Genomic DNA, 115,343 nt, shown 5'->3' on the forward strand with positions numbered 1-115,343 from the left:
CGCCCCGCGGAAAGCGAACACCTAGAACGGAAAGGAACAGGAAGTTTCAGAACGAACCTACCTACTATTAAAGTAGTAAATAAAAACCATGGTGTACGCGAAAACCCTTCGCGTACACCAAACTCTTCCAATCAAAATGAGCGAGCGTTCAGTCGAATAAAATGTAAGCGTTTACCACCATTAAAGGAGGAACCAACAATGGGAAAAACAGTAATCGTAAGCGGAGTGCGTACACCAATCGGTAAATTTGCAGGAGGCCTAAGCTCCCTAACTGCAGTAGACCTAGGCGCAGTGGCAATAAAAGAAGCCTTAACGAGAGCAAAAGTGGAAGCAGGTTCAGTAGGAGAGGTAATCTTTGGAACAGTACTACAAGGCGGACAGGGTCAAATACCATCTCGCCAAGCTGCACACAAAGCAGGACTTCCCTGGAACGTGAAAACCGAAACAATCAATAAAGTTTGTGCTTCAGGAATGAGAAGTGTGACATTAGCAGATATCTTGATCCGTGCTGGCGAAGAGGAAGTCATCGTTGCAGGGGGAATGGAAAGTATGAGCAATGCTCCGTATATCCTTCCTAAAGCAAGATGGGGACTTCGTATGGGAGATAGCAGTGTTAAGGATCTGATGGTGCATGATGGCTTGACATGCACGTTTACCGGCGTTCATATGGGTACATATGGAAACAGCGTCGCAAAAGAGATGGAGATCTCAAGGGAAGACCAGGATGCATGGGCGTTCAGAAGTCATCAACGAGCAGTGGAAGCGATGGAAAAAGGAATTTTCGCCGAAGAGATCGTCCCAGTAGAGGTACCTCAGCGAAAAGGGGAGCCGGTTATTGTAAGCAAGGATGAATCGCCGCGTAAAGATACTTCAATTGAAAAGCTGTCTTCCTTAAGACCGGCATTTGACCATGACGGAACCATCACTGCCGGAAATGCACCTGGAGTCAATGATGGAGCGAGCGCACTCGTCCTTATGAGCGAAGAACGTGCGGCAAAAGAAGGAAAGCAGCCGATCGCAACGATTTTGGGGCAAGCCTCGATAGCAGTGGAAGCAAAGGATTTTCCTAAAACACCAGGAATGGTGATTAACGAGCTTTTATCCAAAACAGGAACGAAACTTGAAGAGATTGACCTTTTTGAAATTAATGAAGCTTTTGCGGCAGTGGCTTTGGCATCAGCAAACCTTGCAGGGCTAGATCTAGAAAAAGTAAATGTAAACGGCGGGTCAGTCGCACTTGGTCATCCAATCGGAGCAAGTGGGGCGCGCATTATTGTTTCCCTTATTCATGAACTTAAGCGACGTGGCGGTGGACTTGGAATCGCGTCCATCTGCAGTGGCGGCGGCCAAGGCGATGCTATTCTGATTAAAGTGTAAATCAATTTAGGAGGGACATATAAGATGACGATTAAAAATGTAATGGTAATTGGGGCAGGACAAATGGGTTCTGGAATTGCACAGGTTTGTGCGATGGCAGGCTTTCATGTATACATGAACGATTTGAAGCAGGAATTCCTTGATCGCGGGCTAGCGAGCATCACAAAAAATATCACAAGAGCAGTCGACAAAGGAAGAATGACCGAAGAGGAAAAAGAAAAAGTACTAGGCAACCTGACGACAACTACGACGTTAGAAGATGCCAAACATGTAGATATTGTCATTGAAGCGGCAGTTGAAAACATGGATATTAAGAAAAAGATTTTTGGAGAATTGGATAAAATTGCTCCAGAGCATACGATTTTGGCGAGCAATACCTCCTCCTTGCCGATCACAGAAATTGCAGCAGCAACAAGCAGACCGGAAAAAGTAATTGGGATGCACTTTATGAATCCAGTGCCTGTTATGAAGCTGGTGGAAATCATCCGTGGCCTTCAAACAGCAGACGAGGTATACCAAACGATTGAGGACATGACAAAAGAATTGCAAAAAGTGCCAGTAGAAGTAAATGACTTTCCTGGTTTTGTATCCAATCGCGTACTGATGCCTATGATTAACGAAGCGATCTTTACCGTCTATGAGGGAGTAGCAACACCAGAAGCGATTGATGAAGTGATGAAGCTTGGGATGAACCACCCAATGGGGCCGCTTACGCTCGCTGACTTTATCGGGTTGGACACATGCCTTTATATTATGGAAACCTTGCATGAAGGCTTTGGCGACGACAAATACCGTCCATGCCCACTGCTTCGAAAATATGTAAAAGCAGGCTGGCTCGGCCGCAAAACAGGACGCGGATTTTACACATACGAAACATAAAGAGACGAAAACTCCATAATAAATCAGGCAGCAAGAAAGGGGTCGGAAAGTATGAACTTACGCTTCACCGAAGAACAAGAAATGGTGCGGAAAATGGTACGTGATTTTGCCGAAACGGAAATCGCGCCATTTGTGGAAAAAATGGAAGAGGGCGAGTTTCCTCGTGAAATTTTAAAGAAAATGGCAGACCTTGGGTTAATGGGGATGACCATTCCTGAAGAGTACGGCGGAGCAGGGATGGACTTTCCATCTTATATTATTGCAATCAATGAGCTGTCCCGTGTTAGTGCGACAATCGGTGTGATTCTCTCGGTTCATACATCTGTTGGGACAAATCCGATTCTTTATTTCGGAACAGAAGAGCAAAAGCAAAAATACGTGACAAAGCTTGCAAGTGGGGAGTACTTAGGAGCCTTTTGTTTAACAGAGCCTAGTGCCGGTTCTGATGCAGGCAGCCTGAAAACTCGGGCGGTCAAACATGAGGACCATTATGTGTTGAATGGTTCGAAAGTCTTCATCACAAACGGAGGAGAAGCGGATACCTACATCGTGTTTGCTTCCACTGATCCAAGCCTTGGGGCAAAAGGTGTTTCTGCCTTTATTGTGGAAAAGGACACTCCAGGATTTATCATCGGAAAAGACGAGCAAAAAATGGGATTACACGGTTCAAGAACGGTGCAGCTAACATTTGAGGATGCGAGAGTGCCGGCAGAAAATCTGCTTGGAAAAGAGGGCGAAGGATTTAAAATTGCCTTGGCGAACCTCGATGTCGGACGTATTGGGATAGCGGCTCAATCTCTTGGAATTGCAGAAGCAGCCTTGGAGCATGCAACATCGTACGCTAAGGAACGAGTACAGTTTGGAAAGCCGATCGCTCTCCAGCAGGGAGTAGGCTTTAAGCTTGCAGATATGGCAACGGCGGTAGAAGGTGCAAAGCTATTAACCTATCGTGCAGCAAACCTGCGTGCACAAGGAAAACCTTGTGGCAAAGAAGCGTCCATGGCGAAGCTTTTTGCCTCCCAAACCGCAATGAATGTTGCAACAGAAGCGATTCAAGTATACGGAGGCTACGGCTATACAAAGGACTACCCTGTCGAACGCTTCTTCCGAGATGCGAAAGTATGTGAAATCTACGAAGGAACAAGTGAAATACAACGCGTAGTAATAGCAAAACATCTATTAAACTAAGAACCTTTTCATAAAACTCCTTCCATAAAGTTTGTCGCTTTAAGCACGAAAAAAATCGAAAATTGGATATACCCATACAAAATTAGAGTCTGTTGAAGATACCGGTTGATAATAGTACTTCACCAGCCTTTTGCGGAAATCAAAAGCGGCGTATAACCTAGCCTAAAATTAAATAAGTAAAGAGCACGGCAGCAAGGACTAAACTTACTAACCAGGGGGAAAAACAAATGAATTTTTTACTAAGTGAAGAACATGAAATGATTCGTAAAATGGTGCGCGATTTTGCCAAAAATGAAGTAGAACCAACCGCAGCAGAGCGTGACGAAGAAGAACGTTTTGACATGGATATTTTCCGCAAAATGGCGGATCTAGGCTTAACGGGAATTCCTTTTCCGGAAGAGTATGGCGGAATCGGCAGTGACTATCTGGCGTATTGCATAGCGGTAGAGGAACTTTCCCGTGTATGTGCATCCACAGGGGTAACTTTATCGGCGCACACGTCTCTTGCAAGCTGGCCGATCTATAAATACGGGACAGAAGAGCAAAAGCAAAAGTATCTTGTGCCGTTAGCGCAAGGAACAAGCATCGGAGGCTATGGTTTAACAGAACCAGGGTCAGGGTCGGATGCAGGCGGAATGCGGACAACGGCGAAGCTTGATGGCGACCATTATGTGCTAAATGGCTCGAAAATCTTCATTACAAACGGCGGAATTGCAGACATCTATGTGGTATTTGCCGTTACTGATCAGGACCTTAAGAATAAAGGAACAAGTGCTTTTATTATTGATAGCAGTTTCCCAGGCTTTAGTGTCGGGAAAAAAGAGAAAAAGCTAGGTATTCGTTCTTCACCAACAACGGAAATAATTTTTGAAGACTGCCGTGTGCCGGTGGAAAACCTGTTAGGTCAAGAAGGAGAAGGATTTAAGATAGCAATGACAACACTTGATGGCGGACGAAACGGAATCGCGGCCCAAGCGGTTGGAATTGCACAAGGAGCTTTGGATGCATCAGTAGCGTATGCGAAGGAACGTGTTCAATTCGGGAAGCCAATTGCAGCACAGCAGGGTGTAAGCTTTAAATTAGCCGACATGGCAACTTCAATCGAAGCTTCAAGACTTTTAACCTATCAAGCGGCATGGCGCGAGTCAGAGGGCTTAAGCTATGGTAAGGAATCGGCGATGTCGAAGCTTATTGCAGGTGACACAGCCATGAAGGTGACAACCGAGGCGGTTCAAGTATTCGGCGGGTACGGCTATACGAAGGACTATCCGGTGGAGCGTTATATGAGAGATGCTAAAATCACACAAATTTACGAAGGAACACAGGAAATTCAACGTCTCGTCATCTCCAGAATGCTCACGAAGTAAGTGGATGGATAAGGGGATGAAGAAACGGGAAGTCCATGCATCCGTCAAAGATGAGCGATTGATTGAGAAACGGCGGGACCAAATGATTAAAGGGGCAGTCAGTCTTTTTAAGGAAAAAGGCTTTCACCGCACAACCACCCGTGAAATAGCGAAAGAAGCGGGCTTTAGTATTGGAACCTTGTATGAATACATCCGCACAAAAGAAGATGTTCTTTATTTAGTATGTGACCGCATTTACGACCAGGTGGGAGAGAGGCTGCAGCAGGAATTAGACATGAAGCGCGGCAATCTCGAAAGCTTAAAATCTGCTATTTCCTATTACTTCCGAGTGATGGATGAAATGCAGGATGAAGTGCTTGTGATGTACCAGGAGGCAAAATCGCTTTCCAAAGATGCTTTGCCATATGTGTTAAATAAAGAGCTTGAAATGGTTGCGATGTTTGAACAGGTGATCAGAAATTGTATGGCAGCAGAGGGAATGAAATTAAAAGAGCAGGAAATTCAATTGATGGCGCACAATATTTTCGTTCAGGGGCAGATGTGGGGCTTTCGCCGCTGGGTGCTTCATAAGCATTTCTGTCTCGAGGATTATATTGCAGGCCAAATTGAACTGTTAATTAACGGTCTAACAAAGGGGGAGCACGTGAATGGAAATCTATCGTCCAACTAACCATATCCGATTTGTGACAGCATCCAGTCTTTTTGATGGTCATGATGCATCAATCAATATTATGCGACGAATCTTGCAAGCGAGTGGGGCAGAGGTGATTCACCTTGGTCATAATCGATCAGTGGAGGAAATTGTCAACGCAGCAATCCAAGAGGATGTCCAAGGCATTGCGATATCCTCTTACCAAGGCGGACATGTAGAATATTTCAAGTACATGTTTGATCTTTTAAAAGAAAAAAATGCTAGCCACATTAAAATATATGGAGGCGGTGGGGGAGTTATCATCCCAAGTGAGATCAAGGAGCTTCATGCGTACGGAATTTCCCGCATTTTCTCACCAGAGGACGGCCGGGAGCATGGCTTGCAGGGCATGATTAATTCGATGCTAGAGGATTGTGATTTTGTTACAGCCAAATCACTGGATGAGGAAATCGACGAGTTAACGGCTGACGACCACCAAGCGATTGCAAAGTTAATTACACTTGCTGAACTGCAGGTAACAACCAATGAAGAAGTAGCCGCAACAGCGCAGGCAGCTTTGACGAAGGTAAAAGAAAAGCAAAAAACCGTACCGGTTCTTGGAATTACAGGGACAGGTGGAGCGGGGAAAAGCTCCCTTACTGATGAGCTGATCAGACGCTTCATTAATGAAGTACCTGATAACAAAGTCGCAATTCTTTCTATCGATCCTACTAAACAGAAAACAGGTGGCGCACTATTAGGAGACCGCATCCGGATGAATGCGATTTTCAATCCAAGGGTGTATATGCGCTCCCTTGCAACCCGTGGTTCTCGTTCCGAGCTGTCGCTTGCGATTCAGGATGCAATTAGTGTCGTTAAAGCAGCTGGCTTTGACCTGATTATCGTGGAAACGAGCGGGATTGGCCAAGGAAATGCCGGCATCACGGAGATTTGTGATATTTCCATGTATGTGATGACAAGTGAATTTGGTGCTCCATCACAGCTAGAGAAAATCGATATGATCGACTATGCAGACCTTATTGTCATCAATAAATATGAACGCAAAGGTTCAGAGGATGCTAAGCGCCAGGTGCAAAAGCAATATCAGCGCAGCCGTCTTTTATGGGATAAAGAACTGGATGAGATGCCGGTTTACGGAACGATTGCCAGTCAGTTTAATGATCTTGGAACGAACACCTTGTTTCAAGCACTATTAGGGCTGATTAATGAGAAAACTGGAAAAAATCACACCTCTAGCTTGCCAACCTCGAAAGAAGTGGAAAAGCAGAATGTGATCATCCCGAATGATCGTCGCTATTATTTGCGGGAGATCAGCGACACGGTTCGCAACTACCATAAAGAGGCAGGAGAACAAGTGGAGCTGGCGCGCAAGCTTTTCCAATTGGATGGAGCAATGGAAGCTGCTTCTGATAAGGAAGATTTGGTAGAGGCGCTTCGTATTATTCGCAGGGAGTATGAGGAGAAGCTTACGACAGAATCTCGTAAAATTTTGGCAGGCTGGGAAGAGAAGAAGGAAAAGTATTCTGGTGATCAGTTTGTGACGAAGATCCGCGACAAGGAGATTATTACCAAATTGACGACGAAAAGTTTGTCAGGGTTGGCGATTCCAAAAGTGGTGCTGCCGAAATATGTGGATTACGGAGAGATTTTGAAATGGGTGTATCGTGAGAATGTACCAGGGGAGTTCCCTTATACAGCAGGTGTCTTTCCGTTTAAACGTGAAGGCGAGGATCCTAAGCGTCAATTCGCTGGAGAAGGAACTCCGGAGAGAACAAATCGCCGCTTCCATTATTTAAGTAAGGATGATGATGCGAAACGTTTGAGTACGGCGTTCGATTCGGTAACGCTTTATGGGGAAGATCCGGCACCACGTCCTGATATTTATGGAAAAGTTGGAAATAGCGGGGTAAGCATTTGTACGCTTGATGATATGAAAAAGCTGTATGCGGGCTTTGACCTTTGTGCTCCAAGTACATCGGTTTCCATGACCATTAACGGACCGGCTCCTGTTATTTTGGCGATGTTTATGAATACAGCGATTGATCAGCAGGTGCAGGCACGAGAAGAAGAGCTTGGCCGCATGTTAACTTTGGAAGAGTATACGGAAGTTCGTGCGAAAACCTTGCAAACGGTTCGTGGTACGGTGCAAGCGGATATTTTAAAAGAAGACCAGGGGCAAAATACTTGTATCTTCTCCACAGAATTTGCATTAAGGGTAATGGGAGATATTCAGCAATATTTTATTGATAAAAAGGTGCGGAACTATTATTCTGTCTCTATTTCCGGCTACCATATCGCAGAAGCGGGGGCAAACCCGATTACCCAGTTGGCTTTTACCCTGTCCAATGGCTTTACGTATGTAGAATACTATTTAAGCCGCGGTATGAACATTGATGACTTTGCGCCAAACTTGAGCTTTTTCTTCAGCAATGGCCTTGATGCAGAGTATACGGTGATTGGCCGTGTGGCACGCCGCATTTGGGCAACCGTGATGAAAAATAAATACAAGGCAAATGAACGAAGCCAGAAACTGAAATACCATGTGCAAACTTCTGGACGTTCCTTGCATGCGCAGGAGATTGACTTTAATGATATTCGTACCACCTTGCAAGCGTTAATGGCGTTGCAGGATAACTGTAACTCCCTTCATACCAATGCGTATGATGAGGCGATTACGACACCAACGGAGGAATCGGTGCGACGTGCGATGGCGATTCAGATGATTATTACGAAAGAGCATGGCTTGGCGAAAAATGAAAATCCGCTGCAGGGCTCCTTTGTAGTGGAAGAGCTGACAGACCTTGTAGAAGAAATGGTCCTACAGGAGTTTGAACGCCTTAATGATCGCGGCGGTGTGCTTGGAGCGATGGAAACCCAGTACCAGCGTGGGAAAATTCAGGACGAATCGATGTACTATGAAATGAAAAAGCACACAGGGGAGCTTCCGATTATCGGTGTGAACACCTATCAAAACCCAACGCCACCTTCTGAGGACGATTTGAACGATATCGAGCTAGCTCGTTCCACTGAAGAGGAAAAGGAAACTCAGATTCGCAATTTAACCTCCTTCCAAGAGCGTAACAGTGACAAGGTGGAAGAAGCGTTAACAAGGCTAAAGCAAGTGGCCATTAATGGCGAGAATATTTTTGAAGAGCTGATGGATACAGTAAAAGTGGCGAGCCTCGGGCAGATCACAACGGCATTGTATGAAGTTGGCGGACAGTTTAGACGGAATATGTAACAGGGCTTTTAGCCTGCTAGCGGGTGCATGCCCTCCACTGCTTATTGCTTTGGTGGGGCATGCGCCCTTTACCATCCTGAAAAAAATTTCCGCAAAGATTTATTTTATGCTGGATTAAACATTGTGTATTTGTTTATAATGAATGGTATGGATTTTTCTAGAAATCTTTAATATTATCGACTTTTACAATTTACATATACAGAAAGGATGTGCAGACATTGGCATTAGACCATTTAACGGCAGAAGAAGTGAAGGAAATGTCTCTAATCGAGATCACTTATGCACTATTCAACGAGCAAAAGCAATCTTTAACATTTGGTGAACTTATCAAGAAGCTTAAAAAGCTGACAGGATTCAAGGATGCAGATCTTCGCGACAAGCTGTCACAATTTTATACGGACCTGAATATTGACGGCCGTTTTATTTGTATCGGGGAAAACCAATGGGGATTACGTGCATGGTATCCTTATGATCAAATAGAAGAGGAAACGACTCCTCAGGTTAAAACAAAAACCAAGAAGAAAAAGAAAAAATCTGATGACGATGATGATCTTGACGCAGACGAGTTCGATGAACTTGACGAAGAAGAATTGGAGTTTGACGACCTTGACGATTACGAAGAAGTTGAGGAAGACGACTTTGATGACGATGACGATGATGATGATGATGACGATGATGATGTCGTAGAAGATATCGTAGAAGATGAAGACTATGACCTCGAAGACGATGAAGAGGACGAAGATGAGGAAGACGAAGACGAAGAAATAAAATAAGCATCTTTCCCAATCTAGACAAGCACGGTAGGCAAACACGATGAAAATCGATGTTTGTCTACTGTTTTTTGTTATAGGTTAGAGAGGAGACTCGATTTAGCAAGTTCCCTCTCTTATACTAGATAAATCTGCCCTTGACTTTTTATCCCCAACTAGGTAGAATCTTTTTTGGGCTCCTTTTAAAAGGACAAGAAAGTTTCGATAGATCATCACACGCTCCCTTGCTAGAAAACTAGTAAGAGGAGCGTTTTTTTATTGGTAAAACACAAAAAGGTTACGGACCGATTTTGAAAAATGAGACGCTGTACCTAAGCCAAATTTAGGAACAGCTTCATTTTTTACGAAGGCACTTTCGCAAAAGTTATTGCTGGAAGCTCGCTCGTAAATAATTGGCAATCTGGCTTATGAATTTAGTGTTTTTGACTAATGATAAAAATATTAGGCTCTTTTCGTAAAGCTCTTTTCTAAAAGATTGTTGCTGGCCAACAATCAATGCGAAGATAGCTAAATATTAAATGCCTCTCAAGAAAGAATCAAGATAGTTATTAAATAGTATTTTATACATTAATCGAGGGGGAGACATACAGAATGACAAAGTATATTTTCGTAACAGGTGGCGTGGTTTCATCTCTAGGTAAAGGAATCACAGCAGCATCACTAGGAAGACTATTGAAAAACCGGGGATTAAGTGTAACTATTCAAAAATTTGATCCTTACATCAACGTGGACCCAGGTACAATGAGTCCTTACCAGCATGGGGAAGTATACGTTACAGGCGACGGAGCGGAAACAGACCTGGACTTAGGTCACTATGAGCGTTTTATTGATATTAACTTAAACAAATACAGCAATGTGACAACAGGGAAAATCTACTCTACCGTGTTGAAAAAAGAGCGTCGTGGAGACTATCTTGGTGGAACGGTGCAGGTTATTCCACACATCACAAACGAAATTAAAGAGCGGGTTTTCCGTTCAGGGCGTGAAACAAATGCGGATGTGGTCATTACAGAAATCGGGGGAACAGTAGGAGACATCGAATCCTTGCCATTCCTAGAAGCAATTCGTCAAATCAAGAGTGATATCGGCCGTGACAATGTGATGTATGTTCATTGTACGCTTGTTCCTCACATCAAGGTTGCCGGCGAGTTGAAAACAAAACCGACCCAACATAGTGTAAAAGAGCTTCGCGGCTTAGGTATCCAGCCAAACATTATCGTGCTTCGTTCGGAAATGCCGATTTCCCAAGACATGAAGGACAAGATCGCGCTATTTTGTGATATTGACGAGAGAGCGGTCATCGAATCCATTGATGCAGAAACGCTTTACGAGATTCCACTTGCCTATCAAGCTCAAAACATGGACCAAATCGTCTGTGATCATTTAAAGCTTGATACAAAAGAAGCGGACATGACAGATTGGACTAAGCTTGTAGATAAAGTGAAAAATCTCTCCAACAAAACAACAATTGCCTTGGTTGGTAAATACGTAGAGCTTCAGGATGCTTATCTTTCTGTTGCAGAAGCACTTCGTCATGCAGGATTCGAGTACGATGCAGACGTGAAAATCAACTGGATCAACTCAGAAGAAGTAACAGCCGAAAATGTGGATGAGCTTTTACAAGGCGCAGACGGTATCCTTGTTCCTGGCGGATTCGGCGATCGTGGAGTAGAAGGCAAAATTGAAGCAATTCGCTTTGCCCGTGTAAACAAAGTTCCTTTCTTCGGAATTTGCCTCGGAATGCAATTGGCATCCGTTGAATTTGCACGCAATGTTCTTGGATTAGAAGATGCACACTCATCTGAACTAAATCCAGAAACACCATACCCTGTCATTGATCTGCTTCCAGAGCAAAAAGACATTGAAGACTTAGGTGGTACCCTTCGTCTTGGTCTCTACCCTTGTAAACTGATCGACGGTTCACTGGCACAAGCGGCTTACAATGATGCCGTGGTTTACGAGCGTCACCGTCACCGTTATGAATTTAACAATCAATACCGTCAGCAAATGGAAGAGCATGGCTTCATCTTCTCAGGCACAAGCCCCGACGGCCGCCTAATAGAAGTAATCGAGATCAAAGACCATCCATGGTTCCTTGCCTCTCAATTTCACCCGGAATTCACGTCACGACCTAACCGTCCGCAGCCACTATTCCGTGACTTCGTCCAAGCATCCATTAAAAATGCCGGCGTTTTAGCTTAATTTACACATAGCACGTGGGGAGTTGGTCCGTTTTTGGACTGGCTCTCTTTTTTTGTTGTGCAGAGGACTGAAGGGAGGCGGAAGGGCAGCGCGGCTAGTTGTTTTAGAGGGGTGATTGGTGGCGGTGCTTCGCCGAAATTGTTTGTGAGTGCATTTTTATATAAAAATAGGGAAATTGGTGATCTTTCAGGAGAATTCCAGCGAGGTTTTAATTAAAATCAGGTAATTAGAGCTTTTATGGTGCGGGAGGGTGATTTTTTGAGGTTTTATAAGGGGTTTGGAGTTGTATTCTACCTTTTTCCCGGGGCTATCTAACAACTTTTGTGGGTTCATCTTACAAATTACAGGAAACATCTAACCAAAAACCGGATTCATCTAACAGGAATAGAGACATCTAACACATTTGGGGAAACATCTAACACATTCAGAAAACTATCTAACAAATGGCTGGATCTATCTAATAGAAAAGCAAATGCATCTAACAAAAAACCTCCCAACACCAATCTACTACTAAGAGGAATCCTAACAAGGGAGAGTTCCCCCCCCTCCCATGCTAGTCCTCAAGCTCTTCCATCATCTCTTTTATAGTAAAAGCAAGTCCATAATACACATACAAAGCCGTCATGCTGCTTGGGAAACCAAAGCGCTCGCCATCCTCACCAGGGATCAGCGGCTTTTTCAACTTCATATCAATATGAACATCCGCGATTTCCTCAAGAGACGCAGCTCCAGAAGTTTCAGCAGCAACGATGGTGGAAACAGCCACTATTTCCATACCGTGTTCCTTCAAAGCCTTAGCCGTATGCACGGCCTCTTCATCTGTCGAAAATCGGGATACAAGCAACACGCGGTCTGTCTCCGTCAATTCTTGATAGCTAGTAAGGGAAGAAAGGGGGGCGGCTTTCTGCAACGGCTCGGCACCATCCACTGCTTCCGCCTCAATTGCCTTCATCTCCCGCACGCCATGTATGTAAATCCGTCCATCACCAACCAAAGCCTGAGCTAATAAACGAGCACCATCCTCCAACAAAAAATCCTCATTCCCAGCGATTCGACTAAACACACCCTGAAGCTGAGTCGTAAAAATCTTCAACATAAACCAACACCTCCAAAAACTATACTACCACTACCATCCCCCCCAGCCAAAGCACACGTTCGACATAAATTGAAAATCTCCTGCCGGGGTCTGGCCCCAAAAAGAAAAAAACTCAAAAAATATTTCCCGATGTGCCACATTAGAAGTATATTATTATCTGTACTATGGTCTATTATTTAGAGGTGGGTTAAATTATTTATTGGAGAAAGAAGGAAATTAGACTGGTATCGTAGAAGTAGTTGGAAGGGTGGAAATAATGTTCTTATTTACAAGAAAGAGGTGGAATGATGGGTCAAAAGTTGCTAATTGTGGATGACCAGTATGGAATACGGATCTTATTGAATGAGGTGTTCCAAAAAGAAGGATATCAGACATTTCAAGCTGCAAATGGTTACCAAGCATTAGATATTGTAGAAAAGCATTCGCCTGACTTAGTGTTGTTAGACATGAAAATACCCGGGATGGATGGAATTGAAATTTTAAAAAGATTGAAGGCGATCGACTCTAGTATTCAAGTCATTATTATGACTGCATATGGAGAGCTGGATATGATTCAGGAATCAAAAGATTTAGGTGCCATTACGCACTTTGCAAAACCTTTTGATATTGATGAAATAAGAGATGCAGTTCGCCAAAACATGCCTCAATCTACTGAAAATTAATAAAAGTAGAGACAGAAAATTTAAAAATTAAAAGTGTTACCGCTTACAGTTGTAAAGCGGACTACTCCGTAGTTGTAGTTTTCTTTTTTAGTTGGTATGCTAGGTAATGGATAATATCTACCGACAAGTTTTGCACGTATGTTTCACTCTCATACATAACTAGTTTTTCAATTGGTGAAGCTAGGATTGATAGTAGTGAAGCTGTTTTTTGCAAAGAAAAAGGGATTCATGCGATGGATAAGTAGCGAACAATGATTGATGATTGTTGCCTGTCTAAGCAGGGTATACCATTTTTGTAAGAACGGGGAAAACTTTTCGGAGTGAGTATAATATGAAGGAGGATTTTACCATGCCTTTAGTTTCCATGACAGAAATGCTAAAAAAAGCAAATGCAGAAGGCTATGCAGTAGGTCAGTTTAACTTAAACAACCTTGAATTTACACAAGCAATTCTACAAGCTGCACAAGAAGAAAGTTCACCAGTAATTCTTGGTGTATCTGAAGGGGCAGCCCGTTACATGGGTGGCTTCAAAACAATCGTTGCGCTTGTAAAAGCACTTATGGAAGAGTACAAAGTTACTGTTCCTGTTGCAATTCACTTGGATCACGGCTCAAGCTATGAGTCTTGTGCAAAAGCGATCCACGCTGGATTTACTTCCGTTATGATCGATGCTTCTCATCACCCGTTTGAAGAGAACATCGAAACAACGACGAAAGTAGTAGAATTAGCACACTTCCACGGAGTTTCTGTTGAGGCAGAGCTTGGTGTAGTAGGTGGACAAGAAGATGACGTTATCGCTGAGGGCGTTATCTATGCTGATCCAAAAGAATGTGAAGAGCTTGTAAAGCGTACTGGCATTGATTGCCTTGCACCTGCATTAGGATCCGTTCACGGACCTTACAAAGGCGAGCCAAACCTTGGCTTCAAAGAGATGGAAGAAATCAATACGCTTGCTGGTGTTCCTCTTGTATTACATGGTGGTACTGGAATTCCGACACATGATATCCAAAAGGCAATTTCTTTTGGAACAGCCAAAATCAATGTGAACACGGAAAACCAAATCACTTCTGCAAGAACAGTTCGCGAAGTATTAGCGGCTAAACCTGAGGAGTACGATCCACGTAAATACTTAGGACCAGCACGTGACGCGATCAAAGAAACGGTTCAAGGCAAAATGCGTGAATTCGGTTCATCCAACAAGGCTTAATTCAAAATAACCATTTAATAACAACATCATTTCAACCAACAACAAGGCAACAATAGCAAAACCGCCCATACCAAGGCGGTTTTGTTTATTTCCTATTTGAAAGCGCAACCAACCATTTTCCAAGGGAGAGATAAACATGAAATTTTTCATCGATACAGCAAATTTAGAGGAAATTAAAGAGGTACACGAACTAGGGATTCTTGCTGGTGTGACAACAAATCCGAGTCTAGTTGCAAAAGAAAACATCACATTCGAAGACCGCCTACGTGAAATCACATCTTTTGTATCAGGCTCAGTAAGTGCAGAGGTTATCGCACTTGATGCAGAAGGAATGATTGAAGAAGGAAAAACACTTGCAGCTATCGCACCAAACATTACGGTGAAGGTTCCAATGACCCCAGATGGACTAAAAGCAGTAAAAGTATTTTCCGAACTTAATATAAAAACGAATGTTACCCTGATTTTTAATGCAAATCAGGCACTCCTCGCTGCAAGAGCAGGGGCAACCTACGTATCCCCGTTCCTCGGCAGATTAGATGACATTGGCCAAAACGGATTAGATCTAGTAGAGACAATCGCAGATATTTTCGCCGTACATGATATACCAACTGAAATTATCGCCGCATCCATCCGCCATCCACTTCACATCACAGAGGCGGCATTAAAAGGGGCACACATCGCAACAGTTCCATATAAAGTGCTGATGCAACTTTTCGGACACCCTTTAACAGACCAGGGAATTGAAAAGTTCTTGGAGGATTGGAACAACCGAAAGCAATAATTATCTTAGCTAAAAACAATCAATTACCTTAGGAATAAAGTATGAAATATTACGATTCGATAAAGTTTTACACTTTTCCATATATAGATCCAACAAATTCGTGTAAACTATGAGGTAACAGAAATTTTAAGATTGGTAATAATTGTGTATAATAAAAATAACACTCTTGGAAACCAACCTCGCCTTGAAGGGAGACCTATATGGAAAAGTTAAAAATTATTGGTGGCAACAAGTTAAATGGCACAGTACGGGTCAGTGGAGCGAAAAATAGTGCGGTCGCACTTATACCAGCAACCATTCTAGCAGACTCACCTGTAACAATTGAGGGTTTACCCAAAATATCGGATGTAGAGATCTTAAGCAGCTTACTAGAGGAAATCGGTGGAACCACATCGATGGAAGGGGAAGACCTAACGGTTGATCCTTCCAAAATGATTGCGATGCCTTTACCTAGTGGAAAAGTGAAAATGCTTCGTGCTTCCTATTATCTGATGGGAGCAATGCTTGGCAGATTCAAAAAAGCAGTGGTAGGTTTACCGGGTGGTTGTCATCTAGGCCCAAGACCGATTGATCAGCATATCAAAGGTTTTGAAGCCCTGGGTGCAAAAGTTACAAACGAGCAAGGAGCAATTTACCTTCGTGCGGACGAGCTGAGAGGCGCGCGTATCTATTTAGATGTCGTGAGTGTCGGCGCAACAATTAATATCATGCTTGCTGCAGTAAAAGCAAAAGGCAGAACCATTATTGAAAATGCCGCAAAAGAACCAGAAATCATTGACGTAGCAACTTTATTAAGCAGTATGGGCGCTCGAATCAAAGGGGCAGGGACCGATGTGATCCGAATCGATGGAGTGGATGAACTTCATGGATGCAAGCACACAATTATTCCCGACCGTATTGAAGCAGGGACCTATATGATTATGGCTGCTGCGAGTGGCGGAGAAATCATTATCGACAACGTGATACCACTTCATTTGGAGCCGCTGATTGCCAAGCTTCGCGAAATGGGTGTACGAATCGATATTAATGATAATCAGGACCAATTGCTAATAGTACCGGGAGAAAAATTAAAAGGCATCGATGTGAAAACACTCGTGCATCCTGGGTTCCCGACAGATCTTCAACAGCCGATGACAACTTTGCTTACGAAGTCTGAAGGAACAAGCATTGTAACAGATACCATCTATTCCGCGCGATTCAAGCATGTAGATGAGCTTCGTCGCATGAATGCGCAAATAAAAGTGGAAGGTCGTTCAGCAATCATTAACGGTCCTACACAGCTTCAAGGAGCAAAAGTGAAGGCAAGCGACTTGCGGGCAGGTGCATCCTTGGTGATCGCTGGTCTGTTAGCAGAAGGCATTACAGAAATAACTGGACTTGAACATATAGATAGAGGCTATAGTCATTTAGAAGAGAAACTAAAAGGCTTAGGTGCAACGATTTGGCGCGAAGATATGTCCGAAGAAGAAATCGAGGAGATGCAGAACTCTTAACAGAGTTCTGCATTTTTTTATTGTTAATCATGTCAATCACTCCTTAATGTGATATACTATTAATCAAAAGTATGACATAATGCTAGAGTTTGCATTAGTTTTAAGATCTTAGTAAAGATTTTATTCGGAAAGTTTGCGGCTGGAATTTCTATGCGAAAACAGCCACGTAAAAAAAGGAAGATACATAGAAAAGATAAACAAAGGGAGTGGGAGAAATGGAAAGAAGTTTATCCATGGAATTAATTCGAGTAACAGAAGCGGCGGCTCTATCCTCTGCACGTTGGATGGGAAGAGGCGACAAAGTGAATGCTGACGATGCAGCAACCTCAGCGATGCGCGATGTATTTGATACCATTCCGATGAAGGGTACCGTCGTAATCGGAGAAGGCGAAATGGATGAAGCTCCTATGCTCTATATTGGAGAAAAGCTCGGAACAGGTTATGGACCACGAGTGGATGTAGCGGTCGATCCTTTGGAAGGGACAAGCATCGTGGCATCAGGCGGCTGGAATGCACTCGCTGTTTTAGCTGTTGCCGATCATGGTAACCTCTTACATGCCCCAGATATGTACATGGATAAAATAGCAGTAGGACCGGAAGCTGTTGGGAAAATCGATATTAATGCATCGGTACTTGATAACCTGAAAGCAGTTGCTAAAGCAAAAAACAAAGACATTGAAGACCTGGTGGCAGTTATCTTAAACAGGCCACGACATGAAAAAATCATAGCAGAATTAAGAGAAGCAGGAGCACGAATCAAGCTGATTGATGATGGAGATGTAGCGGCTGCCATTAATACCGCTTTCGATCATACAGGTGTTGATATCCTATTCGGTTCAGGGGGCGCGCCTGAAGGGGTTATCGCAGCTGTAGCGCTTAAATGCTTAGGCGGAGAAATCCAAGGAAAGCTATTGCCACAAAACGAAGAAGAAATGATCCGTTGCCGCAAAATGGGCATTGAAAACATAGATGCTGTTCTTAGAATGGAAGACTTGGTCCGTGGAGATGACGCAATCTTCGCTGCCACAGGAGTGACGGATGGAGAGCTACTCCGAGGTGTTCAGTTTAAGGGAACAAACGCTACAACTCATTCTGTTGTCATGCGTGCTAAATCCGGAACCGTCCGATTTGTAGATGGTCAGCATAATATTAAGAAAAAACCTAACCTCGTATTCAAACCGTAAGCGGAAAAGCCGCTTGCGGTTTTTCTCCTGTATTTGCCCAAATAGGTCAAAAAAGTGGAATGACTATCGAATTATTTAGGGAAAGGCTCTGTTAAAGTTGTGTGTTGATAATAAGGCTATTCCAGCGATGATTGGAGCAAAAGGCGGAGACTCCAACGGGAGATAGCGGAATACTTGCGACCCCGCAGGCGCAGCCGAGGAGGCTCCAGCACCGCCCCGTGGAACGCGTAGTCTTTTGCGGAAATCAACAGCGGCGTTTAACATAGCCTAGGGGAAAGATGATTATTTCGACACAATATGAGACGTTTCCCGACTATTCCCCAGAAAATATTAGTAGGTTACAAAGCTTGTCTATAGAAAATAGTTGCTTAAAAGTATCAAATGTGGGTAAAATATTAAATGCTACGCATATTATGTGTAATTTATCCTTTTCTTCCTAGTGATTCTTCTCCATATCTTCATAAGGAGAGTTTTCCCACATTTATAGGGGAGTAAGTCCTCGGATACAGGTCAGCAGAATATCCGGATATCTGATATCCCATCCTTCGAATTTAATTTCAGCTCGAATCAGTTTTGGAAGACAAACAATTTAATTTTTTTCCTATCCTCACTAAATAATAGAATAGAGTGGTGTTTTCTTTTTATGGATTTAACAATTTCTCTTTTAGAAAATTTAAAACTGAAAGAACTGTATGAGTATGCACGTCAACATAAAGTATCGTACTACAGTAAACTTACGAAAAAAGAACTTATTTTTGCGATATTAAAAGCGCAAGCAGAAAAGGACGGCCTCCTGTTTATGGAAGGTGTATTGGAAGTGATTCAATCGGAAGGGTTCGGCTTCCTACGCCCAATCAACTACTCCCCAAGCTCCGAAGATATCTACATCTCCGCCTCCCAGATTCGTCGTTTTGATTTAAGAAACGGAGACAAAGTTTCAGGAAAGGTCCGTCCTCCTAAAGAAAACGAGCGTTATTACGGGCTGCTACATGTGGAAGCGGTAAACGGTGACGATCCGGAATCTGCAAAGGACCGTGTCCATTTTCCAGCACTGACTCCTTTATATCCAGATCGTAAAATATCGTTGGAGACTACCCAAAAGAGTCTTTCCACCCGTATCATGGATCTGATCGCACCTGTTGGGTTTGGCCAGCGTGGATTAGTGGTAGCACCACCTAAAGCAGGTAAAACGATGCTGATTAAAGAGATTGCCAACAGCATCACAACGAACCATCCGGAAGCGGAATTGATTGTCTTACTAATAGACGAGCGTCCGGAGGAAGTAACAGACATTGAACGTTCGGTGGCAGGAGACGTAGTAAGCTCCACATTCGATGAAGTTCCAGAGAACCACATCAAGGTGGCCGAGCTTGTTTTAGAGCGTGCCCTGCGTCTTGTGGAGCATAAACGGGACGTAATCATCCTAATGGATAGCATTACCCGTTTAGCGCGTGCCTACAACCTTGTAATCCCGCCAAGCGGACGTACGTTATCCGGGGGGATTGATCCGGCTGCATTCCATCGTCCGAAGCGATTCTTTGGAGCAGCACGTAATATTGAAGAAGGCGGAAGCTTAACGATTCTTGCCACAGCACTTGTGGAAACAGGCTCCCGTATGGATGATGTTATCTATGAAGAATTTAAAGGAACAGGTAACATGGAATTACACTTGGACCGCAACCTTGCAGAACGTCGTATCTTCCCAGCGATCGATATTCGTCGCTCTGGTACACGTAAAGAAGAACTGCTTGTACCAAAAGAACACCTTGATAAGCTATGGGCAATCCGTAAAACAATGTCAGATACACCTGATTTTGCTGAAAAGCTGCTTAGAAGGCTGCGTCAGACAAAATCGAATCAGGAATTCTTTGATATTTTAGAAGAAGATCAAAAGGCAGGGACTGCAAAGCGATAGGAGGTTCAAGGTGAGAGAGCGATATTTTCGGTCGTTTCTTACCTGAATATACCTAGTGGAAATATTTGTCCACTTCCTTATTGCAAATATCTCTTAAAGTAATCTTGCAAAACCTAAAATTCCTTGATATAATTTCATCAGTGTGTTTTTAAGATAAATGATGTCGAATTTTGATTTGGTATCATTTTAATGATAACTCTGTTTCGAAAGACTCAGGGCGAAAAGGAGATGACAATAATGAAAGCTGGAATTCATCCGGATTATCGTAAAGTTGTATTTTTGGATACAAACACAAGTTTCAAATTCATCACTGGTTCTACGATGAAATCAAACGAAACAATCGAATGGGAAGACGGTACTACTTACCCTCTAATCAAAGTCGAGATCTCTTCTGATTCTCACCCATTCTACACTGGACGTCAGAAGCATGCTGCTGCTGATGGACGTGTTGAGCGTTTCAACAAAAAATACGGCCTTAAGTCTTAAGTTTCGTAATAAAGTGAAACAGGCAGGTTATCCTATATCTTGCCTGTTTTTTTACTTTACATATAGAAGTGCTTATGTTTCCTTTTGGAGACTGAGCACTTTTTATACGCAAAAAAACCCTAAAAAACGCTATAAAATAGAAGGGAGAGGCTGTGCATGTACGTAATGAAGCATACAGGTTGGGTAGAAGTGATTTGTGGCAGTATGTTTTCTGGAAAATCAGAAGAACTGATACGCCGCATGCGACGCTCCCAATTTGCCAAACAAACCATCCAGGTTTTTAAACCAGCAATAGACAACCGTTACGCAGATGAAGCTGTTGTTTCACATAATGGTACATCCATCATTGCTATGCCAGTTCCCACTTCCCTTGCTATCCTTGATCAAGTGGAAGAACAAACAGATGTGGTCGGCATCGATGAAGTTCAGTTCTTTGATGAGGACATTATAAAAGTGATTCAAGAGTTGGCAGACAGAGGCTACTGTGTCATTGCAGCCGGTCTTGACCAGGATTTCCGTGGAGAGCCATTCGGGAAAATTCCGGAGTTGTTGGCCATCGCTGAGTCTGTAACAAAACTACAAGCTGTATGTGCTGTCTGCGGGTCTCCTGCTAGCCGCACACAACGTTTAATTAACGGCAACCCAGCTTGTTACGATGATCCCATTATTTTAGTCGGCGCTTCGGAATCATACGAACCTCGTTGTCGTCATCATCATGAAGTCCCTCTAAATGTTTCCGTGCTTCAAGAAGTAAAAAAGTAACATTTTTTCCTAATATATTACCAAAGTTTTTTGTGAAGAGAGGATACGCTAATAGCAGGAGGTGTTTGCATGAAACGTGCAATCCTGTTAATGGTAGTATGCTCTTTTTTTATTAGTGCCTGTGGGGTGGTAGGGGACGAGCATCATACGCTACAAAAACAAGACATAGATGGAACAAGGCTAATTGGAACAACCGGTGAGGATGGATTTTACCGACGTAATTTAGATTCGGAAGACTACAACACCAATCAAAACCCTAATTTCCTCGATCTATCGGAAACCCGCCCTACCTACGGAGATGACCAGGATAAGTTAAGGGAAGTCATTAGTATGAACAGCAATCTTGACCCTGGAGGCGTGTACATCACAGGCGACACAGCCCGCGTTACTGCCTATGCGGATGGCTCGATGTCCAAAAAGGAAAAAGATAAAATCAAGCGCCACCTACAACGTAAATTTGTTGATGTTATGCCACGTTACTATGTGCACCTGACGATTAAGGAAAGATAGTGCGAACAAGCATGGGGTAGCCGCGCTTAAATTAATTTAGACAGTGAAAAACCCCAGAAACGGTTCTGGGGTTTTGAATCTTTATTATTACCAAGTTTTAATATAGTGTATGGATTATCATTTTTTAAAAGATAACCCTTCTTCTTCTAATAAAATTCTCATGGTAGGTAAGGAAGCTGGTCCAATACCATGAAATTTTAAAATTTCTTTTTCAGTGAACATTGATAGTTCTGGCAAAGTTTCAATACCTTCGTGAATTAACGCATTTCTTGCTGGGGAACTGAGTTTCGAAAGGAAGCCGCTTTTAGGTTTATTCTCCTTATCACAGGTAGGGCAACTTGTACATTCACTACTTTTATAATATTTATGTCCCTTTTCGCAAACCCTCAGACTTTTTTCAATTAGCAAAATAACCCCTCCAAACAATTTCTAAAAACAATTTTAACATATCTACATTCTGTGATACTTCCCGATAAGCGCCATATAAGGAGTAACTTCTTATATTCTTTAACGTTCCATAGTAAATGCTTCACTATAGATCATACGCAGCTTCGATGAGTTATCGTCCCACTTAATTGGTTTACCATTGACGATTTGTGCTAATACATCCAGACATCTATGCCATCCTGCTGCGGTTTGAACTGCCCATGAATTATCGTTAAAAGTATGGGTAAAGATCATTCGACAACCTTCATCTTCTTGCACCAATGAAATGTTTATCAGATCATCAACTTCACGGAAACCAAATAAATACGGTGCATCTAACTGTGTAATAGTACCACTATAAGTCGTTCCTTCACCATCATCGAAGGCAATCTGGCCGCCCATTCTGAGATCCATCTCCCCTGTTGCGAAAGGGTACCACTGAGAGAAGAAACTTGGATTCGTAATGGCAAGGAAAACCTCTTCAGAATCTTGAGAAAAAAATCGTTCAAATCTTAAAGCAAAACGACTGTCTGACTTTTGTAGGGTACCATATCCATTCTCCATTTGAAATCTCCTTTCTTTCTACAGTTTTTTATTTTATGGTAACATGTATGGTATCTAAATGAATTTAATATTCTCAGCAAAGGTGGCATCCATACATATGAAAACACTAGTCTGTTTTGGTGACAGTCTGACTGCAGGACATGAAGGGAAGGAAAGACCTCGCCTTTCTGAAAAGCTTACGCATCAACTTTCGGCCTACAAAGTTATAAATGCAGGTGTGGCAGGTAATACCACAAAGGACGCACTCAACAGGATTGACAAGGATGTATTGAACTTTACTCCAGATCTTGTAACCGTGCTCTTTGGGTCAAATGATGCCGCAGCAAATAAAAAAGTTGGCATTAAAACCTATAAGGAAAACTTGTTGAAAATGACCAACCTCATAGGACCGGATCGGACGATACTTATCACGCCGCCACCAGTGGATGAAACGCTGCAACCCAACAGAACAAATAGCGAATTGGCTAAATACGCAGATGCGGTAAAACAGGTAGCAGAAGAAACAGGCAGCCATTTTATTGAATTTTTCACAGAAGTCCATTCGATACCAGATTATGAAAAGCTATTAGTTGGAATATTAAATGACGGATTGCACTTTGGTGAAGCGGGCTATGATCTTTTGTCAGAGCTGATTACAAAGAAAATAAGTGAGATAAGTTCCTGAGGGGAAAACCTGATACTAGGAGCAACGGGCAACAAATATTTATTTCTACTCTCAATTCCCCATACTACCCAGCCGTGAACGTCCTTTTTCCAGTGATTTGATTTTGACGCGGCACCTAACCTATACTATAATTAGAATGTTATACGCAAGGAACAAAATACTAGTTGCAGATGATAGTCTGCACACATTACATAGAGGTGAATGCACGTGTTTGATCGTTTGCAGTCTGTAGAGGCACGTTACGATAAATTAACGGAGCTATTAAGTGACCCCGCGGTTATCAATGATACGAAGAAACTTCGAGAGTATTCGAAGGAACAATCTGATATGCAGCAGACGGTAGAAGTGTACCGTGAATATAAGGATGTAAAAGAGCAATTGGACGATGCGAAAGCAATGTTAGAGGATAAAATGGATGCAGATATGCGTGAAATGGTAAAAGAGGAGATTTCTGAACTCGAATCGCAGCAGGAAAAGTTGGCGGAGCGTTTGCATATCCTTCTTTTACCGAAAGATCCGAATGATGACAAAAACGTTATTATGGAGATTCGTGGTGCAGCTGGAGGAGATGAGGCGGCATTATTTGCCGGCGATCTGTATCGTATGTACAGCCGTTTTGCGGAAGCGCATGGCTGGAAAACGGAAGTAATGGATGCGGCGTCAACTGGTGTGGGTGGTTATAAGGAAATTATCTTTATGATTACAGGTAAAGGTGCTTATTCCCAACTGAAGTTTGAAAATGGGGCACATCGTGTACAACGTGTACCTGAAACTGAGTCTGGTGGACGTATTCATACTTCCACTGCGACGGTTGCGGTTTTACCGGAAGCAGAAGAGGTTGAAATTGAGATTCATGAAAAGGATATTCGGACAGATACGTTCGCATCAAGTGGACCTGGAGGACAATCCGTTAACACGACAATGTCTGCCGTTCGTCTGACGCATATTCCAACAAACACCGTAGTTTCCTGTCAGGATGAAAAATCACAAATTAAAAACAAAGAAAAAGCGATGAAGGTTCTTCGTGCAAGAGTGTATGATAAATTTCAACGTGAAATACAAGCTGAATATGATGCAAACCGGAAGCAGGCCGTTGGTACTGGGGACCGCTCCGAACGTATTAGAACTTATAATTTCCCGCAAAACCGTGTGACAGATCACCGTATTGGATTAACGATCCAGAAGCTTGACCAGATTTTACAAGGAAAGCTGCAAGAAATCGTCGATACGTTGATTATGGAAGACCAAGCCCTAAGAATGGATCAGATGGAGAAATGATGAAGGCAATGAAAGTGTTTGAAGCCCTAAACTGGGCTTCTTATTTTTTAAAAAAGAATCAGCGTGACGAAAATGCGGGAGAATTATTGTTACGTCATCATATGAAATTAGAACGTGCCCAGCTGTTGGGCAGAATGCAGGAAGTGGTACCTTCGGGAATTCAAAGTTCGTTTGTGTTCAATGTGCACAAGCATGCAGCGGGAATTCCGGTTCAATATTTAATGGGCAAAGAAGAGTTCTACGGGCGCAACTTTTTTGTAAGTGAAGAGGTACTCATACCAAGACCTGAAACAGAAGAGCTTGTTGTAGGGGTGTTAGAGAGAGTGAAAAGACACTTTGGCGATACAACGGAAAAGTTAAGTCTAGTGGATGTGGGGACAGGGAGTGGTGCTATTGCCATAACCTTGGCGCTTGAAAATGAGAGGCTAGCAGTAAATGCAACCGATATTGCAGGAGAATCCTTAGAAGTGGCGATGGACAATGCCAAAGAACTAGAGGCGGATGTAGAGTTCCTAGAGGGAGACCTGCTGCTGCCTTTTATCGAGCAAGGGATAAAAGTGGACATAGTGGTATCTAATCCTCCTTACATTACCGAAAAAGACTACGAAGGCCTGTCAACGGTTGTAAAGGATTTCGAACCATATCGTGCACTGGTCAGTGGTACTTCAGGCTTGGAATTTTATGAGCGCTTTATGGACGAGCTGCCAAAAGTATTGAACGAACGTGGACTGATTGCATTTGAAGTTGGAATGGGACAGGGCGAAGCGGTAAAGAACTTATTATTAAAGACATTTCCACATGCGAATGCAGAGGTTGTCCTTGATATAAATGGAAAAGATCGCATGGTATTTGCGGAAATAGGTTAATAAGTTTTAAGCGTGTAAAAGAATCAAAAAAAGGTGTATGGAAGACAGTGGTTGTTTCGATTAGTTAGAGGGAAAAATCAGGAGCGCACCTTGCAAGTGAAGGTTTGACAAGGTGGGGAAAGTTTCCTAGCAAGGCTAGTTATATGATTGCTCCTTCATTTTTAGGTGGTCTGGCTAATGTCAGGCCACTATTTGTTTTTTCTGCGACATAAAGGATAATTGCTTGCAGAATTTCTTCCTTCTGTTCGGCTTTCGCAACCTCCAAGAGTTGTGAGAGGGTCGAGTCATACGAGACATTGCGGTGATAATGATGGTAAAAGGCTTTGCCCTTCAGCCATTTGCCACCAACCTGTATCTCAAAACCAATAGGAATGCTAATATGATTAAATATACTCTCCATCTCTCCAATGCGGAAAGCTTCAATATGGCAAGTGAACGATCTCATAATCTAACCTTCTTTCTTACTAAGTTTCCTTCTCGATGCATCATACTTTTCTTGCCGTGCCATGTCAACAACTGCGCTAATTACAAGCGCACTACCCTAACCAATACCCCCTAACGACCAAACTGAAACTAGCAAACTACCAAAAATTCTGCCACACCCTCCATGCTGCCATCCTCCCCCCAGCTGTCTCGCTTCGCTTCGACAGCTGGGGGGGAAATCCTGCTGGGGTCTGGCCCCATATTTTTCGACAAACTTATCTTTTTTCATTTTCTTTTATTTTACTAGTTTAGGATTTTTGTTTTTTGCCTAGACTGGTTGCTAGAGGGGAGAGTGTTGGAAGATGATACAATTAAAAAAGAATGTTATAAGCTTATATATAGTATTACTGTTTGTGGGTGCGTACGTCACGGTGGTAGGGGAGCAGGTAACGGCAGGGGCGGAAGTGAAGAATGGCGCAATGGTGATACCAGATGAGGCGATCAGGCTTCGTATTCTAGCAAACAGTGACAGCCAAGCGGATCAGGAGTTAAAAAGAAAGATTCGGGACAGAGTGAACGAAGAGATCACTGTATGGGTGGAGGGCCTTACCTCCATGGAAAATGCTCGCGAGGTTATCAAAGGAAATATCGAACAAATTGAGATGATTGTGGAAGAAGTGATGGTCGAGGAAAATCAGATACAACAGTATAATGTAGACTTCAGTAGAGTGGATTTTCCAACAAAAATGTATGGCAAATTCATCTACCCTGCAGGAGATTATGAAGCCATTCTTATCACACTTGGAAAAGGTACAGGCGCGAACTGGTGGTGCGTACTATTTCCGCCACTATGCTTCTTAGACTTCTCAAACGGCGAAGCAACAGCAACACCATTTGAAGAAACTCCATCCGAAACGGTATCAGCGAAAGCAGATGCGAGCAACACAACGGCTCAGGCTCAAGACTTTGTCGTGGATGAAGAGCCCGAAGAAGTGGAGGTGAAATTCTTCTTGGTGGAATTTCTATCATCTCTATGGGAAAAAATCACGGCGTAACGTTCTACTTTTTCCACCACCTTAATAGAGTAGTAGTAGAAAAAATACTAGAAGAGGTGGAGAAAAATGAAAAAATTACGTTCCGCTACAAAAGAAGACCATTGGGCCATGCAAGTCTTTTTAAGACAAGCAAACATCAGTACAATGGGGTTAGAAGACAAAATAGAGAATTTTATCATTTTAGAAGAAGAGGAACAAGGAATTTGTGGGACAATTGGGATCGAGAAAATCGAGCGCGATGGACTCTTACGCTCCCTCGTCATTGGACCTTCTGTTAACCAAATGCATCTACTGCAAATGTTTGAGCACACACAACAGCATGCCCGCAGAAAAGAACTAGACAGACTATACCTTGTAACAAACAAACAGGACTACATACAATTTTTTGAACTCCTTGGCTTTCATCCACAAGAAGTCCACAATGTCCCAACAGAAATAACAGAATCCGAGCATTTAAAAGAAACCATGGAACAACATACCTGCACCTTTATGATGTGCAAACTATAAAAAGCAGGTAAATTTCTAAAAAATAGTGGATATTCACAAACTTATCCACAGAACAGACGTGCCTTATCCACAGAATGTGGATAAGGCTTGTATAATTTGGACAAGTTCTTTATACTTTTGAAAGTAAAACCTTCTATATTCACATGTTAATAGATACTTAAATGAGGCTGATAAAATGAAAACAAAAAAATGGATTGTGGATAACAGTGATTCTTTAAAAACTAGTTATCCACAACTACTGGAAGCGGCAGCGCTTCTCAAACAAGATGAGGTAGTTGCCTTTCCAACTGAAACGGTCTATGGATTAGGTGCCAATGCCCTGTCAGACCAAGCGGTATTAAGGATCTTTGAAGCAAAGGGACGTCCAAGCGACAACCCGTTAATCGTACATATTACAAAAAAAGAACAACTCACAGGACTTGTGGATAACGTGTCAGCATCTGCCGAACAGCTCATGGAAGCTTTTTGGCCTGGACCGCTTACACTTGTGTTAAAAAGCAAAGAGGGAGTGTCCTCCTATGTAACAGCAGGGCTCGATACACTTGCGATCCGAATGCCCGACCATCCTGTGGCACTTGCACTAATGGAGGTAGCCGGACTTCCGCTAGCAGCTCCGAGTGCCAACCTCTCCGGAAAGCCAAGTCCAACGACTGCAGCACATGTTGCAGAAGATCTGGATGGGAAAATTGCCGGCATCGTGGATGGTGGTCCGACAGGCGTTGGCTTGGAATCGACCGTTGTGGATTGTACCACCGAAATTCCAATAATTTTACGACCTGGTGGAGTAACAAAAGAAGAGCTTGAGAAAGTTGTCGGCAGAGTTGAGATGGACCCGGCATTAAAGTCCCAGGACCATGCACCAAAATCTCCCGGCATGAAATATACCCATTACGCACCGATTGCTCCCGTATTTTTAATAAATGGGGATGAGGATTTTTTCAAAAACATCATCCTCACCGCCCAAAAGGAAGGAAAAAAAGTTGGGGTCCTCGTCACTGAAGAAAAGAAGGCCCTATTAAAAGGTGCAGGCGATGTGGTGGTCACTTGTGGTTCTATTAACAATTTATCCACAGTTGCCGCCCAACTTTATGATGCCTTAAGAGCCTTTAATAATAAAAAGGTGGACGTGATTTATAGTGAAATCTTTCCCTATGAAGGCGTAGGCGCAGCAATAATGAACCGCTTAGAAAAAGCAGCAGGCAATAAAATACTCACTCCATGAAGCAAGGGCTCCGAGCATTCGGTGCCTTTTTCTTATTCTCTTTCAAGTAAAAGGACAACCTTTTCCTTCTAATCCAAACTTCCCCTGCATATCTTGAAGTAGACAAGTCCGGGAAGGGGAAATGTGAAGGATGACAGGAATGGTTGGAGAGTTAGCGACGCTTGTAATAATGGCAGTTGCATTAGGAATGGATGCTTTTTCAGTAGGACTTGGCATGGGGATGATCAAACTAAGATTGCGTCAAATCTTTTACATAGGAGTTATTATTGGAATTTTTCACGTGTTTATGCCCCTCGGCGGGATGCTCATTGGTAGATTGCTATCCGACCAGTTTGGCGGTATTGCCACACTTATCGGTGGCCTGCTACTTATTATGTTAGGTGTTCAGATGATGCTATCCTCTTTCAAAAAAGAAGAAGGGCCCCTTATTACTCCTGTCGGGGCAGGACTAATTCTATTTGCGCTAAGTGTGAGCTTGGACAGCTTCTCGGTCGGACTCAGCCTTGGGATATACGGGGCGAGAACGCTTTTAACAATTCTTGTTTTCGGAGCGGTCAGCATGCTGCTCACCTGGCTAGGATTGTTCTTTGGGAGAAAGCTACAAGGCTGGCTCGGATCGTATAGTGAAGCGCTTGGCGGCAGTATTTTGTTAGGGTTTGGGTTAAAACTTCTGTTTTTCGCCTAGTTTTTTTATGAAGAATTTTAATGCCGATATCAAAAATAACAATAAAAACAACTGTCAATGTGAAATAGCTTTTGCCTAAAATCTTAGATGGGTACTTTCTACTAGAAGGAATAATGAGCATCCATGTAGAAAATAATACTAACTAAGTCTAATAGGTAGGTGCATAGATGGTCCAGAACTGGAAGGAAAGTTACCATAAACGAGTGAAACCGATTCTTTTTATTCAAATGGTTGGAAGTGTACTTATCTTTATCATACTCGCTAACAATTTTTTTAATGAATTCAGCATGGTGCAGTTTAAGCTGCTTTTTTGGCTGCTTGCTGTTGTTAGTTTTTCTCTGGCGCTGGAGGATATGCTGTCTAAAAAGCAGCGGTCTGTTTATATGCTGAAATTCTCGACGACTGTTATTTATTTGATTTTCCCGATATTTTTGCTACATTAGAGGACCTTTTAGAGGTCTTTTTGTTTTTGCTTGGGGTTTTTTAGGCTTAATAGTAAGGAGGCTATCCTGAAATTAGGAAGGGTAACGTTTTAACTCCCTGTTCCTTTACGTTTCAGGTGCTCGCTTTCCGCGGGGCATGTGGGTGACTCCTCGGCTAAGCCTAGACCAAAGATAAGAACACTTTTGTATTTAGGGTTCAGCTATTAACCGCTGTTAATTTCCACGCCAGGCTTCGCGTCCGCGGGGCGCTTGGGAAGCCTCCTCGGCTATGCCTGCGGGGTCTTCCCTAAGCACTATCTCCCGCTGGAGTCTCCGCCTTTCGTTCCAATCAACAGCTAGGCGCACCAAAAGCAAATGTTACTCTTTTAAGATAATTTCAGTACCCTCGCTGGCCTGGGGGTCTTCCGTCCATCGCTACCGCCCGTGGGAGTCACTTTAATCTTCTGGGTGGAGTACTTTGTATAGGAGGACCGTCTATATTTAGTTTATGGTGAGAAGTCTCCATGATGGGTGAAGGGCTACAAATTAAATCACTTTATAGCTTAGGTATTATTATAAATCTAAATGGCATGATCCTTCTCTTCTGGGATTCTGTTACAGAAGGGGGTAAATCTATAACGTCCCTAGCTGTTGATTGGAGCGCCAGTCGTAGACTCCTGCGGGAGGAGCGGAGTCAGGGAGACCCCGCAGGCGCTAGCCGAGGAGGCTTCCGACCCGCCCGCGGAAAGCGAAGACTGGCGCGGAAATCAATAGCGGTGTATGGACCACCTTAAATATTGCTTCCTTTATTGCGAATCCAACCCATTAAAGTTTATTTCAAATTGTCCCCTACTAGAATTAAAGATTACAGGAAATTTGTCGAAATAACAGGAGAAGACCTTTTTTCTTCTCTAGCCTTTTGACTATAATACGGATAAAGGAGGAGTCAGGATGAATATTTTATTTGTGTGCACCGGAAATACTTGCCGCAGTCCGATGGCAGAAGCAATTTTAGCAAGCAAGAAAATAGAAGGTGTTAAAGTTAGGTCTGCAGGTGTGTTTGCGATGCAGGGAAGCGCGGCATCTTATCAGGCGCAGGAAGTGTTAAAAGAAAACGGAATCACCAATCAGCACACATCCTCTCCTGTGACAGAAGAGCTAATCGAGTGGGCGAGTTTAATTTTAACCATGACATCAAAGCACAAAGTCTTGTTGGAGGACCGCTTTCCAAAGGCTCATGGAAAAACCTATAGCTTAAAAGAATATGCCGGGGAGTATGGAGAGGTATCTGATCCTTTTGGTGGAAGCATACATACGTACAAAAGCACATGGGACGAACTACAGGCTTTGATGGAAAAAGTAATAATGAAACTAAAATAAATTAAAGAGAAGCAAGACCATTTAGGGGGAAGTAACATGGAGGAAAGAAGAAAGTATAAGTTTGGGCTGCGATATAAGCTAGTGTTATTCGCAACTGTTTTAGCTGCAATCACCTATACAGTAAGTGGACTTTTCATTTATGTGGTAGCAGATTATGTGGAAGATTTCATAAGTCCCGGTGTATTTACGACGCTGACGCTTATTTTAGGAGTAGCATGGTCAGGGATTTTGGCCTATTTTGCAGCTAGGGTCATTACCAAGCCATTGCAGCAGCTAGAAGAAGTAGCGCAAAGAGTAGCAAATGGCGACCTGTCAGAGGATGTTCCTGTATCAGATTCTCGCGATGAAATCAGTGCAGTTGGAGACGCGTTTAACCTGATGCTTCATAACTTAAGAGGCATGGTGAAATCGATCGACAACCATTTTCAACAAACAAATAGTAAAGTGGAGGAAATCTCCGACGTATCGATGAGTGCTTCCGAGCAAGCGGAAAACATTTCTTTAACAATCGAAGAAATAGCCAAAGGGGCAGAAAGCTCGGCATCCTCCATTCAGGATACAGCGGAATCTGTTGAAGAAGTAATCAAAATTGCAGATGAAGTTCATGAAAAAGCAACAACTTCCCAGACTCTTTCCGAAGCAATGGTAAAAGATCTAGAAGAAAGCAAAGAAGTGATTCATTCCTTGGTATCGGGCATTCAACACCTTGCAGGGGAAAATGCTACAAGTTTAAAAACAGTAGAACGTCTAGAAAAGAATGCAAAAGAAGTAGAAAATATTATTTCCCTTGTTGGTGATATTGCCGGGCAAACCAACTTACTTGCGCTTAATGCTTCTATTGAAGCGGCACGTGCAGGCGAGCATGGTCGTGGATTTGCAGTGGTTGCCGAAGAGGTTCGTTCCCTAGCAGACGAAAGTGCTAAAGCAGTTAAAGGCATTTCTGAGCTTATAAAAAATATCCAAGAAGAAGTGAAGAATGTTGTTACACAGATCACGAGCCAAGTGAAAGCGGCAAACGTTGAAGCGGAAAAAGGAACAGCAACCAATTCAGTGATCGCAGAAATGACGAACTCCGTTTTAGAAGTGGCAGATAGCGTCAAACAAATCGCAACACTGGTCGATAAGCAAATGGATAGCATCCAAGTGACAGCAAGACAGTCACAGGAAGTAGCAGCCATCGCAGAAGAAACTTCAGCTGGCGCACAAGAAGTGACAGCGACAACTCAAGAGCAAGCAAACATGATTGCCAACATCGAAAAAATTTCCCAGGAACTTGCAGGTCAAGCAAGCGAACTGAAGCGGACGATTTCAAAGTTTAAAATTTAAAAAAGCATGCGAAAAGCTCGAGCGACTGTTCGGGCTTTTTTTCATTTTTTTAAGGAATAATTTATTAATCTAACAACCTTTTCCAAAGAAGCTAATCAGCCTAAACGGAACATTGGATTTTTTTTAGGTCCAAGGGTAAGATGTAGGTATAAACTTATTCCAGCTGAGGGGATGAAAAACATGAAAGTAGCAATTGCTTCAGATCATGGTGGCATTAATATTCGAGAAGAAATAAAAGGCCTTTTGAAAGAATTAAATATAGAGTTTGAAGACTTTGGTTGCGAGTGCGAGACATCGGTGGATTACCCCGACTACGCATTGCCAGTGGCAGAAAAAGTAGCCAATGGAGAGTTTGACCGAGGAATCCTGATTTGCGGCACAGGAATTGGAATGTCAATCGCGGCAAACAAAGTTAAAGGCATCCGCTGTGCACTTGTTCATGATCTGTTCAGTGCAAAAGCAACACGCGAACATAATGATAGCAATATTTTAGCAATGGGAGAGCGCGTCATCGGCCCTGGTCTTGCGCTTGAAATTGCAAAGGTCTGGCTTACAACCGACTACGAAGGTGGACGTCACGCCAATAGAGTACAAAAGATTCATGCAATCGAAAAATAAATGGTAAGTAGCAGCATAATGCCCATGGGTGTCAGCAAGTTATAGGGCATCTGTGGGTTGTTTTAATATTTATAGAGCAAGCAGTTACGTAATTCGCCAAAGCGAAAGGAGAGGGAATTTTATGCCTGAAAAGTGGAAAGAGCAATTAACTCAAGTATTAAAAGACCTCCAAGAGCATGCATCTCTGCAAAAAGGACAGCTACTAGTAATAGGCTGTTCGACAAGTGAAGTTATCGGCGAAAAGATCGGTACAGCGGGTACGGAAGATGTGGCGGAAACAATCTTTGCGACCCTATCAGACTTTCAAAAGCAGACAGGCGTGGAGCTTGCGTTTCAATGCTGTGAACATATCAACCGCTCGCTTGTGGTCGAAAGAGAAACTGCGACAAAACGCGGATTAGATGAAGTCACCGTCATTCCGGTACGACACGCAGGTGGTGCGATGGCATCTTATGCCTATCTACAGATGAAAGATGCTGTCATGGTTGAGCACATCAAGGCTGACGCTGGTATCGACATTGGTGACACATTAATAGGCATGCACATTAAACACGTTGCCGTTCCGGTAAGAAGCAAAGTTAAATCCATCGGCCAAGCCCACGTCACCATGGCCAGAACACGGCCAAAACTTGTTGGTGGGGCAAGGGCTGTCTACGAGATCGTTTTGGATGTAGCATCGGAGAAATAGTGCGAGGTTAAAGGTTGGATGGCCACTAACAAATATAGTTGCGCTTAAATACACTAGTATATAAAGGGTTTGGCTATAGACCGCTGTTTCTCTTCACGAAAGGCTTCGCGTCCGCGGGGTGCTTGTGAAGCCTCCTCGGCTAGCGCCTGTGGGGTCTTCCCTAAGCACTACCTCTTAGCAAGGAGTCTCCGCCTTTCGTTCCGATCCACAGCTGGGATTGATAGAATCAAATGTTGCTTATTTGGAACAGAATTTCATAGGTAAAATATGGTGAAACCTTTCTATTCAAGGGATTTACATAGGAAGACACCACACAAAAAAGTAGAGAAGGTCCTCACATATAAAGTGCTCCCACCTGTGTATTGGAGTGGCAGGTGATCGACTCTCGCACCGCCCCGCGGAAAGCGATCAACTGAAACGGAAAGGAACAGGGAGTTAAACCACTCCCCAACATATTCTCATAAACCCCGCATGTATTAGTCATCATCCAAAAACTAAATGAAAATCCCTAAATAACGAAAGCTTCCAAACGTAAGCGCTACCAATCTTCCTTTTCTGTTTCTATTCTCCCTCCCTCATGATAAAATAATAAAAGTGAAAGTCCTAAAACCGAATAACTAACAACAAAAACAAAATCCAATGCATCGTTTATATCTAAAGGGGGATTCCGAAAGTGAAATTAGCACAACAAGATCAACAAGTGTTTCAATCAATTCAAGATGAATTAAGCAGACAACGTACGAAAATTGAGCTGATTGCTTCTGAGAACTTTGTAAGTGAAGCCGTTATGGAAGCACAGGGTTCTGTGTTAACAAACAAGTACGCAGAAGGATATCCAGGACGCCGCTATTATGGTGGATGTGAACACGTAGACGTAGCAGAGAATATTGCCCGTGATCGTGCCAAGGAAATTTTCGGAGCCGAGCATGTTAATGTTCAGCCCCACTCAGGTGCTCAAGCGAATATGGCGGTTTATTTTACCATTCTAGAACAAGGCGACACCGTTCTTGGGATGAACCTGTCACATGGTGGTCACCTAACGCACGGCAGCCCAGTTAACTTTAGTGGAATACAATATAATTTTGTGGAGTATGGAGTGGACAAGGACTCTCATACGATTAACTATGAAGATGTGGCAGAAAAAGCAAGGCAGCATAAACCGAAACTGATCGTAGCAGGAGCGAGTGCATATCCTCGAGCGATTGATTTTGCAAAATTCCGTGAGATCGCCGATGAGGTAGGTGCTTACCTAATGGTCGATATGGCGCATATCGCAGGACTAGTTGCAGCAGGTTTACATCAAAACCCGGTACCTTACGCAGATTTTGTTACAACAACCACGCACAAAACTCTTCGTGGACCACGTGGTGGAATGATTTTGTGCAAAGAAGAATGGGCGAAGAAAATTGATAAGTCAATCTTCCCTGGTATTCAAGGTGGACCATTAATGCATGTAATCGCGGCAAAAGCGGTGGCATTTGGAGAAGCGCTTCAACCAGAGTTCAAAGACTATGCGCAAAAAATTATCGACAATGCCAAGCGCCTAGCAGAAGCATTGAAAAAAGAAGGACTAACCCTTGTTTCTGATGGAACAGACAACCATTTACTTTTAGTTGATGTGCGTTCTTTATCTATTACAGGTAAAATCGCGGAGAAAGTATTGGATGAAGTAGGAATCACCGTCAACAAAAACACGATTCCATTTGATCCAGAAAGTCCATTCGTGACAAGTGGTGTACGTATTGGAACAGCTGCTGTAACAAGCCGCGGCTTTGGTTTAGAGGATATGGACGAAATTGCATCGCTAATTGGCTTTATTTTAAAAAATCATGAAGACGAGTCTAAGCTTGAAGAAGCGAAAGCGCGCGTTGAAGCAATTTCAGGTAAATTTGAATTATATCCGTCTCTTGGATAATGAATAGTGTAGAGGTCTGAAGTTAGACCTCTATTTTTTTGTGCAATAAGACGATAATGGACTTGAATCACTTTCGCTTTTTCTGTAGAATCAATGGAAGTGTGATTAGAAAGCTAGGCCGAAGAAACAATGGTCGGCTCACAGAGAACATTATAATGAGGAATACAAAGGAGAGATTTCGAATGGCAAAAGTGTACGTATTTGATCATCCATTAATTCAACACAAACTTACATACATCCGAGATAAGAGAACTGGTACGAAAGAATTTCGTGAGCTTGTCGATGAGGTAGCAAGTTTAATGGCATTCGAGATTACTCGTGATCTTCCACTTCAGGAAGTGGATGTGGAAACTCCGGTTTCTGTAGCAAAATCAAACGTATTATCTGGTAAAAAACTTGGAATCATCCCAATTCTTCGTGCAGGACTAGGCATGGTAGAAGGAATGCTGAAATTGATCCCAGCTGCAAAAGTGGGTCATATCGGATTATACCGCGATCCTGAAACATTGCAGCCTGTCGAATATTACGTAAAATTACCTTCTGATGTGGAAGAAAGAGACTTCATCGTAGTTGACCCAATGCTTGCAACTGGTGGATCTGCTGTAGAAGCGATCAATTCCCTGAAAAAGCGCGGCGCAACAAGCATTAAATTTATGTGCCTGATTGCCTCTCCTGAAGGCGTGGAAGTGGTAAAAGAAGCACACCCAGACGTAGATATCTTTATTGCAGCATTAGATGAAAAGCTAAACGAAAAAGGCTACATCGTCCCAGGTCTAGGCGACGCCGGCGACCGTTTATACGGAACAAAATAAATTGGTGAGTGCTCTCTTTTTAAAAGGGGGCACTTTTTTTATTTTGAGCAAAATTTTTGTGCAAAATAAGTACATGAAAGGCAAGGGAGAGAGCGAATGATGTATGTAAAATGTCAAAGTAAGTACATGAAAAGCGCAGGAGAGTCCGGATGATGTATGTAAAAGAGCAAAGTAAGTACATGAAAAGCAAGAGAGAGGTCGGATGATGTATGTAAAAAGGCAAAGTAAGTACATGAAAAGCGCGGGAGAGTCCGAATGATGTATGTAAAAGAGCAAAGTAAGTACATGAAAAGCAAGAGAGAGGTCGGATGATGTATGTAAAAAGGCAAAGTAAGTACATGAAAAGCGCGGGAGAGTCCGAATGATGTATGTAAAAGAGCAAAGTAAGTACATGAAAAGCAAGAGAGAGGTCGGATGATGTATGTAAAAAGGCAAAGTAAGTACATGAAAAGCGCGGGAGAGTCCGAATGATGTATGTAAAAGAGCAAAGTAAGTACATGAAAAGCAAGAGAGAGGTCGGATGATGTATGTAAAAAGGCAAAGTAAGTACATGAAAAGCGCGGGAGAGTCCGAATGATGTATGTAAAAGAGCAAAGTAAGTACATGAAAAGCAAGAGAGAGGTCGGATGATGTATGTAAAAAGGCAAAGTAAGTACATGAAAAGCGCGGGAGAGTCCGAATGATGTATGTAAAAGAGCAAAGTAAGTACATGAAAAGCAAGAGAGAGGTCGGATGATGTATGTAAAAAGGCAAAGTAAGTACATGAAAAGCGCGGGAGAGTCCGAATGATGTATGTAAAAGAGCAAAGTAAGTACATGAAAAGCAAGAGAGAGGTCGGATGATGTATGTAAAAAGGCAAAGTAAGTACATGAAAAGGAAGGGAGAGAGCGGATGATGTATATAAAAGCGCAAAGTAAGTACATGAAAAGCAAGAGAGGGGCAGGATGAGGTATGTAAAAGCGCAAAGTAAGTACATGAAAAGCATGAGAGGGGCAGGATGATGTATGTAAAAGCGCAAAGTAAGCACATGAAAAGCAAGAGTGATGCCGGATGATGTATATAAAAGAGCAAAGTAAGTACATGAAAAGCAAGAGTGATGCCGGATGATGTATATAAAAGAGCAAAGTAAGTACATGAAAAGCAAGAGTGATGCCGGATGATGTATATAAAAGAGCAAAGTAAGTACATGAAAAGCAAGAGAGGGGCAGGATGATGTATGTAAAAGCGCAAAGTAAGCACATGAAAAGCAAGAGTGATGCCGGATGATGTATGTAAAAGCGCAAAGTAAGTACATGAAAAGCAAGGGAGGGGCAGGATGATGTATGTAAAAGCGCAAAGAAAGCACATGAAAAGCAAGAGTGATGCCGGATGATGTATATAAAAGAGCAAAGTAAGTACATGAAAAGCAAGAGTGATGCCGGATGATGTATATAAAAGAGCAAAGTAAGTACATGAAAAGCAAGAGTGATGCCGGATGATGTATGTAAAAGCGCAAAGTAAGTACATGAAAAGCAAGAGTGATGCCGAATGATGTATATAAAAGAGCAAAGTAAGTACATGAAAAGCAAGAGTGATGCCGGATGATGAATGTAAAAGCGCAAAGTAAGTACATGAAAAGCAAGAGAGAGTCCGGATGATGTATATAAAAGCGCAAAGTAAGAACATGAAAAGCAAGAGTGATGCCGTATGATGTATATAAAAGAGCAAAGTAAGTACATGAAAAGCAAGAGTGATGCCGAATGATGTATGTAAAAGCGCAAAGTAAGTACATGAAAAGCAAGAGAGAGTCCGGATGATGTATGTAAAACAGCAAAGTAAGTACATCAAAATCAAAAAAGAAGTAGAATGATGTACCGAAGTATGAACACGCCCTCCAATAACCAGTTAAAACCCCAAAAACTCCCACTATTAAGTCGTTCTAGGATTAACAAGACCTCAGTGCCAATTCCCTTCCACTTCCTCACATAAAATGCATATTTCCACTACCTTTGCAAATCCTACAAAGTAGAGGTGAGGCGACGTGTTTAGTAGGAAACTTATTTTGTGTATAGTCTTCATTTTTTCTGCCATGGCAGGGAATATCCATGCAACTGCACAGACTATTTCGATGTCGATGGAATCTGATACTAAGTATCCCGAGAGACCGCCGCTTCCGGTGTCAAATCCAGAGGAGCAGACGGTTCAAACGGTGATTTTGATCGTGGAGGATGAAGCACAAGAAGCAATCCGAAGTAAAATTCAAAGCAAGTATCCAACTTTATTAATTAAACGAACCTATACGGCAGTATTTCATGGATTTGCCATCCATGGTCCGATAAAGGATATAGAAAAGCTGCAAAAAGAAGACGGTATCAAAGAAATTTCCCCTGTAACGAACTACACGCCACATATTGACGAGAGTGTTCCGTTTATCGGTGGGGAGCGGATTCGGGGTTATTACGATAAAGAGGGCAACCGCCTGACAGGTAATGGAGTGAAGGTCGGGATCATCGACACTGGCATCGACTATACCCATCCAGACTTGAGGAATAATTATGGTGGTGGCTATGATTTTGTTGATGAAGATGATGATCCAATGGAAACGCAAAAGTCTCAAGGGCAACCAACGCTCCATGGTACACATGTAGCTGGTATTATTGCAGCAAATGGAAAATTTAAAGGAGTGGCACCAGAAGCTGAAATCATCATGTATCGGGTACTTGGCCCAGGTGGCAACGGTACAAGTGAGCATGTTATCGCGGCAATTGAAAAAGCGATACATGACAAAGTGGATGTTCTTAACCTTTCGCTCGGAAACACGATTAATGGACCGGATTGGCCAACAAGCTTGGCGCTCGACAAAGCAGTGGAGCATGGGGTAATTGCGGTAACCTCAAGCGGTAACTCGGGACCTAATCTTTGGACGGTTGGCTCACCAGGTACATCGGCTGAGGCGATTTCGGTAGGTGCCTCCACTCCGCCACTTAATATCCCGCATCTTTCTTCTGTTTTTTCCAGAAAAGAAATAGAGATGCTGCCACTACAAGGAGCATCGCGCTGGGAATTGTCAAAAAGACCGATGGAAATGGTGTATTTGGGCTTAGGGGAAAAAGAGGATTGGGAAAAAGACGTGAAAGGAAAGATTGTGCTTCTCGAACGAGGGAAAATCCCTTTTTCCGAAAAAGCGCTTCATGCAAAAGAGAAGGAAGCAGCTGCGGTTGTTATTTTTAACAATTTAGATGGCACGTTTACAGGCTCCTTGGAGGCGGAAATGGATCTCCCGGTCGTTTCTATCTCACGAGAAGACGGGTTATTTTTAAAAAAGAAGCTGGAGCGGAAATTTTCTCTCGTGCGTACCACCTACAAATGGCATAAAGATGACATCGCAAGCTTTAGTTCGCGGGGCCCTGTTACCCATAACTGGGAAATAAAACCGGATGTGGTTGCACCAGGTGTTGCCATAGATAGTACGATACCGAACGGCGGCTACCTTGCCCTTCAAGGCACAAGCATGGCAGCGCCGCATGTGGCAGGAGCAAGTGCACTGCTAAAGCAGGCTCACCCTAACTGGAAGCCACATCAAATTAAAGCAGCACTAATGAACACAACAAAACCACTGAGATTAGAAGATGGCACAGAGTATTCCGTTTTAGAGCAGGGAACAGGCAGAATCCAGTTGGAGGCAGCAATCAGAACGAACAGTCTCATCTACCCAGGAACCTTGAATTTTGGCATGCTGGAAAAGAAGGATGTACGCACGGAAAAGAAAATCGAAATTCAAGTGGAGAATATATCCGATCATGCGGTGAACTATACCTTTGAGATGCCAAAAGATCAATCAGGAATTCAATGGAAGCTGCCACTTTCCTTCACCCTCGAGCCGCATGAAAAAAAGAAAACCTTCATCACACTTGACATTACACCTAACCTGCAAAAATCGGGCATGCATGAGGGCAGTGTCTTAGTCAAAGCAGATAACCAAGAAATCCGTCTGCCGTTCCTCTATATAATAGAAGAACCTGACTATCCGAGAATCATGGGCTTTCAATTTGGATTTGGCGACAAGGAAGGGGAATACCAGTATGAAGTCTACTTGCCAGAAGGAGCAGAAGAGCTAGGGATTGCATTATATGAAGCCGATACTCTGCATTTTATAGAATATTTGGATTGGGAAAGAGATCTCCCGCGAGGATTATTCAAGAAGAGGCTATCAGAGGATAAAATTACGGCAAAAGGGCTTGTAAAAGCGGTTGTATTTGCGAAGAAGAAGGACAAAGAAGACTCGGTGGAAGCGGACCTCTATTTTGAGTAATTAGAAGAGCAAGATAAGTCACACAATGTTCACAAACTGCAATATATCAACGGTGGATATCTATGATAAAATAATGTTATACAACAGCCTAATGAGGAAAAAGTTCATCATTTGGCTGTTTTTTTCTGAGAAATTATCTTTAATATGCAGAAACAAGCCATGGCGCATATGGGGTAATTCGTAAAGAGAAAACTTTGTCGTTTTTTATTGGGAACTCATTGACATTGATAAAGTGCTATTGTATGCTTACAAAGGGTATAAAATGATAAGGTTTTCATAAGCTATTCTAATGCCATTTTATACATATTTATCACCGTTTTTAAAAGCAAGACCTCAGCAGTTAACCGCATGAAAAATGAGGTGTTTACCATCGAAGATAAACGCCGCCCATTCCAAGCAATGGCATTAATGTCCACGATTCTTTCCTACCTAGTTGGTCCAACCTTAGTCGGATTATTTGCAGGAAGATGGCTGGATGGAAAATTTGGTGCTGAACCATTGTTTCTTATCTTAGGACTTCTATTAGGACTAGCAACCGGAGTATACGGAGTATTATACGCAGTCCGCCAATTCTTCTCAGGAGAGTCATAATATGCCTGAATCAAAAGAAATATTCATAAGGCACGTCAAGTACTTCTTATTTCTTAGCGCCTTATCAGTTTTAGGGTGGGGATTAACTCCATACCCGGAATGGTTCCTTGGTTATCTTATAGGAATTATCATCAGCTTTTACAATCACTGGCTTTTATATCGAAAAGTCGGAAAGTTTACCGAAGCAGTCGCCACTGGTGGGCGGGCATATTCGCTAGGTACATTATCAAGAATGGCTGCAGCAATACTTGGTGTAGTCGTGGCTGTAAGATTTCCAGAACACGTTAATCTGTACAGCGTCATCGTGGGGATTATGACATCCTATATTGTCATTATCATAGATTCATTTGTAATACTCTTTACAAGCAGTGGGGAAGAGAGGTGAGTACTGTTGGATCACAAAGCTCCTATATGGACAATTGAAGTATTAGGTGGGAGTTTAAGCTTCAATCTATCTAACATTTTAATGACAATTATTACTGCCATTATTGTGTTCCTGATCGCGGTTTTAGCAACAAAAACACTTGCAATGAAGCCTACCGGCGCGCAAAACTTTATGGAATGGCTGGTTGATTTCGCAAGAGGAATTATTAGCAGTACAATGGATTTAAGAACAGGCGGAAGATTTCTTGCATTAGCATTAACTCTTTTAATGTATGTGTTTGTTGCAAACATGCTAGGGTTACCTTTCGCAATTGTAACAGCCGAACATTATTTATGGTGGAAGTCACCTACAGCAGACCCTGTAATTACGTTAAGCTTAGCCGTTATGGTTGTTGCCTTAACACATTACTACGGGATTCAGTTAAAAGGCTTCAAGGAATACGGAAAAGATTTCTTCAAACCAATGAAGTTTTTATTTCCACTAAAGATTATAGAAGAATTCGCTAACACTTTAACGCTTGGTCTTCGTTTATATGGAAACATATTTGCGGGTGAGATTCTTTTGGGCTTACTTGCTGGACTAGCTGTGAATGGTTATCAAATGGGCTTCTTCTCCGGTATCGTTGGCACATTAGTAGCCATAATACCGATGTTAATATGGCAAGCATTTAGTTTGTTTATCGGAACGATTCAAGCGTTCATTTTTACCATGTTAACAATGGTCTATATGGCACACAAAGTGAGTCATGACCATTAATTTATAAATTTTAACAAACAAACAATTTTTTTAATCATAAGGAGGAAATTATCAATGGGTGCATTAGCAGCAGCAATCGCAATTGGTTTAGCAGCATTAGGAGCAGGTTTTGGTAACGGTATGATCGTAAGTAAAACAGTAGAAGGTATCGCTCGTCAGCCTGAACTTAAATCAGCACTACAAACAACAATGTTCATCGGGGTAGCACTAGTTGAGGCGATTCCTATCATCGCAGTAGTAGTAGCGTTCATGGTAATGGGAGCTTAATCTATTAGTTATTCAAAAAATGGCGAAGTCCGTCTCACATGAGAACCTTCGCCTTTCCTTTATGAAAAGTATTATTAATAGGTACAAAAAACATTAAATATCCGTTAATAAATTTGATAAATTATTAGAAAATACCTAGCCTAATGAGGTCCGGATTATCCCCGAGGCATCATCGAGCTAGCGCTTTTCTTATGTATTCCTTGAAGGGAGTGAAAGCATTGTATAGCTTAGATCACTTAGTTCTTGGTGCGGGACTCCTTACTTTAGGAGACGCAATATTCCAAGTTATTACATTTTTAATCCTACTAATTTTACTTCGAAAATTTGCTTGGGATAAGCTATTAGGAATGATGAAGCAACGTGAAGATCATATTGCTGGCGAAATCCAATCAGCTGAACGAAGTAATGAAGAAGCAAGAAAGCTTGCAGAAGAGCAAAAAGCTCTTTTAAAAGAAGCACGTCTTGAAGCACAAGCGCTTGTTGAGGGTGCGAAGAAGATTGCTGAAGACCAAAAAGCAGATATCGTAAGAGCTGCTCAAGAAGAATCAGCACGTTTAAAAGAATCAGCAAGAAAAGAAATCGTTCAAGAGAAAGAGCAAGCAGTTGTGGCATTACGCGAGCAAGTTGCGTCCCTTTCTGTATTGATTGCTTCTAAAGTAATTGAAAAAGAATTGAACACACAAGATCAACAAAAGCTTATTGATGATTATGTGAAACAGGTAGGCGAAGGTCGATGAGCAAAAACGGAGTAGCAAAGCGTTATGCACTCGCTCTTATCAGCCTTGCGAAAGAACATAATCTTTATAGTCAATTTGACTCAGAGCTAGCGGAAGTAAGAAAGGTATTTGTACAAAACCAGGACTTACAAATGGTTTTAAGCAACCCAAAAATCCGCAAAGATTCCAAAAAGCACATCATCCAAGAAGGTTTTGCAAACGTATCGCCATTAATTGTCAATACGCTAAAGCTTTTAATAGATCGTCACCGTCAATCCATCGTGATTGATATGATTGATGAGTATCAGGAATTGTCCAACGAAGCACGTAACGTGGCAAGCGCAAAGGTTTACTCCGTTCGTGAGCTTTCCGAAGCAGAAAAAGCAACTCTTTCTTCTGTTTTCGCAGCAAAAGTTGGAAAATCAGCATTAATGATTGAAAACATTGTCGACCCATCAATCATCGGCGGTGTGAAAATTCGCATCGGTAACCGCATTTATGATGGCAGTGTTAGTGGCAAATTAGAACGTCTTGGACGTCAACTTACAACGAATAGATAGTAGATAGGGGTGAAATTCATGAGCATCAAAGCTGAAGAAATTAGTGCACTGATAAAAAAGCAGATCGAAAGCTATCAGTCAGAAATCGAAGTTAGCGATGTTGGTACTGTAATCCAAGTTGGGGATGGTATCGCTCGTGCTCATGGTCTCGACAACGTTATGGCTGGAGAGCTTGTTGAATTTTCTAACGGAGTTATGGGTCTTGCTCAAAACCTGGAAGAAAACAACGTCGGTATTATTATCTTAGGACCATACCGTGAGATCAAAGAAGGCGATGAAGTACGTCGTACAGGCCGTATCATGGAAGTACCGGTAGGAGAACAACTTATCGGCCGTGTAGTAAACCCATTAGGACAACCAGTTGATGGTTTAGGTCCTATTGAAACAACAAAAACTCGTCCAATTGAAGGAGCAGCTCCTGGTGTAATGGATCGTAAATCCGTTCATGAGCCACTTCAAACAGGGATCAAAGCGATTGATGCGCTTGTACCTATCGGACGTGGGCAACGTGAGTTAATTATCGGAGACCGTCAAACTGGTAAAACAGCAGTAGCGATTGACACGATTCTTAACCAAAAAGACCAAGACATGGTGTGTATCTATGTTGCAATCGGTCAAAAAGAATCTACTGTTCGTGGAGTAGTAGAAACTTTACGTAAGCATGGTGCACTCGATTACACAATCGTTGTAACGGCATCTGCTTCTCAACCTGCTCCAATGCTATTCTTAGCACCATACACAGGGGTAACAATGGGTGAAGAATTCATGTATGATGGCAAGCACGTGTTAGTTATCTATGATGACTTAACAAAGCAAGCTTCTGCATACCGTGAGCTTTCCTTATTACTTAAGCGTCCTCCAGGTCGTGAAGCTTACCCTGGTGACGTATTCTACCTTCACTCTCGTTTACTCGAGCGTGCAGCAAAACTTAGTGATGCAAAAGGCGCAGGATCTCTTACAGCTCTTCCGTTCATTGAAACGCAAGCTGGTGACGTATCTGCCTACATCCCAACAAACGTTATCTCCATCACTGATGGACAAATATTCTTACAATCAGATCTATTCTTCTCCGGAGTACGTCCTGCGATCAACGCCGGTTTATCCGTATCCCGTGTAGGTGGATCTGCTCAAACTAAAGCGATGAAGAAGGTATCTGGTACACTTCGTCTTGACTTGGCATCTTATCGTGAGCTAGAAGCGTTCGCACAGTTCGGTTCTGACCTAGATAAAGCGACACAAGCAAAGCTGAACCGTGGTGCTCGTACTGTTGAAGTTCTTAAGCAAGGTTTAAACAAACCATTAAGAATGGAAAAACAGGTTGCGATTCTTTATGCACTGACAAAAGGATTCATCGATGATGTTCCTGTAGTGGATGTTACTCGTTTTGAGGATGAGTACCTATTGTGGTTAGAGCATAACCGTAAAGAACTTCTAGAAGAAATTCGCACAACTAAAGGTTTACCAAAGGATGAGAACAGCTTCAATGAAGCTATCCTAGCATTCAAAAAGACTTTCGTACCTACTGAAAAGTAATAGATTGACATAGTGAGTAAAGCACAAAGTAATGGAGGAAAACGAATCAACCTTCGCTTCCTCCTTTCGATGTGTCATACCACTCTGAATAGGGTTAAAAAGGTGGTGAGAACCTTTGGCATCATTACGCGACATAAAAACGAGAATTACCTCGACGAAGAAAACAAGTCAAATTACCAAAGCAATGCAAATGGTTTCTGCATCAAAGTTGAATCGTGCAGAAACAAACGCCAAAGCTTTTGGTCCTTATATGGATAAAATTCAAGAGGTTGTTGCAAGTATTGCTTTAGGAAGTACAGATATCACGCATCCAATGTTACAGACCCGTCCGGTTAAGCGAACAGGATACATCGTTATGTCTTCTGACCGTGGTCTAGCAGGTGCCTATAACAGTAACGTTTTACGTACGGTTTACCAAACCATAAATAAGCGTCACAAGTCTCAAGATGAATACGCAGTAATTGCCATCGGTCGAATAGGCCGCGACTTTTTCAGAAAGCGCAATATTCCTGTATACTCCGAAATTACTGGCCTTGGAGACCAAGTCTCTTTTGCAGAAATTAAGGACATTGCCAATCGTGCGGTAAGCATGTTTGAGGATGGAACATTTGATGAGCTTTATGTGTATTACAACCATTTTGTAAGTGCAATTTCTCAAGAGGTTACCGAGAAAAAACTTCTCCCTCTAACAGAAATCGCTCCTACAACAAAAATAACTTCTTATGAGTTCGAACCTTCCCAGGAAGGTATCTTAGAAGTATTGCTGCCTCAATATGCAGAAAGCCTGATTTACGGCGCATTATTAGACGCAAAAGCAAGTGAGCATGCTGCTCGTATGACAGCTATGCAAAGTGCCACAGATAACGCAAAAGAGCTTATCCAAGGCCTTACACTTTCTTATAACCGTGCACGTCAAGCAGCGATTACGCAGGAAATTACCGAGATCACAGCAGGTGCTTCAGCTCAAGAGTAATTCGAAAAGCGAAGGTGGCTCGTACAGCTCCGACAAGAATAAGAGGTTTTCTGCAAGAGGTTGTTCTATGACCTCTGGAAGAAAGCAGCTTATGACTCAAGAAGCTGGCCACCGCAGCTAGAAATTAAACCTATATTTAAAGAATCCAATCAATATAGAACAAATTTTGCAAAAGTAAGATAGGAGGGAATACGATGCAAGGTCGCGTTACTCAAATTATGGGTCCAGTTGTTGACATTAAGTTTGACAGCGGACAGCTTCCTGAAATATACAACGCTCTTCATATTAATCATAAAGCGCGTAGCGGAAACGAAGTAGATGTTACTTTAACATTGGAAGTTGCTCTTCACTTAGGAGACAACTCCGTTCGTGCAATCGCTATGGCTTCTACAGACGGTCTCGTTCGTGGCATGGAAGTAGCAGATTCTGGTCATCCTATCTCCGTACCGGTAGGGGATATTACACTTGGTCGTGTATTCAACGTACTAGGAGAAAACATTGACTTAGATGCACCAATCCCAGCGGACTCTCGTCGTGATCCAATTCACAGACTTGCACCGACTTTCGAACAGTTATCAACGGATGTTGAAATCCTTGAAACTGGTATCAAAGTAGTAGACTTACTTGCTCCTTACATCAAGGGTGGTAAGATCGGTCTATTCGGTGGTGCCGGAGTTGGTAAAACAGTACTAATCCAGGAGCTAATCAACAACATCGCACAAGAACACGGTGGTATCTCCGTATTCGCAGGTGTTGGTGAGCGTACTCGTGAAGGAAATGACCTTTACTACGAGATGACAGACTCTGGAGTTATCAAGAAAACTGCCATGGTATTCGGACAAATGAATGAGCCACCTGGAGCACGTATGCGTGTTGCACTAACTGGTCTTACAATGGCTGAATACTTCCGTGATGACCAAGGACAAGACGTTCTTTTCTTCATGGATAACATCTTCCGTTTCACACAAGCAGGTTCTGAGGTATCCGCACTACTAGGACGTATGCCATCTGCCGTTGGTTACCAACCAACACTTGCTACAGAAATGGGTCAATTACAAGAGCGTATCACGTCTACATCCGTTGGTTCCGTAACATCGATTCAAGCGATCTACGTACCTGCCGATGACTACACGGATCCGGCTCCTGCAACAACTTTCGCTCACTTGGATGCAACAACTAACCTTGAGCGTAAGCTTTCTGAAATGGGTATCTACCCTGCGGTGGATCCATTAGCATCTACTTCCCGTGCATTATCACCTGAAATCGTTGGGGATGAGCATTACGGAATCGCTCGTGAAGTGCAATCTACTTTACAGCGTTATAAAGAATTACAAGATATCATTGCTATCTTAGGTATGGATGAGTTAACGGACGAAGATAAATTAACCGTTCACCGTGCTCGTCGTATCCAATTCTTCTTATCTCAAAACTTCCACGTAGCGGAGCAGTTCACTGGACAAAAAGGATCTTATGTTCCTGTTCAAGAAACTGTGAAGGGCTTCAGGGATATCCTTGATGGCAAATACGACCACCTACCTGAAGATGCATTCCGTCTAGTTGGACGCATTGAAGAAGTGTTGGAAAAAGCGAAGCAAATGGGTGTAGAAGTTTAATTAAAGGGACCTAGGAGGGAATGAAATGAAGACGTTAAAAGTCAGTGTAGTTACTCCCGATGGCCCGGTTTATGAATCAGACGTAGAGATGGTAGTAGCAAGAGCTCAAAGCGGAGAACTTGGAGTCCTACCTGGACATATTCCTATGGTTGCTCCACTTCAAATCGGTACCGTTCGCATGAAAAAAGAAAACGGTACAGACCAAGTGGCAGTCAATGGAGGATTTATAGAAGTACGTCCTGATAAAGTTACGATCCTTGCTCAAACTGCAGAAGCAGCAGAGAAAATCGATCTTACTCGTGCAGAAGAAGCAAGAAAACGTGCGGAACAACGTATTCAATCCAAACAGGATGACATCGACTACCGCCGTGCCGAGCTTGCTCTCAAACGCGCTATCAACCGCATCAATGTAGCAAAACGAGGGTAACGCTTACCCTGAATATATAGAAGAAAAACCCCTGACCCTTGTGGTTGGGGGTTTTCTTGTGAGGTGCCCACAGCTAAATCACAGGGTAATTCGTAACGGAAAACACAACGTTTTCACATCAAAAAGGCTTAGAGTTTTTCCTTTAAGCCTTTTTCTTTATTTAATGATCCATTAAAGCTCCGAATATTACTCTGCATTTTTCTTTCTCTCTTCACGAAGTTCTATGATTCTTTTGTTTTGATTTAATTGTTCCTTAAGTAGACCTATTATTGTACCTAAGGACCGATATCATTAATTCATTCCTCTGATAGAATTTTTAAGATTTACTAGATGTATGGACAGGAATGTTGCCCAGTTTTTTTGCGCCACACTTTGCTCAATCTTCTTAATAGTTTGTTAATATTATAATAACTATACATAAGGAGGGTGTTTATGGTAAATAACGGCAATATGAAAAGAGTAGCCAATGGTATCTCGTTCGGATTAACACTAATATTATTGGTATTATTTATTCTCTGGTTGTCCCTAGTAACAAACTATAGAGATAACAATTGGGTATATTATCTAGTACCATTATTTTTAGTTTCATTTATCTTATCTGTAATTGGTATGCCATTTGATAAGAAAAATGGTAAATTTATTATTATACGGACCTTATTGCACTAACCTGCTCCGATAGTAAAAAATTCACTGCTGTTGTTTCGCAATCGGTCCCGTTAGTGCAATGCTCCGTTACCTGCTTTTGCAAAAGAGAAAAAAATCCAAATGTATAGTGTAATGAATAAAAGGAATAAAAGTGCGAGCAACATTAAACCAATCATCGCCACTTTTCTTGTCTTTATATCTAAGAAGAGAGCTAGTATCAATGCAAATATTGCCAAATATAACGGGACTTGGTAAGGGATTCCAAGTAGGTAATAGACACCTTCAACGTGTGGAGAAACCTCTCCGAAAATCTCAAAAATAAATAAGCCTATCAAAACAAATCCAAAAATAAGAATGATTTTACTGTAGAGCCCTCCCCTCCCATTCTGCTACCATTTTCATCATTTCATAAATTTTTCCTGATTTTGAAAGAATACGCTCACTTTTCTCTTTTGTATATGCTTGAACAGCTTCAATTAAGACCCATTGCTCTGAGAATGCTTGGCACTCTTCTTCCCATATCATTAGAGACACCTCCTAATATTTACTTTATTGTATCATGATAGAATATAAATATAATGTCACTGATTACTGAATGCTTCCATTGCTTACTAAAGATTAGCCCCCGTTAATTGAATAAGGCTTAGTCAATTTTATATTTTCTTTAGAGTCAATAACATTTCTAAAGCATCTGAAAGTATATCCTTTTGACGTTCTATCACATCGAGTTCTTTCTTCACCTTTAAAATAGAATTTAATAAAACTTCATCGCTGATGGTTGAATTCATGTTCTCTTCAATTAGTTGATACGAGTTCATTTGGACCTCATAGTTTCCTGTAAGAAGACGATAAACCAATGTATCAAGGTATTCTGAACAATCAAAAGGCTTTAATGCAAATAACAAAGAACCCCTATAACCGATAGTTTTAGGGTCATTTATCATTTCTATTAGTGGTTTTACAGCATCCTTATCACCGATGTCACTGAGTGCAATAGCAATTGCATTTCGTATCCTGTGATTCTCAGTGCTTTTTAAATACTTGATAAGAAGAGGAAGAGCATCATTGTTTTTAATTTCACCGACCCTTTCCAATAAACTTTCTGCTTCCTCAACATTTACACTTTCTAAAGCATTTTTTAATGTTTCTAAATCCATTTTTTCATTCCCTTCATCTTTCGCTAAACAGCATCGTTAGATCAATAAGAAAAAGACAAAAAGACTCTACTCTTATTGAAGTAAAGCTGCCCTTTTGCTTAATGTTAATTATTTCAAATATTATACATTTACTCAAGATATATTTTCCGAACAAAAGAAGCTTACCTTATTCCAGATAAGCTCCTAGTTTGTTGAAGAAAAATCGGTTAACTTTTTGATTAAAAAGTAACAGAAGATAGAAATGGTAAATCAATATTACTAAATAAAAAATTACAAGTGATTTTAGATTGATAATAAAACAATTGCCCCTGAAATCAAGAAAAAGAATATTACTACAAGCAAAGCCATTAGGTAGTCTTTTGATTTACGGTCATAAACCAAAAATAATATCCCATAAATTATTGATAAAAATAATGCTATTATTGAAGAACTTGCTACAGTGCCAATATCGGCAGAAAAGTAACTTTCTACTAAGATAACAAAAAACATAGATATGATAGCTAATGCAATTGCCAACAAATAATTATTGGATATTACATCATTTCCATTTTGGAAGGTAATTTTATCTGAAATTATTTTCAGAAGTAACTTTGATAGGATATAACTAATTAAATAAATTGCCACTATTGTAATAATTTCTATAAATAAGATATGAATCACTCCTTGTAAATTGTTGCTTATTTAGAGGAAGGATTTGGTGTTGCAATCACATGCTTTACCTCACTCCGGTTTACTTAACTTTCGATCTAATAATACAAAAGATTTTAGTTACTAGATGGAGGACGAATAACTTACCTTAACTGGAAAGAAGGATACCAAATAAATAATTTTATATTTATTCAATAAAACTTTTCGTTCATTAAATAGTAATAATTATCCTATACATCTATATTTTAACATTATCTGGTTACCTGCGTTAAACACCTACAAAAAATACCTTATTCAAACCGTATTCACACACCCTCCAATAATTAGTTCTACCTCTAGAAATGGGTTTGTGATTTCATAGTGGATTAAGAAAAAAACACTCATTTAACAGTTGGTATAACAATAAAAAACACACTGTGAATTTCTAGGTGAAATACAGTGCGTTTTGCATTGATATTTACTTGTTTGCACCTCGGAAGTAAACCCATTTTTTATAATCCTAAGGTGTTCCGTTTTGGGGAGGAAAACCTTAAATAACAGGATTTTTAGCACCCAGAATAGAATAAAAAATAACTCACTAATTAGCACAGCAGTGATTTTACTTGTACAAAATACTATACAATTTCTAGTGTAGTTTATGGATTTGTGATAGGTATCAGAACCTGTTATAGAGAGGGTTCCTTTTTCATGACATTTATGTAACCTCTCCATTTAACCAAGTGTTATGGTGGTATACCCATTTAGCAATTTCGTCTACCATATAGAAAATAAAGGAGGCAACAACAGTTAGTAAAAGGTACTCTGGTACAATAAAATATGCAGCAAATCCGAAGCCTATATGTAGAAACCCAGAAATGATAATACGGATCTGGCCGCCATATTTACTTGAAAAATAATCTGTAAAAATAGAAGCAGGTATACCGTAAAGGATGGTTCCAATCGAGCCATAAAAACCAAACAACAATAGTACAATAAGGCTCCCCATTATAGTTTCATAATAGAAAGTGAAACTAGTCACAGAAGAAGAGGAAAGAGTAAATAGATCAACCATAAAGACTGACGGCAACATCATAGAAGTTAGCAGAGCAACCTTAACCTTCCTAAAGCTATCTTGTGTTAGTTTTGCTCTGAATACAGGGAAGAAAAGCAATGCCGAGAAGAAAATCATTACACCTTTTATATAGTTAGGAGTGCTAGAAAAGGAAAATAGTGTGATACATATAATTAAAGTGAGTATTAATACGTAAGAATTGCCTTTTATCATATCTACCCTTCTTCCCCTAGGTTAATGTAATTACAACCATTTCAATTCAACTATAAAGGAATTATTTAGTTTTAGATATATAATTTGACAAAATAATTAAAGGGAAATAGTCAAAATTAGTGCAAGAACTTTTTTGCTTGGAAACACCTACGTTTTGCCTGGAAAAAGCACCTCTGAAGTAACCCCTAACCCTTGTGGTTGGGGATTTTTTGCGGTTTTTGAGAGGCGGGGAGAGTTGTGTTGGGGAATGGTAGGAATGAGGCCATGGGTAGGGGGAAAACAGGGGAGCGATGGTACGAAAGAGTGCGAATAAATCACGACCAGGGGACAAATCGGAAACAGCCTTACAAAACGAGCAAAACGCTAAAGATATATAAAGAAATACAACCGTGCTACAACTATGATTCTAAAAAGCACCCTCTCTTAAGCCCCCACAAGTGTACAAAACATTTAAATCAGCTTTTTTTTGGCTCTGCTAAAGTTGTATGTTGATAATAACGCTATCCTAGCGATGATTGGAGCAAAAGGCGGAGACTCCAACGGGAGATAGCGGTAGACTGGAGACCCCACAGGCGCAGCCGAGGAGGCTCCAGCACCGCCCCGTGGAACGCGTAGCCTTTTGCGGAAATCAACAGCGGCGTTTAACACAGTTTTTTCTAAAATAATCCATAAAAACACACTGCTTAATACAAAATGTGCCAAATATGATACACTTAAATTATCTAATTAATGTTACTTACAACTAACCTATTCAACTAGCAAACTGAATCGGTTTGCTATTTTATCAAAGGAGCAATCTCATGAAAAAGCATAATAAAGTAGGCAGAGTACTATTTTTTATTGGAACTTTTTTTACTGCATTTGGTTTAGCATTTAGGTTTTTGAGCGATACACCTGAGCCTTTTTTTACATTTTCAATTCCTTTAATAATAGCTGGAATAATCCTATTAGTTGCTTCCAATTTTTTTAAAGTAAGTAAAGATAATTCTGGAGAGTGGAGAGAAAAGTATGGTGCATTATTAGTTGCGGTAAGCTGCTTAAGTAGTGCAATCGTAACTTGGGGGAATAACTGGATTCTCACAGGTATTTTAGTATTAGGAGTATTGGTTTGCGGCACTATGGGGATTTATGAGGTAAAAGATGCGCGAACGAAGAGAAATTGAAATACATGAATTTTAAAACCCCCGCACCAAAGCCAGGCGTTAACTATAAATCAGCATATGCCCCAACCGTATCCATGGTTCTATAGCCAAAACAAAAAGCTCCAGAACCAACATCCTGGAGCTTTCCCATTACAGCGACATCTTGATAACTTTTTTATAATATAGCACTGATAGAATCCCAAAAATCGAATACAGTGCTGCGTACAATCCCATGACAAGTATCATTGGTGTCCATAGCTCGGTGCCGAAAAAGAACCAGCCTGATTTAACGGCAAAGTAGCTGTGCAAAAGGCCGACAACAAGTGGGATTCCGAAATTGAATAGCTGTTTTCCGATGATTCCATGCATAAGATCATGTCGGGTGAAGCCCAGTTTTCGCAGAATCCTATAATTAGGCTGTTCTTCGTCACCTTCCTCGACTTGTTTAAAATAGAGAATACAACCTGATGTAATCAAAAAAGTGAGGCCGAGGAATCCAACAATGAACATAATCAGACCCATATTCATTTTCTGCTGTTGCGACTCCGAATATTGCGAGCTATTACCGAACTCTTCACTAAATGGGAAGCTTTTGAAAAGGGTATCCGCTGTTTCCACTGATCCTCTATCATCTAGCATAAAGCCGATATAGATAGAGGAGTCTCGTTGAATATCTGGATCCAAATCATTGGCAAGAGCATTAAATGTGTTTTCATTCACAATAGCAGTAGGCATTCCGCCAGTAAAATAAAGAGAAAGGACACTATCTCTTGATAATCCTAAATATTCTTGAGTAATAGATGCGGTGGATCCTTGAAAAGTGAGTGTTCCTGCATCCTGCAAATCTAATAGAGCCTGCATTGCGTCACTAAAACCGGAGAATAGCGTCTCGTGTTCACTTACTTCGACGCCTTCCACTTGACGGTCACTAACCACTGCCATAGTCATAATACCTCTGTTATTCTGAAAGGTTGCCACCTCGCTCGCGACGATATCATTTATATCAACTTTCACTTGAATCACATCAATCATATGCTGACTATAGGAAATCCCATTTTCCTTTAATAGCGCACCGAAAACCTGTGCATTCTCTGTGGTTACAAAAGTGAAATCAGCTGGTGTAGAACTCTCAGCATTTTTCTCAGCTGAATAATAGGAAATATAGCTTAAGGATAGCAGTCCAATGGCTAGAGCGGAGACAGTCGTTATAATGGTAAGCAGCATTGCATTAGATTTCATGCGAAACATGATGGAAGAAAGGGACATTACTTGGTTGATGTTTAAATATCCGCCTTTATTCTTTCTAATTATGTTGGTAATAAAGCTTACCGAACCTTTATAGAAAAAATAAGTCCCGATAATGACGGACGCTAAAATAAAGAGCATGGCCATAAAGAGATAATTCATCGAAACAAAACTGCCATTAAAAAGCCTCGCTGATACATAGTAACCAGCTGCAATTAGCAGGATTCCCAAAATTCCAATTAAAATTTCTGCAAATGAAACCTTCTTCACTCTGCCTTCCGTTTTACTCCTCACTTGAAAAAGTGACAAAATGGTTTGGTGCTTAATAAACAGAAAGTTCATCAGCATAATTAATAGGTAGATACCACTGAAGACGAGCAATGTTTGGATAAAGGCTTGACTTGAAAAATAGAGAGAAGCAACAGCATCCACCCCGATTATTTTAAATAAAGTCATGGCCACCAATTTAGAAACCGCAAAGCCGAAAAACGTCCCAATTAATAGCGAGCCGAAATAGAGCAAGAAGTTTTCAGCACTAAGGATGAGAAAAATACGGTTTTTCGTCATACCAATGAGCTGAAACAAACCAATTTCTTTACTGCGTCTATTAATAAATAGTTTGTTTGCATATAGCAAAAACACCGTCACAATTGTGATAAGGAGCACACCTGCTGCTCTGATTGCTGCAGCTCCTCTAACCGATCCAGATGCCTCATCCATGGAAGGGTCATATTGTAAGGTGACGAAGGCAAAGTAGAGGGCAGCGCTAAAGATGAGCGCAAATACATATAAATAATAGCTCTTTAAATTCTTTTTAAAGCTGCGCATAATAAGCTGATTAATGCTCATAATGCACCCCGCCTAATACACCCTGCGTCTTCATAATGTCTTTTAAGAAGGTGTTTCGGCTTTCTTCGCCTTTGTTCAATTGAGTAAAGATTTGACCATCCTTTATAAAAATGACACGTCTGCTGTAGCTTGCTGCAACAGGGTCGTGTGTCACCATCACGATGGTTGCTTTTCGATTTTCATTTAAGCTGCTTAATTTACCTAGAAGATCAGACGCTGCCTTTGAATCAAGGGCACCTGTAGGTTCATCAGCGAAAATAATACTTGGCTCGTGGATGAAAGCCCTCGCTGCAGATGTTCGTTGTTTCTGACCACCTGATATTTCATTAGGATATTTATCCGCTATCTCTTCAATTCCAAGCTCTGCTGCGACCACTTGAAATTTCTTTAGTGCTTCTTTTTTGGAAATACCGGTGATTGAGAGAGGCAATAAAATATTTTCTTTTACTGATAAGGTATCTAGTAAATTGTAGTCTTGAAAAAGGAATCCAAGATGATTCTTTCTAAATTCCGCTAGCTTCTTTTCCTTGCTTTTCGTTAGTTCCTCACCTTCAATTATTAAGGAGCCATGGCTTAGTCTGTCGATCGTAGATAACACATTTAATAGAGTTGTCTTCCCTGACCCTGATGCTCCCATGATCGTAAGAAATTCCCCTTTTTCAATGTTCATATCAATACCCTTTAAGACCTCTTGCTTCGTAAATTTATTTCCATAGCTTTTATGGATTTTTCTAGCTTCAAGTATATGCATAAAAAAAACCTCCACCTGTTATGATACCTTTATTGTACAAAGCCATGCACAAACAGTCTTTTGATTCTCCTTACAAAACAGCGAAAGCGAGTGACATTTTTGTCACACGCTTTGAATTTGGAGAAAACTATTTTCTTTTGAGAATGTGAGGGTAAAAGTTGTCCCTCTTCCAATCGTTGAGAGCACAGAAAGTTGAATACCAAGCGGGAGGGCAGCCTTCTTTGCTAAATATAACCCCATACCAGTAGCATGCTGGTCCTGATGCTTGCTTGTAGACGTAAACCCTTTATCAAAAATTCGATCCACATCACGAGGGTCTATACCGCGGCCGTTATCTGCTACAGTAAGGATTGTGTGGTTCATTTCATCAAACGACTGTATTGTAATTTCTGATCCTTCTTCGCTGTACTTCACAGCATTTGTTAAAAGCTGACGAAGAATAAAGGACAGCCATTTCGCATCAGTGAGCACATATGGAGAAGATAATTCTACATCAAAACCAATTCCCTTTTTTAAACACCAAGAACGCAAAGTGCGAATTTCACTATTAAGAAGGGACTCAAGTTCAACGGTTTCAATGAACAAATCATTTTCCATAAAGGGAATCCGCTTTTGATGCAGCTGCTGATCAAGAAGGTAGTGGATTCTTAACCATTCGTACATAAGTTCAGATCTTAATTGCTGGTTTTCGGTGCGATCAATGATTAATTTCAGGGCAGTTAAAGGTGTTTTGACCTCGTGAATCCAAGAAAGCAGCTCATCTTTCTCTTGTTCAAGGAGAAACTGGTTCGTTGACGCCTCTTTTTCTAACTGTTCAATGGAAGAAGAAATCTGATGATAAATAAAAGACTCAAAGGGACTGTTTTTTTCGGGAAGACTCGTAATATCAGTCGTACTCTCTCTTTCACCAAGCTCCTTAAAAAAAGAAGTTTCCTTAAAATAACGAATAACAACAAACAGGAAGAAAATAACGAGTGACAAAAATACATAATAGAACATCGAGTCTACCGAAAGAGAGGAATCTAGGTAGGCCATTATTAAAGCAAGAATCAGCAAAAAAACTACCATCAGGATCCAGCTGATTCGCTCCATTAAAAATAACCTAATCATTTTTTCACCTGCTCTAGAGCCGTATACCCTTGCCCCACCTTCGTTTCTATTCCATCTCCAAGCCCTATTCCAGCTAGCTTTTTTCGGAGCCTGTTTACATTTACCGTTAACGTATTATCACTAATAAAACGATGATCGTCCCATAGCAGGTTCATTAAATCTTCTCGGCTGACAATTTTATTCTTGCGTTCAACAAGCAGCTTCAAGATAAATATTTCATTTTTAGTAAGCTCAATCATCCCCATTTCATTTGTCACGCGGTTTCTCTCCAAATCAATTGTTGCACCCATCCATGTTTTCAAATCGGAGGTGGTTGTACTGTAGTTATGTACACGACGCAAAATGGCCTGGATTTTTGCGATTAGCACGTCAAAGTGGAAGGGTTTCTGAATAAAATCATCGGCACCTAAATTCATCGACATTACCATATCTGTAGGATGATCCCTTGAAGATAAGAAGACAATCGGAACTTTCGAATGCTCACGAATCATCCGGCACCAATGAAATCCATCATATTTCGGAAGCTGAATATCAATAATCACTAAGTCTGGCTGAATCTCAGCAAAGCTCTCCATGACAAGCTGGAAGTTCTCAACTCCAAACACTTTATATTCCCAATCTATAAGCCGGTCTTTTATCTCTTTAAATAGAGAAGCATCATCTTCAATTAACAATATTTTAAACAACCGAATCACCCACGCTTTCACTAAAAGTATAGCAAAAACTCATGGAGAAGGGTAATTTTGGCAGAGAATTATCCAAAAATAGTTTTTCTTTTTTTCTGCCTGTAGGACAAGGCATCCCGCATCCTCCCTAAGACCGGAACCACCCCTTCTTCTTGAACCAAGCATACATTGTAATACTAATAACAACCATAAATCCGATGGTCACAAAATAGCTGTACTTCCATGTTAACTCTGGCATATTCTCGAAGTTCATCCCATAGATTCCGGCAATAAAAGTCAAAGGCGCAAAAATCGAGGTGATAATCGTGAGAACCTTCATCACATTATTGGTTTGATGAGAGTTCAGAGAAAGATAGTTGTCCCGTATATCGGAGGTTAGTTCCCTATTGGACAACACCATCTCAGATAGCTTTAACAGATGATCATAGATGTCGGAGAAATACTCCCGGCGTTCTCTAATGCCATCTAAGTGATGGGAATTTAGCATCCGGTACAACAAGTCACGCATTGGATTGATGGTATGCCTGATATTCAGTAGCATATGCCTTGTATCAAATAGCTCGTTCATCAAAAGGTTCATCGATTTATTTTCCTTATTATCATCAAGCATGTCCAATTTGTCTTCAATCTGGTAGATTAGCGGAAAATAGCTGTCGACAATTTTATCAAATACTTCATATAAAACGTAATAGGAATCCCAGTTGCCCTCTTCTTCTTGACCTGCTAAACGATTCCACACCTGATCAATTTCAGTTAATGGTTGGTGGTGAAAAGAGACAACATAATTTTCTCCTATAAAAAAGTCCAGTTCAGCCTTGGAAATTTCCTGTTCGTCTTCTTGTAAAAGATGAATAACATAAAAAGTGTAGTCATCATAATAATCCAATTTTGGCCGCTGCATCCGGTGAATACAGTCTTCTATCGCCAGTGGATGAAAATGGAAGGTATCTGCCAGGTGGCTGATTTCCTCATTAGTAGGCTCCTGAAAATCCACCCAATACCATTTATAGTCTGGCAAGCTAATATTGTTCAAGGAAGATTTTATCGTTACGTTATTCTCCTTCGTAATCCCCATAAATTTAATCATGTTATCAGTCTCCTGCTGGTAAAATCAAATACTAGTTTCTATTATACAATACCCTTAATCGGTTATTTTTAGCGCTATAAATAGAATCATAAAACCGGATCACGAGGAGTATTCTCTAAGAAACGGGACAAATCCTGACGAACGCTATCCAATACCTAAGCAAACGATAATTTTTCCAAGCAGCCTAACAGTCTACCAATCGCAAAACTGCAGACAAAATAAGGATTTATCATGTCGACACAGATATTGGTATTTGATATAATTGTTATCGGTTACAAGTTTAAATATTAAGAGCAATCAGAAAAATACAAGGCTTCGGAGGGGGCGGGCATGAATCTACTAAACTTATATCAAAATAACTATTTGATCGTGGTTGTATTCTTAGCTCTAGGTGTATTACTTCCGGTCGTTGCGTTAACAGCAGGAAGACTGCTGCGGCCGCATAAACCGTCTATTGCAAAGCAGACGACCTATGAGAGCGGAATTGATCCCTTTCATGATTCACGTGTCCAGTTTAACGTACGTTATTACATATTTGCGCTGTTATTCGTCATCTTTGATGTGGAAACAGTGTTCCTTTATCCATGGGCAGTAGCATATGAGAAATTGGGCGTTTTTGCACTAATTGAAATGCTTATTTTCGTTGTGATGCTGCTGATTGGACTACTCTATGCTTGGAAGAAGAAGGTGTTAAAATGGATCTAAATTTAGAGAGTATATCCCCAGAAGAAATGGAAGAGCTCAAGCAGACCGTCTTTCTTACAACATTGGAGGAACTCAAAGCATGGGCCCGCAGCAACTCCATGTGGCCGATGACATTTGGACTTGCCTGCTGTGCAATCGAGATGATGGGAGTAGGATCTTCTCATTACGATTTGGATCGTTTTGGTTCCTTTTTCCGTACATCTCCACGTCAATCAGACTGTATGATCGTGTCCGGTACCGTTACGAAAAAAATGGCGCCCGTTCTAAAGCGCCTTTATGATCAAATGCCTGAGCCGAAATGGGTCATTGCAATGGGATCCTGTGCAACCGCGGGTGGTCCGTATATCAAATCCTATGCTGTCGTCAAAGGAGTGGACCAAATCGTACCCGTAGACGTGTACATTCCAGGATGTCCACCAAATCCAGCGGCTCTTATTTATGGAATCAATAAATTAAGAGAGAAAATTCGCCACGAAGCTAAGACAGGGAAGCAGGTGATCTAGCAGTGAGCGATGAAAAGAGTTTAGAAGAACAGAAGAAAGAAGCCGCGGCCAAAGCGAAAGCGGCAGCGCTGGCAAAATTAAAAGCAAAACAAGAAGCAACTGGTGAAGCGAGCGGTAACATAGAGAATCAGGACCAAGACCTTGCTAAGAAAAAAGCAGCGGCGGCAGCAAAAGCCAAAGCAGCAGCACTAGCCAAGCAAAAGGCAATAGAACAAGAAGCGTCAAGTACCCCAGAACCTAGCGGAGAAGAAGATGAAGCCAAGGAACTAGCCAAGAAAAAGGCAGCGGCGGCAGCAAAAGCCAAAGCAGCAGCACTTGCCAAGCAAAAGGCAAAAGAACAAGAAGCGTCAAGTACCCCAGAACCAAGCGGAGAAGAAGATGAAGCCAAGGAACTAGCCAAGAAAAAGGCAGCGGCGGCAGCAAAAGCCAAAGCAGCAGCACTAGCCAAGCAAAAGGCAATAGAACAAGAAGCGTCAAGTACCCCAGAACCAAGCGGAGAAGACGATGAAGCCAAGGAACTAGCCAAGAAAAAGGCAGCGGCGGCAGCAAAAGCCAAAGCAGCAGCACTGGCAAAACAAAAGGCGAAGGAACAAGAAGCGTCAAGTACCTCGGAACCAATCGGAGAAGAAGACGAAGCCAAGGAACTTGCCAAGAAAAAAGCAGCGGCAGCAGCCAAAGCAAAGGCAGCTGCACTAGCTAAACAAAAGGCAAAGCAACAACAAGAGGAAGCCTCGGAAGCTCCGGAAGCAAGTGAGACTACCGGGGAAGACCTTGAACTAGCAAAGCAGAAAGCAGCGGCAGTTGCAAAAGCGAAGGCCGCAGCAGCGGCAAAGGCAAAAGCAGCAGCTCTCTCAAAGCAAAAAGCCAAAGGGGAAGATCAAGAATCCTCCACCGCTGGAGACGACAAAGCCAAAGCTATCGCAGCAGCGAAAGCGAAAGCGGCAGCAGCCGCAAAGGCAAAGGCGGCAGCACAGGCGAAACAGAATCGTGACAACGGAGACGAGCCGGCAGGGGACGATGAACTGGCCAAAGCAAAAGCCAAGGCAGTAGCAGTCGCCAAAGCGAAAGCAGCAGCTGCAGCGAAAGCCAAATCAGCGGCTGCAACAAAAGCAGGCGGAGCGGATGCAACGGAAGACACGCCAAAAGAGCCGTCACCTAACCAAAAGTACTTAGATAAATATATAAAAGTTATCAACGACAACCTTGGCGAGGATATCCTAGAAGACGCTTATATTAATACGCTCTCCAAAGATGTACCGACACTTGTTGCGAAACCTGAGACTTATTTTAAAATAGCAGAATTTCTGCGCTACAATGAGCAGTTAACATTTGAATATTTATCTGAAATGCACGGATCCGATTTTGAAACGCATATGGAGATTTATAACCATTTTTACTCTTATAAAAATAGTCAGTCCGTGGCGTTGAAGGTAAAGATAGATCGTGACAAACCTGTCATTCCATCCCTGCAGCCATTGTGGGAAGGGGCAAACTGGCCGGAGCGTGAGACCTTTGATTTACTAGGGATTCAGTTCGTAGGGCATCCCAACTTAACACGAATCATGCTGCCGGATGATTGGGTTGGCCATCCGCTGCGCAAAGATTATGAGCCGTACGATGTGGAGGTGTAGCAGATGATTCGCACGGAGGAAATGCTTTTAAATGTAGGACCACAGCATCCAAGTACACATGGAGTGTTCCGTCTTGTTATTAAAATAGACGGAGAAATTATTAAAGAAGCTACACCTGTAGTCGGCTATCTGCATCGCGGAACGGAGAAACTGGCGGAGGACCTTCAATATACACAGATTATCCCGTATACGGACCGGATGGATTATTTGTCAGCGATGACGAATAACTATGTGCTCTGTCATGCAGTAGAAACGATGATGGGACTAGAGATTCCTGAACGCGCCGAGTACCTGCGAGTGCTAGCGATGGAGCTTGGTCGAGTGGCAAGTCACCTTGTCTGGTACGGTACATACCTTCTTGATATTGGTGCGGTTAGTCCATTCCTTTATGCGTTCCGTGAGCGCGAAATGATTATTAATCTACTAAATGAGCTTTCAGGTGCCCGATTGACCTTCAACTACATGCGTGTTGGGGGCGTAAAGTGGGATGCTCCGGAAGGCTGGATTGAAAAGGTAGAAGAATTTGTTCCGTATATGAGGGAGCAACTGAAAGGCTACCATGATCTTGTAACTGGAAACGAAATCTTTATGAGTCGTGTCAAAGGGGTAGGCCGTTATACAAAAGAGGATGCCTTGGCATATTCCTTAAGTGGGGCGAACCTCCGCTGTACAGGGGTAAAATGGGATCTTCGAAAAGATGAGCCATACTCGATCTATGACCGTTTTGATTTTGATGTACCAACAAGGGAAGGCGGAGACGCATGGGCCCGTTATCACTGTCGCATGGAGGAAATTGAAGAGTCCTTAAAGATAATTGAACAAGCAGTCGCTCAATTTCCGGAAGAAGGCCCGATTATGGCAAAAGTTCCGCGAATCATTAAAGCTCCTAAAGGGGAAGCGTACGTGCGCATCGAATCTCCTCGTGGCGAAATCGGCTGTTATATTGCAAGTGATGGCAAAAAAGAACCGTATCGCTTAAAGTTCCGCCGTCCATCCTTTTACAATCTGCAAATTCTGCCGAAGCTGCTTGAAGGAGAAAACATGGCAAACCTGATTACCATTTTAGGCGCAATCGACATTGTCCTAGGGGAGGTTGATGGCTAATGATTCAAGATTTATTACATTCCGCACCATCCTGGACGAACTTTTTCATCTACTTTGGCCTCGCCACCGCCCTGCTATTGGCGGTTTTGGGCTTTGTTACATATGGTATTCTTGCAGAGCGTAAAGTTATGGGATTTATGCAAGGACGAATGGGACCTAATCAGGTTGGAGGATCATGGGGCCTTTTGCAAACAGTAGCGGATGTGTTGAAGCTATTGCTAAAAGAAGACACCATTCCCAAAGACGCCGATCGTCCATTATTTATCCTTGCACCAGTTATTGCTTTTACACCGGCATTTCTGGTACTTGCCGCCATACCTTTTACAGAGCATTTTCAATTTGCCGATATCGGGGTTGGCTTGCTGTACTATATTGCCATCTCTGGAATAACAACAGTTGGAGTCGTAGCTGCAGGCTGGGCTTCCAATAACAAATACTCGCTGCTTGGCGGAATGCGTGCAGCGGCACAGATGATTTCCTATGAAGTACCGCTAGTTATGTCAGTCATTGGGGTGGTTCTGCTTGCAGGAAGCTTAAATCTCAATGAGATTATTGCCACACAAGGGGAAACCATGTGGTTCATTTTGCTTCAACCAGTTGGATTCATTATTTTTATCATTGCATCAGTTGCAGAATTAAACAGAACACCATTTGACCTTCCAGAAGCAGAGTCCGAGCTTGTTGCAGGATACCATGTCGAATACTCCGGCTTTCGCTGGGCATTCTTCATGCTCGCCGAATATGTCTACCTGTTCGCAATGGCATCCCTAACAACCGTACTATTCCTAGGCGGCTGGCTAGCACCCTTTGGATTCCTAGACTTCATCCCAGGAGCCATCTGGTTTGCACTAAAATTCAGCCTCGTCGTATTTTTCCTCATCTGGATCCGAGTAACCTTCCCTCGCCTGCGAGCGGATCAGTTAATGGAATTCGGCTGGAAAATACTACTACCAGTAGCCTTAGCGAACATCTTCTTCACGGCAATAATAAAAGAAATCTTTTTTAAATAAGACGCTATAGAAAGCTGGAACAGAGGTCACCAAATTTAAAAAGTTGCCCTCTTGTGAAATGAAGGAGGCCACTGAAAAAGCACATAATTTTAGGTTTGGGTTAAACACCGCTGTTACTTTCCGCAAATGGCTTCGCTTTCCGCGGGGCGACCTTGAGCCTCCTCGGGCTATGCCCTGCGGGGTCTCAAGTTTGTCGCTACTCCCCCGCTGGAGTCTACGCCATTTGCTCCAATCCACAGCTAGAATCCACCTAAAACTATATGTTTTCAGTTTTCAGTGGCTTCGAAATGAAGTGACAGGTAATCCACTCCACTGCCCGTGGAAAGCAATCACTTAGAACGCAATGCAACAGGGAGTTAAAGAGTGTACCTATGTTTACAGGGATAAAGCGCCCCCCCTTCATGAAAAGTGGGAGAAGAAAATCACCAAACATAAAAGGTGCCCTCCCCTGTGAAATGAAGAGGAAGGTGATCGACTCCGGCGGGAGATAGCGGTAGACGGGAGACCCCACAGGCTTCAGCCGAGGAGGCACCCGCCCCGCCCCGCGGAAAGCGAACACCTGAAGCGCAATGGAACAGGGAGTTAAAAGGTGTACCAATCTTTACGGGGATTAGCTGTCCCCCACCATGAAAAAGCGGGTTAAGAGTCTACCCAACCTAATACAGATTTTATAAAAGCACCATACCACAGTAACAAGAATAGGGGTGAAGCAAAAATGCGCGGTCTTGCCAAAGGTTTAAAATATACCCTACAAAACTTAACCAAGAAAAAAGTAACCTACAATTACCCAGAAGAGCCGCTGCCACTACCAGACCGGTTCCGCGGTATCCAAAAATTCTACCCGGAAAAATGCATCGTCTGTAACCAATGTGCCAACATCTGTCCAACAGACTGTATTCAGCTTACCGGGAAGAAGCATCCGGATCCGACCAAAAAAGGGAAAATCATCGATACGTATGACATCAACTTTGAAATCTGTATTTTATGTGATTTATGTACAGAAGTTTGTCCAACAGAAGCCATAGTCATGACCAATAATTTTGAGCTCGCCGAGTATAGCAGAGATCGTCTATTCAAAGACCTTCAATGGCTTGATGAAAATGACACGAACATCAGAAGGGAGAATAAAGCATGAGTATATCCGGTGAATTTATCATCTTTCTCCTTTTAGCATCCTCTGCAATCGCTGGTGGCGTGCTCATGCTCAATCTTACAAAGGTTGTGCATATGGTCGTCGCGCTTGTGTTCACTTTTATCAGCATTGCAGGCATTTATGTCATGCTATCTGCTGAGTTCGTCGCCGCCGTGCAAATTCTCATCTACTCTGGAGCGATTACAATCATCATGCTTTTTGGAATCATGCTTACCCGTCATAATGATGAATCGGAAACAGCAGGACCTTTGCGCAAGATTCTCGTGGGTCTAGGAGTATTGGGCTTCGCTGTGGTCATGTACTTAGGGGTTTTCAGCCTAGACTTAGGAAGCGAGCCGACAGAGCTACATGTCGACAATACTGAAAAAATCGGGATGGCAATTTATGCTAAATATGTGATTCCTTTTGAATTAACCTCGGTTCTATTATTAGTTGCCCTTGTTGGTGCCATTATTTTGGCAAAACGGGACAATGAAGATGAAGAAGAAGAGGAGGCGAACAAGGAATGACACAGGTTCCATTATCAGCCTACCTGGTATTAGCGCTCATTTTATTTTGCATAGGACTTTACGGAGCACTAACAAAGCGGAATACGGTAATCGTACTGATCTGTATTGAGCTGATGTTAAATGCCGTGAACATAAACTTAGTTGCATTTAGTAAATTTGGTATTAACCCGTCGATTACAGGGCAAGTGTTTTCTCTGTTTACCATAACGGTCGCAGCGGCAGAAGCAGCGGTAGGGTTAGCAATCCTGATTGCGCTATATCGCAACCGCAAAACGGTGAATATCGATGAAATGAATACGTTGAAAAATTAGAGGAAGTTCAAAAAATCTTTTGAACCCGACTAAAGATTCAACAGCTTGACTATATCGTGGGAAAACAAACCCGCGTAAGAGAAGGGGACTTGATACGATGATGGAGAATGCTTGGATCATCCCGCTTTTTCCGCTGATCTCCTTTATCCTACTTCTGTTTATTGGGAAAAAGTTAAAAGAAACGAGTGCCTATATCGCAATGGCGCTCATCGGGTTTTCACTTATCTTTTCCGTAATAACACTATGGGAGCGGTTTTCAGCACCATCCTTTAAGGCGACATTTGAGTGGCTCCAAGTGGGCGATGTTACCTTAACGGCGGGATATGAAGTAAATCAATTAAACGCCTTGATGCTTGTCGTAGTATCACTTGTCAGTTTATTAGTACATATCTATTCCAAAGGCTATATGCACGGAGATGAACGTATTTCAGTCTTTTATGCATACTTAGGGCTCTTTACCTTTGCGATGCTGGCGCTAGTGATTTCACCGAACCTGCTTCAGCTCTATGTCTTCTGGGAGCTTGTAGGAGTAGGGTCATTCTTGCTCATTGGGTTTTATTTTTATAAAGAAGATGCAAAAGCTGCTGCCAAAAAAGCGTTTATCATGACGCGTATCGGGGATGTCGGGTTATTTATCGGGATTATCCTGTTATTCTGGCAGGTGGGAAGCTTTGAATATAATGCGATTTTTGAAGCGGTCGGTGCGGGAGTGGTTTCTGCAGAGATGCTCACCCTCATTGCGATCATGATCTTCATCGGTGCTATGGGAAAATCCGGTCAGTTTCCACTCCATTCCTGGTTACCGGATGCAATGGAAGGTCCCACACCAGTTTCCGCCCTTATCCACGCCGCGACAATGGTTGCAGCTGGGGTCTACCTGGTAGCAAGCCTGTTTCCACTGTTCAATGCAAGTGAAACAGCCATGATGACGGTCGCAATTGTGGGAGCCTTCACGGCAATTTTCGCCGCATCCATTGGACTGGTGCAAAAGGACATTAAGCGAGTGCTTGCCTACTCGACGGTGAGTCAGTTAGGCTTCATGATGCTTGCACTAGGCACGGCCGGGTATGTGGCAGGAGTTTTTCACTTAACAACACATGCCTTCTTTAAAGCGCTTCTGTTCCTTGCAGCAGGGAGTGTTATCCATGCCGTTCATACGCAGAATATTGACGAAATGGGCGGACTTTGGAAAAAGATGCGCACAACAGGAATATTATTTTTAATCGGAACCCTTGCCATTACAGGTGTTCCATTGTTTTCTGGATTTTTCAGTAAAGAAGAAATATTGATTGCAGCATGGGTTAACGGGAATCCGTTCTTGTTTGCACTAGCGCTTATCGCTGCATTCTTTACGGCCTTCTATATGTTCCGTCTCTTTTTCCTTGTCTTTACTGGCAAGGCACGCGGGGACCAGCGGCATACCCATGAATCACCAAAGATTATGCTCTTGCCGATGATGGTGCTCGGCGTACTCGCAGTGGTAGCCGGGTACATGAACACGCCTTGGTTTGGTCACTTTTTAGGAGACTGGTTAACCGACGGCACCGAAATGTACGGACCGTCACACATTAGTGGACCTGCCTGGATAATGGTTGCTGCCATCCTGGTATCTGCCCTTGGAATCGGTCTTGCATACTTGATCTATTACCGCCGTTCGATTGAGCGGGAAACCTTCAGTACGGGTGCACCTCATCTATACGGCATTTTACGAAACAAATATTTTGTTGATGAATTTTATAAAATGACGTTCGTTTACGGGGCGCGCGTAATCAGCTTGTTTCTGAAATACATTGACGAATTTCTTGTTCAAGGAACAATGAAGGGCGTGGCCCATACCACCCAAGCAATCGGAAAATGGGGCTCAAACATCCAGAACGGCCATACCCAAATATATGGCGCCGTTGCATTTGTTAGTCTCGCAATCTTGCTTATTATTTTTGCGTTCACAGGGGGGTACTTAGGATGAACAGCTTGTTCTTGTCAATCTTGATTTTTGCCCCTCTCTTAGGAATACTTGCACTGCTGTTTATTCCAAAAACGAATGAACAAATAATTAAGGTAGTTGGTGTTGTCGCAACGCTGCCATCCTTACTATTTGCGATTTTAGCCTATGTGCAATACCAAAGTGGTGCAGGACTGGAGCAGTTTTCGGTACAAGTGGAATGGATGAGGTTCGGAAACGCCGCATTTTTTGAAAGCCTTTATGGCATCCAACTGTACCAGCCAATTTCCTTTGAACTAGGACTGGATGGGTTTTCCATGGTGATGATCCTTTTAACCGCTGTCCTTTCCACATTGGCGGCCATTGCCTCGATTCATGTAAAAAAAGAGTGGAAGGGCTATTTTATCCTTTTCCTATTATTACAAATTGGGATGCTCGGAGTCTTTGCATCTGAGAACCTATTATTATTCTTCTTTTTCTTTGAATTAACCTTAATTCCAATGTTCTTCTTAATTGGAAAATGGGGCTATTTTGAAAAAGAAAATGCCGCCTACCGTTTCTTAATCTACAACGGGTTGGGTTCGGCTATTCTGCTTATCGTGTTCGTTATTCTTTTTGCAAAAACAGGAACGATGAACATTGCAGATATTACCGACCTGTTTCGTTCAGGAGATAACGATCTCTTTATCGGCGGGATGACGGATGACCTGCGCCTCGGCTTATTGATCGCACTTTTAGTTGCGTTCGGGGTAAAGCTCCCAATCGTACCACTGCACAGCTGGATGCTGAAGGTGCATGTGCAAGCGCCACCTTCGATTGTTATGTTGCATGCAGGCGTGTTGTTAAAAATAGGAGCATTCGGTTTGATCCGCTTTGGGGTCGGAATCTTCCCGGAGCAGTTCGAACAGATGGCTTTCATTCTAGCAATTTTAGGTGTTATTAACCTGCTATATGGAGCATTTCTGGCGCTCATTCAAACAGATTTCAAAATGGTGCTCGCCTATTCCAGTATCTCGCATATGGGGATTGTGCTGATCGGGCTTGCTTCCTTAAACGAAGCCGGCGTTCAGGGAGCAATTTTCCAAGTAGTTTCCCACGGATTTATCGCGGCGCTGTTGTTCTTCTTGATCGGCGTGATGTATGAGCGTGTAGGGACGACGGATATTGGAAAGCTTGGCGGATTATCAAAAGTTATGCCACTAACGGCCGGCTTCTTCTTAGTCGGGGCAATGGCCTCCTTAGGATTACCGGGTATGTCCGGATTTGTTAGTGAGTTTCTCGCATTCCTTGGCCTTTTCCGAGAAATGCCAGTTGTTGCGGCAGTAGGAACGCTCGGGATTATTCTAACCGCTGCATACCTGCTTAGAGCCGTGATGGGAATGACGTTTGGAAAAACAGCCTCCTATGATGAGAAGGTCGTGGATCTGCGTGGAGTCGAATTTATTCCAGTCGCTGTGCTTGTGTTCTTCATCGTGTTAATTGGTGTGGTTCCAAGCGTTCTCGCACAACCGCTTCAGGAAACCATCGAAGCCATTATTTTAGGATTAGGAGGGTGATGGGAGATGGATATAGAAACGCTACTCAGCTTTGAGTGGGGAGCCATGGCACCGGAATTCATCATCCTAGGTGTAATAACCCTTCTTACTCTATTAGACTTATTTTTACCAAAAAAAATAGACCGGCGTATCCTTGGTTGGATCGGATTCGCAGGCATACTCATCGCCATTGGATTTTTAGTAGGAAGGGTAGGGCAGGACGGGGTAACGTCCATTCTGTATGAAACCTTCCGTCTCGACAGTTTTGCCATCGCATTTAAGCTTCTTTTACTCGTCGGAGCGGCGTTTGTCATGCTCATGGCAGTCAGCTACGAACCAAAGGAAAGCTTAAAAGAATACCGCGGCGAGTTCTATTATCTCTTGCTCGCAGGCCTTCTTGGAACAATGCTGATGGCATCAAGTGGCGATTTAATTACACTTTTCGTCGGATTAGAGCTCCTTTCACTATCCTCTTATATACTGGCAGGATTGCGAAAAAAGAACCTAAACTCCAACGAAGCAGCAATGAAATATGTCATCAATGGCGGAATCGCAACCGCCATCACCTTGTTCGGAATGAGTTATGTGTACGGTCTGACAGGAACAACGAACCTATTGGAAATGCAACAAATCCTCAGCCAAACACGTGCATCGGACATGCAATTCTTATTGATGATTGCATTTATCATGATGTTTATCGGACTTTCCTTTAAACTTGCAACCGCACCGTTTCACATGTGGGCACCAGACGTTTACCAAGGAGCACCGACACCTGTCACCGCATTCCTTGCAGTGGTATCCAAAACAGCCGGATTTGTCATCGTAGTACGTTTATTCATCACGTTATTCTTGATGACACCAGCTCTTGGTAACGAGGTTTCCCTTCTGTTCTCACTAAAAGAATTCATCGCGATCCTTGCGATTGTTTCCATGGTGCTTGGGAACACGGTGGCACTAAAACAGCGCAATGTGAAAAGAATGCTTGCCTATTCAGGGGTGGCACATGCAGGTTACTTGCTTGTGGCAATCTCTTCGGGAAATATTTTGTTCTTATTTGAAACCATGTGGTTCTATCTGTTGGCATATATGTTGATGAACCTCGGTGCATTGGCGATATTGCAGGCCATGACAACAAAGGCAGACAATGAAGATATCAGTCAGTTTGCCGGACTGTATAACCGCTCACCATTGCTTGCCGTTCTGATGAGCATCTTTCTGCTCTCGCTCGCAGGCATACCAGGTACCGCTGGTTTTATCGGGAAATTTTCCATCTTTGTCGGCGCCATTACAGAGCCGTCGAAAGCATATGTACTGGCATCCGTCCTAATCGCAACAACGATTATTTCTTATTTTTACTATTTCGGCATCATGACCCAAATATTCTTCCGTCCGGCTGCAGAACAAGAGAAAATCCACGTTCCAGTGGGGATCTGGATCACGATTATTCTTTGCGCAGCAGGGACCGTCCTATTTGGTATTATGCCAGGCCTAGCCTTAGATTTCTTCCAAGGGAATTTTGATATCCTGCTAGACTTCTTTTCGCCAGGCACAAGATAATACGCTTCACGGTTTGTCAGAAAAAAGGGGTATATGTTTTAATTAGAAGAAGGAGTTGGGGAGCTCCTTCTTTTTTGTGCTTTTCCGGGAAATAACGTCGAACTCATGACAAATCCTGGTTTTTGGGCATATCCTAGTTGTTAGGTTGTCTTCGGCAAAAGGAATTATACATACAAAATCACGAAATAAGAAAGGGGACAAAGCACATGGTGGACTTCGGTGTACAAGCACTAATCAGCATTATTTCCCACCTGCTCTTTATCAGCATCACCTGGTGGGCCCTGCAAGGGATCAACTACGAAAAATGGATGAAACCAAACAAAGTCACCCAAATACGACTCCTGCTCATCCTCGTCACCATCGCCATCGGATCAGCAGTAAGCAACTTCTTTTTGGACTATTTATTCCTATCCCAGCGCTTGCCGATGTTGTGGTGATTGGGTTGGGGTTGGAAGTGTGATGTGGTAAGGTGGAACGTTGTTTAAGAATCAGTTCCAATCAAGTTCAAGATGAGGTTTATATTTCTATATTCAAGCTGGGCCAAGGCAAATATGTCTTGGTCTTTATTTATGGAAAAATGCGGGTAGCCTGGGCGCGTGTCACCTTCGACAAAAAGCGAAAAACTCCTGCCGGGGTCTGGCCCCAAAAATAAAAAAATGTGCGACCAATTATTCCCCAAAAATAAAAAAGTGAGATATAGGAAAGCGCTTTTTTGAGGGAGAAATTTGACGATTATTTCCACGTATGTGAAGCGTGAGGCTGGTTAGAATGGTTAGTAAGGAGAATTGAAGGAAAGGGACGTGGGGGATTTGTTGTACGGGATAAAAGTAAGTGGCGAGGGGAAGAAAAAGTACATCCATTGGGGACTTTATGGATTTTTTATCTTATTAATATGTTTTACAGGGCTTATTCTTGGGAATGAAAGAAGCAGAGCTCAAATAAATGATATCAGTACTGAGATACAAGCAATTGCCGAGGTATTCCACGAGAAAAATATAAATATTAATGAGTGGAAACTTTATGCAAGAAATAACGTCTATGAAATTAGGGATTTAGTCACTTTTCAAAAAGAGGTAAATGAGTTAAAACAGAATATGGGCCATTTAAAATGGAGCGTGGAAGTGGAAGAGGATCAGTGGAGAGCAGTTGGCACTTATTATAATGATCAATACAAACACGAAGAAACTCTTCAGCTCATCACCACCCACATAAATTCAAACCCAACATCGTATTTATTATATGAAGTCACTGGATATGGTTGGGAAAAAACCTCAGCAGAAAAAATCATTAACCTTTTCCATTCTAATATTTCCATTATTTCACTTGAAAAATTAGAAATATTTAGTTGTATGACTGGTGAAGTCAGTGCTAAAATTGAAGATGGTTTGCAAAATACGACAAATATTTTGCTGGACGCATTTTCAGCACGAGTAATCGAAGAGTTGCATGAAGATAACTTTGTTTCCATTTCAGCATATACTGAATTGTGGAATAATGTTCTTCCAACACACCAAGGAATGATGAACTTACAAATTGGATTACGAAAACAAGGATTAGGCGAAAAGACTACCGTAATTGTAGGCACGCCAATTATTACTGTTGAATATTAATATATAGAACATATGACGCGGAGGGGAAAAATTTTGGAAAAAATTATCGTCCGCGGCGGACAAAGGTTAAAAGGTACTGTAAGAGTAGAGGGAGCCAAAAACTCAGTACTACCTGTTATCGCCGCAACACTATTAGCTAGCAAAGGCAAATGCGAAATCTTAAATGTACCAGTGCTCTCCGACGTTTATACGATTAACGAGGTTTTGCGTTATTTGAATGCCGATGTTGATTTTGAAAATAATCGTATAACTGTCGACGCAACAAGAGAGCTAAGCACAGAAGCACCATTCGAATATGTCAGAAAAATGCGTGCATCTGTACTTGTTATGGGCTCCTTACTTGCACGTAACGGAAAAGCGCAAATTGCTTTACCTGGAGGATGTGCGATCGGCTCAAGACCGATTGATCAGCATTTAAAAGGATTTGAAGCAATGGGTGCAAAAGTAAAAGTAGGAAATGGATATATCGATGCCGAAGTAGACGGAAGATTAAAAGGCGCGAAAGTATATTTAGACTTCCCAAGTGTTGGTGCTACGGAGAATATTATGATGGCAGCATCATTAGCGGAAGGTACGACAATTTTAGAGAACGTTGCAAAAGAGCCGGAAATCGTCGACTTGGCGAACTTCTTGAACTCCATGGGTGCTAAGGTTCGTGGAGCAGGAACTGGAACGATTAGAATTGAAGGAGTAGAGGAACTGCACGGAACAACACATGACATTATTCCGGACCGTATTGAAGCAGGTACTTTCATGGTAGCAGCGGCAATCACTGGCGGAGATGTTATTGTAGAAGGTGCCGTACCAGAGCACTCCAGCTCACTTATTGCTAAGATGGAAGAAATGGGCGTAAAATTCGAAGAGGTGGAAAACGGGCTACGTGTTATTGGACCAGAAAAGCTGAAGTCCATTGACATCAAAACCATGCCACACCCAGGATTCCCAACAGATATGCAATCCCAAATGATGAGCTTACTTTTAGCAGCGGAAGGCACGAGCATGATTACCGAAACAGTATTCGAAAATCGCTTTATGCATGTCGAAGAATTCCGTCGCATGAATGGAGACATCAAGATTGAAGGCCGATCCGTTGTGATCAATGGACCATCAAGCCTACAAGGTGCAGAAGTAGCCGCGACAGATTTACGTGCAGCAGCAGCATTAACCTTGGCGGGATTAATTGCAGATGGATATACACGCGTGACAGAACTTAAACACTTAGATCGCGGCTATGTGAACTTCCACAACAAGCTTGCAGCCCTAGGTGCAGACATCGAGCGAGTAACCTCGGTCGAAACAGAAAACCCAGTTGCCCTAGAAAAAATCAAAGAAGCCTGAACTTTCTAATTATTATATATTCGATACTGAGGGTCAAACTCCTGCCGGGGTCTGGCCCTCTTTTTATTTTTTTTTTGATTTACATATAAATATAATTTTTACTTGGCTTGTTGCTTGCTAATTTTTGTCGTTTTTTCACCTCTCTTATTATGTTGTGTTAGTTTATTTTTATTCCTGTTTTTTTAAATTAATGCTAATTTTGTTTAATGTAATATTTTCCAAACATGAGTAATAGAACGGTAACATTCATTGTCCAGTTTTTCTTTTCTCTCTCTAAGAAACCACCTCAAAACTTGCCCATCTTTTTGTCATAAATGCTTGTCCTCTCCCATAAGAATGAAGAGTAAAGGTGCTAACAGCTAATCTATTTTTGTTCATATGGAGGGTCGACGCTATGAGAAACGTAAAACCAATCATCGTACTTACATCTATTCTATTTGTCATGGTAATCATGGTACCAGCATTGTTAGTTATTCCATTCACCGATAAGGGGAGTGGTCAACTAGCGGAAGAACTCCAAAACAAACCCGAGGTACAACCGACAGTAGCGGAATCACCGGTTGATGTGGCGGTATATCGGGCGCACAAAGAAGTAATCGAGAATATTCCATTAGAAGAATATGTGGTGGGAGTGGTAGCGTCAGAAATGCCTGCCGAGTTTGAGGAAGAGGCATTGATGGCCCAGGCACTGGCTGCGCGCACTTTTGTTCTAAAACATCTAATGTTAGAGGAGCCGATAGGAGTTCCAGAAGGTGCAGTTGTGTCGGATACGGTTAACCATCAGGTCTATAAAGGTCCGGAAGAGTTGAAAGCCCAATGGAATGAGCCAGGGGAATATGAGGCGAAGTTAGCAAAAATTACGGCAGCTGTGAGAGCAACAGCCGGAAAGATATTAACGTATAATAACGAACCGATTACAGCGAGCTTTTTTTCCACAAGCAATGGCCAAACAGAAAACTCTGAGGAATATTGGCAAAATGAAATTCCTTATTTAAGAAGTGTAGCAAGCCCTTGGGATATTAATACACCAAAATACTTGGATCAGGTGAGCCTGACTGTCGCAGACTTTCAAAACCGACTAGGCGTTAGTCTGGGAGCGGGCACAGAAGTAGGGAAAATCATTTCACGCACAACAGGCAACCGCGTTAGTAAAGTTGAAATAAACGGCAAGCAGCTTACAGGAAGAGAAGTAAGAGAAATGTTGAAGCTACAATCCAGTGACTTCACATGGGAACGCAAAGGCGACAACATTGTGATTACCACAAAAGGCTATGGTCACGGTGTCGGAATGAGCCAATACGGGGCCAACGGAATGGCGCTCCAAGGCAAAAAACATCCCGATATCATTGCCCATTATTATAAAGATGTTCAAATCGGCAACGCAGAACAATACCTGACTAAATTGACAGCAAAGCCGTAGTACAAAAGCCGATGCGAAATTTGCTAAAACAAAAGAAAGCCGATAAATAAAAGGTACCAAACAAAAACCCCTCGACCCGCTGCCTCCTAGGCTGTGGATTGAGGGGTTTCGACGTCGAAGGAGAAATTCCTGCCGGGGTCTGGCCCCAAAAGTAAATTTTTCCAAGTTCCTTTTAGGCTTTGGCGCCATCAAGGAATTTCTTTTCCATGCGTCGGAGCATGTCACCGATTTTTTGGAATCGGTTCTTCCCGAAATAGGCTTGGTGGATGATATAGTAGGCGACGAGCACGCCAATGGTGTTTTTGACAAAATCGATGACGGTAGCAGAACGCTCTGGAACGAACGATTGGTGGATTTCATCTACAAGTCCATAGGATATAGCCAGGACCGCACATAATATATTCATTTTCATCGTTAATTTCCCATCAACTAAGAAAAACAGAACAAACAGGACGTACAGAATACCGAACGCGATCAAGTGTAACGACTCTTTAAAGGCGCCATCCCAAGAAAATCCTGTGTCAATAACTGCATCTGCCGGATTACTCGACAAAAACCAGATCAACGCCATATAAAAAAACGGCGCAATTTTAAAACGACCCCTCATAACTTTCAAAACCATCTTTATAATCTCCTTTAATCATGACTAATAGATCTATTTATACTATGTAGCCTCTATCATACCAAAACTATTAAGTATTCGACACCCAGACCCCGGCTCCTGCCGGGGTCTGGCCCCGAATTTAAATTATTTAATTTTTTAGATTATAACCCAAAAATCCAACCTCGAAATTTATTTTCCCGTCTCATGCATAATATCGGGATCTTTGAAGAAAAATAACGTTTTAAAAATTTTTTTCATTGTGTGTATATTATTCTCGCTTTCTGTTCAGAATGATTGTTGAGGTGATGATACAATGAGAGAGGAAGAAAAGAAACGGACTTCTCAAAATTCAAATTGGCAGCGTTTAATGAAAAAGCGTTGGGTATTCCCAGCAATCTACCTAGCGAGCGCAGCACTTATTTTGACAGCGGTTTTAATGTTCCAAGCAGGTAATCAAGAAGCAGACCCAGTGGATGAAAACGAAGGGCAAGGACCAACTACTTCTTACAATGATAATGGAGAAGCAGTAGAGGTTAACCGTCCGGTAGAAAACTTTGTAATGCCGGTAACGGATGCGAACTCCGTCGTAATCGAAAAGCAGTTCTGGGATGCGGATGCATCGCAAGAAGAGCAAGAGGCATCATTCGTCTACTATAATGGAATGTACCATCCTAATACAGGGATCGACATTACTATGAAGAACGGCGAAACATTTGATGTTGTAGCCTCCTTAAGTGGAACAGTAACGCGTGTCGAAGAAGACAGACTCCTTGGACATGTTGTAGAAATCGAACATGTAAATGGTGTGAAAACTTACTACCAAGCACTGTCTGATGTAACGGTGAAACCTAGTGATTTCGTTGAACAAGGCCAAAAGATCGCTAAAGCTGGTACAAGCTTAATGAACAAAGATTCTGTACATGTTCATTTTGAAATCCGCAAAGATTCTGTAGCAGTCAATCCAACTGAATTCTTCAATAAACCGGTAACAGCTCTTTTAGAAGAAGAAGGACAAGCTTCTGAAGAAAGCAGCGAACCAGCTGGTGAACAAGAAGAAAATCCAGCTCCAGCAGAAGGCGAAGAAGAGCCTGAAGATGGAGAGGACGAAGATGGCGACGAAGGTTCCGAAGAAGAAGAAAACGTTAGCTATCTCACTTAATAGCAACGCTAGTCAAAAACAAAGTGTGAAGAATGCAGAGCGATAAGCTCTCATAAAGAAAAGAGCAACCTTTGAGGGAAAAATACATCCCTTGAGCGGTTGCTCTTTTTCCATTTACTTTCACCTTTTTTATATAGGCAAAAAAGACACACAAAAAATCATCTAGACCATGCATAAATAACTACCCACCTGGGTATACTATTACTACCGATACAGTGCATCACAACAGCGCAACAAATAGGTGAATGTCAAGGCCGCAGGACGAGGTACCGTCCAGCGGTTTTTCTTATGCCCTTATCATGGGGGGAGGACGGGAAGTGCGAAAAATAAATTTGGGGCCAGACCCCAGCAGGAACTTCCTCACCAACGTAGAATCTAATAATGTTGCAATGGATTTCCATCTCCCACCGCCACCGTTCAGCGGTTTTTTTTGTGCCCGTTTCATGGGGGGAGGACGGAAAGTATGAAAAAAAACAAAAATCGGGGCCAGACCCCAGCAGGAACTTCTCCACCTACGTCGAATCTAATAATGTTGCAATCTATTCCCGCCGTCCCATCGCCGTCCCACCTTCGCTCGCCGCACAGCAACCACCCAAACCTACCAAAGAAAGGGGCAATCCACCCATGCCGAGAAAGCAACGCATCTGGTTTCCTGGCGCGAAGTACCATGTCACGACAAGGGGAGTCCGCCAGTCAAATATTTTTCACGATTCTGAGGACTACAAGATGTACCTCTACACCCTCCTCGAGGCCAAAAAGAAATATCCGTTCCATCTACATGCATACTGCCTCATGTCCAACCACACGCACCTCCAGATCGAAACCACCCAAACAAACATCAGCCGTATCATGCACCATATCAATACCGTTTACGCCATTTACATGAACCGAAAATACAACTATACTGGCCACCTTTTCCAAGGGCGGTATGGCGAGAAGCCAATCAAAGACCCAATCTACGAGATCGAAGTCAGCAAATACATCCATCTTAACCCTGTCGCCGCCAACCTCGTCACCAAGCCCGAAGACTATCCCTGGAGCAGCTACCAGAGCTACCTTTACAATAGAAAAAATGATCCGCTCGTTACCACAAGTCACATCCTGCAATACTTTACAAAGCCCTCATCAGGCTCGTACGCCCACTACATTCAAACCCCCAACACGAGAATTTATTTTTCCCCTGAAAGAAAAGTTAAATTTCTTATTTTGAAAAAATAGTGAAAATTGAGTATAATAGTGAATAATTCGAAATACGAAATATAATAGGGGGATATAACATAATGAGAAACACTGATCACTTGAACAATCCATACCCATCCAACCGAAACACTGTATTTGCGAAAAATGGGATGGTGGCAACTTCTCAGCCACTTGCTGCCCAGGCTGGATTAGATATTCTGAAAAAAGGCGGAAATGCAATCGATGCAGCAATCGCCACAGCTGCTTGTCTGACAGTTGTTGAACCAACGTCCAATGGGATTGGCGGGGACGCGTTCGCACTTGTATGGACCAAGGGAGAGCTTCACGGGCTAAACGCCAGCGGACCTGCTCCACAATCGATCTCAATTGACGCTGTAAAGGCCCGTGGACACGAAACGATGCCGAAAATGGGACTAATTCCTGTAACCGTACCTGGCGCACCATCAGCATGGGCAGAGCTTTCCAAGCGATTTGGTAGACTGCCATTATCTGAGGTTCTTCAGCCTGCCATCGACTACGCGGAAAATGGCTATCCAGTCTCGCCAACACTCGGGAAGTACTGGAAGGGCGCATACAATGCCTACAAAAAATTCTGCACAACCGAAGAATTTACTCATTGGTTTGAAACTTTCGCACCAGAAGGACGCGCTCCTGAAATCGGGGAAATCTGGTCATCCAAAGGTCACGCGGAGACACTGAGAGATATCGCGGAAACAAACGGAGAGTCCTTTTACAGAGGCGCTCTAGCAAAAAAAATCGCCGAGTTCTCCAAGCAGCACAACGGTTTCCTGACAGGGGAGGACCTTGCAGCCTACAAACCAGAATGGGTTGACCCGATTAAAGTCAACTACCGTGGCTATGATGTGTGGGAAATTCCGCCAAACGGTCAAGGAATCGTGGCACTTATGGCATTGAATATGCTAAAAGAAGACACATTCACGGAAAGAGACTCACTCGACACCTACCATAAACAAATCGAAGCAATGAAACTAGCATTCGCCGATGCGAAAAAATATGTTTCCGATCCACAAACAATGACTCGTACGTCTGAAAACTTACTTTCCGATACTTTTGCAAAAGAAAGAAGAGAACTCATCGGCGAAACAGCCCTTACACCAGAACCAGGAACGCCTCCAAAGGGTGGAACGGTTTATCTTGCAACGGCGGACGGAGAAGGCAATATGGTAAGCTTTATCCAAAGTAACTACATGGGCTTTGGCTCCGGTGTGGTTGTACCTGGAACAGGAATCGGCCTGCAAAACCGGGGGCATGACTTCTCGCTTGATCCTGAACATGAAAATGCACTGGCACCAGGGAAGAAAACGTACCACACCATCATCCCGGGCTTTTTGACAAAAGACAATGAAGCAGTCGGACCGTTCGGCGTAATGGGCGGCTACATGCAGCCTCAAGGACATATGCAGGTTGTCATGAACACAGTCGACTTCCACCTGAACCCACAAGCGGCACTTGATGCCCCAAGGTGGCAATGGATGGAGGATAAGAAAGTCGAAGTTGAGCACCACTTCCCACTTCACCTTGCGCAAGCTTTATCCCGAAAAGGGCACCAGATTCAAGTTACGCTTGATGGCGGAAGTTTCGGCCGCGGACAAATCATCTGGCGCGACCCGAAAACCGGTGTACTAAGAGGTGGAACCGAATCAAGAACAGACGGAAGCATCGCAGCTTACTAAAAGCATAACGGTAACGTGGCCTGTCCTACCATATGGGGGGCAGGCTTTAAAAAGGAGGCAACACCATGAAGCAATATCACCTATTCATCGCATTCTTCCGAGTAGGAATGCTTGGCTATGGCGGGGGACCTGCGAGCATTCCGCTTGTACATAAAGAGGTTGTGGAAAAATACAAGTGGCTATCAGATGACGATTTTTCGGACATTCTTGCGCTAGCAAACACCCTGCCGGGACCGATTGCCACTAAAATGGCAGGCTATATCGGTTACCGGGTATCCGGGTACACGGGAATGCTCAATGCAATCGTGGCATCCATTGTTCCAACCATCGTCCTTATGATTATCCTACTTACAACCTTGGCGAGCTTTAAAGACCAGCCGTGGGTTCAGGGAATGACAAAAGCAGTAGTGCCGGTGGTCGGGGTGATGCTCGCCGTTCTTACGATGGATTTTGTCTCTAAGTCTAAAAAGGGCTTAGGTTGGACAGCGGCCATTATCTTAATTGTCGTCAGTTTTCTTGCCATTGAAATACTTGGAATCCATCCGGGAATCGTCATTGCCATCCTCCTGGCAGCAGCCTTATTAAAAAAAGATAAACCGAAAGAACAGCAGGGAGGGGAGCAAGCATGATCTACTGGGAAATTTTCCTTGCCTTTTTCCTGCCTGGCATCCTCGGGTACGGGGGCGGCCCGGCTTCTATTCCACTTGTGGAGAATGAAGTGGTACACCGCTACGACTGGATGACCATCAGTGAATTTAGTGAAGTACTTGCGCTAGCTAATGCCTTGCCGGGCCCGATTGCCACAAAAATGGCAGGCTATATCGGCTACGAACAAGCGGGCATCCTTGGGGCCGCGGTGGGGGTCTTCGCCACCGTCGCACCATCCCTGATTCTCATGATCGGACTTATGAGCATCCTGTACAAATTCCGGGACTCACCTAAAGTAAAAAGAATGTCCAACTATGTACGCCCAACCATTGCCTTACTACTAGGCGTCATGGCATACCGGTTCTTCGCAGAATCCTACGAAGGCTCCGGCGCCATCCAAACCATCCTGATCATCATCGTCAGCTACCTACTACTAGAACGTTGGAAAGTCCACCCAGCCTACGTAATAGTCGCAGCGCTGGTGTATGGGGCGACGGTACTGAGCTGAATATAAAGAGCGTCAATAAAGGGGCCAGACCCCAAAAGGAACAATCTGTAAAAAGGGGCCAGACCCCAAATGGGAGAATCCACCAAAAAGGGCCAGGCCCCACCAACACAACAAGGGAGGCACCACCAATGAAGAAGTTATTACTAACAGGGTTTGTCCCGTTTCTTGATTTTCCTGTGAATCCGACGGAGGAGATTGTGAAGTCGCTTGATGGGGAGACGATAGGAGAGTACGAGATTATTAGTAAGGTGCTGCCGGTCGATTTCACCGAGTCTGAGCGCCAAATCCTTGAGTATTACACCGAGATCCAACCGGATGCTGTTATCTCACTCGGACTTTCCGCCGGACGCACCCACATCACGCCGGAGCGCATCGCCATCAACTGCAAGGACGGCGCGCCAGACAACAATGGCATCAAATGTGAAGACGAGCCCATCGACAAGGAAGGTCCTGACGGCTACTTCTCAACCTTGCCGATCCGCTCCATGGTGAACCACCTGAACGAGAACGGCTTTCCTGCCAAGATCTCCAACACAGCGGGCACCTACCTTTGCAACAATGTCATGTACGCCATCCTGAACAAAAACAACAAGCAAAACGCGAAAACTCCAATACAAGCCGGCTTCATCCACATCCCAGCCTCCCATGACCTGGCCATCCAGCTGAAAAACAGCCCAAGCTGGTCACAAAAGGACCTGACCGAAGCCATTCGCCTCACCATCCAGGCACTGTAAGACGCTTAATCATTTTCACCATCAGGTCGATATAAAGGATAGAAGGACTATTTTCACAAAGAATGTTGCTGTACGGGTCATAACTCCTCCCCCAAAGCAACAACCGAACTGAAAACAGCCTAAATAAAGACGACCTGAATACGGTGGGAATAAACAAACCCACACGAGCAACAGTCATCTTAGGAGGTAGATGGGTTTGTTAAAGATAGAAGAAAGAAATAAATTGATGTTAAAGGTATTTATAATTAGTGCAGTAATTGGGCTCGCTGCGTCATACGATACCCCTGCGACCATTATCAATCTGGTTGCATCCACCTTGCCTGTCGCACTATTAGTTGCCTACCTTAATTGGAAGAAGCTTTTTCAGGATTATGTAAAATATATCGTCGCACTAGGTGTGAACATCGTCGGGATCGTCCTGATGTTAAATTCGCAGGCCCTAACCGGTGTCCTTATCATTTTCGCGTCGCTAATCATGCTTTCGATCTACCAGGACTACAAACCTGTGGTACTTAACGGAGCGGTTTCTATCCTTGTTTTAACCTACCTGGTGCTAACAAATCACACGGTTATCCAAGGGGCCGACTTAACGGTTCTCTATGCATACGTCATTGTCAGTCTCGTCGCAGCCATTTTTCAAACAAAACTTGGAGCAAGCATCACTAAGGAAGCAATTGATGAATCAGAGAGAGTTAAAGAAGAGAAGCAAAAGTCCGATGAAATGGTAGCACAAATCACAAAGACGATCGAGGTTCTGAGCAAATCCGGAACAAACCTTTCTGACAATGCCGCAACCACAGGTAATATTTCAAAAGAGCTTGTGATTGCGTTCCAAGAAATTTCATCTGGCGCAGAAAGCACTGCCGACAGCCTATCAGATATCACCGTTGTCATGCAGGATGTAACCAAATCAGCTTATGAGGGAATGGAAGAAACGGGTGAAATGGTAGCAGCATCCAACCAAACAAGTGAGGTTGTTAAAAAAGGTAGAATACTATCGGGAAATCTAGTAACAGCCATCACGAATATCGACAGGTCGGTGAACGAAACTGTAACCACCCTTGACACAGTTGAACATGAAGGAAATGAAATTAATAAAATTTTGGCAACCATTGTTGGCATTGCAAAACAGACTAATCTATTATCCTTGAATGCTTCCATAGAAGCGGCAAGAGCAGGGGAGCATGGCAGAGGTTTTGCCATCGTAGCACAGGAAATTAGAGAATTAGCCCAAAATTCCCATGCCGCATCAGCCGAAATCGAAGGCATCGTCAACCGCATCCAATCTAGCATTCACGAATCAACGAAAACGGTCACTCAGGTACTTGAAGACGTGACAACTGGGAAAAAAGCAGCAAACGAAGTAGATGAAGCTTTTTATGCTATCAATTCCAACACCGTCTCTGTTATTGAAAAAGCAGATAAATTACGAGTCTTTAACGACGGATTAAAAGATGCAACCGAAAAAATTCTCAACGAACTAACAACCGTTGCCGCAACAACAGAAGAAACCTCGGCCGCAGCAGAGGAAGTATTCGCAAGCGTTGAAGTCCAAAACGAACACCTAACCGAAATCGTCACAAACATCAACAACCTAAATGAACTGACTGCCAACTTAGAGAAGTTAATAACAAAATAGCATTCTAGCAAACCGTTATTAAATTTTAAAAGGAGGAATTCTATCATGACTTATTCCATTATCGGATTTGATCCAAAAGAAAAAGAGTGGGGAATCGCCGTTCAATCCAAGTTTCTCGGGGTAGGTTCCGTTGTTCCGTGGGCAAAGGCTAATGTCGGGGCCATCGCGACCCAGTCCTACGCCAACACTGCCTACGGACCAAAAGGCCTTGACCTTCTGGAGCAAGGAAAAACCGCCCAGGAAGTGGTTGACCTTTTAACACAAGAAGACGAGGACCGTGCCTACCGCCAGCTCGGTGTCATCGATGCAAACGGAAACGCCGCCACCTTCACAGGAGAAAAATGCTACAACTGGGCCGGCGGGCAAACAGGCTCCTTCTACGCAGCGCAAGGGAACATCCTTGTAAGTGAAGCAACCGTTCAGGCCATGGGGGAAACCTTTGAATCAGCGGAAGGGACCCTAGCCGAGCGTCTATTAAAAGCGCTCGCGGCTGGACAAGAGGCAGGAGGGGACAGCAGAGGGCAGCAATCAGCGGCTCTTTATGTGGTAAAAGAAAAAGGGGGCTACGCAGGCTTCAACGACCGCTACATCGACCTGCGTGTGGACGAACACCCAGAGCCAATCGAAGAGCTCATCCGAATCTATCACTTGCAGCAGCTCTACTTTGCACCAACCAAACCGGAAAACATCGTCAAAATCGAAGGCGACATCGAACAGGTCCTAACCGAACAGCTCACAAAACTCGGTTACATGACTGGCGACCTGCAGGAAGCCCTCACAACCTACATTCACACCGAAAATTTCGAAGGTCGTGAACAGAAAGAAGGCTATATTGACCAAGAAGTCTTCGCATACATGGTTCGGCAAAAATAGAGTAGAACGGAGAAAGCGCCCTGGGTATTGGGGCGCTTTTTTCACTTCACTTCAATCAATCAAAAACACCCCTCACTTTTTTACCCAAAGAAATCCTGGCAAACCTGCACCAGTGCAAAAAGCTAAAGTGTACTAACACAGACTCAAGTCCCACTGCATGGCGGGATTTTTAGAACTTTATAGGAAAAAAGAGAGTTGACTTGTCCTTTTACATATCTCATAATACAAATATTAGAATAATCTAACAATTCTGTAATAACACAGATACAGAAGAAAAGGGGGATCAGCCAAATAAATTAAAGCGCTTACAATAAAATTCGAGGTGAAAGCAATCATGTTCTTCTACGTATTCCTAATTATTGTGGGTCTATGCATCTTCTTTGCCATCAAAAAACAAAAACCGATCCTGCTATCCGTGCCCGTATTCGCCCTGGCTGCCTACCTTCTCCTAGAAATCGCCCTAGTGCCAGCGCCATTCATCGACACAATCAAATTCATCTTCACCCTGCAATAATGTCATTTGCAATAACTATTCACATTAATTATTTTATAAATTATTTAATATTTACTTTAGGGGCCAGACCCCGACAGGAATTTCGTCACAAACGTCGAAACCCGAGTTCGATTGGATTATATAGGGAGGTTATCATTTGAAGAAAATTGATAAGTCTGTAGCTGATGCATATTTCCGTGAGAAGACGAAGTATATTTTTATTTATCTTGCGATTTGGCTTGTGGTTTCTTTTGGAGTAGTCCTTTTTGCAGAGTCCTTGCAGTTTACAATCTTTGGCGGATTTCCTTTTCATTATTATATGGGCGCCCAAGGCTCGATTATTGTCTTTATCATTTTACTATTTGTGAACGCCAAGGTTAGCGACAAGATTGACCAGAAATACGGCATCGACGAAAAAGCAAACGAGCAGCTCAGCGCAGGTAGAACCCTAGATCACTAGACCTTCTCAACATTGTAAAACACAACCACACCACAGACTCATCCTATGAAAATACAAACAGGGTATAACGTTTCTACCTTGTAACCTCACAACCGAGAATCTCAACTTCAAAAAATCTAAAAGCCGAAATGTTTTTTAACAAAATAATACGCATGACAAAGGTATCACCACACAAAGGGGGATGTACAGTTGGATACACAGTTTATTGTATCGCTTTCATTAATTTTAGTAACCTTTGCGATTTATATCGGAATTGCCATCTTCAACAAAGCCCGTCAAACCTCTGACTTCTACGTAGCTGGCAGGGGAGTGCCGCCGGTCTTTAATGGAATGGCCATCGGTGCCGACTGGATGAGTGCTGCTTCCTTTATCGGGATGGCCGGTACTATCATGCTTCTTGGTTATGATGGACTAGCTTACATAATGGGATGGACCGGAGGCTACCTGCTTTTGACCTTCCTTTTGGCACCACAGCTTCGAAAATATGGACGCTATACGGTACCGGAGTTTATCGGGGACCGTTTTGATTCCCATACAGCCCGCGTCATCGCTGCGATATGTACCATCATCATCAGTTTCACCTACTCCATTGGCCAGCTTTCCGGATCTGGAGTAGTAATCGGTCGCCTCCTGGAAGTGGATGCTCGAGTGGGAACCATGATCGGTGTGGTCCTTATTGCATTTTACGCTGCATTCGGGGGAATGAAAGGAATCACCTGGACACAGGTAGCGCAGTACATTATCCTCATCATTGCCTACCTGATTCCGGTAATCTTCATGTCCCTGCAAATAACGAGCAATCCATTACCTTGGCTATCCTATGGAAACATCATTTCCGAACTTGGAGAGCTCGACAGGCAGCTCGGCGTTTCCGAGTACTTTGCGCCATTTACCAACGGAACCAAGTGGCAGTTCCTTGCCCTTATGTTCACCCTGATGGCCGGAACAGCAGGTCTTCCGCACGTTATCGTCCGCTTCTACACCGTTTCTACTATGAAAGCAGCACGTTGGTCCGGAGCATGGGCCTTACTTTTTATCGGTCTTTTATATCTATCAGCACCAGCATACGCAGCATTCTCTCGCTTCATCTTAATGAAAAATGTAGCAGGCCAGCCTATTGACCAGCTGCCAGCTTGGACAGAATCCTGGGTTAATACAGGAAAACTTCAGGTAGCAGACACGAACGGCGACGGAATCCTCCAGTGGAGCGAGCTAATGATCGCCAATGATATCGTCGTAATGGCAACACCAGAAATCGCCAACCTTGGTGTATTTATCATCGGACTGGTCGCTGCAGGTGCGATGGCAGCAGCACTTTCAACAGCAGGTGGACTAATGATAGCAATCTCGTCCTCCTTTGCCCATGACATCTATTACCGCGTCATGCGGCCAAATGCCACGGAAAGCAACCGTCTCTTGGTAGGTAGGATAACCATCGTCACGGCAACCATACTCGCGGGACTTGTGGCACTCAACCCGCCAGGAGCCATCACACAAATCGTTGCCTGGGCCTTTGCACTTGCGTCCGGAACCTTCTTCCCGTCCCTGCTTCTTGGAGTATGGTGGAAGCGGGCGAACGCACCAGGGGTGATTGCAGGAATGCTCGTAGGTCTTACCGTCACGCTTTCCTATATTTTCGCAGCAAAATACGGCGGCTTCACCGTTCTAGGAATCATCGACACTGGGGCAGGGGTTTTCGGCGCAGTAGCCGCAATGCTGACCATCATCATCGTGTCATTGAGAACAAAAGCACCATCACAAAAAATTCAGGAGGAAGTCGTCGATCTGCGCTACCCAGAGCAGATGTCCTACAAGGACGGCGACGTTTGGCTGGATAAATAAAATCATTTTGGGAAATGGGCTGTCTGCCTGTTTCCCTATTTTTTTGTCGTGGCTGCCAAAATACTATAAAGGGGGGAGGATGCGACTCTGGAGTGTGATTTTTAGGGGCGATGGTCTCAATGTGTGGAATGAGACCCTGGAAGCTATGAATTTTGATGAGCGATGGTCTCAAGGAATGAGACCAAGGGAGGCGTGAAATAAGCGGGGCGATGGTCTCAATGCGAGTGAATGAGACCAAGGGAGACGTGAAATATGGGGGGCGATGGTCTCAATGCGAGCGAATGAGACCAAGGGAGGCGTGAAATATGCGGAGCGATGGTCTCAATATGAGAAATGAGCCCATGGAAGCCGTATAATTGAGTAAGCCGTGGTCTTAATAAAGCAAATGAGACCGCGCCCCCGGGAATTCCCGAAAGCAAAGGTCTCAACAACAAGAACGGGCGCACAAAGCTTGGCGAAGGAGCTAGCGCAACTCCCTACATCGCCTCATCCAACGCCTCCCCAACCTTCATACGCATCTCATCATACAGCTCATTTGCGACAAGCTCCTCATTTTCCAAAAAATAAACCATCTCCGCTAATTCCGGTTTTGATAAAAACCCGACGTCCAACACGGTATCTTCTTCATAAAAGAACCTAAGAAGGTCGTGAATCCGGGACGCATGAAGGATAGTAAAAGTAACTTTCCACTCCTTTAATGTGTCACTGTGATCAAATACATTTACCTTTTCTGCAACAGGAGCTACCACTATCACTGGTTCCACGATTTCTTCTACCGTAACTCGTTCCGGTTCTACAGGTGCGGGTGCAGGTCTTGCAGGTGGAGCAGGTTCCTCTACCGGCGGCTCAGGTCTAGGCTCCGGCTCCGGTTTTGGATCAGGCTTCGGCTCTGGCACAGGGTCCGGCACCGGCACCGGATCCGGCTCTGGCTCTGGTTCCGGCACTGGGTCAGGCTTTGGTTCCGGCTCCGGCTCAGCTGGTGGTGCTTCAGGCGGCTCTGGCTTTGGTTCCTTTGGAGGCTTCGGATCCTCTTGATTAATAGGGGGAGTGGTAACATTCGCATAGGTAAGATAAGGAGATGCGCATACAAACACTCCTGCAAGAACAATCAATAGGGCTTTCTTCATCATAAACCTCCCGTAACCTTTGGTATGTAGAATTATATCCTTCATTATAGCGGATAAGCTTCCCATATTTGCAGATTATTTCAAAAAAACTCCCAATTTTATCAATCCAGAAAATTTACTCGTGAAAAACTTGTAGAAATTACAAAGAAAATGAAAGTTGACTTGAGCCAGTCTATGTCTCATAATTTAACTATTAGAATAATTTGCACAATAATGGTTACCATACGTGGGACCTCAACATGCTTTTTTACTCCGTAATCCTGGCCATCACCCTGACCGTCATCACCCTACCCCTAATAGAAAAATATCCGCATAGTTTATAAATCGAACAGCATGTAGAAAAGGCCAAAATAGATCCAGACCGTTCCTTAAAATAAACCAACACATCTATAAAAAAAGGGAACAGAACCATGCTCTGTTCCCTCTTGCATTTAATACAATATCAAAGAAAAGAGAGGAGAAGATCACATGGGAGTAATCGCAAAAACCAACAATGGCTTTCAGCTGCTGGCCATCAAAAAAATACAAGAAACAGAACTTGCCACCATTCATTCCATTAGAAGAACCAATATTATCGTAAAGGTCCAAAACAATGTGCTGCTTCACTACAACGAGCAGCAACAACATTGGGAACTACCTCATGGAAAACGAAAAAAAGTGGAAACATCATTTGAAGCAATCAAAAGGGGCTGGACGAAGCTTACCAACAGCTCAATCGACAACGAACCTCTAAAATTAAAATACCTGTTGATGATCAAAAACCCAGATGGAGAAATCCGCTATAACCCAATTTTCTACCTAGAAAAAGAAATTCTTTTACTCGAGGAAACACCTAACCTCCGTCTCTGGGACACGCAAGAAGACATCGGACCAATCGACCCTATCCACCTTAAAATTATACAAAACCTCCCATGGACAACCACCAAAACCCAACAACCGGAGGTAAATGAAGCACTTTAATCCTGTATAAATATGTATAAATATCCAAAAAATGAATAAAAGGGGCCAGACCCCCGATGCCAAAAGCAGCCTTCAAGCCGATGCGCTGCTTTTTATCTTTACGATAATCCATCTTACAGTAAGGCCTATTCCAATGTAATAGAGAAAAGAGTAAACGTAGTTCCATTTATGGTACTGAACTAGCTCGAGCCAGACAGAGAAGGGTTCGCCCACAAATGCGAATAAAGTGCTCATAACAAGTAGCGCCATACTGAATGTTTTCCAGGTGGAAAAATACTGGTGGATCAACATAAAAGCTACAGGAACCATCGACATATCAAAAGGAATCGCTCTAGGTGCCAGCGGGAGAAATTGAATCGGATAGATCCAAAACTCTAGCTCTAAACCAAAAGCGTCCAAATAGGTAGTAGGGATGATAATTAGTGCCCCAAAAAGAAGACTCTCCATCAGCATGCTACTTTTAGCAAGCGCAAACCATAAAAGCCAAGGACAGATAAAAAAAGCTAAAAGAATCCACCATGGAAAAGTAAAAAGTTCATATTGTAACCAACCTTCTACATCTAGACGATACGATTCTTGCTTAAGCATATGAACTTTTTCTATGTATTCCCACCGTGTCAACTGAAAAACCTGCCTTTTGTAGACCTTTAAGCTAGTATTTCAACGAACCTACAAAAGTATTTATGAAAATAACAGAAGTTGATGAAGGAGTGCTTCTTTCCAGCACAACAAAAAAACCTCCCCATCCAGGAAGGCCCTTTCTCATTCTATCTCAAACCGTATCGTCGCCTGTGCCCCAGGCCATGCGCTGTCCTGCAACCATACCGTTACCTTATAGGACCCAGGACTTAACTCTTTCAACGGAATATCAAAGCTGAGCTCATCCCCTGCAGCTACCATGATTTCCTCATAGATCATAATGAACATCTTGCCTTCAGAGAATTGCTCCACCAGCTCGCCGTCCCGGTACAACACATAGTCATATCGCTGCCCGCTACGGAACGTTACCTTCTCCGCAGAATTGCCCGTATTCTCTACAATAAAATGCAGCATCACCGAATCGGGTCCTGTTTCGGAATACGTAAGAGTTGCTTCTAAACTCATTAATCATCGCTCCTTTCCTATACTCCATTTTATATATATTCTCCATTCCCCCTCCTATACCTTGAGTAAAATGGCACAAAGAATGAAAGTTTTGCGTAAATATTCAAATAAATCGCACAAAACCCTTGTCCCACTTGACATTTGTAGCATAAACCCCCGTGTAAGCTAATACACTGATACAAACCAAACATACAAAGAGAGTGTTTGAGGTGAGGGATCGTAGATTGTCTCGAAGCATTAACACCAACCATCCTATTTGAATTTAAACTAAAACCATTATAAACACTAGGCACTTCGTTACATCGGTACAAACGGGTCTCATTTCACACTTCTCAACATCCATAATTTAGGGAGGGCGAGTGGTGTGCACGATTACATCAAAGAGAGAACGATCAAGATTGGAAAGTATATCGTGGAGACGAAGAAAACAGTTCGCGTGATAGCGAAGGAATTTGGAGTTTCCAAAAGTACTGTCCATAAAGACCTGACAGAAAGACTGCCTGAAATCAATCCAGACTTAGCAAATGAAGTGAAAATAATCCTAGATTATCATAAATCCATTAGACATTTACGGGGCGGAGAAGCTACGAAAATGAAGTATAAAAAAGAAGAAGAGCCCGTAAAATAAATCATTGCCAACACACTCCTTACCTTCCTTTGTGACACTTCAAAACCTTCGACAAAAAAATAGGAATTTTGACATGGAATTTATGTTAATTTCACCCTAAATTTTTCAAGTTGTGATAGAATTAACAATTAGGACTATAAGTTGTCGGACTACAGTCGCAAAGCATGATTGCAGGGAGGAAAAAGTAAGATGTTTGCTAGGGATATAGGCATTGATTTAGGTACGGCAAACGTACTGATCCATGTAAAAGGTAAAGGGATCGTTTTAAACGAACCATCAGTAGTAGCACTTGATACAAACACAGGCAAAGTTTTAGCGGTAGGAGAAGAAGCTCGCCGCATGGTTGGGCGTACACCCGGCAATATCGTGGCAATGCGCCCGCTGAAAGATGGAGTTATCGCAGATTTCGAAGTCACAGAAGCAATGCTTAAGCATTTTATAAAAAAACTCAACGTCAAAGGCTTTCTTTCTAAGCCAAGAATTCTGATCTGCTGCCCAACCAACATCACATCCGTTGAGCAAAAAGCAATCAGAGAAGCAGCCGAAAAAAGCGGCGGCAAAAAAGTATACCTTGAAGAAGAACCAAAAGTGGCTGCCATCGGTGCAGGAATGGACATCTTCCAACCGAGCGGAAACATGGTAGTGGATATTGGCGGTGGAACAACCGATGTAGCAGTACTCTCCATGGGAGACATCGTCACCGCCAGCTCCATTAAAATGGCCGGCGACAAATTCGACGCCGAAATTCTTCAATACATCAAAAAGCGGTACAAGCTACTAATCGGTGAGCGCACAGCGGAGAACATCAAAATGTCCATCGCAACCGTCTTCCCGGGCTCCCGTAACGAAAGCATCGCCATCCGTGGCCGTGACATGGTAAGTGGCCTTCCACAAACCATCACCGTCCACTCAGAAGAAATCGAACTAGCACTACGCGAATCTGTACAAGTTATCGTACAAGCCGCAAAAAGTGTCCTAGAACGCACACCACCAGAACTATCAGCAGACATCATCGACCGAGGTGTCATCCTAACAGGCGGAGGCGCACTCCTCCACGGAATCGACCAACTACTAGCCGAAGAACTCAAAGTCCCCGTCCTAGTAGCCGAAAACCCAATGGACTGCGTAGCAATAGGCACCGGCATCATGCTCGACCACATGGACCGCCTACCAAGAAAAAGCTTCGCCTAACCAAATATATCAACAAGCCACACCATACAAAGAGCAACTCCCCAAAAAAGAGTTGCTCTTTAAATTTTTATACCAAAACCCAAAATCTTAAAACCTAATTACCTAAACCCTTTCAATAAAAACCTACCCAAAATCCAAAGCCTCCAAAAACCAACCCCAAAAAAGAAAAATGCGCCCCCAGCGCATTAACCAAACCACCCAAATTCAAAGCACTCCTCCCCAAAAAAACTAAGTACCAAAACCCTAATTACCCAACCCCTTTCAACTAAAAACCCCACCAAAACTCAGGGGTCTGACCCTCACACCCGCCTCCCACTAAACACCACTCGCCACTCCCTCCCAACCCAACCTAAATACCACCAACCCCGCGAGGGTCAGACCCCGGTCTTAAGCGCTCCCACCCCCAACCAAAATTCAAAGAATCAAAAACCCACCCATTCCTCAAAATTCACCATATCCCACCAAAATCCCCCAAACAAAAAAGGATTTCCCCCCAACCACAACGAATACCTAAACAAACAACCAACCGAGAGGAGCAACACAAACATGCTAACAATCCAAACCTACCTACAAGACATCCAACAACAACTAACCAAACACGAAGAATTCCTAAAAGCTACCCTAGAAACCAAGCTCAACACCCAATACCCGCCACAAGTAGACCAACTGGAATTCACATTCTCAGCCGACCCAACAACCCAAGAGCTAACCATCATGCTCTTCCAATACAACAACAACGCAAACGAAATATTTGAAAACCTAAACGGCGACATCCAGGGAGCCCAAGAAATCCTAGAAGACGTCACCTACTACCCAACACCACAAGACGAAGATGCATTCCAACAATTCTATGAAGAAAACGACTACGAACTAGAACAAAAAGAACAACAAACCATCATCAACTGGTTCGCAAAAATATACAACCAAACCCAGACAACCCAACCTAACCTACCAGCCTATGCAACATTCCAAGACGCCCAAGAATCCTACGACCTAACAAACAAGAAATGGATCGAAACCGATAACCGCTGGCAATACTAAACGAGCCGGTTGTAGAGGGAAAAACAAAAATGGTATAAAAAAAGAGCACCAAATTACAAAGTAATTTGGTGATCTTTTACATTTCTCTATTAATAATATTTAGTACAAATAATGCACAGTCGTTCTACTTTCCTTTACTCCACCACCACAAAATAAAAAGTATCCCCAACATCTGAAGAACACCCACTCAAACGGTATTCAACCCCATCTTCATTTTCCTTAGCTTTTATACCAGAACAAAACGTACTCCTCACACCTTGCCCTGAACCGGCAAACCCGTCTTGTGAATTATCATAAGTATATTGAATTTTGTTTCCGTCATAATCTAAATTATTATAAATCGGGTCCCCTTCGTCAGTGTATATCGTGATACGGATCCCATCTTTCACACCGTTTTCCACACTTTCCACAAAATCCTCAAACCTATCCAAATTACTAATCTCTCCGTGGAGATCCACGACATCTCCGTTCTCTATTGCCTCCTCGGAATGATAAGGAGTCTTCGGATTCTTAACTTCAATTACCTGTTCCTGCTGGCAGCCAAATAAAAACAATGTGAAAAGTCCCGTAAAAACAATTGTAAGTCCTTTAATCATAAATAAACGCTCCCCCAGTTATCAGTTCTGCTTAATTAGACGCATTACCCAGTTTTTAGTTTCAATCAATTTTACTATGTATGCCGCACGCTACACCCATATCTAAAAAAACATTTAAATAGTATATTTTAAAAAGTTGAAACTTTTTGTAGACTATCCTTCTCTAATGATTGAAAAGGGGGGAAAAGGGTTGGACGAAATTATCTTAATCAGAAAAGCTATTCAGGGTGATCCGGAAGCATTTGAACACCTACTCGCAAAACACAGTGATCGTTTGTATCGTACAGCCTATCTATATGTCAGAAATCGTGAAGATGCTCTAGATGTGATACAGGAAACAGCTTTTAAAGCATTTTCCTCCATTAGTCAATTAAGAAATGAGGAATTTTTCTTAACCTGGCTTACTAAAATTCTCATTCACTGTGCGTACGATGTGCAAAAGAAAAGGAAAAATGTGGTTGTACTCGAAGAACAGGTAGCCTTACAAAGAGAAAAACACGAGGAAAGGATGGATCTAACAGAAGCGATAGGGAAATTACCTGAAAAGCACCAGACGAGCATTATCCTTTTCTACTATTACGATATGAGTCTGAAGGATATAGCTCAAGCGCTAGAAACGCCTGAAAACACCATTAAAACCTATATAAACCGTGGCAAAAAGCAATTACGAAAGTTATTAGGAGGGAGTTATTTTGATGGACAAAGACACATTCACGAACAAAATTAATGAAGTAGAAGTACCGAAAGAAGAGGTCTTGCAATCAATAAAGTTGGGTGTCAGTCGTGCGGCAGAAAAAACAACATATAAGAAAAAGAAACCAATCAAAAAGTTTTTCGTTTCAGCAACCGTCGCAGCTGGAATGCTGTTATCCTCTACGTTCATCGTACCTTCATTTTCTGAAGCAATGGCAGATGCCCCACTAATTGGCGGATGGTATTCTGGCTTTAATGATGCCGTCGGGAGGAACCTGGAAGAGCAAAATCTCATAACGGAATTAAATCAGTCCTATTCGAGTAATGGGGTAGACGTTACCTTAACAAATGCCTACTATGACGGCTATTTGATTGGAATAATGTTCTATGTTAAAGGAAATCTTACAGACCGAGATGGACATTATTATGCATTATATGAGCTGTTTAATGGAGATCCACTAGCCGATGAAACAAAAGAACTGACAACATTGGAGAAAACAGATGATGGATATACAGGACATATCCAAATTGTTTACCCCTATAAAGAGTTACCTAAAAGCGATACCATTCCAGTATCCTTTGAAGAGATCGGAAATAAAAAAGGCACCTGGCAATTCAATGTCCCTGTACAACAAATCCCAGTAGAAAAGCACGTCTTTGAAAATAAACAAAGCACAAACCCTGAAGGCAATGTGATATTTAAGGTAGACTCCATCCTTTATGGAAAAGCCTCCACTGCAATCACATATAGTTTAACCTATCCAAAGGGAACGTTAGATTCATCCTTCCAAATGCTCAACGTTGAACCCTTAGATAAGTCCTTCAAAATAGACGGATTCCAAAGTGACGGCAAAATTGAAGTGATAGAAGATGGTGACAGAACCACCGTTGTGCGAAAAATCGTCATTTCAAAAGTACTTAAGAATCAAAAGATAATAGTATCACCGACCTACAGCGAAACAGTCTCACCAGTTGAACCACTGGAAATAGAACTCCCATAAAAACAGAGCAGCTCCCCCACCAAAGAGCTGCTCTCTAAATTTTCCAAGAAAAAAACAAATTCTAATTACCCAAACCCTTTCAATAACCACCAACCAAAATTCCAAGCCGCCAAAACCCCAACCCCAAAAAGGAAAATGCGCCCCCAGCGCATTAACCAAACCACTCAAAATTCAAAACACTCCCCCAAACCCAAACTAAAAACCCAAACCCATTACCCAACCCCATTCAACTAAAAACCCCAACAAAACTCAGGGGTCTGACCCTCCCAAAGCATAAAACTAAACACCACTCGCCACTCCCTGCTAACCCAACCAAAACACCACCAACCCCGCGAGGGTCAGACCCCGGTCTTAAGCGCTCCCACCCCCAACCAAAATTCAAAGACCCAAAAAACCCACTCCAAAAAAAAAGGGCCCTAAGCCCACTAACCAACCCAAACCTCACTCCTCCACATACCAAAACTCCGCCTCCACCTCAAACCCATCAATATCCATCTCCGCCAAACCATCAACCCAAATACTCTCCCTATCAAAAAACAACGTCATCATCACCGACTTACCAGCCTCAATCGTACCTATATCAGAAAGATCAAACTCGCCTTCACCAATCAACACATCAACCAATCTCCCGTTTTCATCCGGCTGCTTCACCCATACACTAACATCAGAAACCAATCCACTCACCGGATGATCAAACCCATTCCGGATAAAACTGCCGAACATAAAAACCCCATTTGCCAACTCCTCAGGATAATAGTTCAGCGCCTCCAACGTAATGGTGCCCTCCTCTGGCGACCCAAGTCCATTTAATACTGCCTGTACTTGCTCTACCATTCCAGGCGCCAGTGAGTCACGCTTTTCCTGAGTCATTTGCAGTGGCTGATCAGCAAGGGAAGCTGCTGCATCAAACGTTTCACCCAATACCTCCTTAAACCACTCACTCGGAACCAGCCCAAGGCTAATCAACCTCTTTCGCTCACCCCACCAGGCAACCTTCGTATCATAGTTCATATATTCATAAATCGGATCTGGCTGTCCCTCGCCATCAAGAACAGTCAACGAAACAGCATGATCGACGATAAACTTCCACTCATCATCCACCCTATGCAAAATGGCATAAGATGTAGCGTTCCTATTAAAATTCATATCAGGATTATAAATTTCCGTCATAAGATTCAGGTCATATGTAACCAGTACTTCATTATCCTTATGATACATAACCTCAATGTTCTCCACGCTGCTCATCGTATCTGCCTCAATCATATCCTGGATCAAAGAAAGGAGCTCATCATTCATCTCTACATCCAAAGTCGCTAGATATCCCTCATAGTCACCTTCGTCCAGAAGCTTGAACTTAGTATGAATAGCAGCCTCCACCTGACGAACAACCGTCATATCAATTCCATGCTCATTCGTCTCATTTACAACAGTGGCACCCTCAGCCTCTTCAATCTCTAACGTCCCGACCGCCTCTTTCTTCACCTCATCATCCTTACCGCTACAGCCTGCAAGCAATCCGCCCATCATCACTACAGCAACCGGAATCAAACCCCATCTTCGCATTCTAATCACCGCTATGTGTCAACTCCGCTTCAATCTCAAATTCACCATACGCCAAAAATTCCTCAAGATTGCTCACCATAATGCTCTCAGGACCAAAATAAATGGTAGCGAGTCCAGTGGCACCAGGCTCGATCGTACCCAGCCCGTCAAATTCCATGGTCATTCTGGCGACTTCCACATCAACCAATTCATCATTCTCATCCCATGCCTCAGCAGTAAGGGAGACCGGTCCATGAAGATTGCTGACCGGGTAATCGAATCCATTACGGATAAATGCATTAAAAACTATGTAATCACTCTCCAGATGCTCTTCATAAAAAAAGAAATTATGGATTGTAATCGTATCCTTCGGTGGATCACCAAGCTCATTCAGCACTTTTTGTAACGTTGCCAAAGCCTCAGGCGCCAGTCCATCAATCATTTTCTGGGTAAAGTGAAGTGGCTGGTCCGGAATGGCATCATCTATCCTTTGGAGTTCCGCAAGAAATGCACCAGCCCATTCGGATGGAAGCTGCTTCTCCCTTTTCAGTTTCGCAAGCTCCTTGGACCAGAAGAATAGGTTATCCTCGTCCATGTAACTGAAGGATTCTTTATCTCGCTCTCCATAAAAATCGAGATGAAGCAGGGTAATATAGTCCAGGTGGCTTATCTTCCAGCCGCCGTCCTCCATCATCTTCAAAACGATAAAACCTTCACCACGACGATTGAAATTATTATATGGGTCAAATTCTTCAGTTATCTGCGACATATCAAAAGTAGCCAACACTTCTTTATCTTTTTGGTAGATCACTTTGATATCCCTTAATTCAGAGCTCGACTTTAATTCCATTATCTTCTGAACTGTAGCAACACTGTCTTCATCACCAGGCGTTTCAAACAATTTCCAGTACCCCTCGGAATCTCCCTCGTCCAATAGCTTGAAATGGGATTGAAGTACTTCTTCCGCCGCAGCCTGTGCAGTCGCGCCATCAATCGCAGGTTCACTTGTCTCTTTCTCTACTTCTGATCCCGCAACCTCGGTCTCGTCCACCTTGTCTACTTTCCTCGTTGAAGCATATTCATTGCCGCTGCAGGCAACCAGTGTACTCCCAATCATAAGTACTGCAAAAGGAACCAATATCTTCTTCATCTACTAACCCCCATTAAGTAGAAATACTGTTAAATTATACTATAAAACAGGACATAAGTGTCAGAAAATATAGAAAATAACACCATGGATAAGCATTACTTTACTCCTGAAATAAAAAATTGCCTCAAAAGTTATAAAACCTCTTCGAAGGGTATATATAAAGAACAACAACATTCGGAGGTGCTCACAATGCTACAAAAACCACTAATCATCTGGCACACCCTAAGAGCAAACTACCACAGCATACTCATCCAAGACTGCCGAGACAACGAACTCAAACAAACCCTAATAACCAAACGCAACTACCACCAACAAAAACTACAACAATACACACCCTACGCACCCTAACAGGTGCTTCTTTTTATGTATTCACAAAATTACATATATCGACAAACCAAAATATGTACTATAATAGGTAATAGCAAAAAATACGCACGGATTCCAACACAAAAGGAGAATACAAATAAATGTTACGAGGCCTATACACAGCAACAGCCGGCATGATCTCCCAACAACGTCGCATGGAAATGCTCTCAAATAACCTGTCCAACGCCAACACACCAGGATACAAAACAGACCAATCATCCCTTAGAGCATTCCCGGAAATGCTACTCTCACGCATGGAAAGTGCCAATATACCTGTCCAAAACGCACCATCATTCAACAAGCTCCAGCCAATAGGAGCCCTGAACACAGGAGTTTACCTACAAGACATCACGCCAAACCACATCCAGGGCGACATGAGACCAACAGGCAACGACACAGATCTCGCCATCCTGAACGGTAACCTGCCGGAAAACACATCCGTCTTCTTCACCGTCCAACATCAAGACGGTACACCTAGATACACCAGAAACGGAAACTTTACCATCGATAGCCAAGGCTACTTAACAACCAACAATGGCCTTTACGTCCTAGACGACACCAACAACCGAATTCAAATCAACACCAATACATTCACACTGCAACCAGACGGAACCCTGCTAGTAGACGACCAAGTCCAAGCACGTTTAGGAATCGCCCTAGCCAACAACACCAACGACCTTATCCGTGACGGTAGCGGCCTATTCCGCCCAGCAGAAGGGCAACAAATGGTAAACGCCAATGGAGGCTTCCAGATTCTCCAAGGCCACATCGAACGCTCTAACGTCGATACAGCCCAAACAATGAGTGAAATGACAGCAGCCTACCGTGCCTTTGAAGCGAACCAAAAAGTCATTCAGGCTTATGACACAAGTATGCAAAAAGCAGCAAACGAAATCGGACGAATCAACTAATTGCCTCAGGACCTAAACGGAGGGGAATATAAATGAACAGAATCATGCTTAACGCCACCAACACCATGAAACAGCTACAAAAGCAACTCGACCTAATCGGCCATAACGTAGCGAACGTCGACACAATCGGCTACAAAAACCGATCGGCATCATTTCAAGAACTACTAACTCAACAAGCAAACAACCAGCCGCTAAACAGGTATGAAACGATGCGGGAAACACCAAACGGTCTTCGTCTTTCTACTGGTGCTGGCCTTGCTATGACAAAACTGAACCTCACACAAGGTTCTTTAAAAACGACCGACCGTATGTTAGACTTTGCTCTAACAAAGGAAGATCAAATGTTTACGATAGAAACGACAGAGAATGGGCAAGCTACGACCCAATTCACGAGAAACGGGGTTTTCTATTTGTCGCCCATCAACAACAATGAAGTCATGCTCGTTACAAGCGACGGAAACCCGGTCTTAGATAGCAACGGCGAACAAATCATTTTTCCAGAAAACATTAAGGAAATACAGCTTCAACCAGGTGGAATCATCACCGCAGCGCTCAATAATGGCGATGCAATTGCACGTGAACTCGGCATCGCCCGCGTAATTCGCCCGCAAATGCTGGAAGCTAGACCTGGGTCTTTGTACGCACTTCCAAATGAGGAAGTAGGAAATCCAGATGATATCATCCAGTTCATTGCCGGAGCGGACCGCGTGGCAATCCCATTACAACAAGGAATGCTTGAACAGTCCAATGTCGATCTTGCTTCTGAGCTGACCGAGATGACGCTCATGCAACGATCGTATCAATTTAACGCTAAATCTGTGCAATATGCCGATCAAATGATGGGACTTGTAAACGGATTGAAATCATAGGTAAGGGGGAGATTGCGCAATGGATCAAAAAGAAACAAAAACCAAAAGCTTAACAAGAGAAGAGTTGCGCAAAACTCAAAAAAATAAAGCAAAAGAACAACACGAAGAAACCGCCCAAACAAGAGAAACAAAACCAAAGAAGCAGCGTCTCAAATGGCGAATCCGCTTAATTCCAATCTGGCTGCGACTAATCATCATCTTAGCTATCATGATTGTGGCAGCAGTGGCAGGAGCCATGGTAGGCTACGGCATTCTCGGCGGCGGCAGTCCGATGGATGTATTTAATCGAGAAACGTGGCAACATATTATCGACCTCGTACAAAAAGACTAAGGAAGTCCTTACCAAAGGGCAACACTCGTTTGTAGACAAAAGGGATTCGGAATAAACACATTCCAAATCCCTTTTTTGCTTTCTTATATAACCACCGCTGTTAATCTCCACGCAAGGCTTCGCGTCCGCGGGGCGCTTGGGAAGCCTCCTCGGCTTTCGCCTGCGGGGTCTTCCCAAAGCACTACCTCCCGCTGGAGTCTCCGCCTTTCGTTCCGATCAACAGCTAGGAATGCCTAGAATCAAAAGGGGGTTTTATTTACAAAAACCCCTATAACCTCAGTGGTGTCACTATGCCTTTAAGGTCTTCAACCTCCCGCAACCTCCCGCCTAAATCTAAAACTTCGGCTCCAATCATCAGCAGGAAAAGCCCTATTACCAACACTCAACCTAAATAGAGAGTTATTCTTCCAAAGCACTCATCTAATTATCGTTCCACAAAAAATTCATAGTACTCAGTTGATTGCAGTGGAAGGCACGCAGACTCCTACGGGAGGAAGGGAAGGCCACTGAAAATCTGAAAACATATAGTTTTGTGTGGCTTCTAGCTGTGGAGTGGAGCAAATGGCGTAGACTCCAGCGGGAGAGGAGCGACAAGCTTGAGACCCCGCAGGGCATAGCCCGAGGAGGCTCAAGGTCGCCCCGCGGAACGCGAAGCCATTTGCGGAAAGTAACAGCGGTGGTTAACACAAACCTAGAATTATGTACTTTATCAGTGGCCTCGAGGAAGGGACAAGTGAGACCCCGCAGGCGCAGCCGAGGAGGCTCCCGGACCGCCCGCGGAAAGCGAAGTGCCTGTAACGGAAATCAACGGCCATAATTAAACAGGTGCCAATGAGTTTAATACAAACTGAAGGAAGTCCATACCAAAGGCTTCCTCTTTTGTATCCCTTCATATATAATAAGAGTAACTATTAGTAGGAGGTCATAAACATGCTAGACATTAACCAAATAAAAGAAATCATTCCACATAGATATCCTTTCCTGTTAGTGGACAAGATAATAGAAATCGAAGAAGGCCAACGAGCAATTGGAATCAAAAATGTAACTGCGAACGAAGAGTTCTTCCAAGGACACTTCCCAGAGTTCCCTGTCATGCCTGGCGTGCTCATTGTCGAGGCTCTAGCACAGGTTGGAGCGGTAGCAATGCTAAAGAAAGAAGAAAACAAAGGCCGCCTTGCTTTCTTTACCGGCATTGATAAGTGCCGTTTCAAAAAGCAGGTATTCCCAGGCGATCAGCTGCGACTCGAAGTGGAGATGACACGAGTACGCGGAAGCATCGGCAAGGGAAAAGGTGTGGCAACTGTCGACGGACAGCTTGTCTGTGAATTGGAAATGATGTTCGCATTAGGTCAAAAGGCGTAATTTAAAAATTATTGTACATTTTATGCAAACTTTCTCGAATATTGGGGAATATAAAAAGGGACCAAGCGAAAAAGTAAAAAAGGTCTTGAAATTTCCATATATGAAAGGAGTAGGTTTAGAATGAACAACAAATGGTTAGTTAAATTAACTGGAACAGCATTAGCAGCAATGTTAATTACAGGGTGTGCAGCAAACAATCAGGACGTTCCACCACCAGAAGACGAACAGCCTCCAATGGAAGAACCGATGGATCCTGATATGGAAGATGATACAGAGATGGACATGGAAGATGAAGAAGGCATGGAGAACGAAGATGAAGGCATGGACATGGAAGATGAGGAAGAAGATACAAACACTGGATCTTAATCCTAGACTTTCTTAAAACGGGGGACAGTGCACGCTGCTGTCCCTATTTTATTTATTATAATCCCAAACAATCCGCCAATCCTTTTCTTCCTTCACCACATACACATACTGCACAAACAAGAAGTGCCCGTACTTTCCCTTGTAGGTCTGCTCTACCTTAAACTTATAGGCAAGATCAAACGTCTCTCCATCCTTCACCATCTTCCAACTCTTTAGCTTCTCTGCATCACTAACATTATACGTGAACGTTTCTGCGCCAAAATGATTATTAAACACATGAGCCCTGTCCTGGATATAGGATCCCCGCTGAAATCTCTCCTGCATAGACGAATGCATCAGCTCCCACGAACGACCATAATCCCCTTCTTGTTCATATGCGTAAAAATCCTCCACTAAACGCTCGGCTTTCCCTTCTGCACTGATTAGGATAGTAGAAAGAAGATAAACAAACAGAACAATTACACCAATCCCCAAACTCAATACAATTACAGGATGTATCCTATTTCTTCTGCGCATGGTAACCTCTCCTAAACATTGCCTGTCTCTTACCTTACATATATGCAGAAAATTCACAATTAATTTCCGTTCGACAAACATTAGACTCTATTCGACAAATTCCGATTTATTTGTTAAAAAATACTCGAAAATTGTTACCGCTTTCAAACAATTTCCACTTTTATTACAAAGAAATTACACGTATGATGTAGATATGTGAGAGTTATTGACTTATAATAAAATTTATGTGCAAAAATATAAAAAACTTGCAAAAAATATAAAAATAAACACGAATTTGTTTATCAACCTTGGAGGTTCGCATGGAAGAAACTATCAGTCTCAAAGAACTATTTCAAACGCTCAAAAAACGCCTTGGCCTTATTATCTTATTAACCGTCATTGTTACAACGACAAGTGGCGTGATGAGCTACTTCTTCATCACACCAATCTATCAATCTTCTACACAATTATTGGTGAACCAGGCAAAATCCGAACAAGGCTCTGTCGATGTGAACCAAATTCGCTCCAACTTGGAGATAATCAACACATACAATGTCATTATAAAAACACCTGCAATTCTAGATAAAGTTAGTGCAGAATTAAATAGTGACGAAACAGCGTCATCGCTTCATTCCAAAATCACGGTGGGAAGTGAAAGCAATTCCCAGGTATTGAATATTACGGTTCAGCATTCTGATCCGGTAATGGCAGCAACAATCGCCAATACAACAGCAGAAGTGTTTCAAACAGAAATCATTACTCTTATGAACGTCGACAACGTCAGCATCCTGTCCCCGGCCCAAGTAGGCGAGAACCCGTCACCAGTAAAGCCGCAGCCAGTACTGAATATGGCAATCGCAATGGTAGTCGGTCTGATGGCAGGAGTGGGTCTAGCATTCTTGTTAGAATACCTTGATACCTCTATTAAAAATGAACAAGATATTGAAAAATTACTAGGGTTGCCTGTTCTAGGTACAATCATGAAAATTGAAGACAAAGATATCCAAGAAGCGCAACAGGCTGCTAGAAAAGCAAGAACGAGAGGTGAGACAGTTGGCTCTTCGAAATAAAAATAGAAAAAAAAGCACACTAGCAACAACAAGTCGTCACTTGATCGCGGATAAATTACCTAAGTCCCCTATTTCCGAGCAGTACCGTACGATTCGAACGAATATTCAATTCTCATTCGTTGACCAGCAAATGCGTTCCATTATGGTGACGTCATCAGGTCCAGCTGAAGGGAAATCAACGACAGCTAGTAATCTAGCAGTAGTATTTGCGCAGCAAGGTAAACAGGTTCTATTTATAGACGCTGATCTAAGAAAACCAACAGCACATTATACGTTTCAACAGGAGAACTTTAAAGGACTTACAACGGTTCTGACGAAACAAACCCAGTTGCTTGAAACAATAACTCCAACAAAAATAGCAAATCTAGATATTTTAACAAGTGGACCAATTCCACCAAACCCTGCCGAGTTACTAAGCTCAAGAGCAATGCAGGAGCTAATAGCAGATGCATATAATCAGTACGATGTGGTGATCTTTGATACTCCACCAGTACTTGCTGTAACAGATGCGCAAGTGTTAGCGAACCAGTGCGACGGAACGATTCTGGTTGTTTCTAGTGGAACAACAGATAAAGATAGCGCGGTAAAAGCAAAAGAATTATTAGATGCAGCAAAAGCGAAATTGCTTGGAGTTGTACTTAATGGAAAGAAACAAAAAGACAGTTCTTATTACTATTACTATGGTGCGAAATAAGAGAGGATACGTTATCCTCCTCTTTTTTTGGCTATATCACATCTTTTCTACTATTTTTCTTACAGTAAATTCAAGTAATGACAAAAGGAGGCTTCGGAATGACATATCAAAGAAGACTTTCATTTCTAGTGCTGGTTGACTCTCTTATCGTGATCTCCGCTATTTATCTTAGTTTTTGGCTGCTGAATCCCGGGTTTCAGGTGTTTCAATCAAAAACCTTGTTAGTCGCATCGTTTACACTCTTAATCTGGCATCATTTATTTGCTTACATATACAAGCTTTATAACAAAGCTTGGGAGTATGCGAGTGTAGGAGAACTGGTTTCGATTTTTAAGGGAGTAAGTTATTCCGTTGCGATCACCGGTCTTCTGCAATTTATTGTATCGGGTGATATTTTTGTTCGGGTGTTAATGATTACTTGGATGCTTCATATGTTATTAATTGGTGGTTCACGCTTTTCGTGGAGAATGTACCGAGATACCTTTATTAAGACTAAAAAGGATAAAAAGCGGGCGTTAATCGTTGGAGCTGGCGCGGCTGGAACGATGGTAGCGAGACAGTTGCTGCAAAACCATGATGCCAATCTGCATCCTGTAGCGTTTGTTGATGATGATGTAAAAAAGCATCGATTGCAGATACTAGGTATACCGGTGCTTGGTGGTGTAGAAAATATTGAGTCTGTAGTAAAAGAGCTGAACATCGAGAACATTATCATTGCGATTCCGTCCCTTGGGAAGAAAGAAATCAACATCATCTATCAGGAATGTACAAAAACAGATGCAAAAACAAAAATCATTCCAATGCTTGAGGACTTAATGCTTGGGAATGTTTCCGTTAATGAATTCAGGGACGTCGAGGTAGAGGATCTGCTTGGGAGAGAATCGGTTAAACTCGACATGCAAAGTATCTCCGAGTCGATTACAGGTAAAACGGTTCTTGTGACAGGAGCAGGTGGATCGATCGGGTCTGAGATTTGTCGTCAGATATCAAGCTTCAACCCGAAAGCGCTTATACTGTTAGGTCATGGTGAAAATAGCATTTATACGATTGAGATGGAGCTTCGTGGGAAGTACAACGAAGTAATCAAAATCTATACTGAGATTGCGGACATCCAAGACAGAAATAAAATATTTACCATCATGGATAAATACAATCCTGATGTGGTGTATCACGCAGCAGCTCATAAACATGTACCATTAATGGAAAGAAACCCAGAGGAAGCGGTTAAAAATAATGTCTTTGGGACGAAAAATGTCGCAGAAGCATCTGATACCTTTGGTGTAGGTACCTTTGTGTTGGTATCCTCTGACAAAGCAGTGAACCCTACTAATGTGATGGGGGCGACAAAGCGCTTTGCGGAAATGGTAGTGCAACAGCTGGCAGAAGTGAGCAGAACAAAGTTTGTGGCCGTACGATTTGGGAATGTTCTTGGCAGCCGTGGGAGTGTAATTCCACTGTTTAAAAAGCAAATCCAGGCTGGCGGTCCGGTTACGGTGACGCATCCGGATATGACGCGCTACTTTATGACGATTCCGGAAGCTTCCAAGCTTGTGATTCAAGCGGGGACACTAGCACGCGGTGGTGAGGTGTTTGTGCTTGATATGGGAGAGCCGGTTAAGATTGTCGACTTGGCGAAGAACCTTATTACGTTATCCGGGTACGCGATTAACGAAATTGGTATTCAATACTCTGGGATTCGTCCTGGGGAGAAGATGTATGAAGAACTGTTAAATGAAAATGAACTCCATAAGGAAAATGTGTTTCCTAAGATACATATTGGGAAGGCACCACTTAAGGATGAGAAGATTTTAGGATATTTCCTCGGCAGGTTTGAGGAGATGAGTATTGATGAGGTTAGGGAGTATTTATTGTTGGTTGCTAATAATAGAGAGAATGAGTTGGAGCATTTAAAACAAAGAAAAATATTTATTTAAAAGGGGAAGGTTAGTTAGTATGCAAAGAGTGAAAAAGGCCATTATACCAGCAGCTGGACTTGGAACTCGCTTTCTGCCAGCTACAAAGGCACAACCGAAAGAGATGCTGCCAATAGTCGACAAGCCTACGATTCAATATATCATCGAAGAAGCGGTTGCTTCTGGCATCGAGGATATTATTATTGTTACCGGTCGTGGAAAAAGAGCGATTGAGGATCATTTTGATAAGTCTTATGAGTTGGAAGAAACGCTTGCAAAAAAGGGTAAGCTTGAGCAGCTAGAAGAAATTCAGGCAATATCGAAGCTGGCAAATATTCATTATATCCGTCAGAAAGAGCCTCTTGGGTTAGGACATGCAATCGGGTGTGCGAAGCGATTTATCGGAGACGAACCCTTTGCAGTCCTTTTGGGTGATGATATCGTACACTCCCCTGGTAATCCGTGCCTGAAGCAGTTAATGGATGTTTATGACCGGTACAATTCTTCCGTAATAGGAGTGCAACAGGTTCCAACAGAGGATGTTTCAAAGTATGGAATAATTTCGATGAAAAATGGCGAAATAGATAAAAGATGCTTCCATATTAATGATTTGGTAGAAAAGCCCAAAATGGAAGATGCTCCTTCTAATTATGCCATCATGGGAAGGTATATCTTAAGACCTGAAATTTTTGAGATTCTGGATAATCAAACACCAGGTGCTGGTGGAGAGATTCAGTTGACGGATGCGATAAAACAGCTGAATGAAAAACAGATGGTTGTTGCGTATGAGTTTGGCGGCGTGAGGTATGATGTTGGGGATAAGTTTGGGTTTATTAAGGCGCAGGTTGAGTTTGCGTTGGAGCGTGAGGACCTTAAAGCTAATATAAAGGAATACTTAAAGGGTTTGCTGGAAAAGGAAAAAGCGTTGAACTGACAATTAGAATGTAGGAATGTGAAAGAAAGGTGATGCCTCCTGACCTTTATCAATGGAGGCACTCGGTTAAGCTGTGGGTGTTGAGTTACCTTAGATACGTTTGTTATCAGTGGTGTGGTGTGAGGTGTGGTTTGATACCCTTTATTTTTCATTAAATACATCAAAAGGTTGATGTAAATAATTGTTTAAGAAGTTTCTTAGGAAATATGATGGATTGCTGCTGGTGGAGATTTAGCAGCAGTTGTGATTTTGGAGATACTGGCAGCAAAAGCAGTACCTTCTGTTTTTGGGCATATTAAGAAAATTGAGGCTGATGTTTGTGATGTGTATTCTTCTGAGTTAGAGAAGATGTATTACCAGGAATTAGTTTTGGCAGAGCATGATGAGTATGTCCTGTAGGTGGGATTTATCATTATGTTGAGGGGGAAGTGGAGTGTAGTGTGCATGGGGAAGTAGATCAAGACGATGGTAATGAGGTACCGTTTTTGTAGTAGGAATTTGAGGAGTATAAAAAATACTAAATTGATATGAGATAGCTGTGCTCTCTTGATTGAATTGGTTGGAACTGAGTATCGTAGTTAGATTGAGTGCTAGAAGCCTTGCGGGATAAGGGTTTGAGGTGTTTTTACTTAGATTTAAAGATTGATTGAATGGTCTATATAATAGGAAGAAACTCGGTTTAGGGTGCTAGAAAGGTAAATATCTATTTCGTATTTGTTAGGTAGATTGAATAGATATTATGAGGTGGCTATCGGTAGTAGATAACAATTTTAGTGGTTTAGAAGTTGGTTGGAATTCAGGAATATGAGATTCTAATTAAGTCCTAATCTACTAAAGAATAAATTTTAAGGAGTGTTACAAGTATGTATATGAAAATTAAAAGATTGATAGATATCATTCTTTCTTTAATAGGGCTTGTTATCTTATCACCAATTTTTTTTATCCTAGTTATTGCTATTAAGTTTGATTCAAGAGGACCGGTTCTATTTAAGCAAAAGCGTGTAGGAGTTAACAAGACACACTTCAATATTTTGAAATTCCGTACCATGAGAATAGATACACCGAAGGATACTCCAACTCACTTATTAGGTAATCCAGAAAAGTATATCACAAGGATGGGGAAATTCCTTAGAAAAACCTCACTTGATGAGCTTCCTCAGATTTGGAATATTTTTGTGGGACAGATGAGTGTAATTGGGCCTAGACCAGCACTATGGAATCAATATGATCTGATTGCTGAACGAGATAAGTATGATGCTAATGATGTACCACCTGGATTAACTGGTTGGGCGCAGATTAATGGTAGAGATGAGCTTCCTATTGAAGTGAAAGCGGAGTTGGATGGGGAGTATGTTGAGAAGATTAGCATCTGGATGGATGTAAAGTGCTTCTTCGGGACCATAGTTAGTGTAGTGAAGAGTGACGGGGTTGTCGAAGGTGGGACTGGAGTTAAGAAGGAAGTTGCGAGTTCTAAGGAGAAAGGCTCGTTTTGAGAGTGAAATTGGAAAATAGAGGTGAAGACATGTTATTAGTTACAGGAATCACTGGTCATACGGGAAGATATTTTTTACAAGAACTTATTAAAAATAATTATGAAGGTCCTATTCGTTGCATTGTTAGGAAAACATCTGATACCTCTCTATTAGATAACAGTAGATTGAAGGTAGAAAAAGTTATTGGTGATATTAATGATGAAGTATTTTTAGATAAATGTATGAAAGGTGTAAAAACAATTGTCCATATAGTAAATATTAGGCATACCCTAAGAATACTTAAGGCTGCTATAAATAATAACGTCTCTAGAGCAATTTGTGTTCATACAACTGGAATTTACTCTAAATTTAAAATTGCATCAGATGAATACAAAATTATAGAAGCAGAAATTAAAGATATGCTTGCTAAATCTGAAATAAAGGTGACAGTTTTACGCCCGACTATGATATACGGCGATTTATGTGATCATAACATGAGTAGATTTATTAAGATGGTTGATAGATTTAAATTTTTTCCAGTTATTAATCAAGGGAAAGGTTTAATTCAACCTGTAAATGCTCGGGATCTTGGTAAAGCGTATTATGATGTAGTTGTGCTACCGGTTGAGAAAGCTAAATTAGAATATAATCTCTCAGGAGAAAAACCTATCACAATGCTTGAAGCTTTAAAGTTGATTAGTAGAAACCTTGGACGAAGAAATACATTTATAAGTTTTCCGCTAGGGGTGGGAGTATTGATAGCTAGGTGCTTAAAAATAGGAACTCTTGGAAAGGTCGATTACGTTGAAAAGGTTCAACGAATGAGTGAAGATAGGTGCTTCTCACATGAAGAAGCTAAAAAAGATTTTGGTTATACCCCTGAATCATTTGAAATTGGAATAGCTAGAGAAGTTAAGGAGTATTTAAATAGATAGAAGGTGAAGAAGCTTATGGGGAAGAGGATATTGATTTTATCAAATCATTTTATAACTCTATATAATTTTAGAAAAGAGCTTATTAATAAACTAGTAAACGATGGACATAATGTTTTTATTTCAATGCCAAAATCAGAAGATAACATAATTTTTAGTGATATGGGCTGCGAGATAATTGAGACCCCTGTTGACCGTAGAGGGATTAATCCAATTAGCGACCTAAAACTAATATTAAATTACATTAGAATAATGGATAGGGTAAAACCAGATATTATTTTTTCATATACTATTAAACCAAATATATATGGATCTATTGCTTCTAATTTCAAAAAAATTAGACAAGTCAGCAACATCACCGGCACAGGTGCGACTTTTTTAAAGAAGGATGTTGTTAGTACAATTGCTAAGGTGTTATACAAAGTTTCACTTAAGAGGTCATATAGAGTGTTTTTCCAAAATACAGGAGATAAGGATTACTTTGTTAAGAATAAAATGGTTAAGCATAATTATTCTATGCTCCCAGGTTCAGGTGTGAACCTAAAACAGTATTCACTATGTGAATTACCACCAGATAACCAGATTAACTTTATTTTTATAGGAAGGATAATGGGGTTAAAAGGTATTGATCAATATCTTGGGGCCGCAAAAAGAATAAAAGAAACCCATCCTAATACAAATTTTTACATTGCGGGTTTTATTGAGGAAGAGGAGTATAAGCCCATCATTGATGATTATCATTCAAAAGAAATAATTAAATATATTGGTTTCCAAAAGGATATAAAGTCATGGATAAAAAAATGCCATTGTACTATCCTGCCGTCTCATGGAGGTGAAGGGGTGCCAAATGTGTTATTAGAATCAGCAGCAATGGGTAGAATTTGTATTGCCTCTAACATTAGCGGATCAATGGATGTAATTGATGATGGTTTGTCCGGTTATTTATTTGAAGTAGGAAATGCAGAAAGCTTAATTATAAAGATTGAAAGTTTCTTGAAAAAGGATTATGAAGCAAAGGCGCAAATGGGTTTAATTGGAAGAAAGAAAGTTGAAATTGAATTTGATAGAAATATTGTCATTGGTGCCTATTTAAAGGAATTAACTCAGTTAGAGGTGACATAAATTGGATTATAAAAAATTAATTCGGAGTCAAAAGGTTAGGCTTAAGCTTTTAAAATTACTTGATTTTTTGCCGGATAGACTAATGATTAAACTTCAATATAAGATAAAAACAGGTCGAACTTTAAATTTATTAAACCCTGTTAGATTTACTGAGAAGTTACAATGGTATAAGCTTTATTATCGAGAACCTCTTATGATTCAATGTTCAGATAAATATGGTGTTCGGGAATATATATCTTCAAAAGGGTATGAAGATATATTGGTACCACTTTTTGGTGTTTATGAAAAGGCAGAAGATATTGATTTTGATAAACTTCCTGATAAATTTGTCTTAAAGACAACAAATGGTAGTCATACTAATATTCTATGTGAAGATAAGTCAAAGCTAGACATCGATAAAACAAGAAAAACATTAAATCAATGGATAAATAACTGGGCAGGTAAAGTCGGTAGAGAATGGGCATACCATGGTATAAAACCACGGATTATTTGTGAAAAATATCTGGATAAGGATAAAAATGATGACTTAATTGATTATAAATTTTTCTGTTTCAATGGAGAACCGCACTTTCTATATGTTATAGTTGAAAGATTTCTGGAAGATGGAATTAAATTAGGAATTTATGATACCTCATTTAATGAACTGCCATATAAGAGGGCTGATATAAGAGGATTAAAAAAAGAAGCGATAAAACCTAAGAACTTTGAAAAAATGGTTGAAATAGCTAAAAAGTTATCGGAAGATTTTGCACATGTACGAGTAGACTTTTATAATATCGATGGACAAATATACTTTGGAGAACTAACCTTTTATACTGCTGGTGGCTATCAGAAATATGTTTCAGACGAATTTGACTTTATTATGGGAGAAAAGTTTTTATTGCCATCAAGTACAAGCTAACTAATTATACGGGGGACTTTTAATGAAGAAAACATTTAAACGGTTTAGGCAATTTATGAATGATGATAGTATTAATCTTTATTTGAAAGTTTTCTATAAATGGCAAATTAGAAATAAATTATTAAAGAAAACAGATACTATTGATGAACAGTTTAAAGAAGAGATAAAGGCTTATTGGAATAAATTTAATATTAAAATTAGTACAGATTGGCATAAATGGTATTATTCTAGGAATGGTGTGAAAGATGTAAGGTATATCCCAGAAGATATTTTCTATTGTGTTATAGAACCTTATTATAATAGAGTAGATTTCGTCAAAGCATATTCCGATAAATCACTTCATAGTATTTGGTTTTCAGATGTTAAGCGACCTATTACAATTGCTAAAAACATGAATGGTATATGTTATGATGATAGTTTTAACCCTATAACTTTAGATGAGCTTTTAGATAGATGTTCAAAGAGATCATCAATTATTATAAAACCCAGTATTGAAAGTGGTGGTGGGAAAAATATTAGCTTTGTAAATGCTGAAAATAGTGAAGACATGCGAAATAAAACCTATTTAGAGTTAAATGATTTTAAAAAAGACTATGTTATACAGGAAATTTTGGAACAGCATGAAACAATAAATCAATTAAACCCTACATCTATCAATACAATAAGAGTGACTTCACTTCTAAAAGATAATAAAGTAAATTTACTAACTTCGCATATACGCATAGGGGTTGACAATTCAAAATACGATCATTATGGAATTGTATGTGGGATACAGGAAAACGGACAATTAAAGGACTTCGCATGTAAATATAAACAAGGAGATGTATTCACAGTGCATCCCCAAGGCTATGAATTTAAAGGCACATTGATACCTAGTTTCAATAAAATGAAGGAAATAGTAAAAAGAGAGCACCTAAAATTTGGTCACTTTAGATTAATGTCTTGGGATTTTGCCATAGATAAAATGGGAGATCCAGTATTAATTGAGGTCAATTTGAGATGGCAAGGTTTAAATCATCACCAATTAACAATTGGTCCACTGTTTGGTGATTTAACTGATGAAGTCCTTGAGGAAGTGTATGGAAAAAAAGCCGAATTATAAAGTGAGGTTTAATGATATAAATGGATAAAGTTATAACTATAATAACGCCAACATTTAATAGGGAGCATACCTTATATAATTGTTTTGATTCTTTAAAAGCTCAAACAGATAAGAGATTTCTATGGATGGTTGTTGATGACGGTTCTACTGATAACACTGAGGATTTGGTTCATAATTGGATAAGTGAAAATATAATTGAAATTCAATACTTTAAAAAGAATAATGGTGGAAAAGCGTCAGCTTTAAATTTTGCATTAGACAGAATAGATACAGATTATTGGGTGTGCTTGGATTCGGATGATACCTTTTCCCATAATTCAATTGAACTGGCTCTAGATGGGTTAGAAAAGATTAAAAGTGTTACTAACTACTGTGGTCTTTTAGCATTAAGAAATGCTAAAAGTGGCGAAGTATTCGGTGGTAAAAGAATTCCTAAAGAAGTTGTAGAGACTACAGTACTGGAATTAAGTGACAAGTATAAAATCAGGTCTGAATTTGTTCAATTCTATATAACAGAAATCACTTCTGGTTATCGCTTCCCTGAAATATCAGGGGAAAAGTTTATGCCACCTGAATACCTGGCTAATGAGTTAAACAAAAAATACAAATTTAAAGTAGAACAAAAAATATTTTGCTACTGTGAGTATTTGCCAGATGGATTAACGAGAAATAAACTTGAAATAATAAAAAATAACCCAAGGGGATATACTTTGGTCGTGATGCAAGCGTTCGAGTTAACAGATAATTTTTATAATAAGAGTAAACGTTGTTTAAAGTACATTTCTGGATGTTTATTAAGTGGGGACAGAAACTGTATAAGAAATTCGCCTCATAAAATTATGACGACTTTATATTACCCATTCGGTTGGTTGGTTTATAAATATAGGTTTGGCAAATAATCTGTAATGTTTGAATTCACCTATCTTATTTTATATTGTTTTGTGGAGGGAGTACCTTTTTATAGGGTAATGTTATATGAATATATTGCAAGTAAATCTAGTATTAATCCTTTTTTATGCATTGTTTTTTTTATGTATAAAATCAAAGACCACAAGAATTATTTTTTTAATCTTTACCACCATACAATTTGCAATACTACCTGGGTTTAGAGGTGTCACAGTTGGTGTTGATACATGGCGTTACGAAAGGTCATTTAATTGGTTAAAAGAAATTAATAATTTTAATGACTTTTTATTATATGATTCCGATTTTGGGTTCAAATTAGTTCAGCGAATAATTTTATTTTTTACAGATAACTTTAATTATATGTTAATAGTATTTTCATTGTTTATATTTATCTCGCTTGGAATCTTTATTTATAGGTATTCCAAAAGTATATTTCTTAGTTATATCTTATTTATATGTCTTGGGTTTTTTGATCATTCTTTTAATCTCCAACGACAAATAATAGCACTTTCTATAGTCTTATTTTCATATAGTTTTATTCTTAAAAAGAAGCCAAAACACTTTTTTATGGTAGTATTATGCGCTTCACTGTTTCATAGTTCTGCTATAGTATTTCTGCCGGCATACTATTTTGCGCATATGAAGTGGAAGAAGCATACTGTAATTTTAATACCCTCTATTTTTATGTTATTTTTTATTTTCAAAAATCAAATTGGGGAAATTTTCACTATCTTATACTATGATGAAGCAACAAAAATGTTGAATAGTTATACATCAACGTCTGGTTTAGGTGGAATGGCATTACTAATATTAATTATACTCATTATTGGTTTTGTTATATACAACCCATTAAGGCATAATGATATAGAAAATAAAGTACTGTTTAACCTATTAGTGATTTCTTTTTTTATCCAAACAATTAGCAGTTTCTCATATCTATTTACCAGATTAAATCTTTTCTACTTCATTTTTATAATTTTATATATTCCAAACGTTATATATAATCTCGATAAATCAAAAGTTAATATTAAACGTAGATATTTAAAGGTGGCTCAATTTACTG

Annotated in this window: 114 protein-coding genes (1 of these 114 running past the window's edge); 92 read left to right on the forward strand and 22 right to left on the reverse strand. The window is 42.0% G+C overall.

Translation table 11 applies throughout. The features are described from left to right. Nucleotides 1–198 precede the first annotated feature (198 nt). From K9B36_RS05425 to K9B36_RS05460, 8 genes are all read left to right on the forward strand, one after another. Entirely contained in the window at nt 199–1,377 is a 1,179-nt protein-coding gene (locus K9B36_RS05425; RefSeq protein WP_223701565.1) for an acetyl-CoA C-acetyltransferase, read from the forward strand. Between the two features lie 24 nt (nt 1,378–1,401). Next, the gene (locus tag K9B36_RS05430; protein WP_223701013.1) at nt 1,402–2,256 is read left to right on the forward strand and encodes a 3-hydroxybutyryl-CoA dehydrogenase; all 855 of its coding nucleotides are present in this window, start codon (nt 1,402–1,404) and stop codon (nt 2,254–2,256) included. Between the two features lie 51 nt (nt 2,257–2,307). Further along, a complete protein-coding gene (locus K9B36_RS05435) occupies nt 2,308–3,444 on the forward strand; it encodes an acyl-CoA dehydrogenase (protein WP_223701014.1) in 1,137 nt (378 codons plus the stop codon). A gap of 227 nt (nt 3,445–3,671) precedes the next feature. Next, the gene (locus tag K9B36_RS05440) at nt 3,672–4,811 is read left to right on the forward strand and encodes an acyl-CoA dehydrogenase (RefSeq protein WP_223701015.1); all 1,140 of its coding nucleotides are present in this window, start codon (nt 3,672–3,674) and stop codon (nt 4,809–4,811) included. 16 nt (nt 4,812–4,827) lie between these two features. Beyond that, a complete protein-coding gene (locus K9B36_RS05445; protein ID WP_223701016.1) occupies nt 4,828–5,481 on the forward strand; it encodes a TetR/AcrR family transcriptional regulator in 654 nt (217 codons plus the stop codon). Beyond that, nucleotides 5,459–8,704: a fused isobutyryl-CoA mutase/GTPase IcmF gene (gene icmF / locus K9B36_RS05450; protein WP_223701017.1), complete on the forward strand. Its 3,246-nt coding sequence runs from the start codon at nt 5,459–5,461 to the stop codon at nt 8,702–8,704. The genes K9B36_RS05445 and icmF overlap by 23 nt, the downstream gene beginning before the upstream one ends. 218 nt (nt 8,705–8,922) lie before the next feature. Then, a complete protein-coding gene (rpoE, locus tag K9B36_RS05455; RefSeq protein ID WP_399201392.1) occupies nt 8,923–9,477 on the forward strand; it encodes a DNA-directed RNA polymerase subunit delta in 555 nt (184 codons plus the stop codon). A gap of 588 nt (nt 9,478–10,065) precedes the next feature. Further along, nucleotides 10,066–11,676 carry a CTP synthase gene (locus K9B36_RS05460; protein WP_223701018.1) on the forward strand — a complete coding sequence of 537 codons (1,611 nt, stop codon included), beginning with the start codon at nt 10,066–10,068 and terminating at the stop codon, nt 11,674–11,676. 553 nt (nt 11,677–12,229) lie between these two features. Here K9B36_RS05460 and K9B36_RS05465 read toward each other — a convergent pair. Next, the gene (locus K9B36_RS05465) at nt 12,230–12,772 is read right to left on the reverse strand and encodes a DUF2529 domain-containing protein (protein WP_223701019.1); all 543 of its coding nucleotides are present in this window, start codon (nt 12,770–12,772) and stop codon (nt 12,230–12,232) included. A 284-nt stretch (nt 12,773–13,056) separates the two neighbouring features. Here K9B36_RS05465 and K9B36_RS05470 point away from each other — a divergent pair, with 284 nt between their 5' ends. From K9B36_RS05470 to K9B36_RS05510, 9 genes are all read left to right on the forward strand, one after another. Next, nucleotides 13,057–13,434, forward strand: a complete 378-nt coding sequence (locus K9B36_RS05470; RefSeq protein ID WP_223701020.1) for a response regulator — start codon at nt 13,057–13,059, stop codon at nt 13,432–13,434. A 349-nt stretch (nt 13,435–13,783) separates the two neighbouring features. Next, complete coding sequence (locus K9B36_RS05475; RefSeq protein ID WP_223701021.1) at nt 13,784–14,641, forward strand: class II fructose-bisphosphate aldolase; 858 nt, start codon at nt 13,784–13,786, stop codon at nt 14,639–14,641. A gap of 136 nt (nt 14,642–14,777) precedes the next feature. Further along, entirely contained in the window at nt 14,778–15,422 is a 645-nt protein-coding gene (gene fsa / locus K9B36_RS05480; protein WP_223701022.1) for a fructose-6-phosphate aldolase, read from the forward strand. A gap of 200 nt (nt 15,423–15,622) precedes the next feature. After that, entirely contained in the window at nt 15,623–16,915 is a 1,293-nt protein-coding gene (locus K9B36_RS05485) for a UDP-N-acetylglucosamine 1-carboxyvinyltransferase (RefSeq protein WP_223701023.1), read from the forward strand. Between the two features lie 215 nt (nt 16,916–17,130). Continuing rightward, complete coding sequence (gene glpX, locus K9B36_RS05490) at nt 17,131–18,099, forward strand: class II fructose-bisphosphatase (protein ID WP_223701024.1); 969 nt, start codon at nt 17,131–17,133, stop codon at nt 18,097–18,099. Nucleotides 18,100–18,742: 643 nt separating this feature from the next. Further along, nucleotides 18,743–20,014: a transcription termination factor Rho gene (gene rho / locus K9B36_RS05495; protein ID WP_223701025.1), complete on the forward strand. Its 1,272-nt coding sequence runs from the start codon at nt 18,743–18,745 to the stop codon at nt 20,012–20,014. Nucleotides 20,015–20,251: 237 nt separating this feature from the next. Then, nucleotides 20,252–20,500 (forward strand): type B 50S ribosomal protein L31, encoded by a 249-nt coding sequence (locus tag K9B36_RS05500; protein ID WP_223701026.1) that lies wholly within the window; start codon nt 20,252–20,254, stop codon nt 20,498–20,500. 156 nt (nt 20,501–20,656) lie between these two features. Beyond that, a complete protein-coding gene (locus K9B36_RS05505) occupies nt 20,657–21,262 on the forward strand; it encodes a thymidine kinase (RefSeq protein WP_223701027.1) in 606 nt (201 codons plus the stop codon). 69 nt (nt 21,263–21,331) lie between these two features. Continuing rightward, complete coding sequence (locus tag K9B36_RS05510) at nt 21,332–21,772, forward strand: hypothetical protein (RefSeq protein WP_223701028.1); 441 nt, start codon at nt 21,332–21,334, stop codon at nt 21,770–21,772. Between the two features lie 117 nt (nt 21,773–21,889). On the opposite strand, the gene K9B36_RS05515 is transcribed toward K9B36_RS05510, so the two are convergent. Together K9B36_RS05515 and K9B36_RS05520 are read right to left on the reverse strand one after the other, a co-directional pair. Then, on the reverse strand, nt 21,890–22,180 hold the full coding sequence (locus tag K9B36_RS05515) for an RNA polymerase alpha subunit C-terminal domain-containing protein (RefSeq protein WP_223701029.1): 291 nt from the start codon (nt 22,178–22,180) through the stop codon (nt 21,890–21,892). A 99-nt stretch (nt 22,181–22,279) separates the two neighbouring features. Then, the gene (locus K9B36_RS05520) at nt 22,280–22,762 is read right to left on the reverse strand and encodes an SRPBCC family protein (RefSeq protein WP_223701030.1); all 483 of its coding nucleotides are present in this window, start codon (nt 22,760–22,762) and stop codon (nt 22,280–22,282) included. A gap of 97 nt (nt 22,763–22,859) precedes the next feature. Between K9B36_RS05520 and K9B36_RS05525 the strand changes: the two genes are divergently transcribed. The 3 genes from K9B36_RS05525 (at nt 22,860) to prmC (ending at nt 25,570) form a co-directional block, all read left to right on the forward strand. Next, nucleotides 22,860–23,426 carry an SGNH/GDSL hydrolase family protein gene (locus K9B36_RS05525; RefSeq protein ID WP_223701031.1) on the forward strand — a complete coding sequence of 189 codons (567 nt, stop codon included), beginning with the start codon at nt 22,860–22,862 and terminating at the stop codon, nt 23,424–23,426. A gap of 207 nt (nt 23,427–23,633) precedes the next feature. Continuing rightward, the gene (prfA, locus tag K9B36_RS05530; protein WP_223701032.1) at nt 23,634–24,704 is read left to right on the forward strand and encodes a peptide chain release factor 1; all 1,071 of its coding nucleotides are present in this window, start codon (nt 23,634–23,636) and stop codon (nt 24,702–24,704) included. A gap of 8 nt (nt 24,705–24,712) precedes the next feature. Continuing rightward, nucleotides 24,713–25,570: a peptide chain release factor N(5)-glutamine methyltransferase gene (gene prmC / locus K9B36_RS05535; RefSeq protein ID WP_223701567.1), complete on the forward strand. Its 858-nt coding sequence runs from the start codon at nt 24,713–24,715 to the stop codon at nt 25,568–25,570. Nucleotides 25,571–25,709: 139 nt separating this feature from the next. Here the strand turns inward: prmC and K9B36_RS05540 are convergent, their stop codons facing one another. Further along, complete coding sequence (locus K9B36_RS05540) at nt 25,710–26,015, reverse strand: hypothetical protein (RefSeq protein WP_223701033.1); 306 nt, start codon at nt 26,013–26,015, stop codon at nt 25,710–25,712. Nucleotides 26,016–26,355: 340 nt separating this feature from the next. Here K9B36_RS05540 and spoIIR point away from each other — a divergent pair, with 340 nt between their 5' ends. The 23 genes from spoIIR to K9B36_RS05655 all read left to right on the forward strand — a co-directional run bounded on the left by spoIIR (nt 26,356) and on the right by K9B36_RS05655 (nt 49,401). Then, complete coding sequence (gene spoIIR, locus K9B36_RS05545) at nt 26,356–27,048, forward strand: stage II sporulation protein R (RefSeq protein ID WP_223701034.1); 693 nt, start codon at nt 26,356–26,358, stop codon at nt 27,046–27,048. Between the two features lie 66 nt (nt 27,049–27,114). Then, nucleotides 27,115–27,555 carry a GNAT family N-acetyltransferase gene (locus tag K9B36_RS05550; protein WP_223701035.1) on the forward strand — a complete coding sequence of 147 codons (441 nt, stop codon included), beginning with the start codon at nt 27,115–27,117 and terminating at the stop codon, nt 27,553–27,555. Nucleotides 27,556–27,730: 175 nt separating this feature from the next. After that, entirely contained in the window at nt 27,731–28,777 is a 1,047-nt protein-coding gene (locus tag K9B36_RS05555; protein ID WP_223701036.1) for an L-threonylcarbamoyladenylate synthase, read from the forward strand. 130 nt (nt 28,778–28,907) lie between these two features. Beyond that, entirely contained in the window at nt 28,908–29,462 is a 555-nt protein-coding gene (locus tag K9B36_RS05560) for a manganese efflux pump MntP (RefSeq protein ID WP_223701037.1), read from the forward strand. 167 nt (nt 29,463–29,629) lie between these two features. Continuing rightward, the gene (locus K9B36_RS05565) at nt 29,630–29,905 is read left to right on the forward strand and encodes a hypothetical protein (RefSeq protein WP_223701038.1); all 276 of its coding nucleotides are present in this window, start codon (nt 29,630–29,632) and stop codon (nt 29,903–29,905) included. A gap of 930 nt (nt 29,906–30,835) precedes the next feature. Then, a complete protein-coding gene (locus tag K9B36_RS05570; protein ID WP_223701039.1) occupies nt 30,836–31,264 on the forward strand; it encodes a low molecular weight protein arginine phosphatase in 429 nt (142 codons plus the stop codon). Between the two features lie 36 nt (nt 31,265–31,300). Continuing rightward, complete coding sequence (locus tag K9B36_RS05575) at nt 31,301–32,590, forward strand: methyl-accepting chemotaxis protein (RefSeq protein ID WP_223701040.1); 1,290 nt, start codon at nt 31,301–31,303, stop codon at nt 32,588–32,590. A gap of 180 nt (nt 32,591–32,770) precedes the next feature. Then, complete coding sequence (gene rpiB / locus K9B36_RS05580; RefSeq protein WP_223701568.1) at nt 32,771–33,208, forward strand: ribose 5-phosphate isomerase B; 438 nt, start codon at nt 32,771–32,773, stop codon at nt 33,206–33,208. Between the two features lie 121 nt (nt 33,209–33,329). Then, a complete protein-coding gene (locus K9B36_RS05585; RefSeq protein WP_223701569.1) occupies nt 33,330–33,896 on the forward strand; it encodes a TIGR01440 family protein in 567 nt (188 codons plus the stop codon). Nucleotides 33,897–34,569: 673 nt separating this feature from the next. Beyond that, complete coding sequence (locus K9B36_RS05590) at nt 34,570–35,811, forward strand: serine hydroxymethyltransferase (protein WP_223701041.1); 1,242 nt, start codon at nt 34,570–34,572, stop codon at nt 35,809–35,811. 182 nt (nt 35,812–35,993) lie between these two features. After that, complete coding sequence (upp, locus tag K9B36_RS05595; RefSeq protein ID WP_223701042.1) at nt 35,994–36,623, forward strand: uracil phosphoribosyltransferase; 630 nt, start codon at nt 35,994–35,996, stop codon at nt 36,621–36,623. A 2,020-nt stretch (nt 36,624–38,643) separates the two neighbouring features. Beyond that, on the forward strand, nt 38,644–40,914 hold the full coding sequence (locus K9B36_RS05600) for a S8 family serine peptidase (RefSeq protein ID WP_317889859.1): 2,271 nt from the start codon (nt 38,644–38,646) through the stop codon (nt 40,912–40,914). 348 nt (nt 40,915–41,262) lie between these two features. Continuing rightward, a complete protein-coding gene (locus tag K9B36_RS05605; protein WP_223701043.1) occupies nt 41,263–41,505 on the forward strand; it encodes an AtpZ/AtpI family protein in 243 nt (80 codons plus the stop codon). A 1-nt stretch (nt 41,506) separates the two neighbouring features. Continuing rightward, nucleotides 41,507–41,890, forward strand: coding sequence for an ATP synthase subunit I (locus K9B36_RS05610; RefSeq protein WP_223701044.1), 384 nt, complete (start codon nt 41,507–41,509; stop codon nt 41,888–41,890). 6 nt (nt 41,891–41,896) lie between these two features. Further along, nucleotides 41,897–42,646 (forward strand): F0F1 ATP synthase subunit A, encoded by a 750-nt coding sequence (gene atpB / locus K9B36_RS05615; RefSeq protein WP_223701045.1) that lies wholly within the window; start codon nt 41,897–41,899, stop codon nt 42,644–42,646. Nucleotides 42,647–42,700: 54 nt separating this feature from the next. Continuing rightward, on the forward strand, nt 42,701–42,913 hold the full coding sequence (gene atpE, locus K9B36_RS05620; RefSeq protein ID WP_223701046.1) for a F0F1 ATP synthase subunit C: 213 nt from the start codon (nt 42,701–42,703) through the stop codon (nt 42,911–42,913). Nucleotides 42,914–43,104: 191 nt separating this feature from the next. Then, nucleotides 43,105–43,650 carry a F0F1 ATP synthase subunit B gene (gene atpF / locus K9B36_RS05625; RefSeq protein ID WP_399201404.1) on the forward strand — a complete coding sequence of 182 codons (546 nt, stop codon included), beginning with the start codon at nt 43,105–43,107 and terminating at the stop codon, nt 43,648–43,650. After that, entirely contained in the window at nt 43,647–44,189 is a 543-nt protein-coding gene (locus K9B36_RS05630) for a F0F1 ATP synthase subunit delta (RefSeq protein WP_223701048.1), read from the forward strand. Before atpF ends, K9B36_RS05630 begins: the two co-directional genes overlap by 4 nt. Nucleotides 44,190–44,207: 18 nt before the next feature. Beyond that, nucleotides 44,208–45,722 carry a F0F1 ATP synthase subunit alpha gene (gene atpA, locus K9B36_RS05635; RefSeq protein ID WP_223701049.1) on the forward strand — a complete coding sequence of 505 codons (1,515 nt, stop codon included), beginning with the start codon at nt 44,208–44,210 and terminating at the stop codon, nt 45,720–45,722. 115 nt (nt 45,723–45,837) lie between these two features. Further along, a complete protein-coding gene (locus tag K9B36_RS05640) occupies nt 45,838–46,695 on the forward strand; it encodes a F0F1 ATP synthase subunit gamma (protein ID WP_223701050.1) in 858 nt (285 codons plus the stop codon). Between the two features lie 194 nt (nt 46,696–46,889). After that, nucleotides 46,890–48,308, forward strand: a complete 1,419-nt coding sequence (gene atpD, locus K9B36_RS05645) for a F0F1 ATP synthase subunit beta (protein WP_223701051.1) — start codon at nt 46,890–46,892, stop codon at nt 48,306–48,308. Nucleotides 48,309–48,333: 25 nt separating this feature from the next. Continuing rightward, on the forward strand, nt 48,334–48,735 hold the full coding sequence (locus tag K9B36_RS05650) for a F0F1 ATP synthase subunit epsilon (protein WP_223701052.1): 402 nt from the start codon (nt 48,334–48,336) through the stop codon (nt 48,733–48,735). A 432-nt stretch (nt 48,736–49,167) separates the two neighbouring features. Further along, entirely contained in the window at nt 49,168–49,401 is a 234-nt protein-coding gene (locus K9B36_RS05655) for a hypothetical protein (protein ID WP_223701053.1), read from the forward strand. A 339-nt stretch (nt 49,402–49,740) separates the two neighbouring features. Here K9B36_RS05655 and K9B36_RS05660 read toward each other — a convergent pair whose 3' ends face one another. The 4 genes from K9B36_RS05660 to K9B36_RS05675 form a co-directional block, all read right to left on the reverse strand. Next, nucleotides 49,741–49,905, reverse strand: coding sequence for a hypothetical protein (locus K9B36_RS05660; protein WP_223701054.1), 165 nt, complete (start codon nt 49,903–49,905; stop codon nt 49,741–49,743). Between the two features lie 128 nt (nt 49,906–50,033). Next, nucleotides 50,034–50,537 carry a HEAT repeat domain-containing protein gene (locus K9B36_RS05665; RefSeq protein WP_223701055.1) on the reverse strand — a complete coding sequence of 168 codons (504 nt, stop codon included), beginning with the start codon at nt 50,535–50,537 and terminating at the stop codon, nt 50,034–50,036. 282 nt (nt 50,538–50,819) lie between these two features. After that, the gene (locus K9B36_RS05670) at nt 50,820–51,161 is read right to left on the reverse strand and encodes a hypothetical protein (protein WP_223701056.1); all 342 of its coding nucleotides are present in this window, start codon (nt 51,159–51,161) and stop codon (nt 50,820–50,822) included. Nucleotides 51,162–51,879: 718 nt separating this feature from the next. Continuing rightward, a complete protein-coding gene (locus K9B36_RS05675; RefSeq protein ID WP_223701057.1) occupies nt 51,880–52,449 on the reverse strand; it encodes a hypothetical protein in 570 nt (189 codons plus the stop codon). 800 nt (nt 52,450–53,249) lie between these two features. Here K9B36_RS05675 and K9B36_RS05680 point away from each other — a divergent pair. After that, nucleotides 53,250–53,612 carry a UbiA prenyltransferase family protein gene (locus K9B36_RS05680; RefSeq protein ID WP_223701058.1) on the forward strand — a complete coding sequence of 121 codons (363 nt, stop codon included), beginning with the start codon at nt 53,250–53,252 and terminating at the stop codon, nt 53,610–53,612. Nucleotides 53,613–53,741: 129 nt separating this feature from the next. On the opposite strand, the gene K9B36_RS05685 is transcribed toward K9B36_RS05680, so the two are convergent. The 5 genes from K9B36_RS05685 to corA form a co-directional block, all read right to left on the reverse strand. Beyond that, nucleotides 53,742–55,685, reverse strand: a complete 1,944-nt coding sequence (locus K9B36_RS05685) for an ABC transporter permease (protein ID WP_223701059.1) — start codon at nt 55,683–55,685, stop codon at nt 53,742–53,744. Next, on the reverse strand, nt 55,675–56,436 hold the full coding sequence (locus tag K9B36_RS05690; RefSeq protein WP_223701060.1) for an ABC transporter ATP-binding protein: 762 nt from the start codon (nt 56,434–56,436) through the stop codon (nt 55,675–55,677). The genes K9B36_RS05685 and K9B36_RS05690 overlap by 11 nt, the downstream gene beginning before the upstream one ends. Before the next feature lie 102 nt (nt 56,437–56,538). Further along, nucleotides 56,539–57,546 carry a sensor histidine kinase gene (locus tag K9B36_RS05695; RefSeq protein ID WP_223701061.1) on the reverse strand — a complete coding sequence of 336 codons (1,008 nt, stop codon included), beginning with the start codon at nt 57,544–57,546 and terminating at the stop codon, nt 56,539–56,541. Further along, complete coding sequence (locus K9B36_RS05700; RefSeq protein ID WP_223701062.1) at nt 57,543–58,232, reverse strand: response regulator transcription factor; 690 nt, start codon at nt 58,230–58,232, stop codon at nt 57,543–57,545. Before K9B36_RS05700 ends, K9B36_RS05695 begins: the two co-directional genes overlap by 4 nt. A 127-nt stretch (nt 58,233–58,359) precedes the next feature. Beyond that, entirely contained in the window at nt 58,360–59,319 is a 960-nt protein-coding gene (gene corA, locus K9B36_RS05705) for a magnesium/cobalt transporter CorA (protein ID WP_223701063.1), read from the reverse strand. 330 nt (nt 59,320–59,649) lie between these two features. On the opposite strand from corA, the gene K9B36_RS05710 reads away from it, so the two are divergent. From K9B36_RS05710 to spoIID, 15 genes are all read left to right on the forward strand, one after another. Continuing rightward, nucleotides 59,650–60,024: an NADH-quinone oxidoreductase subunit A gene (locus K9B36_RS05710; protein WP_223701064.1), complete on the forward strand. Its 375-nt coding sequence runs from the start codon at nt 59,650–59,652 to the stop codon at nt 60,022–60,024. Continuing rightward, a complete protein-coding gene (locus K9B36_RS05715) occupies nt 60,015–60,527 on the forward strand; it encodes a NuoB/complex I 20 kDa subunit family protein (RefSeq protein ID WP_204413003.1) in 513 nt (170 codons plus the stop codon). The genes K9B36_RS05710 and K9B36_RS05715 overlap by 10 nt, the downstream gene beginning before the upstream one ends. A gap of 119 nt (nt 60,528–60,646) precedes the next feature. Then, nucleotides 60,647–62,158 (forward strand): NADH-quinone oxidoreductase subunit C, encoded by a 1,512-nt coding sequence (locus K9B36_RS05720; RefSeq protein ID WP_451923551.1) that lies wholly within the window; start codon nt 60,647–60,649, stop codon nt 62,156–62,158. A 3-nt stretch (nt 62,159–62,161) separates the two neighbouring features. Then, entirely contained in the window at nt 62,162–63,262 is a 1,101-nt protein-coding gene (locus K9B36_RS05725) for an NADH-quinone oxidoreductase subunit D (RefSeq protein ID WP_223701066.1), read from the forward strand. Further along, entirely contained in the window at nt 63,262–64,272 is a 1,011-nt protein-coding gene (gene nuoH, locus K9B36_RS05730; RefSeq protein ID WP_223701067.1) for an NADH-quinone oxidoreductase subunit NuoH, read from the forward strand. The genes K9B36_RS05725 and nuoH overlap by 1 nt, the downstream gene beginning before the upstream one ends. 715 nt (nt 64,273–64,987) lie before the next feature. Beyond that, nucleotides 64,988–65,407 carry an NADH-quinone oxidoreductase subunit NuoI gene (gene nuoI, locus K9B36_RS05735; RefSeq protein ID WP_223701068.1) on the forward strand — a complete coding sequence of 140 codons (420 nt, stop codon included), beginning with the start codon at nt 64,988–64,990 and terminating at the stop codon, nt 65,405–65,407. Next, on the forward strand, nt 65,404–65,934 hold the full coding sequence (locus K9B36_RS05740; RefSeq protein ID WP_223701069.1) for an NADH-quinone oxidoreductase subunit J: 531 nt from the start codon (nt 65,404–65,406) through the stop codon (nt 65,932–65,934). Before nuoI ends, K9B36_RS05740 begins: the two co-directional genes overlap by 4 nt. After that, nucleotides 65,931–66,245, forward strand: a complete 315-nt coding sequence (gene nuoK / locus K9B36_RS05745) for an NADH-quinone oxidoreductase subunit NuoK (RefSeq protein WP_223701070.1) — start codon at nt 65,931–65,933, stop codon at nt 66,243–66,245. Before K9B36_RS05740 ends, nuoK begins: the two co-directional genes overlap by 4 nt. 97 nt (nt 66,246–66,342) lie before the next feature. After that, nucleotides 66,343–68,211: an NADH-quinone oxidoreductase subunit L gene (gene nuoL / locus K9B36_RS05750; RefSeq protein ID WP_223701071.1), complete on the forward strand. Its 1,869-nt coding sequence runs from the start codon at nt 66,343–66,345 to the stop codon at nt 68,209–68,211. After that, entirely contained in the window at nt 68,208–69,743 is a 1,536-nt protein-coding gene (locus tag K9B36_RS05755) for a complex I subunit 4 family protein (RefSeq protein ID WP_223701072.1), read from the forward strand. The genes nuoL and K9B36_RS05755 overlap by 4 nt, the downstream gene beginning before the upstream one ends. A gap of 6 nt (nt 69,744–69,749) precedes the next feature. Next, nucleotides 69,750–71,279 carry an NADH-quinone oxidoreductase subunit NuoN gene (nuoN, locus tag K9B36_RS05760; RefSeq protein WP_223701073.1) on the forward strand — a complete coding sequence of 510 codons (1,530 nt, stop codon included), beginning with the start codon at nt 69,750–69,752 and terminating at the stop codon, nt 71,277–71,279. A 206-nt stretch (nt 71,280–71,485) separates the two neighbouring features. Further along, nucleotides 71,486–71,716: a DUF1146 family protein gene (locus K9B36_RS05765; RefSeq protein WP_223701074.1), complete on the forward strand. Its 231-nt coding sequence runs from the start codon at nt 71,486–71,488 to the stop codon at nt 71,714–71,716. 375 nt (nt 71,717–72,091) lie between these two features. Then, nucleotides 72,092–72,889 carry a YwmB family TATA-box binding protein gene (locus tag K9B36_RS05770; protein ID WP_223701075.1) on the forward strand — a complete coding sequence of 266 codons (798 nt, stop codon included), beginning with the start codon at nt 72,092–72,094 and terminating at the stop codon, nt 72,887–72,889. Nucleotides 72,890–72,922: 33 nt separating this feature from the next. Further along, nucleotides 72,923–74,227 carry a UDP-N-acetylglucosamine 1-carboxyvinyltransferase gene (gene murA / locus K9B36_RS05775; RefSeq protein ID WP_223701076.1) on the forward strand — a complete coding sequence of 435 codons (1,305 nt, stop codon included), beginning with the start codon at nt 72,923–72,925 and terminating at the stop codon, nt 74,225–74,227. Nucleotides 74,228–74,621: 394 nt separating this feature from the next. Continuing rightward, nucleotides 74,622–75,647 (forward strand): stage II sporulation protein D, encoded by a 1,026-nt coding sequence (gene spoIID, locus K9B36_RS05780; protein WP_223701077.1) that lies wholly within the window; start codon nt 74,622–74,624, stop codon nt 75,645–75,647. A gap of 172 nt (nt 75,648–75,819) precedes the next feature. Here spoIID and K9B36_RS05785 read toward each other — a convergent pair whose 3' ends face one another. After that, complete coding sequence (locus K9B36_RS05785) at nt 75,820–76,254, reverse strand: VanZ family protein (protein WP_223701078.1); 435 nt, start codon at nt 76,252–76,254, stop codon at nt 75,820–75,822. 310 nt (nt 76,255–76,564) lie between these two features. On the opposite strand from K9B36_RS05785, the gene K9B36_RS05790 reads away from it, so the two are divergent. From K9B36_RS05790 to K9B36_RS05835, 10 genes are all read left to right on the forward strand, one after another. Further along, a complete protein-coding gene (locus K9B36_RS05790) occupies nt 76,565–77,410 on the forward strand; it encodes a M23 family metallopeptidase (protein WP_223701079.1) in 846 nt (281 codons plus the stop codon). Between the two features lie 381 nt (nt 77,411–77,791). Next, nucleotides 77,792–78,628 (forward strand): transposase, encoded by an 837-nt coding sequence (locus K9B36_RS05795; RefSeq protein WP_223701080.1) that lies wholly within the window; start codon nt 77,792–77,794, stop codon nt 78,626–78,628. Between the two features lie 62 nt (nt 78,629–78,690). Next, a complete protein-coding gene (locus tag K9B36_RS05800; RefSeq protein ID WP_223701081.1) occupies nt 78,691–80,304 on the forward strand; it encodes a gamma-glutamyltransferase family protein in 1,614 nt (537 codons plus the stop codon). Between the two features lie 65 nt (nt 80,305–80,369). Next, entirely contained in the window at nt 80,370–80,933 is a 564-nt protein-coding gene (locus tag K9B36_RS05805; RefSeq protein ID WP_223701082.1) for a chromate transporter, read from the forward strand. Continuing rightward, a complete protein-coding gene (locus K9B36_RS05810) occupies nt 80,930–81,460 on the forward strand; it encodes a chromate transporter (RefSeq protein ID WP_223701083.1) in 531 nt (176 codons plus the stop codon). Before K9B36_RS05805 ends, K9B36_RS05810 begins: the two co-directional genes overlap by 4 nt. 128 nt (nt 81,461–81,588) lie before the next feature. After that, a complete protein-coding gene (gene pcp, locus K9B36_RS05815) occupies nt 81,589–82,194 on the forward strand; it encodes a pyroglutamyl-peptidase I (RefSeq protein WP_223701084.1) in 606 nt (201 codons plus the stop codon). Nucleotides 82,195–82,390: 196 nt separating this feature from the next. Beyond that, nucleotides 82,391–83,833 carry a methyl-accepting chemotaxis protein gene (locus tag K9B36_RS05820; protein WP_223701085.1) on the forward strand — a complete coding sequence of 481 codons (1,443 nt, stop codon included), beginning with the start codon at nt 82,391–82,393 and terminating at the stop codon, nt 83,831–83,833. A 45-nt stretch (nt 83,834–83,878) separates the two neighbouring features. After that, the gene (locus tag K9B36_RS05825; RefSeq protein ID WP_223701086.1) at nt 83,879–84,706 is read left to right on the forward strand and encodes a DUF1028 domain-containing protein; all 828 of its coding nucleotides are present in this window, start codon (nt 83,879–83,881) and stop codon (nt 84,704–84,706) included. A 650-nt stretch (nt 84,707–85,356) separates the two neighbouring features. After that, nucleotides 85,357–85,659 carry a DUF4212 domain-containing protein gene (locus K9B36_RS05830; RefSeq protein ID WP_223701087.1) on the forward strand — a complete coding sequence of 101 codons (303 nt, stop codon included), beginning with the start codon at nt 85,357–85,359 and terminating at the stop codon, nt 85,657–85,659. A 189-nt stretch (nt 85,660–85,848) separates the two neighbouring features. Beyond that, nucleotides 85,849–87,501, forward strand: coding sequence for a sodium:solute symporter family protein (locus K9B36_RS05835; RefSeq protein ID WP_223701088.1), 1,653 nt, complete (start codon nt 85,849–85,851; stop codon nt 87,499–87,501). Nucleotides 87,502–87,977: 476 nt separating this feature from the next. Here the strand turns inward: K9B36_RS05835 and K9B36_RS05840 are convergent, their stop codons facing one another. Continuing rightward, nucleotides 87,978–88,628, reverse strand: coding sequence for a hypothetical protein (locus K9B36_RS05840; RefSeq protein WP_223701089.1), 651 nt, complete (start codon nt 88,626–88,628; stop codon nt 87,978–87,980). Between the two features lie 468 nt (nt 88,629–89,096). Here K9B36_RS05840 and K9B36_RS05845 point away from each other — a divergent pair, with 468 nt between their 5' ends. Continuing rightward, nucleotides 89,097–89,588 carry an NUDIX hydrolase gene (locus tag K9B36_RS05845; protein WP_223701090.1) on the forward strand — a complete coding sequence of 164 codons (492 nt, stop codon included), beginning with the start codon at nt 89,097–89,099 and terminating at the stop codon, nt 89,586–89,588. A 72-nt stretch (nt 89,589–89,660) separates the two neighbouring features. Here the strand turns inward: K9B36_RS05845 and K9B36_RS05850 are convergent, their stop codons facing one another. Then, on the reverse strand, nt 89,661–90,209 hold the full coding sequence (locus tag K9B36_RS05850; RefSeq protein ID WP_223701091.1) for a CBO0543 family protein: 549 nt from the start codon (nt 90,207–90,209) through the stop codon (nt 89,661–89,663). Between the two features lie 141 nt (nt 90,210–90,350). Continuing rightward, the gene (locus K9B36_RS05855; protein ID WP_223701092.1) at nt 90,351–90,692 is read right to left on the reverse strand and encodes a BsuPI-related putative proteinase inhibitor; all 342 of its coding nucleotides are present in this window, start codon (nt 90,690–90,692) and stop codon (nt 90,351–90,353) included. Between the two features lie 364 nt (nt 90,693–91,056). Here K9B36_RS05855 and spoIIID point away from each other — a divergent pair, with 364 nt between their 5' ends. The 3 genes from spoIIID to K9B36_RS05870 all read left to right on the forward strand — a co-directional run bounded on the left by spoIIID (nt 91,057) and on the right by K9B36_RS05870 (nt 93,552). Further along, complete coding sequence (gene spoIIID / locus K9B36_RS05860) at nt 91,057–91,320, forward strand: sporulation transcriptional regulator SpoIIID (RefSeq protein WP_223701093.1); 264 nt, start codon at nt 91,057–91,059, stop codon at nt 91,318–91,320. 189 nt (nt 91,321–91,509) lie between these two features. Then, nucleotides 91,510–92,511 carry a rod shape-determining protein gene (gene mreB / locus K9B36_RS05865; RefSeq protein ID WP_223701094.1) on the forward strand — a complete coding sequence of 334 codons (1,002 nt, stop codon included), beginning with the start codon at nt 91,510–91,512 and terminating at the stop codon, nt 92,509–92,511. A gap of 546 nt (nt 92,512–93,057) precedes the next feature. Beyond that, nucleotides 93,058–93,552: a hypothetical protein gene (locus K9B36_RS05870; protein ID WP_223701095.1), complete on the forward strand. Its 495-nt coding sequence runs from the start codon at nt 93,058–93,060 to the stop codon at nt 93,550–93,552. A gap of 134 nt (nt 93,553–93,686) precedes the next feature. Here K9B36_RS05870 and K9B36_RS05875 read toward each other — a convergent pair whose 3' ends face one another. Then, on the reverse strand, nt 93,687–94,148 hold the full coding sequence (locus K9B36_RS05875; protein ID WP_223701096.1) for a DUF4362 domain-containing protein: 462 nt from the start codon (nt 94,146–94,148) through the stop codon (nt 93,687–93,689). A 190-nt stretch (nt 94,149–94,338) separates the two neighbouring features. Here K9B36_RS05875 and K9B36_RS05880 point away from each other — a divergent pair, with 190 nt between their 5' ends. Together K9B36_RS05880 and K9B36_RS05885 are read left to right on the forward strand one after the other, a co-directional pair. Beyond that, nucleotides 94,339–94,875: a sigma-70 family RNA polymerase sigma factor gene (locus K9B36_RS05880; protein WP_223701097.1), complete on the forward strand. Its 537-nt coding sequence runs from the start codon at nt 94,339–94,341 to the stop codon at nt 94,873–94,875. Further along, complete coding sequence (locus K9B36_RS05885) at nt 94,844–95,842, forward strand: DUF4179 domain-containing protein (RefSeq protein WP_223701571.1); 999 nt, start codon at nt 94,844–94,846, stop codon at nt 95,840–95,842. The genes K9B36_RS05880 and K9B36_RS05885 overlap by 32 nt, the downstream gene beginning before the upstream one ends. Here the strand turns inward: K9B36_RS05885 and K9B36_RS05890 are convergent. The 3 genes from K9B36_RS05890 to K9B36_RS05900 form a co-directional block, all read right to left on the reverse strand. Beyond that, nucleotides 95,807–96,010, reverse strand: coding sequence for a hypothetical protein (locus K9B36_RS05890; protein WP_223701098.1), 204 nt, complete (start codon nt 96,008–96,010; stop codon nt 95,807–95,809). The genes K9B36_RS05885 and K9B36_RS05890 overlap by 36 nt on opposite strands. A gap of 273 nt (nt 96,011–96,283) precedes the next feature. Next, nucleotides 96,284–97,405, reverse strand: coding sequence for a hypothetical protein (locus K9B36_RS05895; RefSeq protein ID WP_223701099.1), 1,122 nt, complete (start codon nt 97,403–97,405; stop codon nt 96,284–96,286). A 1-nt stretch (nt 97,406) separates the two neighbouring features. Continuing rightward, entirely contained in the window at nt 97,407–98,534 is a 1,128-nt protein-coding gene (locus K9B36_RS05900; RefSeq protein ID WP_223701100.1) for an SLAP domain-containing protein, read from the reverse strand. A 467-nt stretch (nt 98,535–99,001) separates the two neighbouring features. Between K9B36_RS05900 and K9B36_RS05905 the strand changes: the two genes are divergently transcribed. The 5 genes from K9B36_RS05905 (at nt 99,002) to K9B36_RS05925 (ending at nt 102,739) form a co-directional block, all read left to right on the forward strand. After that, nucleotides 99,002–99,811 (forward strand): flagellar hook-basal body protein, encoded by an 810-nt coding sequence (locus K9B36_RS05905; RefSeq protein ID WP_223701101.1) that lies wholly within the window; start codon nt 99,002–99,004, stop codon nt 99,809–99,811. A 32-nt stretch (nt 99,812–99,843) separates the two neighbouring features. After that, entirely contained in the window at nt 99,844–100,680 is an 837-nt protein-coding gene (locus tag K9B36_RS05910) for a flagellar hook-basal body protein (protein ID WP_223701102.1), read from the forward strand. 19 nt (nt 100,681–100,699) lie between these two features. Then, entirely contained in the window at nt 100,700–101,011 is a 312-nt protein-coding gene (locus K9B36_RS05915) for a DNA-directed RNA polymerase subunit beta (RefSeq protein WP_223701103.1), read from the forward strand. A 930-nt stretch (nt 101,012–101,941) separates the two neighbouring features. Beyond that, nucleotides 101,942–102,373 carry a 3-hydroxyacyl-ACP dehydratase FabZ gene (gene fabZ / locus K9B36_RS05920; RefSeq protein WP_223701104.1) on the forward strand — a complete coding sequence of 144 codons (432 nt, stop codon included), beginning with the start codon at nt 101,942–101,944 and terminating at the stop codon, nt 102,371–102,373. Nucleotides 102,374–102,493: 120 nt separating this feature from the next. Next, on the forward strand, nt 102,494–102,739 hold the full coding sequence (locus K9B36_RS05925) for a hypothetical protein (RefSeq protein ID WP_223701105.1): 246 nt from the start codon (nt 102,494–102,496) through the stop codon (nt 102,737–102,739). A 48-nt stretch (nt 102,740–102,787) separates the two neighbouring features. Here the strand turns inward: K9B36_RS05925 and K9B36_RS05930 are convergent, their stop codons facing one another. Beyond that, nucleotides 102,788–103,255: a hypothetical protein gene (locus K9B36_RS05930; RefSeq protein ID WP_223701106.1), complete on the reverse strand. Its 468-nt coding sequence runs from the start codon at nt 103,253–103,255 to the stop codon at nt 102,788–102,790. A gap of 299 nt (nt 103,256–103,554) precedes the next feature. Between K9B36_RS05930 and K9B36_RS05935 the strand changes: the two genes are divergently transcribed. The 12 genes from K9B36_RS05935 to K9B36_RS17040 form a co-directional block, all read left to right on the forward strand. Then, on the forward strand, nt 103,555–104,304 hold the full coding sequence (locus tag K9B36_RS05935) for a YveK family protein (protein WP_223701107.1): 750 nt from the start codon (nt 103,555–103,557) through the stop codon (nt 104,302–104,304). Then, on the forward strand, nt 104,288–104,998 hold the full coding sequence (locus K9B36_RS05940) for a CpsD/CapB family tyrosine-protein kinase (RefSeq protein WP_317889860.1): 711 nt from the start codon (nt 104,288–104,290) through the stop codon (nt 104,996–104,998). Before K9B36_RS05935 ends, K9B36_RS05940 begins: the two co-directional genes overlap by 17 nt. 98 nt (nt 104,999–105,096) lie before the next feature. Beyond that, entirely contained in the window at nt 105,097–106,932 is a 1,836-nt protein-coding gene (locus K9B36_RS05945; protein ID WP_223701108.1) for a polysaccharide biosynthesis protein, read from the forward strand. Between the two features lie 19 nt (nt 106,933–106,951). Then, complete coding sequence (gene galU, locus K9B36_RS05950) at nt 106,952–107,845, forward strand: UTP--glucose-1-phosphate uridylyltransferase GalU (protein ID WP_223701109.1); 894 nt, start codon at nt 106,952–106,954, stop codon at nt 107,843–107,845. A gap of 243 nt (nt 107,846–108,088) precedes the next feature. Continuing rightward, on the forward strand, nt 108,089–108,244 hold the full coding sequence (locus tag K9B36_RS05955; protein ID WP_223701110.1) for a hypothetical protein: 156 nt from the start codon (nt 108,089–108,091) through the stop codon (nt 108,242–108,244). 464 nt (nt 108,245–108,708) lie between these two features. Then, on the forward strand, nt 108,709–109,338 hold the full coding sequence (locus K9B36_RS05960) for a sugar transferase (RefSeq protein ID WP_223701111.1): 630 nt from the start codon (nt 108,709–108,711) through the stop codon (nt 109,336–109,338). Nucleotides 109,339–109,340: 2 nt separating this feature from the next. Continuing rightward, nucleotides 109,341–110,252, forward strand: coding sequence for an NAD-dependent epimerase/dehydratase family protein (locus tag K9B36_RS05965; RefSeq protein ID WP_223701573.1), 912 nt, complete (start codon nt 109,341–109,343; stop codon nt 110,250–110,252). A gap of 15 nt (nt 110,253–110,267) precedes the next feature. After that, on the forward strand, nt 110,268–111,371 hold the full coding sequence (locus K9B36_RS05970) for a glycosyltransferase family 4 protein (RefSeq protein WP_223701112.1): 1,104 nt from the start codon (nt 110,268–110,270) through the stop codon (nt 111,369–111,371). A 1-nt stretch (nt 111,372) separates the two neighbouring features. Next, nucleotides 111,373–112,272, forward strand: coding sequence for an ATP-grasp fold amidoligase family protein (locus K9B36_RS05975; RefSeq protein ID WP_223701113.1), 900 nt, complete (start codon nt 111,373–111,375; stop codon nt 112,270–112,272). A gap of 22 nt (nt 112,273–112,294) precedes the next feature. After that, on the forward strand, nt 112,295–113,374 hold the full coding sequence (locus tag K9B36_RS05980; protein ID WP_223701114.1) for a sugar-transfer associated ATP-grasp domain-containing protein: 1,080 nt from the start codon (nt 112,295–112,297) through the stop codon (nt 113,372–113,374). 20 nt (nt 113,375–113,394) lie between these two features. After that, nucleotides 113,395–114,273, forward strand: coding sequence for a glycosyltransferase family A protein (locus K9B36_RS05985; protein WP_223701115.1), 879 nt, complete (start codon nt 113,395–113,397; stop codon nt 114,271–114,273). A gap of 76 nt (nt 114,274–114,349) precedes the next feature. Further along, on the forward strand, nt 114,350–115,343 hold the 5' portion of the coding sequence (locus tag K9B36_RS17040) for an EpsG family protein (RefSeq protein ID WP_223701116.1). The gene runs 98 nt beyond the window's last position; 994 of the gene's 1,092 nt are visible here — the first part of the coding sequence; the start codon lies at nt 114,350–114,352; its stop codon lies beyond the right edge, outside the window.

Source organism: Sutcliffiella deserti, from assembly GCF_020037475.1.
Classification (GTDB): domain Bacteria; phylum Bacillota; class Bacilli; order Bacillales; family Bacillaceae_I; genus Sutcliffiella_A; species Sutcliffiella_A deserti.

Excerpts from the sequence above, each read along its gene's own strand:
- K9B36_RS05440 (WP_223701015.1), top strand. The coding sequence starts at position 3,672 with ATGAATTTTTTACTAAGTGAAGAACATGAAATGATTCGTAAAATGGTG.
- K9B36_RS05710 (WP_223701064.1), top strand. The coding sequence starts at position 59,650 with ATGAATCTACTAAACTTATATCAAAATAACTATTTGATCGTGGTTGTA.
- K9B36_RS05800 (WP_223701081.1), top strand. The coding sequence starts at position 78,691 with ATGAGAAACACTGATCACTTGAACAATCCATACCCATCCAACCGAAAC.
- spoIID (WP_223701077.1), top strand. The coding sequence starts at position 74,622 with ATGAGAAACGTAAAACCAATCATCGTACTTACATCTATTCTATTTGTC.
- atpE (WP_223701046.1), top strand. The coding sequence starts at position 42,701 with ATGGGTGCATTAGCAGCAGCAATCGCAATTGGTTTAGCAGCATTAGGA.
- K9B36_RS05935 (WP_223701107.1), top strand. The coding sequence starts at position 103,555 with ATGGAAGAAACTATCAGTCTCAAAGAACTATTTCAAACGCTCAAAAAA.
- K9B36_RS05500 (WP_223701026.1), top strand. The coding sequence starts at position 20,252 with ATGAAAGCTGGAATTCATCCGGATTATCGTAAAGTTGTATTTTTGGAT.
- K9B36_RS05610 (WP_223701044.1), top strand. The coding sequence starts at position 41,507 with ATGCCTGAATCAAAAGAAATATTCATAAGGCACGTCAAGTACTTCTTA.
- galU (WP_223701109.1), top strand. The coding sequence starts at position 106,952 with ATGCAAAGAGTGAAAAAGGCCATTATACCAGCAGCTGGACTTGGAACT.
- K9B36_RS05470 (WP_223701020.1), top strand. The coding sequence starts at position 13,057 with ATGATGGGTCAAAAGTTGCTAATTGTGGATGACCAGTATGGAATACGG.
- K9B36_RS05555 (WP_223701036.1), top strand. The coding sequence starts at position 27,731 with ATGAAAACAAAAAAATGGATTGTGGATAACAGTGATTCTTTAAAAACT.
- nuoL (WP_223701071.1), top strand. The coding sequence starts at position 66,343 with ATGATGGAGAATGCTTGGATCATCCCGCTTTTTCCGCTGATCTCCTTT.
- K9B36_RS05510 (WP_223701028.1), top strand. The coding sequence starts at position 21,332 with ATGAAACGTGCAATCCTGTTAATGGTAGTATGCTCTTTTTTTATTAGT.
- K9B36_RS05945 (WP_223701108.1), top strand. The coding sequence starts at position 105,097 with ATGACATATCAAAGAAGACTTTCATTTCTAGTGCTGGTTGACTCTCTT.
- K9B36_RS05980 (WP_223701114.1), top strand. The coding sequence starts at position 112,295 with ATGAAGAAAACATTTAAACGGTTTAGGCAATTTATGAATGATGATAGT.
- K9B36_RS05540 (WP_223701033.1), bottom strand. The coding sequence starts at position 26,015 with ATGAGATCGTTCACTTGCCATATTGAAGCTTTCCGCATTGGAGAGATG.
- nuoH (WP_223701067.1), top strand. The coding sequence starts at position 63,262 with ATGATTCAAGATTTATTACATTCCGCACCATCCTGGACGAACTTTTTC.
- K9B36_RS05715 (WP_204413003.1), top strand. The coding sequence starts at position 60,015 with ATGGATCTAAATTTAGAGAGTATATCCCCAGAAGAAATGGAAGAGCTC.
- K9B36_RS05785 (WP_223701078.1), bottom strand. The coding sequence starts at position 76,254 with ATGAGGGGTCGTTTTAAAATTGCGCCGTTTTTTTATATGGCGTTGATC.
- K9B36_RS05840 (WP_223701089.1), bottom strand. The coding sequence starts at position 88,628 with ATGAAGAAAGCCCTATTGATTGTTCTTGCAGGAGTGTTTGTATGCGCA.
- K9B36_RS05960 (WP_223701111.1), top strand. The coding sequence starts at position 108,709 with ATGTATATGAAAATTAAAAGATTGATAGATATCATTCTTTCTTTAATA.
- K9B36_RS05725 (WP_223701066.1), top strand. The coding sequence starts at position 62,162 with ATGATTCGCACGGAGGAAATGCTTTTAAATGTAGGACCACAGCATCCA.
- K9B36_RS05790 (WP_223701079.1), top strand. The coding sequence starts at position 76,565 with ATGAGAGAGGAAGAAAAGAAACGGACTTCTCAAAATTCAAATTGGCAG.
- K9B36_RS05910 (WP_223701102.1), top strand. The coding sequence starts at position 99,844 with ATGAACAGAATCATGCTTAACGCCACCAACACCATGAAACAGCTACAA.
- K9B36_RS05425 (WP_223701565.1), top strand. The coding sequence starts at position 199 with ATGGGAAAAACAGTAATCGTAAGCGGAGTGCGTACACCAATCGGTAAA.
- K9B36_RS05550 (WP_223701035.1), top strand. The coding sequence starts at position 27,115 with ATGAAAAAATTACGTTCCGCTACAAAAGAAGACCATTGGGCCATGCAA.
- rho (WP_223701025.1), top strand. The coding sequence starts at position 18,743 with ATGGATTTAACAATTTCTCTTTTAGAAAATTTAAAACTGAAAGAACTG.
- K9B36_RS05575 (WP_223701040.1), top strand. The coding sequence starts at position 31,301 with ATGGAGGAAAGAAGAAAGTATAAGTTTGGGCTGCGATATAAGCTAGTG.
- K9B36_RS05685 (WP_223701059.1), bottom strand. The coding sequence starts at position 55,685 with ATGAGCATTAATCAGCTTATTATGCGCAGCTTTAAAAAGAATTTAAAG.
- K9B36_RS05900 (WP_223701100.1), bottom strand. The coding sequence starts at position 98,534 with ATGAAGAAGATATTGGTTCCTTTTGCAGTACTTATGATTGGGAGTACA.
- K9B36_RS05675 (WP_223701057.1), bottom strand. The coding sequence starts at position 52,449 with ATGATAAAAGGCAATTCTTACGTATTAATACTCACTTTAATTATATGT.
- prmC (WP_223701567.1), top strand. The coding sequence starts at position 24,713 with ATGAAAGTGTTTGAAGCCCTAAACTGGGCTTCTTATTTTTTAAAAAAG.
- K9B36_RS05740 (WP_223701069.1), top strand. The coding sequence starts at position 65,404 with ATGAGTATATCCGGTGAATTTATCATCTTTCTCCTTTTAGCATCCTCT.
- glpX (WP_223701024.1), top strand. The coding sequence starts at position 17,131 with ATGGAAAGAAGTTTATCCATGGAATTAATTCGAGTAACAGAAGCGGCG.
- atpF (WP_399201404.1), top strand. The coding sequence starts at position 43,105 with ATGTATTCCTTGAAGGGAGTGAAAGCATTGTATAGCTTAGATCACTTA.
- K9B36_RS05570 (WP_223701039.1), top strand. The coding sequence starts at position 30,836 with ATGAATATTTTATTTGTGTGCACCGGAAATACTTGCCGCAGTCCGATG.
- K9B36_RS05855 (WP_223701092.1), bottom strand. The coding sequence starts at position 90,692 with ATGAGTTTAGAAGCAACTCTTACGTATTCCGAAACAGGACCCGATTCG.
- K9B36_RS05485 (WP_223701023.1), top strand. The coding sequence starts at position 15,623 with ATGGAAAAGTTAAAAATTATTGGTGGCAACAAGTTAAATGGCACAGTA.
- K9B36_RS05905 (WP_223701101.1), top strand. The coding sequence starts at position 99,002 with ATGTTACGAGGCCTATACACAGCAACAGCCGGCATGATCTCCCAACAA.
- K9B36_RS05605 (WP_223701043.1), top strand. The coding sequence starts at position 41,263 with ATGAAAAATGAGGTGTTTACCATCGAAGATAAACGCCGCCCATTCCAA.
- K9B36_RS05690 (WP_223701060.1), bottom strand. The coding sequence starts at position 56,436 with ATGCATATACTTGAAGCTAGAAAAATCCATAAAAGCTATGGAAATAAA.
- K9B36_RS05915 (WP_223701103.1), top strand. The coding sequence starts at position 100,700 with ATGGATCAAAAAGAAACAAAAACCAAAAGCTTAACAAGAGAAGAGTTG.
- K9B36_RS05465 (WP_223701019.1), bottom strand. The coding sequence starts at position 12,772 with ATGTTGAAGATTTTTACGACTCAGCTTCAGGGTGTGTTTAGTCGAATC.
- K9B36_RS05520 (WP_223701030.1), bottom strand. The coding sequence starts at position 22,762 with ATGGAGAATGGATATGGTACCCTACAAAAGTCAGACAGTCGTTTTGCT.
- K9B36_RS05650 (WP_223701052.1), top strand. The coding sequence starts at position 48,334 with ATGAAGACGTTAAAAGTCAGTGTAGTTACTCCCGATGGCCCGGTTTAT.
- K9B36_RS05825 (WP_223701086.1), top strand. The coding sequence starts at position 83,879 with ATGACTTATTCCATTATCGGATTTGATCCAAAAGAAAAAGAGTGGGGA.
- K9B36_RS05795 (WP_223701080.1), top strand. The coding sequence starts at position 77,792 with ATGTTGCAATGGATTTCCATCTCCCACCGCCACCGTTCAGCGGTTTTT.
- K9B36_RS05585 (WP_223701569.1), top strand. The coding sequence starts at position 33,330 with ATGCCTGAAAAGTGGAAAGAGCAATTAACTCAAGTATTAAAAGACCTC.
- nuoI (WP_223701068.1), top strand. The coding sequence starts at position 64,988 with ATGCGCGGTCTTGCCAAAGGTTTAAAATATACCCTACAAAACTTAACC.
- K9B36_RS05430 (WP_223701013.1), top strand. The coding sequence starts at position 1,402 with ATGACGATTAAAAATGTAATGGTAATTGGGGCAGGACAAATGGGTTCT.
- icmF (WP_223701017.1), top strand. The coding sequence starts at position 5,459 with ATGGAAATCTATCGTCCAACTAACCATATCCGATTTGTGACAGCATCC.
- K9B36_RS05505 (WP_223701027.1), top strand. The coding sequence starts at position 20,657 with ATGTACGTAATGAAGCATACAGGTTGGGTAGAAGTGATTTGTGGCAGT.
- K9B36_RS05765 (WP_223701074.1), top strand. The coding sequence starts at position 71,486 with ATGGTGGACTTCGGTGTACAAGCACTAATCAGCATTATTTCCCACCTG.
- nuoK (WP_223701070.1), top strand. The coding sequence starts at position 65,931 with ATGACACAGGTTCCATTATCAGCCTACCTGGTATTAGCGCTCATTTTA.
- mreB (WP_223701094.1), top strand. The coding sequence starts at position 91,510 with ATGTTTGCTAGGGATATAGGCATTGATTTAGGTACGGCAAACGTACTG.
- K9B36_RS05445 (WP_223701016.1), top strand. The coding sequence starts at position 4,828 with ATGAAGAAACGGGAAGTCCATGCATCCGTCAAAGATGAGCGATTGATT.
- K9B36_RS05810 (WP_223701083.1), top strand. The coding sequence starts at position 80,930 with ATGATCTACTGGGAAATTTTCCTTGCCTTTTTCCTGCCTGGCATCCTC.
- K9B36_RS05665 (WP_223701055.1), bottom strand. The coding sequence starts at position 50,537 with ATGGATTTAGAAACATTAAAAAATGCTTTAGAAAGTGTAAATGTTGAG.
- K9B36_RS05925 (WP_223701105.1), top strand. The coding sequence starts at position 102,494 with ATGAACAACAAATGGTTAGTTAAATTAACTGGAACAGCATTAGCAGCA.
- pcp (WP_223701084.1), top strand. The coding sequence starts at position 81,589 with ATGAAGAAGTTATTACTAACAGGGTTTGTCCCGTTTCTTGATTTTCCT.
- K9B36_RS05525 (WP_223701031.1), top strand. The coding sequence starts at position 22,860 with ATGAAAACACTAGTCTGTTTTGGTGACAGTCTGACTGCAGGACATGAA.
- K9B36_RS05475 (WP_223701021.1), top strand. The coding sequence starts at position 13,784 with ATGCCTTTAGTTTCCATGACAGAAATGCTAAAAAAAGCAAATGCAGAA.
- K9B36_RS05805 (WP_223701082.1), top strand. The coding sequence starts at position 80,370 with ATGAAGCAATATCACCTATTCATCGCATTCTTCCGAGTAGGAATGCTT.
- K9B36_RS05895 (WP_223701099.1), bottom strand. The coding sequence starts at position 97,405 with ATGCGAAGATGGGGTTTGATTCCGGTTGCTGTAGTGATGATGGGCGGA.
- K9B36_RS05930 (WP_223701106.1), bottom strand. The coding sequence starts at position 103,255 with ATGCGCAGAAGAAATAGGATACATCCTGTAATTGTATTGAGTTTGGGG.
- K9B36_RS05695 (WP_223701061.1), bottom strand. The coding sequence starts at position 57,546 with ATGATTAGGTTATTTTTAATGGAGCGAATCAGCTGGATCCTGATGGTA.
- K9B36_RS05655 (WP_223701053.1), top strand. The coding sequence starts at position 49,168 with ATGGTAAATAACGGCAATATGAAAAGAGTAGCCAATGGTATCTCGTTC.
- K9B36_RS05845 (WP_223701090.1), top strand. The coding sequence starts at position 89,097 with ATGGGAGTAATCGCAAAAACCAACAATGGCTTTCAGCTGCTGGCCATC.
- fsa (WP_223701022.1), top strand. The coding sequence starts at position 14,778 with ATGAAATTTTTCATCGATACAGCAAATTTAGAGGAAATTAAAGAGGTA.
- upp (WP_223701042.1), top strand. The coding sequence starts at position 35,994 with ATGGCAAAAGTGTACGTATTTGATCATCCATTAATTCAACACAAACTT.
- atpA (WP_223701049.1), top strand. The coding sequence starts at position 44,208 with ATGAGCATCAAAGCTGAAGAAATTAGTGCACTGATAAAAAAGCAGATC.
- corA (WP_223701063.1), bottom strand. The coding sequence starts at position 59,319 with ATGATTAAATTTATGGGGATTACGAAGGAGAATAACGTAACGATAAAA.
- fabZ (WP_223701104.1), top strand. The coding sequence starts at position 101,942 with ATGCTAGACATTAACCAAATAAAAGAAATCATTCCACATAGATATCCT.
- spoIIR (WP_223701034.1), top strand. The coding sequence starts at position 26,356 with ATGATACAATTAAAAAAGAATGTTATAAGCTTATATATAGTATTACTG.
- nuoN (WP_223701073.1), top strand. The coding sequence starts at position 69,750 with ATGGATATAGAAACGCTACTCAGCTTTGAGTGGGGAGCCATGGCACCG.
- K9B36_RS05435 (WP_223701014.1), top strand. The coding sequence starts at position 2,308 with ATGAACTTACGCTTCACCGAAGAACAAGAAATGGTGCGGAAAATGGTA.
- K9B36_RS05755 (WP_223701072.1), top strand. The coding sequence starts at position 68,208 with ATGAACAGCTTGTTCTTGTCAATCTTGATTTTTGCCCCTCTCTTAGGA.
- K9B36_RS05460 (WP_223701018.1), top strand. The coding sequence starts at position 10,066 with ATGACAAAGTATATTTTCGTAACAGGTGGCGTGGTTTCATCTCTAGGT.
- K9B36_RS05630 (WP_223701048.1), top strand. The coding sequence starts at position 43,647 with ATGAGCAAAAACGGAGTAGCAAAGCGTTATGCACTCGCTCTTATCAGC.
- K9B36_RS05660 (WP_223701054.1), bottom strand. The coding sequence starts at position 49,905 with ATGATATGGGAAGAAGAGTGCCAAGCATTCTCAGAGCAATGGGTCTTA.
- K9B36_RS05870 (WP_223701095.1), top strand. The coding sequence starts at position 93,058 with ATGCTAACAATCCAAACCTACCTACAAGACATCCAACAACAACTAACC.
- rpiB (WP_223701568.1), top strand. The coding sequence starts at position 32,771 with ATGAAAGTAGCAATTGCTTCAGATCATGGTGGCATTAATATTCGAGAA.
- K9B36_RS05875 (WP_223701096.1), bottom strand. The coding sequence starts at position 94,148 with ATGATTAAAGGACTTACAATTGTTTTTACGGGACTTTTCACATTGTTT.
- K9B36_RS05970 (WP_223701112.1), top strand. The coding sequence starts at position 110,268 with ATGGGGAAGAGGATATTGATTTTATCAAATCATTTTATAACTCTATAT.
- K9B36_RS05560 (WP_223701037.1), top strand. The coding sequence starts at position 28,908 with ATGACAGGAATGGTTGGAGAGTTAGCGACGCTTGTAATAATGGCAGTT.
- K9B36_RS05565 (WP_223701038.1), top strand. The coding sequence starts at position 29,630 with ATGGTCCAGAACTGGAAGGAAAGTTACCATAAACGAGTGAAACCGATT.
- atpD (WP_223701051.1), top strand. The coding sequence starts at position 46,890 with ATGCAAGGTCGCGTTACTCAAATTATGGGTCCAGTTGTTGACATTAAG.
- K9B36_RS05885 (WP_223701571.1), top strand. The coding sequence starts at position 94,844 with ATGGACAAAGACACATTCACGAACAAAATTAATGAAGTAGAAGTACCG.
- K9B36_RS05985 (WP_223701115.1), top strand. The coding sequence starts at position 113,395 with ATGGATAAAGTTATAACTATAATAACGCCAACATTTAATAGGGAGCAT.
- K9B36_RS05680 (WP_223701058.1), top strand. The coding sequence starts at position 53,250 with ATGAAAAAGCATAATAAAGTAGGCAGAGTACTATTTTTTATTGGAACT.